At 48.3% G+C, this 115,343-nt stretch carries 122 protein-coding genes and 1 pseudogene (1 of these 123 running past the window's edge); 115 read left to right on the top strand and 8 right to left on the bottom strand.

From position 1 onward, the window contains the following. Nucleotides 1–303 precede the first annotated feature (303 nt). From mraY to DHBDCA_RS07135, 10 genes are all read left to right on the top strand, one after another. Nucleotides 304–1,311 (top strand): phospho-N-acetylmuramoyl-pentapeptide-transferase, encoded by a 1,008-nt coding sequence (gene mraY, locus DHBDCA_RS07180; RefSeq protein ID WP_015043544.1) that lies wholly within the window; start codon nt 304–306, stop codon nt 1,309–1,311. A gap of 18 nt (nt 1,312–1,329) precedes the next feature. After that, the gene (murD, locus tag DHBDCA_RS07175; RefSeq protein WP_015043543.1) at nt 1,330–2,697 is read left to right on the top strand and encodes a UDP-N-acetylmuramoyl-L-alanine--D-glutamate ligase; all 1,368 of its coding nucleotides are present in this window, start codon (nt 1,330–1,332) and stop codon (nt 2,695–2,697) included. A gap of 22 nt (nt 2,698–2,719) precedes the next feature. After that, nucleotides 2,720–3,832: a putative lipid II flippase FtsW gene (gene ftsW, locus DHBDCA_RS07170; RefSeq protein ID WP_034378390.1), complete on the top strand. Its 1,113-nt coding sequence runs from the start codon at nt 2,720–2,722 to the stop codon at nt 3,830–3,832. Then, nucleotides 3,833–4,942 carry an undecaprenyldiphospho-muramoylpentapeptide beta-N-acetylglucosaminyltransferase gene (murG, locus tag DHBDCA_RS07165; RefSeq protein ID WP_015043541.1) on the top strand — a complete coding sequence of 370 codons (1,110 nt, stop codon included), beginning with the start codon at nt 3,833–3,835 and terminating at the stop codon, nt 4,940–4,942. It abuts the gene before it with no gap. Between the two features lie 65 nt (nt 4,943–5,007). Then, a complete protein-coding gene (gene murB / locus DHBDCA_RS07160) occupies nt 5,008–5,883 on the top strand; it encodes a UDP-N-acetylmuramate dehydrogenase (protein ID WP_015043540.1) in 876 nt (291 codons plus the stop codon). Nucleotides 5,884–5,904: 21 nt separating this feature from the next. Beyond that, on the top strand, nt 5,905–7,167 hold the full coding sequence (gene murA / locus DHBDCA_RS07155; protein ID WP_015043539.1) for a UDP-N-acetylglucosamine 1-carboxyvinyltransferase: 1,263 nt from the start codon (nt 5,905–5,907) through the stop codon (nt 7,165–7,167). Between the two features lie 61 nt (nt 7,168–7,228). Beyond that, complete coding sequence (locus DHBDCA_RS07150; protein WP_015043538.1) at nt 7,229–7,954, top strand: cell division protein FtsQ/DivIB; 726 nt, start codon at nt 7,229–7,231, stop codon at nt 7,952–7,954. Nucleotides 7,955–7,967: 13 nt separating this feature from the next. Then, a complete protein-coding gene (locus DHBDCA_RS07145; RefSeq protein ID WP_015043537.1) occupies nt 7,968–8,312 on the top strand; it encodes a small basic family protein in 345 nt (114 codons plus the stop codon). A 152-nt stretch (nt 8,313–8,464) separates the two neighbouring features. Next, nucleotides 8,465–9,529: a cell division protein FtsZ gene (ftsZ, locus tag DHBDCA_RS07140; RefSeq protein WP_015045315.1), complete on the top strand. Its 1,065-nt coding sequence runs from the start codon at nt 8,465–8,467 to the stop codon at nt 9,527–9,529. Between the two features lie 333 nt (nt 9,530–9,862). Further along, on the top strand, nt 9,863–10,729 hold the full coding sequence (locus DHBDCA_RS07135; protein ID WP_015043535.1) for a DUF3102 domain-containing protein: 867 nt from the start codon (nt 9,863–9,865) through the stop codon (nt 10,727–10,729). A 323-nt stretch (nt 10,730–11,052) separates the two neighbouring features. Here DHBDCA_RS07135 and DHBDCA_RS07130 read toward each other — a convergent pair whose 3' ends face one another. After that, on the bottom strand, nt 11,053–11,667 hold the full coding sequence (locus DHBDCA_RS07130; protein WP_015043534.1) for a TetR/AcrR family transcriptional regulator: 615 nt from the start codon (nt 11,665–11,667) through the stop codon (nt 11,053–11,055). A 197-nt stretch (nt 11,668–11,864) separates the two neighbouring features. Here DHBDCA_RS07130 and DHBDCA_RS07125 point away from each other — a divergent pair, with 197 nt between their 5' ends. From DHBDCA_RS07125 to DHBDCA_RS07015, 23 genes are all read left to right on the top strand, one after another. Continuing rightward, complete coding sequence (locus tag DHBDCA_RS07125; RefSeq protein WP_021315256.1) at nt 11,865–13,139, top strand: YhgE/Pip domain-containing protein; 1,275 nt, start codon at nt 11,865–11,867, stop codon at nt 13,137–13,139. Between the two features lie 261 nt (nt 13,140–13,400). Continuing rightward, nucleotides 13,401–13,853 carry a peptidoglycan-binding domain-containing protein gene (locus DHBDCA_RS07120; RefSeq protein WP_242824994.1) on the top strand — a complete coding sequence of 151 codons (453 nt, stop codon included), beginning with the start codon at nt 13,401–13,403 and terminating at the stop codon, nt 13,851–13,853. Between the two features lie 318 nt (nt 13,854–14,171). Further along, complete coding sequence (locus DHBDCA_RS07115; protein WP_015043530.1) at nt 14,172–15,065, top strand: sigma-E processing peptidase SpoIIGA; 894 nt, start codon at nt 14,172–14,174, stop codon at nt 15,063–15,065. 32 nt (nt 15,066–15,097) lie between these two features. Next, nucleotides 15,098–15,802, top strand: a complete 705-nt coding sequence (sigE, locus tag DHBDCA_RS07110; protein WP_242825012.1) for an RNA polymerase sporulation sigma factor SigE — start codon at nt 15,098–15,100, stop codon at nt 15,800–15,802. Between the two features lie 80 nt (nt 15,803–15,882). Then, on the top strand, nt 15,883–16,656 hold the full coding sequence (gene sigG, locus DHBDCA_RS07105; protein ID WP_015043528.1) for an RNA polymerase sporulation sigma factor SigG: 774 nt from the start codon (nt 15,883–15,885) through the stop codon (nt 16,654–16,656). A gap of 69 nt (nt 16,657–16,725) precedes the next feature. After that, complete coding sequence (locus DHBDCA_RS07100; protein WP_015043527.1) at nt 16,726–16,980, top strand: YlmC/YmxH family sporulation protein; 255 nt, start codon at nt 16,726–16,728, stop codon at nt 16,978–16,980. Between the two features lie 87 nt (nt 16,981–17,067). Beyond that, a complete protein-coding gene (gene pgeF / locus DHBDCA_RS07095) occupies nt 17,068–17,868 on the top strand; it encodes a peptidoglycan editing factor PgeF (protein ID WP_015043526.1) in 801 nt (266 codons plus the stop codon). Between the two features lie 18 nt (nt 17,869–17,886). Next, the gene (locus tag DHBDCA_RS07090; RefSeq protein ID WP_242824993.1) at nt 17,887–18,864 is read left to right on the top strand and encodes an HlyD family efflux transporter periplasmic adaptor subunit; all 978 of its coding nucleotides are present in this window, start codon (nt 17,887–17,889) and stop codon (nt 18,862–18,864) included. A 109-nt stretch (nt 18,865–18,973) separates the two neighbouring features. Beyond that, entirely contained in the window at nt 18,974–19,663 is a 690-nt protein-coding gene (locus DHBDCA_RS07085; protein ID WP_015043524.1) for a YggS family pyridoxal phosphate-dependent enzyme, read from the top strand. A 48-nt stretch (nt 19,664–19,711) separates the two neighbouring features. Next, nucleotides 19,712–20,239 carry a cell division protein SepF gene (locus DHBDCA_RS07080; protein ID WP_015043523.1) on the top strand — a complete coding sequence of 176 codons (528 nt, stop codon included), beginning with the start codon at nt 19,712–19,714 and terminating at the stop codon, nt 20,237–20,239. After that, a complete protein-coding gene (locus DHBDCA_RS15945) occupies nt 20,190–20,579 on the top strand; it encodes a YggT family protein (protein ID WP_343205475.1) in 390 nt (129 codons plus the stop codon). Before DHBDCA_RS07080 ends, DHBDCA_RS15945 begins: the two co-directional genes overlap by 50 nt. 413 nt (nt 20,580–20,992) lie before the next feature. Then, on the top strand, nt 20,993–21,574 hold the full coding sequence (locus tag DHBDCA_RS07075) for a phosphate propanoyltransferase (protein ID WP_015043521.1): 582 nt from the start codon (nt 20,993–20,995) through the stop codon (nt 21,572–21,574). A gap of 26 nt (nt 21,575–21,600) precedes the next feature. Further along, complete coding sequence (lspA, locus tag DHBDCA_RS07070; RefSeq protein WP_015043520.1) at nt 21,601–22,071, top strand: signal peptidase II; 471 nt, start codon at nt 21,601–21,603, stop codon at nt 22,069–22,071. Then, entirely contained in the window at nt 22,052–23,017 is a 966-nt protein-coding gene (locus tag DHBDCA_RS07065; RefSeq protein ID WP_015043519.1) for an RluA family pseudouridine synthase, read from the top strand. The genes lspA and DHBDCA_RS07065 overlap by 20 nt, the downstream gene beginning before the upstream one ends. A 160-nt stretch (nt 23,018–23,177) precedes the next feature. Beyond that, nucleotides 23,178–23,723, top strand: coding sequence for a bifunctional pyr operon transcriptional regulator/uracil phosphoribosyltransferase PyrR (pyrR, locus tag DHBDCA_RS07060; RefSeq protein ID WP_015043518.1), 546 nt, complete (start codon nt 23,178–23,180; stop codon nt 23,721–23,723). A gap of 395 nt (nt 23,724–24,118) precedes the next feature. After that, the gene (locus tag DHBDCA_RS07050) at nt 24,119–25,054 is read left to right on the top strand and encodes an aspartate carbamoyltransferase catalytic subunit (RefSeq protein ID WP_015043516.1); all 936 of its coding nucleotides are present in this window, start codon (nt 24,119–24,121) and stop codon (nt 25,052–25,054) included. Continuing rightward, nucleotides 25,041–26,378: a dihydroorotase gene (locus DHBDCA_RS07045; protein ID WP_015043515.1), complete on the top strand. Its 1,338-nt coding sequence runs from the start codon at nt 25,041–25,043 to the stop codon at nt 26,376–26,378. The genes DHBDCA_RS07050 and DHBDCA_RS07045 overlap by 14 nt, the downstream gene beginning before the upstream one ends. Then, nucleotides 26,378–27,472 (top strand): carbamoyl phosphate synthase small subunit, encoded by a 1,095-nt coding sequence (locus DHBDCA_RS07040; protein WP_015043514.1) that lies wholly within the window; start codon nt 26,378–26,380, stop codon nt 27,470–27,472. The genes DHBDCA_RS07045 and DHBDCA_RS07040 overlap by 1 nt, the downstream gene beginning before the upstream one ends. Then, nucleotides 27,473–30,649 (top strand): carbamoyl-phosphate synthase large subunit, encoded by a 3,177-nt coding sequence (gene carB, locus DHBDCA_RS07035; RefSeq protein ID WP_015043513.1) that lies wholly within the window; start codon nt 27,473–27,475, stop codon nt 30,647–30,649. Between the two features lie 196 nt (nt 30,650–30,845). Next, a complete protein-coding gene (locus DHBDCA_RS07030; protein WP_015043512.1) occupies nt 30,846–31,673 on the top strand; it encodes a dihydroorotate dehydrogenase electron transfer subunit in 828 nt (275 codons plus the stop codon). Then, nucleotides 31,660–32,586 (top strand): dihydroorotate dehydrogenase, encoded by a 927-nt coding sequence (locus DHBDCA_RS07025; RefSeq protein WP_015043511.1) that lies wholly within the window; start codon nt 31,660–31,662, stop codon nt 32,584–32,586. The genes DHBDCA_RS07030 and DHBDCA_RS07025 overlap by 14 nt, the downstream gene beginning before the upstream one ends. A gap of 4 nt (nt 32,587–32,590) precedes the next feature. Next, nucleotides 32,591–33,283, top strand: coding sequence for an orotidine-5'-phosphate decarboxylase (gene pyrF / locus DHBDCA_RS07020; protein WP_015043510.1), 693 nt, complete (start codon nt 32,591–32,593; stop codon nt 33,281–33,283). Between the two features lie 161 nt (nt 33,284–33,444). Further along, the gene (locus DHBDCA_RS07015; RefSeq protein ID WP_015043509.1) at nt 33,445–34,599 is read left to right on the top strand and encodes a GGDEF domain-containing protein; all 1,155 of its coding nucleotides are present in this window, start codon (nt 33,445–33,447) and stop codon (nt 34,597–34,599) included. Here DHBDCA_RS07015 and DHBDCA_RS07010 read toward each other — a convergent pair. Next, the gene (locus DHBDCA_RS07010) at nt 34,589–36,082 is read right to left on the bottom strand and encodes a sensor domain-containing diguanylate cyclase (RefSeq protein ID WP_015043508.1); all 1,494 of its coding nucleotides are present in this window, start codon (nt 36,080–36,082) and stop codon (nt 34,589–34,591) included. The genes DHBDCA_RS07015 and DHBDCA_RS07010 overlap by 11 nt on opposite strands. A gap of 428 nt (nt 36,083–36,510) precedes the next feature. Here DHBDCA_RS07010 and pyrE point away from each other — a divergent pair, with 428 nt between their 5' ends. Beyond that, nucleotides 36,511–37,158: an orotate phosphoribosyltransferase gene (gene pyrE, locus DHBDCA_RS07005; RefSeq protein ID WP_015043507.1), complete on the top strand. Its 648-nt coding sequence runs from the start codon at nt 36,511–36,513 to the stop codon at nt 37,156–37,158. Nucleotides 37,159–37,466: 308 nt separating this feature from the next. Here pyrE and DHBDCA_RS07000 read toward each other — a convergent pair whose 3' ends face one another. Further along, on the bottom strand, nt 37,467–39,284 hold the full coding sequence (locus DHBDCA_RS07000; protein WP_015043506.1) for an Rqc2 family fibronectin-binding protein: 1,818 nt from the start codon (nt 39,282–39,284) through the stop codon (nt 37,467–37,469). Nucleotides 39,285–39,489: 205 nt separating this feature from the next. Here DHBDCA_RS07000 and DHBDCA_RS06995 point away from each other — a divergent pair, with 205 nt between their 5' ends. The 15 genes from DHBDCA_RS06995 to DHBDCA_RS06925 all read left to right on the top strand — a co-directional run bounded on the left by DHBDCA_RS06995 (nt 39,490) and on the right by DHBDCA_RS06925 (nt 55,049). Further along, a complete protein-coding gene (locus DHBDCA_RS06995) occupies nt 39,490–42,246 on the top strand; it encodes a calcium-transporting P-type ATPase, PMR1-type (protein ID WP_015043505.1) in 2,757 nt (918 codons plus the stop codon). A gap of 336 nt (nt 42,247–42,582) precedes the next feature. After that, a complete protein-coding gene (dapF, locus tag DHBDCA_RS06990) occupies nt 42,583–43,419 on the top strand; it encodes a diaminopimelate epimerase (protein WP_015043504.1) in 837 nt (278 codons plus the stop codon). A gap of 82 nt (nt 43,420–43,501) precedes the next feature. Further along, entirely contained in the window at nt 43,502–44,743 is a 1,242-nt protein-coding gene (locus DHBDCA_RS06985) for an LL-diaminopimelate aminotransferase (protein ID WP_015043503.1), read from the top strand. 580 nt (nt 44,744–45,323) lie between these two features. Next, nucleotides 45,324–46,202, top strand: coding sequence for a YicC/YloC family endoribonuclease (locus tag DHBDCA_RS06980; protein WP_015043502.1), 879 nt, complete (start codon nt 45,324–45,326; stop codon nt 46,200–46,202). Between the two features lie 60 nt (nt 46,203–46,262). Next, nucleotides 46,263–46,532, top strand: a complete 270-nt coding sequence (locus DHBDCA_RS06975; RefSeq protein ID WP_015043501.1) for an extracellular matrix/biofilm regulator RemA — start codon at nt 46,263–46,265, stop codon at nt 46,530–46,532. Nucleotide 46,533: 1 nt separating this feature from the next. Beyond that, on the top strand, nt 46,534–47,115 hold the full coding sequence (gene gmk, locus DHBDCA_RS06970) for a guanylate kinase (RefSeq protein ID WP_015045313.1): 582 nt from the start codon (nt 46,534–46,536) through the stop codon (nt 47,113–47,115). Between the two features lie 38 nt (nt 47,116–47,153). After that, the gene (rpoZ, locus tag DHBDCA_RS06965; protein ID WP_015043499.1) at nt 47,154–47,369 is read left to right on the top strand and encodes a DNA-directed RNA polymerase subunit omega; all 216 of its coding nucleotides are present in this window, start codon (nt 47,154–47,156) and stop codon (nt 47,367–47,369) included. Continuing rightward, nucleotides 47,356–48,564: a bifunctional phosphopantothenoylcysteine decarboxylase/phosphopantothenate--cysteine ligase CoaBC gene (gene coaBC, locus DHBDCA_RS06960; RefSeq protein WP_015043498.1), complete on the top strand. Its 1,209-nt coding sequence runs from the start codon at nt 47,356–47,358 to the stop codon at nt 48,562–48,564. The genes rpoZ and coaBC overlap by 14 nt, the downstream gene beginning before the upstream one ends. Before the next feature lie 6 nt (nt 48,565–48,570). Further along, the gene (gene metK, locus DHBDCA_RS06955; RefSeq protein WP_015043497.1) at nt 48,571–49,752 is read left to right on the top strand and encodes a methionine adenosyltransferase; all 1,182 of its coding nucleotides are present in this window, start codon (nt 48,571–48,573) and stop codon (nt 49,750–49,752) included. Between the two features lie 241 nt (nt 49,753–49,993). After that, entirely contained in the window at nt 49,994–51,259 is a 1,266-nt protein-coding gene (locus DHBDCA_RS06950; protein WP_015043496.1) for a phenylacetate--CoA ligase family protein, read from the top strand. A 37-nt stretch (nt 51,260–51,296) separates the two neighbouring features. Next, nucleotides 51,297–51,692 (top strand): ACT domain-containing protein, encoded by a 396-nt coding sequence (locus DHBDCA_RS06945; protein WP_015043495.1) that lies wholly within the window; start codon nt 51,297–51,299, stop codon nt 51,690–51,692. A gap of 170 nt (nt 51,693–51,862) precedes the next feature. Then, entirely contained in the window at nt 51,863–52,498 is a 636-nt protein-coding gene (locus tag DHBDCA_RS06940) for a DUF3793 family protein (RefSeq protein WP_015043494.1), read from the top strand. A gap of 43 nt (nt 52,499–52,541) precedes the next feature. Further along, nucleotides 52,542–53,096 (top strand): manganese catalase family protein, encoded by a 555-nt coding sequence (locus tag DHBDCA_RS06935; protein WP_015043493.1) that lies wholly within the window; start codon nt 52,542–52,544, stop codon nt 53,094–53,096. A gap of 59 nt (nt 53,097–53,155) precedes the next feature. Next, nucleotides 53,156–54,490: an aminotransferase class V-fold PLP-dependent enzyme gene (locus DHBDCA_RS06930; RefSeq protein WP_015043492.1), complete on the top strand. Its 1,335-nt coding sequence runs from the start codon at nt 53,156–53,158 to the stop codon at nt 54,488–54,490. Between the two features lie 76 nt (nt 54,491–54,566). Continuing rightward, on the top strand, nt 54,567–55,049 hold the full coding sequence (locus DHBDCA_RS06925) for a DsrE/DsrF/DrsH-like family protein (RefSeq protein ID WP_015043491.1): 483 nt from the start codon (nt 54,567–54,569) through the stop codon (nt 55,047–55,049). A 43-nt stretch (nt 55,050–55,092) separates the two neighbouring features. On the opposite strand, the gene DHBDCA_RS06920 is transcribed toward DHBDCA_RS06925, so the two are convergent. Next, nucleotides 55,093–55,374 carry a hypothetical protein gene (locus DHBDCA_RS06920; RefSeq protein ID WP_015043490.1) on the bottom strand — a complete coding sequence of 94 codons (282 nt, stop codon included), beginning with the start codon at nt 55,372–55,374 and terminating at the stop codon, nt 55,093–55,095. Between the two features lie 263 nt (nt 55,375–55,637). Here DHBDCA_RS06920 and DHBDCA_RS06915 point away from each other — a divergent pair, with 263 nt between their 5' ends. The 5 genes from DHBDCA_RS06915 to DHBDCA_RS06900 all read left to right on the top strand — a co-directional run bounded on the left by DHBDCA_RS06915 (nt 55,638) and on the right by DHBDCA_RS06900 (nt 58,831). Beyond that, on the top strand, nt 55,638–56,132 hold the full coding sequence (locus tag DHBDCA_RS06915) for an NfeD family protein (RefSeq protein ID WP_015043489.1): 495 nt from the start codon (nt 55,638–55,640) through the stop codon (nt 56,130–56,132). A 14-nt stretch (nt 56,133–56,146) separates the two neighbouring features. After that, a complete protein-coding gene (gene floA / locus DHBDCA_RS06910; RefSeq protein WP_015043488.1) occupies nt 56,147–57,148 on the top strand; it encodes a flotillin-like protein FloA in 1,002 nt (333 codons plus the stop codon). A 10-nt stretch (nt 57,149–57,158) separates the two neighbouring features. Beyond that, complete coding sequence (locus tag DHBDCA_RS06905; RefSeq protein ID WP_015043487.1) at nt 57,159–57,788, top strand: hypothetical protein; 630 nt, start codon at nt 57,159–57,161, stop codon at nt 57,786–57,788. Between the two features lie 382 nt (nt 57,789–58,170). Beyond that, nucleotides 58,171–58,296: a hypothetical protein gene (locus tag DHBDCA_RS15885; protein WP_256364957.1), complete on the top strand. Its 126-nt coding sequence runs from the start codon at nt 58,171–58,173 to the stop codon at nt 58,294–58,296. A 196-nt stretch (nt 58,297–58,492) separates the two neighbouring features. After that, on the top strand, nt 58,493–58,831 hold the full coding sequence (locus DHBDCA_RS06900) for an arsenate reductase family protein (protein WP_015043485.1): 339 nt from the start codon (nt 58,493–58,495) through the stop codon (nt 58,829–58,831). A 210-nt stretch (nt 58,832–59,041) separates the two neighbouring features. Here the strand turns inward: DHBDCA_RS06900 and hisC are convergent, their stop codons facing one another. Then, on the bottom strand, nt 59,042–60,118 hold the full coding sequence (gene hisC, locus DHBDCA_RS06895) for a histidinol-phosphate transaminase (protein WP_034378077.1): 1,077 nt from the start codon (nt 60,116–60,118) through the stop codon (nt 59,042–59,044). A gap of 231 nt (nt 60,119–60,349) precedes the next feature. Here hisC and DHBDCA_RS06890 point away from each other — a divergent pair, with 231 nt between their 5' ends. From DHBDCA_RS06890 to ligA, 13 genes are all read left to right on the top strand, one after another. Beyond that, on the top strand, nt 60,350–60,655 hold the full coding sequence (locus tag DHBDCA_RS06890) for a YerC/YecD family TrpR-related protein (protein WP_015043483.1): 306 nt from the start codon (nt 60,350–60,352) through the stop codon (nt 60,653–60,655). 30 nt (nt 60,656–60,685) lie between these two features. Then, nucleotides 60,686–61,846, top strand: coding sequence for an ATP phosphoribosyltransferase regulatory subunit (gene hisZ / locus DHBDCA_RS06885; RefSeq protein ID WP_015043482.1), 1,161 nt, complete (start codon nt 60,686–60,688; stop codon nt 61,844–61,846). Between the two features lie 135 nt (nt 61,847–61,981). Next, a complete protein-coding gene (gene hisG / locus DHBDCA_RS06880) occupies nt 61,982–62,653 on the top strand; it encodes an ATP phosphoribosyltransferase (RefSeq protein WP_015043481.1) in 672 nt (223 codons plus the stop codon). A 23-nt stretch (nt 62,654–62,676) separates the two neighbouring features. Beyond that, nucleotides 62,677–63,963, top strand: a complete 1,287-nt coding sequence (gene hisD, locus DHBDCA_RS06875) for a histidinol dehydrogenase (RefSeq protein WP_015043480.1) — start codon at nt 62,677–62,679, stop codon at nt 63,961–63,963. Nucleotides 63,964–64,033: 70 nt separating this feature from the next. After that, on the top strand, nt 64,034–64,618 hold the full coding sequence (gene hisB, locus DHBDCA_RS06870; protein WP_015043479.1) for an imidazoleglycerol-phosphate dehydratase HisB: 585 nt from the start codon (nt 64,034–64,036) through the stop codon (nt 64,616–64,618). A 71-nt stretch (nt 64,619–64,689) separates the two neighbouring features. Beyond that, nucleotides 64,690–65,301, top strand: coding sequence for an imidazole glycerol phosphate synthase subunit HisH (gene hisH / locus DHBDCA_RS06865; protein ID WP_015043478.1), 612 nt, complete (start codon nt 64,690–64,692; stop codon nt 65,299–65,301). Continuing rightward, entirely contained in the window at nt 65,298–66,026 is a 729-nt protein-coding gene (hisA, locus tag DHBDCA_RS06860) for a 1-(5-phosphoribosyl)-5-[(5-phosphoribosylamino)methylideneamino]imidazole-4-carboxamide isomerase (protein WP_015043477.1), read from the top strand. The genes hisH and hisA overlap by 4 nt, the downstream gene beginning before the upstream one ends. A gap of 95 nt (nt 66,027–66,121) precedes the next feature. Further along, nucleotides 66,122–66,880, top strand: coding sequence for an imidazole glycerol phosphate synthase subunit HisF (gene hisF, locus DHBDCA_RS06855; RefSeq protein WP_015043476.1), 759 nt, complete (start codon nt 66,122–66,124; stop codon nt 66,878–66,880). Nucleotides 66,881–66,994: 114 nt separating this feature from the next. Next, complete coding sequence (gene hisIE / locus DHBDCA_RS06850) at nt 66,995–67,675, top strand: bifunctional phosphoribosyl-AMP cyclohydrolase/phosphoribosyl-ATP diphosphatase HisIE (protein ID WP_015043475.1); 681 nt, start codon at nt 66,995–66,997, stop codon at nt 67,673–67,675. 63 nt (nt 67,676–67,738) lie between these two features. After that, a complete protein-coding gene (locus DHBDCA_RS06845; RefSeq protein WP_015043474.1) occupies nt 67,739–67,924 on the top strand; it encodes a hypothetical protein in 186 nt (61 codons plus the stop codon). Beyond that, a complete protein-coding gene (locus DHBDCA_RS06840; protein ID WP_015043473.1) occupies nt 67,921–68,238 on the top strand; it encodes a MazG-like family protein in 318 nt (105 codons plus the stop codon). The genes DHBDCA_RS06845 and DHBDCA_RS06840 overlap by 4 nt, the downstream gene beginning before the upstream one ends. A 151-nt stretch (nt 68,239–68,389) precedes the next feature. Beyond that, on the top strand, nt 68,390–70,663 hold the full coding sequence (gene pcrA, locus DHBDCA_RS06835; protein WP_015043472.1) for a DNA helicase PcrA: 2,274 nt from the start codon (nt 68,390–68,392) through the stop codon (nt 70,661–70,663). A 113-nt stretch (nt 70,664–70,776) separates the two neighbouring features. Beyond that, a complete protein-coding gene (gene ligA / locus DHBDCA_RS06830) occupies nt 70,777–72,777 on the top strand; it encodes an NAD-dependent DNA ligase LigA (protein WP_015043471.1) in 2,001 nt (666 codons plus the stop codon). 101 nt (nt 72,778–72,878) lie between these two features. Here ligA and DHBDCA_RS06825 read toward each other — a convergent pair whose 3' ends face one another. Continuing rightward, nucleotides 72,879–73,604, bottom strand: coding sequence for a hypothetical protein (locus DHBDCA_RS06825; RefSeq protein WP_015043470.1), 726 nt, complete (start codon nt 73,602–73,604; stop codon nt 72,879–72,881). 430 nt (nt 73,605–74,034) lie between these two features. Here DHBDCA_RS06825 and gatC point away from each other — a divergent pair, with 430 nt between their 5' ends. The 36 genes and pseudogenes from gatC to DHBDCA_RS06645 all read left to right on the top strand — a co-directional run bounded on the left by gatC (nt 74,035) and on the right by DHBDCA_RS06645 (nt 105,602). After that, on the top strand, nt 74,035–74,319 hold the full coding sequence (gatC, locus tag DHBDCA_RS06820) for an Asp-tRNA(Asn)/Glu-tRNA(Gln) amidotransferase subunit GatC (protein ID WP_015043469.1): 285 nt from the start codon (nt 74,035–74,037) through the stop codon (nt 74,317–74,319). 148 nt (nt 74,320–74,467) lie between these two features. Beyond that, nucleotides 74,468–75,931 carry an Asp-tRNA(Asn)/Glu-tRNA(Gln) amidotransferase subunit GatA gene (gene gatA, locus DHBDCA_RS06815; protein ID WP_015043468.1) on the top strand — a complete coding sequence of 488 codons (1,464 nt, stop codon included), beginning with the start codon at nt 74,468–74,470 and terminating at the stop codon, nt 75,929–75,931. Then, nucleotides 75,932–77,383 carry an Asp-tRNA(Asn)/Glu-tRNA(Gln) amidotransferase subunit GatB gene (gatB, locus tag DHBDCA_RS06810; protein WP_015043467.1) on the top strand — a complete coding sequence of 484 codons (1,452 nt, stop codon included), beginning with the start codon at nt 75,932–75,934 and terminating at the stop codon, nt 77,381–77,383. Nucleotides 77,384–77,525: 142 nt separating this feature from the next. Then, nucleotides 77,526–78,719, top strand: a complete 1,194-nt coding sequence (gene nifV, locus DHBDCA_RS06805; protein WP_015043466.1) for a homocitrate synthase — start codon at nt 77,526–77,528, stop codon at nt 78,717–78,719. A gap of 27 nt (nt 78,720–78,746) precedes the next feature. After that, a complete protein-coding gene (locus tag DHBDCA_RS06800; RefSeq protein WP_015043465.1) occupies nt 78,747–79,433 on the top strand; it encodes a CPBP family intramembrane glutamic endopeptidase in 687 nt (228 codons plus the stop codon). A 102-nt stretch (nt 79,434–79,535) separates the two neighbouring features. Continuing rightward, nucleotides 79,536–80,894 (top strand): 23S rRNA (uracil(1939)-C(5))-methyltransferase RlmD, encoded by a 1,359-nt coding sequence (gene rlmD, locus DHBDCA_RS06795; RefSeq protein ID WP_015043464.1) that lies wholly within the window; start codon nt 79,536–79,538, stop codon nt 80,892–80,894. A gap of 221 nt (nt 80,895–81,115) precedes the next feature. Further along, nucleotides 81,116–81,694 (top strand): RNA polymerase sigma factor, encoded by a 579-nt coding sequence (locus tag DHBDCA_RS06790; RefSeq protein WP_015043463.1) that lies wholly within the window; start codon nt 81,116–81,118, stop codon nt 81,692–81,694. After that, nucleotides 81,657–82,652 carry a hypothetical protein gene (locus DHBDCA_RS06785; protein ID WP_015043462.1) on the top strand — a complete coding sequence of 332 codons (996 nt, stop codon included), beginning with the start codon at nt 81,657–81,659 and terminating at the stop codon, nt 82,650–82,652. The genes DHBDCA_RS06790 and DHBDCA_RS06785 overlap by 38 nt, the downstream gene beginning before the upstream one ends. A 189-nt stretch (nt 82,653–82,841) precedes the next feature. Continuing rightward, nucleotides 82,842–83,345 carry a hypothetical protein gene (locus tag DHBDCA_RS06780; protein ID WP_015043461.1) on the top strand — a complete coding sequence of 168 codons (504 nt, stop codon included), beginning with the start codon at nt 82,842–82,844 and terminating at the stop codon, nt 83,343–83,345. A 169-nt stretch (nt 83,346–83,514) separates the two neighbouring features. After that, nucleotides 83,515–83,721 carry a hypothetical protein gene (locus tag DHBDCA_RS06775; protein ID WP_015043459.1) on the top strand — a complete coding sequence of 69 codons (207 nt, stop codon included), beginning with the start codon at nt 83,515–83,517 and terminating at the stop codon, nt 83,719–83,721. Nucleotide 83,722: 1 nt separating this feature from the next. Then, nucleotides 83,723–84,658, top strand: coding sequence for a DNA adenine methylase (locus DHBDCA_RS06770; RefSeq protein WP_015043458.1), 936 nt, complete (start codon nt 83,723–83,725; stop codon nt 84,656–84,658). A 38-nt stretch (nt 84,659–84,696) separates the two neighbouring features. Continuing rightward, the gene (locus DHBDCA_RS06765; RefSeq protein WP_015043457.1) at nt 84,697–85,155 is read left to right on the top strand and encodes an AbrB/MazE/SpoVT family DNA-binding domain-containing protein; all 459 of its coding nucleotides are present in this window, start codon (nt 84,697–84,699) and stop codon (nt 85,153–85,155) included. Next, nucleotides 85,152–85,448 (top strand): hypothetical protein, encoded by a 297-nt coding sequence (locus DHBDCA_RS06760; RefSeq protein ID WP_015043456.1) that lies wholly within the window; start codon nt 85,152–85,154, stop codon nt 85,446–85,448. The genes DHBDCA_RS06765 and DHBDCA_RS06760 overlap by 4 nt, the downstream gene beginning before the upstream one ends. Continuing rightward, nucleotides 85,441–86,028 carry a hypothetical protein gene (locus DHBDCA_RS06755; RefSeq protein WP_015043455.1) on the top strand — a complete coding sequence of 196 codons (588 nt, stop codon included), beginning with the start codon at nt 85,441–85,443 and terminating at the stop codon, nt 86,026–86,028. Before DHBDCA_RS06760 ends, DHBDCA_RS06755 begins: the two co-directional genes overlap by 8 nt. 79 nt (nt 86,029–86,107) lie before the next feature. Then, the gene (locus DHBDCA_RS06750) at nt 86,108–90,157 is read left to right on the top strand and encodes an S-layer homology domain-containing protein (protein ID WP_015043454.1); all 4,050 of its coding nucleotides are present in this window, start codon (nt 86,108–86,110) and stop codon (nt 90,155–90,157) included. Nucleotides 90,158–90,190: 33 nt separating this feature from the next. Continuing rightward, on the top strand, nt 90,191–90,748 hold the full coding sequence (locus DHBDCA_RS06745; protein WP_015043453.1) for a YodL domain-containing protein: 558 nt from the start codon (nt 90,191–90,193) through the stop codon (nt 90,746–90,748). Between the two features lie 121 nt (nt 90,749–90,869). Further along, a complete protein-coding gene (locus DHBDCA_RS06740) occupies nt 90,870–91,253 on the top strand; it encodes a hypothetical protein (protein WP_041226378.1) in 384 nt (127 codons plus the stop codon). A 46-nt stretch (nt 91,254–91,299) separates the two neighbouring features. Next, on the top strand, nt 91,300–91,530 hold the full coding sequence (locus DHBDCA_RS06735; protein ID WP_015043451.1) for a DUF6133 family protein: 231 nt from the start codon (nt 91,300–91,302) through the stop codon (nt 91,528–91,530). Beyond that, nucleotides 91,520–91,963, top strand: coding sequence for a prepilin peptidase (locus tag DHBDCA_RS06730; protein ID WP_015043450.1), 444 nt, complete (start codon nt 91,520–91,522; stop codon nt 91,961–91,963). The genes DHBDCA_RS06735 and DHBDCA_RS06730 overlap by 11 nt, the downstream gene beginning before the upstream one ends. Before the next feature lie 13 nt (nt 91,964–91,976). Next, nucleotides 91,977–92,801 (top strand): Flp pilus assembly protein CpaB, encoded by an 825-nt coding sequence (gene cpaB, locus DHBDCA_RS06725; protein ID WP_015043449.1) that lies wholly within the window; start codon nt 91,977–91,979, stop codon nt 92,799–92,801. Then, nucleotides 92,802–93,614 carry an AAA family ATPase gene (locus DHBDCA_RS06720; protein ID WP_015043448.1) on the top strand — a complete coding sequence of 271 codons (813 nt, stop codon included), beginning with the start codon at nt 92,802–92,804 and terminating at the stop codon, nt 93,612–93,614. It begins immediately after the preceding gene. Continuing rightward, nucleotides 93,611–95,038 (top strand): type II/IV secretion system ATPase subunit, encoded by a 1,428-nt coding sequence (locus DHBDCA_RS06715; protein ID WP_015043447.1) that lies wholly within the window; start codon nt 93,611–93,613, stop codon nt 95,036–95,038. The genes DHBDCA_RS06720 and DHBDCA_RS06715 overlap by 4 nt, the downstream gene beginning before the upstream one ends. After that, nucleotides 95,038–95,967 (top strand): type II secretion system F family protein, encoded by a 930-nt coding sequence (locus tag DHBDCA_RS06710; protein WP_015043446.1) that lies wholly within the window; start codon nt 95,038–95,040, stop codon nt 95,965–95,967. Before DHBDCA_RS06715 ends, DHBDCA_RS06710 begins: the two co-directional genes overlap by 1 nt. A gap of 8 nt (nt 95,968–95,975) precedes the next feature. Then, complete coding sequence (locus DHBDCA_RS06705) at nt 95,976–96,845, top strand: hypothetical protein (RefSeq protein ID WP_015043445.1); 870 nt, start codon at nt 95,976–95,978, stop codon at nt 96,843–96,845. Between the two features lie 19 nt (nt 96,846–96,864). Beyond that, the gene (locus DHBDCA_RS06700) at nt 96,865–97,230 is read left to right on the top strand and encodes a hypothetical protein (RefSeq protein WP_015043444.1); all 366 of its coding nucleotides are present in this window, start codon (nt 96,865–96,867) and stop codon (nt 97,228–97,230) included. Continuing rightward, nucleotides 97,224–97,619: a DUF4320 family protein gene (locus DHBDCA_RS06695; RefSeq protein WP_015043443.1), complete on the top strand. Its 396-nt coding sequence runs from the start codon at nt 97,224–97,226 to the stop codon at nt 97,617–97,619. Before DHBDCA_RS06700 ends, DHBDCA_RS06695 begins: the two co-directional genes overlap by 7 nt. After that, complete coding sequence (locus tag DHBDCA_RS06690) at nt 97,616–98,167, top strand: hypothetical protein (protein ID WP_041226375.1); 552 nt, start codon at nt 97,616–97,618, stop codon at nt 98,165–98,167. The genes DHBDCA_RS06695 and DHBDCA_RS06690 overlap by 4 nt, the downstream gene beginning before the upstream one ends. A 94-nt stretch (nt 98,168–98,261) precedes the next feature. Next, nucleotides 98,262–98,843 (top strand): DUF6550 family protein, encoded by a 582-nt coding sequence (locus DHBDCA_RS06685; protein ID WP_015043441.1) that lies wholly within the window; start codon nt 98,262–98,264, stop codon nt 98,841–98,843. Nucleotides 98,844–98,915: 72 nt separating this feature from the next. Then, nucleotides 98,916–100,610 (top strand): hypothetical protein, encoded by a 1,695-nt coding sequence (locus DHBDCA_RS06680; RefSeq protein ID WP_015043440.1) that lies wholly within the window; start codon nt 98,916–98,918, stop codon nt 100,608–100,610. An 87-nt stretch (nt 100,611–100,697) separates the two neighbouring features. Next, nucleotides 100,698–101,039 (top strand): DUF3852 domain-containing protein, encoded by a 342-nt coding sequence (locus DHBDCA_RS06675; protein ID WP_015043439.1) that lies wholly within the window; start codon nt 100,698–100,700, stop codon nt 101,037–101,039. Nucleotides 101,040–101,050: 11 nt separating this feature from the next. Beyond that, on the top strand, nt 101,051–101,503 hold the full coding sequence (locus tag DHBDCA_RS06670; RefSeq protein WP_015043438.1) for a hypothetical protein: 453 nt from the start codon (nt 101,051–101,053) through the stop codon (nt 101,501–101,503). A 71-nt stretch (nt 101,504–101,574) separates the two neighbouring features. Continuing rightward, entirely contained in the window at nt 101,575–102,477 is a 903-nt protein-coding gene (locus DHBDCA_RS06665) for a conjugal transfer protein TrbL family protein (protein ID WP_015043437.1), read from the top strand. Continuing rightward, a complete protein-coding gene (locus DHBDCA_RS06660) occupies nt 102,474–102,884 on the top strand; it encodes a DUF7768 domain-containing protein (RefSeq protein ID WP_015043436.1) in 411 nt (136 codons plus the stop codon). The genes DHBDCA_RS06665 and DHBDCA_RS06660 overlap by 4 nt, the downstream gene beginning before the upstream one ends. Further along, nucleotides 102,881–104,774 (top strand): annotated as a pseudogene (locus DHBDCA_RS06655) (DNA cytosine methyltransferase). The gene DHBDCA_RS06660 and the pseudogene DHBDCA_RS06655 overlap by 4 nt, the downstream one beginning before the upstream one ends. Further along, nucleotides 104,750–105,016 carry a hypothetical protein gene (locus DHBDCA_RS06650; RefSeq protein WP_015043434.1) on the top strand — a complete coding sequence of 89 codons (267 nt, stop codon included), beginning with the start codon at nt 104,750–104,752 and terminating at the stop codon, nt 105,014–105,016. Before DHBDCA_RS06655 ends, DHBDCA_RS06650 begins: the two are co-directional and overlap by 25 nt. After that, the gene (locus DHBDCA_RS06645; protein WP_015043433.1) at nt 104,991–105,602 is read left to right on the top strand and encodes a hypothetical protein; all 612 of its coding nucleotides are present in this window, start codon (nt 104,991–104,993) and stop codon (nt 105,600–105,602) included. The genes DHBDCA_RS06650 and DHBDCA_RS06645 overlap by 26 nt, the downstream gene beginning before the upstream one ends. A gap of 101 nt (nt 105,603–105,703) precedes the next feature. On the opposite strand, the gene DHBDCA_RS06640 is transcribed toward DHBDCA_RS06645, so the two are convergent. After that, nucleotides 105,704–106,159, bottom strand: coding sequence for a hypothetical protein (locus tag DHBDCA_RS06640; protein WP_041226372.1), 456 nt, complete (start codon nt 106,157–106,159; stop codon nt 105,704–105,706). Further along, nucleotides 106,156–106,362 carry a helix-turn-helix transcriptional regulator gene (locus DHBDCA_RS06635; RefSeq protein WP_015043432.1) on the bottom strand — a complete coding sequence of 69 codons (207 nt, stop codon included), beginning with the start codon at nt 106,360–106,362 and terminating at the stop codon, nt 106,156–106,158. The genes DHBDCA_RS06640 and DHBDCA_RS06635 overlap by 4 nt, the downstream gene beginning before the upstream one ends. A gap of 161 nt (nt 106,363–106,523) precedes the next feature. Here DHBDCA_RS06635 and DHBDCA_RS06630 point away from each other — a divergent pair, with 161 nt between their 5' ends. The 12 genes from DHBDCA_RS06630 to DHBDCA_RS06575 form a co-directional block, all read left to right on the top strand. After that, nucleotides 106,524–108,353, top strand: a complete 1,830-nt coding sequence (locus DHBDCA_RS06630) for a VirB4 family type IV secretion system protein (protein WP_015043431.1) — start codon at nt 106,524–106,526, stop codon at nt 108,351–108,353. Continuing rightward, entirely contained in the window at nt 108,353–108,850 is a 498-nt protein-coding gene (locus DHBDCA_RS06625) for a hypothetical protein (RefSeq protein ID WP_015043430.1), read from the top strand. The genes DHBDCA_RS06630 and DHBDCA_RS06625 overlap by 1 nt, the downstream gene beginning before the upstream one ends. A gap of 18 nt (nt 108,851–108,868) precedes the next feature. Beyond that, the gene (locus tag DHBDCA_RS06620; RefSeq protein WP_015043429.1) at nt 108,869–109,921 is read left to right on the top strand and encodes an amidoligase family protein; all 1,053 of its coding nucleotides are present in this window, start codon (nt 108,869–108,871) and stop codon (nt 109,919–109,921) included. Between the two features lie 19 nt (nt 109,922–109,940). Next, a complete protein-coding gene (locus DHBDCA_RS06615) occupies nt 109,941–110,444 on the top strand; it encodes a gamma-glutamylcyclotransferase family protein (protein WP_015043428.1) in 504 nt (167 codons plus the stop codon). A gap of 6 nt (nt 110,445–110,450) precedes the next feature. Then, nucleotides 110,451–111,596, top strand: coding sequence for a hypothetical protein (locus DHBDCA_RS06610; protein ID WP_015043427.1), 1,146 nt, complete (start codon nt 110,451–110,453; stop codon nt 111,594–111,596). A gap of 5 nt (nt 111,597–111,601) precedes the next feature. After that, nucleotides 111,602–112,195, top strand: a complete 594-nt coding sequence (locus DHBDCA_RS06605; RefSeq protein ID WP_015043426.1) for a DUF6329 domain-containing protein — start codon at nt 111,602–111,604, stop codon at nt 112,193–112,195. A gap of 16 nt (nt 112,196–112,211) precedes the next feature. Further along, nucleotides 112,212–112,571, top strand: a complete 360-nt coding sequence (locus tag DHBDCA_RS06600) for a DUF6103 family protein (RefSeq protein ID WP_015043425.1) — start codon at nt 112,212–112,214, stop codon at nt 112,569–112,571. 27 nt (nt 112,572–112,598) lie between these two features. Then, nucleotides 112,599–113,480 carry a ParM/StbA family protein gene (locus tag DHBDCA_RS06595; protein WP_015043424.1) on the top strand — a complete coding sequence of 294 codons (882 nt, stop codon included), beginning with the start codon at nt 112,599–112,601 and terminating at the stop codon, nt 113,478–113,480. A 5-nt stretch (nt 113,481–113,485) separates the two neighbouring features. Further along, nucleotides 113,486–113,779, top strand: coding sequence for a hypothetical protein (locus tag DHBDCA_RS06590; protein ID WP_041226370.1), 294 nt, complete (start codon nt 113,486–113,488; stop codon nt 113,777–113,779). 155 nt (nt 113,780–113,934) lie between these two features. Then, complete coding sequence (locus DHBDCA_RS06585) at nt 113,935–114,306, top strand: DUF3846 domain-containing protein (RefSeq protein WP_015043422.1); 372 nt, start codon at nt 113,935–113,937, stop codon at nt 114,304–114,306. A gap of 15 nt (nt 114,307–114,321) precedes the next feature. Next, nucleotides 114,322–114,576, top strand: a complete 255-nt coding sequence (locus DHBDCA_RS06580) for a DUF6103 family protein (protein WP_015043421.1) — start codon at nt 114,322–114,324, stop codon at nt 114,574–114,576. 704 nt (nt 114,577–115,280) lie between these two features. Next, nucleotides 115,281–115,343, top strand: partial view of a DEAD/DEAH box helicase gene (locus DHBDCA_RS06575; protein WP_015043420.1) — the start only. 3,147 nt of this gene lie beyond the right edge of the window; 63 of the gene's 3,210 nt are visible here — the first part of the coding sequence; its start codon is at nt 115,281–115,283; the stop codon falls past the right edge of the window.

Below are 115,343 nucleotides of genomic sequence, written 5' to 3'. Positions count from 1 at the left end.
TTACAAGATATGAAAGCATTTCTTTCAGGTGTTTCATACCACCGCTTACACGCTGAGGCAAATAGGTATCAAGCATAGCACTTCTTTGAAGCAAAGAACTACAAAGCATCTTGAACTGGTCCCAAATACGTCTATTATCTCCGGTGATCAGTCAGCGAGCCACAGTTCCGCGTCAAGCGGAGCATGGATGCGGAGCGCGGACGTTTGTGCCACGGAGGGCACAACGGCCGAAAAGCGGTATTGTGGCTCGCTGACCTGCCCCAATAATTCAATTATCAAGGCTAAGAAAGGAACATTCGGGAAGTGACGGAAAAAATCTATTTGGCGGCAGGAATTGCCCTGCTGGTAAGTCTTCTGGCGGGACCTTTTTTGATTCCGGTTCTGCGTACGTTAAAATTTGGTCAAAGTATCAGGGTAGATGGCCCCAAACGGCATCTTGCCAAGGCCGGGACACCGACGATTGGCGGACTTATATTTCTAATTGGAATTACAGCCGGGGTGCTGATTATTGCGGAAAAACCTTATTCACCCGGAATAATAACCATGCTCCTTGTGACCTTGGGCTTTGGCTTGCTTGGTTTTCTAGATGATTTTTTAAAAGTAATTAGGAAGCAGAACCTTGGCTTACGAGCATGGCAGAAACTGACCGGGCAAATCCTGCTTGCGGTGATATTAGTCGGAGTTTCCACCCTGTACCTTGGTAGGGGTACAGCGGTAGATATTCCGTTCACTGCTTTGGAAATAGATTTAGGGATTTTCTATTATCCGCTGGTCATACTTATTGTGGTGTATATGTCCAATGCGGTTAACCTGACAGACGGACTGGACGGACTGGCCGCAGGCTGTACAGTTATTTCAGCTGTCGGCTATGTCGGCATTGCTTATCTGGCTGCGCGGACAGGATTTATTGACGGCATCGATGTTTCTTCCAGCGACCTCGCGGTTTTTGCCGCGGCCATTGCGGGAGGCTGTCTGGGATTCTTAAGGTTTAACATCCACCCGGCCAGGATCTTTATGGGCGACTGTGGATCACTTGCTCTGGGCGGAGCGTTGGCTGCGGTCTCGGTCCTCAGCAAGAGTGAATTTGTTTTGCTAATTCTCGGCGGGGTCTTTGTCCTGGAAGGTCTGTCCGTTGTTCTTCAAGTTGTTTCTTTTCAGACCAGGGGGAAGAGGATATTTCGGATGAGTCCGGTGCACCATCACTTTGAATTGGGCGGCTGGAGCGAAAAAAAGGTTGTACGCGTTTTTTGGCTGGCTGCAGCCATCTTCACGTTGATTGGAGTTAGCGCCTTTTGGTTGATGATCAATTAAGGTTGGAGGGATCGTATTGTGGAATTAGCCGAAAAAAGAGTGCTGGTCGTAGGCGGTGGCAGAAGCGGCCTGGCTGCGGCTCATAAGCTTCAGAGCAAAGCAGCTGAGGTCTTTCTCACCGATATGCAGCCTTTGGCCAAGCTTACAGGTATAGATGAATTGAAACTGGACGCTGCTCATCTTATTTTGGAAAGGGAACCGGATATAAAGGAGATCAGGCCTGATTTACTGGTTTTATCGCCGGGTGTCTCCCCATTCCTGCCGTTTATCCGGCAGGCCTCAGCGACGGGTATTCCACTCTGGAGCGAGGTAGAGCTTGCTTTGAGGGATTCAAGGGCAGTGATTGCCGGCATAACCGGAAGCAACGGCAAAACGACGACCACAACGCTTGTCGGAGAGCTGGCTAAGGAAACCGGACGTGAGATGGTCGTCGCCGGGAATATTGGGCTTGCTTTATGCGGCCAGGTTGAACATCTTGATCAGAATGGGATTATCGTTGCAGAGCTTTCGAGCTTTCAGCTGGAACTGATTAATAGGACCAGGGTGAACATTGCGATCTTTTTGAACCTGACACCGGACCATCTGGACCGGCACGGTTCACTGGAGAAATATGCTGCAGCCAAAGCCAGGATCCTTGAAAACCAGACGGAACAGGATTTGGCCATCCTAAACTGGGATGATCCGATTGTTAAAGAATTAGCCGCTAAAGCCAAGGCTCGGGTGGTATTCTTCAGCTTGAAGGAAAATTTGCCAGACGGAATCTGCTTAAACGGAGAGGATATTGTCCTAAAAAAAGATCATAGCGTTGCCGCGACGATCATCGGACGCAGGGAACTGCTGCTGAGGGGTGGCCATAATCTTGAGAACGTGATGGCTGCAGTGGCAGCTGCGCTTGAGTTCGGACTCGATATCTCCAAAATTGCTGACGTACTGCGTCATTTCCAGCCGGTGAAACACCGCCAGGAAATCGTCGGCAGATTTGATAATGTTCTGTATATTAATGACTCCAAGGGAACCAATCCTGACTCATCGATCAAAGCCCTTCAGTCCTATGAGGAACCGATCGTGCTGATTGCCGGAGGTAAGAACAAAGGCCTTGATATGACGGAATTCTTGCAGGAAGCACGCATAAGGGTAAAAAGTCTGATTTTAGTGGGGATGGCGGCTCCGGAGCTCGAGGAGATTGCTGTCCGCTTAGGGTTCCCGAACATTATCCGGACGCTTGATTTTAAGGATGCTGTCAATATTGCTATTACCGAGGCAGTGCCGGGTGACGTCGTCTTACTGTCGCCAGCCTGTACAAGTTGGGATATGTTTAAAAGTTATGAAGAAAGAGGGGAATTGTTTAAGGATTTGGTGCGTAAGCATTATAGCGAACCCGAATGATTTTGGAGGGGGGAGCTATGTGATCCGAAAATTCCTAAAGGTCGACCCGGTTCTGCTAGGCGTGATTCTTATCCTGCTGCTGATCGGGATCATCATGACCTATAGTTCCAGTGCTGTGAAAGGCTACCTGTACTATGAGGATCCTTATCATTATTTCAAAGCGGATCTGCTGTGGGTGGCTCTGGGGCTTGCAGCCATGGGTGTCGCCGTCATGATCGATATCGCGTTTCTGCATAAGTGGGCGAAACCTATTTTATACGCAGCTTTGGTTCTGCTGATCCTGGTTAAGATCCCGGGAATCGGCAGGACAGTGAATGGTGCAACCCGTTGGATTGGACTTGGTCCGATGTCCATCCAGCCTTCCGAAGTGGCGAAACTGGCCATGGTGCTGACCATGGCGAGGTTCCTTACCGTGAATCCTTATCAGATCAAGTCATTCCGTAAGGGCATCATCCCTTCCCTGGCTTTGCTGGGTGTGGTCTGTGCCCTGATTATGCTGCAGCCTGATCTCGGCACAACGCTGGTAATTGCCGCTACTGTTTTCTTTATGCTTCTGGCCGCAGGGGCCAGAATGTGGCACATGGCAGGCCTTGGTCTGGCCGGGCTGGCGATGGTGGTTGCCGCGATTGCAGCTGCTCCGTACAGAATGCGCAGGATCTTTGCTTTCCTTGATCCGTGGGCTGATCCTTCAGGCAAGGGCTATCAGACGATCCAGTCGCTCCTGGCTCTCGGGCCTGGCGGATTATTCGGACTGGGACTCGGTCAAAGCAGACAAAAATTTCTTTATCTGCCTGAGAACCATACAGACTTTATTTTTGCCATGGTTGGAGAAGAGCTTGGTTTTGTCGGTGCCTCACTCGTTGTTCTGCTCTTTTTCCTTTTCATCTGGCGCGGTTTCCGGACAGCCATGCTGGCGCCGGAACCATTTCTTGGTTTGATGGCTGTGGGTCTGACATCCCTGATCGGGATTCAGGCAATGATCAATATGGGTGTGGTATCGGGCGTTTTGCCGGTAACGGGAATCACCCTGCCATTCCTAAGCTATGGGGGTACATCACTTTTATTTACAATGATCGGAGCCGGGCTGCTCTTGAATATTTCTGCGGCTGCGGGCAGATCTGAGGAGGTCTTTTAATTGCGGGTTATTGTAACCGGAGGCGGTACAGGCGGGCATATCTATCCTGCAATGGCAATCGCCAAAGCGCTGCAGGAGCAGCTGAATGATATTCGCGTCCTATACGTTGGAACAAGAAGCGGCATGGAAGCGAAGCTGATTCCGGAAAACGGTCTCGAATTCCGCGGGATATCCGGTCAAGGGATGCCGCGGCAGTTAAGCGCCGAAATACTGAAAGCAGCCGGCACGAACGTTCGGGCCTTATGGGAAACGAAAAGGATCTTGAAGGAGTTTGATCCTGATCTGGTTGTAGGGACCGGTGGCTATGTATCCGGTCCGGTCGTCCTGACAGCAGCCTTTTTTGGTATCCCGACCGTTTTACACGAACAGAACGCTTTTCCGGGCAAGACCAATAAAATATTGGCCAGAATGGTTAAACGTATTTTACTGACTTTTCCGGAAAGTGAAAAATATTTTGGGGTTAAAGACAAGCTTCAGGTTGTCGGCCTGCCGGTTAGGGAAAAAATTGGCAAGATTGACCGCAAAGTCGGAGCTAAGGCCTTTGGTCTTGATCCCGGCAAGAGAACAATTTTGGTCACCGGTGGCAGCAGAGGTGCACTGAGCATCAACCAGGCGCTGACCGGACTCCTGCCAAAGCTGGCCGAATACCCGGATGTCCAGCTGATCTGGGCAACCGGGACAGCGACGCATGATACGATTTTACATGAGCTTGAAACGCATAACATTAACTGGCAAAGAGAACAATGGAGAATCTTAGCCTACGTTGAGCATATGCCTGAAGCTCTGGCCTGCTCCGATTTGTGCATCTGCCGGGCTGGGGCATCCACGCTGGCAGAAATCTCGGCTGCAGGGAAGGCCGGTATCCTGATCCCGTACCCGTATGCGGCTGAAAATCACCAGGAATATAACGCCAGGGTTTTTGAAAATAAGGGAGCAGCCTGTGTTATTTTAGATAAGGAACTGAATGCGGAGATTTTGTGGGACAATATTCAAAAAGTACTGTTGAATTCATTTAAACTGGAAGAAATGGCCGCGCGGGCCAGGGAGGTATTTGCGCCTGGAGCTTTGAACCGCATTATCAATCTCTGCCTGCAGACTGCCTGGAGATAAACTTCTTTAACACTGCAAGCCGGATCAGCATAAGATATGCTGTAAGGAAGAGGGAAAGGAATATCATGTACTTACCGAACATAAAGGGTAGGATTGAAAAAGATTATCCTTTAAAAAAGCTGAATACCTGGAGAATCGGCGGTATGACCGAACTTGCTGTCTGGCCCCGGGACACTGAGGAACTGGTCTCCGTGATTGATGGGTGCAGGAAGAATAACATACCGTTTCTGCTTCTGGGCCGGGGTTCAAATGTATTGCTGCCGGATCACGGATTCAAGGGTGTGGTGATTGTTGTTACAGCCATGGACAGCATTCGCTGGCATGGTGAAGAAGTCACGGCCGAAGCAGGTTATTCTCTGATGCGTCTGGCCCGGGAGGCAGGAGAGAGCGGCCTTAGCGGGCTCGAGTTTGCCTGCGGGATACCAGGGACACTCGGCGCAGCAGCAGCCATTAATGCAGGTGCTTATGGCGGAAAAATTGGTGATTTGGTTAAGAAAGTTAGTGTATTGACGGCCGAGGGAAAAATTGAAATTATACCGAAGGACCAGATTGCTTTTGGGTATCGCAGCAGTTCCCTTTTAGAAAAGGAATGCATTGTCCTGGAATGTACGCTGTCCCTCCATCCAGGGGATCAGGCCGTGATCCAGGCTCAGATGCAGGGTCTTATGACCAAAAGGAAAGAACATCAGCCGCTGGAGTATCCCAATGCAGGAAGTGTATTCCGCAATCCTGCCGGAGACTCCGCGGGAAGGCTGATCGAGCAGGCAGGGTGGAAAGGACGCCGCCTTGGGGATGCTCAGGTATCTGAGAAACATACCAATTTCATTGTGAACAGAGGGAACGCCTCATCCACTGACATTTTAACGCTTATTCAGGTAATTCAAACAGATGTGTCCGAAAAATTTGATATTCAGCTCGAAACAGAAATACGCGTCATTTAATTGGCTAAAGGGGGAGGAGACATGACGATGGATCGTTATGTCATTACGGGAAAACAAAGACTTGAGGGAAGTATTCGGACCAGCGGAGCAAAAAACGCATCACTGCCGCTCATGGCAGCCGCCATTCTGGCCGATGGAAAAACAGGACTGCAGGGAATTCCTCATCTCACAGATATCCTTTGTATGGGCGAAGTTCTGAAAAGCCTTGGCTGTAAAACACAATTCAGCTCAAATGAACTGACCATTGATTCCTCTTCACTGAATGACTGCATTGTCGATGAAGCGTTAATGCGAAAAATGCGGGCATCCAACTTGATTTTAGGCCCGATGCTCGCACGAAACGGAAGGGTAAAAATATCCAGACCGGGCGGCTGTGCGATTGGGACACGTCCGATGGATCAACATATTAAAGGACTGCAGGAGCTCGGCGTACGTGTTGAAGAGAGACATGGATACATAGAGGCCACAGCGGGGAAACTCAGAGGCGGAGATGTCTATCTGGATATCCCGAGTGTCGGGGCTACGGAAAATATCATGATGGCTGCGGTTCTGACCGAAGGCACAACCATCATCCGCAATGCGGCCAGAGAACCGGAAATTGTTGACCTGCAGAATCTACTGAATAAAATGGGAGCCAGGATCAGAGGGGCCGGGACTCACGTCCTGCGCATCGACGGCGTCGCGAAACTTAAGAGTACGGAACATACCGTTATCCCTGATAGGATAGAAGCCGGCACGCATATGGTCGCTGCTGTCATGACAGGCGGGGATATCCTGGTGGAAAACGTGATTCCCGAACATATCAGCCCCATTATTGCCAAACTGCGCCAGGGGGGGGCTGAAGTAACCCCTTATGGAGACAGCGTCAGGGTACGCCAAAAAGGACAGTTTAAAGCGCTCGAAATTAAAACGCTGGTCTATCCAGGATTCCCGACCGATATGCAGCCGCAGTTCCTGGCACTGTTAACGATTGCTGACGGAACGAGTATTGTTTCCGAGACGATTTTCGAAAACCGCTTCCAGCATGTCGCTGAGTTGAGACGGATGGGTGCCAGGATCACCGTTGAGGGAAGAACCTCAATTATTAACGGCCGGCCCAACCTCGAAGGTGCGTTTGTGGAAGCAACTGATTTGCGCGCTGGAGCAGCTCTCTTTTTGGCAGCTTTGGCTGCTGAAGAGGGTACGGTTCTGGAGAAAATCGATCATATTGACCGGGGTTATGAAGATCTTGAGGAAAAATACAGGGCTTTGGGAGCAAAAATACAGCGGGTTGTCAAACAATAGTGTTGCACCTTGCCAGCCGGATAATGTAAAATAGATAAAACGAGAGCAGGAGAGGAAGATTTTGGTTCAAACCAGATCAAATACATTTTGGATCTACGCAGCGGCTTTGATCTGTCTCATTGCTGTAGGATTTTATATGTTTTCCAAATCGGATTTTTTTAACGTGAAGGAAGTCAGGACAGAAGGATTAAGCAATGTCACCGCGAATGAAGTATTACAGCTTTTGGGAACAGTAAAGGGTGAGAATATTTTTTTGACCGATACCGAAGCCCTGGCGATGAAGGTCAAGCTGCACCCTCTGATTGATCAGGTGCAGGTAAAAAAAGAACTGCCGGCAACGCTGGTGGTCAAAGTACAGGAACGTGTTCCGGTCGCAATGATATTAACTGGTGACGGGGTTGTCGTCGTGGATCTGCACGGCGTCATTCTGAAGTTTTATGATTCCTGGCCCGCGGAAGACAACCCAGTGCTGACCGGAATCGAAGTCCCTGGAACAATCGGGCCTGGGCAAAAGATTGACAATGTGAATCTGAACAAAGCCCTTCTTTTGCTGGGACAAGCCCCTGCGGAACTTCTGCCGCTGATTGGAGAGGTTCACAGTACAACGGACGGGCAAATAAGCCTTTATATGACCTCCGGCATTGAAGTGAAAATAGGATTTGATGCCGAGTTTACAGAAAAGCTGACGCTGCTTCAGGAATTGTTAAACAGTGAAGAATACAAAACAGTTGAAAAAGCAATTAAATATATCGATTTAACTGCAGGGAAACCTGTTTTAGGAAGATAGCGAGGGATAGATCATGTGGCTGCTGCCGGTTTTCGGATTAATTATTGGACTGTTCATTGGGTTTGTAAGTCCGTTTAGTATTCCGGTTGATTATACCAAATACTTTTCAGTGGCGATTTTAGGCGCACTGGACTCAGTCATGGGCGGTATAAGGTCCTATCAGGAAGATCATTTTGACAGTACAATCTTTCTCAGCGGTTTTATTGTCAATATCATTATGGCCAGCCTGCTGGCATTTATCGGGGACAGAATAGGCGTCGACCTGTATCTTGCTGCCGTGGTGGCCTTTGGCACCAGATTATTCCAAAACATCAGTATTATTCGCCGGCATATCATTAATAAATATCATAAAACTTGATTGGAACCAAAAAAATTTAAATATTATGACGGAAAAAGAGGAGTAATAGTTTCTCATCTCGAACTCATATAGTTGGGTTGACTATTAACCGTTTGCATCGGAAAAACATAACCAATAGATGAGGACTAGAATAAGGAGAGGCAGGGGAAAAGATGCTCGAATTCATTAGTGATGAGATGCAGTTTGCACGGATCAAGGTAATAGGAGTGGGCGGCGGCGGAAACAATGCCGTAAACAGAATGATTTCCGTTGGTCTTAAAGGAGTAGAGTTCATCGGGCTGAATACAGATGCTCAGGCGCTTCAAATGTCCAGGGCAGCTGAAAAAATACAAATCGGCATTAAACTCACCAAAGGACTCGGTGCAGGAGCTAATCCGGAAATCGGTCACAGTGCGGCTGAAGAGAGCCGTGACGAGATTGCCAAAGCGCTGCTCGGTGCCGATATGGTTTTTGTTGCCGCCGGTATGGGAGGGGGAACAGGAACGGGAGCCGCTCCCGTTGTTGCCGAGATCGCCAGGGAAATTGGAGCCCTGACTGTCGGCGTTGTTACAAGGCCTTTCTCGTTCGAGGGACGCAAAAGAGCCATGCAGGCTGAAAGAGGAATCCTTGAACTGAAGGAAAAGGTTGATACGCTGATTACCATTCCAAATGACAGACTCTTGCAGGTTGTCGATAAACATACGACGGTCCAGGAAGCCTTCAGCATTGCGGATGACGTACTGCTGCAAGGCGTACAGGGGATTTCCAACCTGATCACTATTCCGGGACTTATCAACCTTGACTTTGCCGATGTCAAGACCATCATGTCCGATACCGGTTCGGCACTGATGGGTATTGGACAGGCTTCCGGAGAAAACAGAGCGGTCGACGCCGCCCGTAAGGCAATTTCGAGTCCGCTGCTTGAAACCTCGATTGAAGGTGCGAAGGGTGTTCTGCTGAATATCACCGGCGGTCCAAGCCTGACCCTGCTTGAAGTCAACGAAGCTTCCGAGATTGTCGGTGAAGCAGCCGATCAGGAGGCCAACATTATCTTCGGTGCAGTCATTGATGAAAACCTAAAAGATGATGTCCGGGTAACGGTCATCGCCACAGGCTTTGACCAGCGGTCCAGCTTTGTCAAAAAAGTAAAGAACCCGCAGGAGATAACCAAGATGGAAGACTATAATCCATTCAAGGATCACGTGGATATCCCGAATTTCCTGAAATATAAAAGATAACATCAACTTTTAAGCATAAAAGTTGGTTCTATTCAATGCTGAAGGCGTCTTATTTGGGCGTCTTTAGCTTTGTCTTTAACTTTTTCATGGGCTGTCGCAGCCTCGCTAACATTTTGAAACCTCTGGGCTTATTCCAAGTCTGCAATATTTGAAGGAATCAGCATAAAGATCATATGAGGGGACGCATCGAAACTAAAGTTTTCGTTACATTCCCTTTCTCATGAACAGTGCTGGTAAGGCCATACACCTATCTTTTAATAAAAGCCAAGCCCTCACCATCCGAAGCCCATCTGCATATGCTGTAGTTGGACTCATAATGAAAGGGTGGGCGGGATGGATAACTCGACCGGCGAACGCACGCCGCTTGTCATAGCGGCTGAAATAAATATGATAACCTGCCAAACCAAAAAAATAGTACTTGCCAGCGCTATTGAAATCGGCCGTCGTTTGCTGGAAGCCAAGGATCTGGTCAAACACGGGGAATGGGGTAAGTGGCTGGCAGAGTCTGTAAGTTATTCCCAGAAAACTGCCGAAAGACTGATCAAGCTCTATGAGGAATACGGGCCTAAATTTTCTGACGGATCCGACAGGTCAAAATCGACACCAGTGTCGATTTTGACCTACACCCAGGCCCTCCTCCTGCTAGGTTTACCAGAAGAGGAGCGGGAGGAATTTATCGCGCACAATAACGTCGGCAGTATGACGAAACAGGAGCTGCAGCAGGCGCTTAGGGACAGAGATCAGGCTAATCAGGCGAAGGAACAGGCGCTTCAGGAAAAGGACCAGGCTCTTCAGGTGAATCAAGTACTCAAAAAAGGGCTGGAGACGATCGACAGCACCATCTCCGAATTAAAAAAGGAGCAGGCTAAGGCTGCGTCAGTGCCAACGAATCCTGAGAAAGCAGAAGCCCCTTCTTTCGGTATGGCCCCTTCTGCCGGTCAACCCGCCCTGCCGACCCACAACCTTAAAACCGAATATGACCCCGACGCTCATATCAAGTATGTAGAAAAGTGCGACACTTGCTGCAAAACAATTGCCGATACCTTCTTCGATCTGACGACAGCGCTCACCAATCTGGCGCATATCGATCCGAACCTGAAAGAAGAAAAAAGAAAAGAGGCCAACCGGCTGATTGAATACATGGCAGAGACGATTAAAGAGTGGCCGCCCCCCAAGAAACCGCTTAGAGTTCATTCCTGATTCTTTTAGAACCTTTGAACAAGCTAAGTATAGTATGTATGAGCGAATTAACAAAGGATATAAAGGTCATCGAAACAATGGACAATGACCTTCATGATCCTCCACAAGCGTAAACGGGCAGTACCGGCATAAAAGATTAAGAGAGGGGGCAGGCTGACGGCAATCAGGATTTGCCGGTGGCCTCGCCCCCTCTCATCTTTGCCTGATCACTGTTCATATTATTATATGAACCTTAGCTAAGTTTGAACTATAAAAAATTCAAAAAAATAGTACATGTCATTGATTACCATGTGCTTCATAACCTATTATATTTCCTTCAGAATTCAGGAGGGAATATTGGGGGTTAAAATACCTTGAGCCAAGCCATTAAACATTAGTTCGTTATATAAGGTAACCAGTTCATCTATGGGTATTTTCATACCGTTTTTTATCCAATATATAATAATACCGACATTTGCCGATAGACCATATTCTAAAATTAATCTGTAATGGTCTTTATTTATGTTTTTTTCCTTATCGCGTAATAATAAATTATCAAGGAGCACAAGCTTTACATAATCTTTGATTTTATTAATAAACGAAATGTCACCGGTTGGGCCGAGAAGGGCTTCAAAATACAAGTGATGCTTTTGGATATAGGCAAGTATACTGCTGAAGGCATTTCTTGCTATATGAGGGTCTCTTATTATAATGATATCTTTGCTAAACTCAAGAAAAATTTCTTTCATACCATTCAGCAACTCGTTTTCAATTTGCTCACGTAAATCATAAATATCCTGGAAATGAAGATAGAATGTTCCCCTATTTAACCCGACTCGATTGCAAAGCTCCTTAATACTCATTTTATCGATCATTTTATCATGATTTAACGCAATGAAAGCATCCATGAAAATGCGTTTTGTCTGAATGGACTTTTTTGGACCAGCGATTCTCGTCATAAAAATCACTCCTATGTAACAATTAGGGAGATACGTGGAAATATAAACATTTCCAAATGATCTGTTGATTGATCACGGTAACCTTCTATGATATTTTTATAATAAATCAACACTGTGTTGATTTCAATAGCGGTGTGGGTGAATTACATAGCCCAAGATTACAGCCTAAAAAAGAAAATAGGGAAAGGGTTGAGATAATGGAGATTATTGTTGGTATTTTAAAACAAAAAATATTGTGGATTGGATTAGCAGTGGTGATTCTATTTGCATCGGTGCTGACAATTGCACTTTTAGGATCAACGATTAATGCTGAATTGAAAGGTGCGCCTATGGCTTTAGTTTTGCAGGATGAGGGAGTAGCCTTGCAGTCCGGAGTAGAATTGAATTTTGGGCAAAAAATAGTAGACTCGGTAATGACATCAATCGGCGGCCAGGACAACTCAGCCTTTAAGTGGACGATTCTCACTGACAAAAATGAGGCGATGGATGCAATGAATGATCAGAAATATTATGGTGCTCTGATTATTCCAAAGGACTTTAGTAAAAAGGTGATGTCTGTCACAAGTGCAAACCAGACGCCTGGTGAAGTTGAGGTATATATCAATAACGGAATGAGTCAAACCGTAGCCAATGTTTTGACGCAGGTTATGGAAAAAATGGAGACGGGTATCAATGACAAATTAAGAACACAGCTAGCAGCTCAGCTAGCCAGCGCGACTAAACAAACTCCGGAGATCGGCCAAAGCCCGTCAAAGCAAACCAGTCAAACGGCTTCCGCCCAAGCCGCAGCAATGCAAGCGCAGAGGCAAATGATGCAAAGTCTGCAGCAGAATACGCTCGTAAGTTTTACAATTGACAAAGTTAACGTTATTCCCGATCACAGTGCCAATGGCAATGCACCTGTTTCTGTCACAATGTTGGCTTGGATGACCGGCTTAACATCATCCATACTCCTCTTTTTTGTAATAAAGAAAGTTGAGCCAACTAAAAAAACGGAAAAGGCGCTTACGATTGGAATACAGATCGTTTGTGCCATTGCGTTTTGCTTCATTGCTTCGTTGGTTATCTTGATTGTTGGAAACGGCTTATTGAAAATGACGATTCCGAACAGTTTTGAGTTCTGTTTATATTTTACACTGATAAGCTTCAGTTTTTTCCTAATGCAGTCAATGCTGGTAAACGGATTAGGTGCTCAGGGAATTGTACTTGTCATGCTGATATTCTTTTTTGGGCTGCCAATGATTTCTCTGCCTTATGAAATGCTTTCCTCTGCGTCAAAGTTTTGGTTATATTCCTGGATGCCTTTACGCTTTGGCGTAGAGGTGATGCGGGATTTCTTCTATTTTGCCGGCAGCAATATGATTAAACCAATGACATCGTTATTGTCGGCTGGAGCTATATGCTTGGCTCTATCCTTCCTCTCCGTGTTTATGCCTGTTAAAAAAAGCAAAACTTCAAATCTGGGATTTTAAACAGAGGTCCTAAAATTTTACTGGCTTTTCATTCACGATAAAAGAAGGCGGTGTTGCATAACTACTTTTTTGTAGCTTTGCGGCACCGCCATGTATTTTTTTTGATAACCGAAGAGCTTCCAAGCGCTTGGGAATTTTGGGGCAGGTCTTTTTCACATAGTCGCCCTAAGAAAACATAAGATGGTGGTAAGCTTATAAAAAAATAATGCCCAGAACTTACTAGAAAATATAAGGATAATTAACATCGAGGGGGTAGCTTCAATGAGCCTTCGGCTAACTAGAACTCTCAAGCTGGGGATGCGTGGTAATGATGTCAGACAGCTGCAAATTGCGCTGATTGAACTGGGCTATGACCCTGGAACTCCAGATGGTATTTTTGGTCCCCGTACCCAATCAACAGTAATGGCCTTTCAGCAAAATAACGGGCTGGTACGGGACGGAATTGTAGGTCCGGTAACGACAGCTGCTTTGAACAGAACCCTTACTGAACCTGCTTTTCTCAAAGTCGGTTCCCGAGGTCCGGAAGTTGCTACACTGCAGTCAATCCTTAAAGAACTCGGTTATGACCCAGGAATGGCTGATGGAGTATTCGGGTCTAAGACCAGGGAAGCTGTGATTGCTTTCCAAAGAGATAATGGACTTATCCCAGATGGTGTTGCAGGACCGCAGACCTTTACAGCTTTAAATCAGGTAATCCGCCGCAGGACAATGTAGTTTCTACAAACGTTAATATTTAACGAACTACCACCAATATGCTGGCGGTTAATTTAGCGACCACATACATTGAATTCCTGAGGTTTTGGCACGTCAGCGAGGATTAGATTAGAGCGAGCAGCTGCGAGAACGTGCAAGCGGGGTGCTCTGGGCAAGGCTGATACCCCGGAAAAGAAAAAATAACCAAATATCCCCCATAATCTGTATTCCCTTAGCCAAAAAAATCGCATCCCAAGCCCACGTAAAGCGACAGGATTTCTCTCTGTGCAGAGGTATAATTTGTTAATGAAATGACTTCGCGCAGAAAGGATTTCGGGTATGGTCTACCTGGATATTATTCTGTTCATCAATGGGGCTATGGATGCTTTTTTGTTGGTTTTTACGGCCCATCTGCTTCGAAAAAAGATTCAGGTTCGAAATCTACTGGGAGCAGTTCTTCTTGGCGAGCTGCCAATTGTATTCATCATCTTTGGTCCCTCGTTGGTCATTGCTGTTTCCAGAATCCTGATTCCTGTCGGCATGGTCGCAGTGGCTTTAAAGACCAAAACAATCCCTGATCTGGCTAAAGGACTCCTGTATTTCAGCCTTCTGGCATCCTTAAGCGCCGGAATCTATTATGCGCTGGCGGGTTGGCTTGGGTTGAAAGGCACAGGGCTGGCTTTAAAGGATTTATGGGTCCTGCCTGTGATTGCCCTGATTCTGACCGCAGGATGCCGGGTCTGGGAGAAAATCCAAAAAACGACGTTATTTCTCGACAATGTGTGCTACGAGGTTGAGCTGTCTTTTGAGAATGGCCGGCAGGCACAGATTAAGGCACTGCTGGATACCGGAAACGAACTGCGGGACCCGCTGACCGGGACACCTGTGATGGTCGTGGAAGAAAAAGCTGTGGCCCAGGCCCTACCGGAAGAAATTCAAAGGTTTCTGCTTATGCCCTGGAGGGAGAGTGCCAACCCCTGGACTTATATCTGGAACAGTGAAGACCCCTGTATACAAAAAATGGTGTTCATCTCCGCCAGGGGAATCAATGGCCAAACCTGGCTGCCGGGAATCCGGCTCGGATCTGTTAAGATCCGTCAGGGGGAAAAAGTATGGGAACATGCCGTTACCGCCGCCTTGGTCCCGCATGGTCTGAATTCGGAAGGTAAATTTGTGGCCCTGCTGCATCCGGAACATATTCAAATGCCAGTTGGCAAGGAGGAGATCGCCTGATGAACCGCATCAAACAGTACTATAGGGCAGTAATGTTGGCATTTAAGAAAAAATTAATTTTTTTGTCCCTGAAACTGCATCGGGTAAGGGAGGTCTTTTATGTCGGCAGCAGCGAAGCCCTGCCACCCCCGCTGCGCCTGGAAGAAGAGGAGTATCTGATCACGAGACTCGAGCATGGGGACCTTTCGGTGAAAGATATGCTGATCGAGCGCAACCTAAGACTGGTTGTTTATATCTCCCGCAAATTTGAGAACACTGGAATCGGTATCGAGGATTTGGTTTCGATTGGGACGATCGGTTTGATTAAAGCGGTCAATACCTTTGATCCCGCCAAGAAAATCAAGCTGGCCACTTACGCTTCCCGTTGTATTGAAAATGAAATTCTGATGTATCTGCGCAGAAATAATAAAATAAGGACAGAGGTTTCTTTCGATGAACCTCTGAATATCGACTGGGACGGCAATGAGCTGCTTCTGTCCGATGTACTGGGAACCGAGAACGATATCATCTCGCGCCCGATCGAAGAGGAGGTCGACAGGCAGCTGCTGGACCTCGCAATGGGCAGTCTGAGTGAGCGGGAAAAGCTGATTATGGAGCTCAGATTTGGCATGGGCGGATGCGAAGAAAAGACGCAAAAGGAGGTGGCTGACCGCCTCGGAATCTCGCAATCATACATATCTAGACTCGAAAAGCGCATCATACGCAGACTGCGGAAAGAATTTGTCCGGCTGGAATAACGATTTGGAATAACTTGTCTGCGGTTAGGGCATACTCTCCAGAGAATAACCATGAAAAACCACATCTGGAGGGTATTTTAATGGTCTTAAACAAGGTTGAGATCTGCGGGGTGAATACGTCCAAACTGCCCGTCTTAAGTGGTGCCAAGATGAAAGAACTGTTTTTGAAATTTCAGGCTGGGGACAAGTCGGCCCGCGAACAGCTAGTCCGGGGAAATCTTCGGCTGGTGCTCAGCGTGATTCAGCGGTTCAGCAATAGAGGGGAGCATGTGGACGACCTTTTTCAGGTAGGCTGTATTGGCCTGATGAAGGCGATCGACAATTTTGATCTTGGTCAGAACGTCAAGTTTTCTACCTACGCTGTCCCAATGATTATTGGGGAGATACGGCGCTATTTAAGGGATAACAATCCGATCAGAGTCAGCAGATCTTTACGGGATATCGCTTATAAAGCCCTACAGGTTCGGGACAAGCTGGCGTCCGAGTGCTCGCGGGAGCCGACAATCAATGAGATTGCCGAGAAACTGGAAATCTCCCATGAAGATGTTATTTTTGCGCTCGATGCGATCCAGGAACCTGTGTCGCTTTTTGAACCGATCTATCATGATGGTGGCGATCCAATTTTTGTCATGGATCAGATCGGTGATGACAAACAGTCGGACAAACTTTGGCTGGAATCGATTTCGATCAAGGAAGGTATGGGCAAACTCGGAGAAAGGGAAAAGAAGATTATCTCGCTGCGCTTCTTCCAGGGCAAAACCCAGATGGAAGTGGCCGACGAAATTGGGATCTCCCAAGCCCAGGTTTCCCGTCTGGAAAAGGCAGCTCTTAAGTATATGCGCAAGCATGTCTGAATTCAATTCAAATATGTCATGATTGCACCCCCTCCTCATATGATAGTAAGTGAGAGGAGGGGCTTTGCCATGAGAGTCTCTGAATTGAGGGTACTCGATATTATCAACATAGAGGACGGGCGGCGCTTAGGGCCGGTCATCGACCTTGATCTGGATTTGGAAAAAGGGATTGTGAAAGGCATCATTATCATGGCCTCCTCCCGGGGGAAAGGCTTTTTTGGCAGTGGGAGGACGGGCGACGTATTTGTTCCTTGGGAAAAAGTGATCAAGATCGGTATTGATGTAATCCTGGTCGACGGCAGGGATTTAATCAATATCAACTAAAGATTGTAAGAGAGCTGTATTCAAAGGTTTTTTTCGATATAATAGATAGAAATGATTTAAGGTTTGACTGCAATGAGGTATAATCATATGGCATGGGAAAGACAAACGGTCGGCGGACTGGCTTACCTGACAATTCCTAAATGGTCCCTTCACGGAGTAACCGCCGTGTTCTCGACCAGGGACGGGGGCGTCGGCAGCCCGCCTTATTCCTCTTTGAATCTGGCTTTGCATGTCGGTGATACGATTGATGATGTTTTACATAACAGACGGATATTTCTGGCCGGAATAGGGCGTTCACCAGAAGACTGTGTTGCCGCTGAACAGGTTCACGGTACCGCTGTTCGATTTGTAGCAGAAACAGACCGGGGCAGGGGTATGCAGGACTTGGTATCGGCGCTGCCGTCCTGCGACGGAATGATTACGGCGCAGGACGTAGGACTGCTTAGTTTTTATGCGGATTGTGTGCCTGTCTTCTTTTTCCATCCGCACAGCAGAATCATCGGGCTTGCGCATGCCGGCTGGAGAGGAACGACGGCCAATATCGTCCAAGAAATGGTGAACAAGATGATTCAAGTCGGAGCTGATGCGGAAGAATGTTTGGCCGCCATCGGCCCCTGCATCGGACCCTGCTGTTATGTCGTTGGAGATTCCGTCGCTTCAATATTTCGAGAAAAATGGAACGAACCTTCCGTGCTTTCGGAAACGGCACAGGGTGAGTACAGTCTGGATTTACAGGAAGCAAACCGTCAGTTGTTGGTCTCCGCCGGAATTCGCGCAGAGAATATATTGACCGCTCAAATGTGCACATCCTGTCATCCCGGAGAATTCTTTTCTTATAGGAGAGAAGGGATAACCGGCAGGATGGCCGCTTATATTGGATTCTCATAAGTACTGTTTGTAAGAGGAATGATGATGGCTAAAAAAACCAGAAAAAGATTTAATGTATTTTTTATTATATTGGTTTTGTCTATAATCGGCCTATTCCTTTGGGATTACCGGTCATCGTGGATTGCTGGCTCACTTTCATTTGAGACTGTTCATCAGGGCCTTGTAGAACACGAAAAAACAGTGAAGGCCGTATTTGCCAATACGGAAACCGTACTGACGGCGCCGGCTGAAGGAACCGTTGTACTGGTTGGCGAGGAAGGAAGAAGATTTAAAAAGGGTGAATCAGTAGCCCGGGTGATCCCTGCCGGAGTAGGACATGAGCAATCTGACTCAGGAATATGGATAAGCGCACCGGTTTCGGGCCTGTTTTATTCGCAGCGGGACGGGCTGGAACAGATCATGACACCGGAAAATCTGATGAATATGGATCTGGACAGATTATTGGCCCAGACGCAAAATGATCGGACAGAAACAGAGCAGACAGAGACTGCCCAGGGGAACGGTCAGTCTGCGGATAACAGTCAGAATACCACGGTCAGTCTGCATTCCCCGATCGGCAAAATGGTGAACAACCTCTATCCGAGCTGGGTGTTTGTGTATCTGGGGATCCAGGATTCCCTGGCTATTGGAGATGTTGTTGAGTTTGTGATTGATGACGAAGAATGCTATGGTACGGTCATGAAACTTTCGGCGCAGCCCGGAGGAGCAGTGATCCGTTTTAGTCAATATGTGCAAGGGACCACGGAGAACAGGATACGCGAAATTGTCTGGAGATTTCGGTCCCCGACCAAGGGTTTGGTCGTTCCTGCCAGTGCCTTGTGCACCTCCGGTGAGGAAAAAGGAGTCTATGTCCTGGAGGATGGCGTGATCCGCTACCAGAGTGTCATTGTCAAGGACAGCAACGAGAATTTAGTCTGTGTCGAAGGCCTTCCAGAGGGCGTTCAGGTTGTCGTTAGCCCGAGAGAGGGCATTGAAGGCATGTATGTAAAGTCATGATTTTAAAAAAATCAATAAATTAAGCCATTTCTTGCATAAGAAGCAGGGAAATCAAGGAAAATGTAGAACATATAAATGATCATACGCCAACAAAGGCGGCAGGAGTCCAATGAGTATAATCAATAACATTTCGGAAGTACAGCAAAAAATTGCGGCAGCTGCTGCGAGAGCAGGCCGCAGCCCGAAAGATATCGCACTTCTGGCCGTATCCAAGACAGTACCTGAAGACAGGATCATGGAGGCATACAGGGCAGGCTTAAGGGCTTTCGGGGAAAATAAAGTACAGGAGTGGCAGACCAAGCATCTCTTGCTGCCGCAGGATTGCCAGTGGCATATCATTGGCCGTCTGCAGACGAATAAGGTAAAATACCTAGACGACAGCATCGCGCTAATTCATTCGCTGGATCGCTTTGCTCTGCTGGAGAAGCTGAATCTGGAAGGGGAAAAACGCCAGATCAGATGGAAGACGCTTGTCCAGGTCAATGTTGCGAGGGATGAGGCCAAAGCCGGTCTCGAGATCGAAGAACTTCAGGACTTTATGGATAGCGTGCACGACTTCCCCTATGTGACTGTTCACGGACTAATGACGATTGGGGCCCTTAATGCCGGACCCGAAGAAACAAGAGGGTATTTCCGGAAACTCAGGGAGATCAGAGATGATTTACTGACGAAAGGTGCCGGAGGGCCTAATGGGCTTCCCCACTTGTCGATGGGGATGAGCCAGGATTATGAAACTGCGGTCGAAGAGGGCACTACGATTGTCCGGGTCGGAAGCACGATTTTTGGACACAGGAATTAATTATTTTAAATAAAACTTATTGAAAAATTAAAATCATGGAGGATGAAAATGGCAAAGATACTTGACAAATTTATAGGTATTATGGGTTTTGGGGACGATGAGGACGATTTCGAACCTGAAGAATTAGAAGAAGAGTATTCCGGAAGAGCAGAAAAGTCCAGAAACAGCAGTTTCAGAGATAATGCGCTCAGAGAACCTGCTCCAAGCGAATCCTTCAGCAGGGAAACATACAAAGACAATGCCCTGAAAAGAAAACAGGCTTCTGTGGTCAGCATTCACACCCAAAAGCAGGTAAGGGTCATCGTCGTAGAGCCGGTCTCTTTCGAGGAAGCCCAGGGAATCGCCGAACACCTTAAAGCCCGCAAATCAGTTATTCTGAACCTGGAACGGACCGACGGTCATTTGTCCCAGCGGATCGTTGATTTTATCAGCGGTACGACCTATGCTTTAGGTGGGAATATGCAGAAGGTTGGCAATGGTATTTTTCTGTTTGTCCCAAATAATGTGGATATTAGCGGCGAGCTGAATTACAAAACGACCGAGCGGGATATCCTCTGGCCTAAAATCAACAATTAACCGAAGGCATTCATCCACAGGCATTAATCTTGGGGGGGTAATCAGAATTACGATTCTTTATTGGAGTTACGCAATTATCGACAAGGTCCTTCTGATCCTGGAATGGCTTGTAATCATACGCTGTATTTTATCCTGGATACCTCATTCGCCAAGCAACAGATTTATTCGGATCATTTACGATATCACTGAACCACTTTTGAGGCCTTTTCGAAAAATACGGCTTGGTAACCAGGCAATGATGGTGGATTTTGCCCCGTTTTTTGCTGTCCTGGCCATCGTGCTGATCAAAAGTGTGATTCTTGCGCCACTTTATGCGCTTATTGCCAGGCTCATTATTTAGAACGGAAGAAGCGTCCAGCAAATGCAGTGAGATATTGAATATCGCAAATAGAAAACTCGTCCTGAGACGAGTTTTCCGTATTCTCAACCGAATGCCATGTCATCCATGACGTATTCGACACCGTGAAGGCAATTTAAACGCCTTTACACTTCCTGTACCGTCGCGGGGTTTGACTTCATATGGTAAAATAATTCTAGTTCCCAATGCCAGGTCTGCCGGTATCGGAGTCTTTGAAGACAAAAAAGTCTTTTTTGAATCTTGAACGTACTGTGCGGGATATCTGCAGCTATCTGGTTTATAATAGAAACATTAAAGTATTGCGGTCATTTATGTCGGAAAGCTTCTTGACAAGCAATTGTTGCGATCATGGACCATGGAGCAATCATTCAAACAAACATTGAGGAGTGAACATCATGCGTACATTTTCTGTTCCGGTTGGAATATCCAATCGTCATCTTCATCTTTCGGAGGAACATATCAACCAGCTTTTTGGTGAAAACAGTACACTTACTAAAAAGAAAGACTTGAGTCAGCCCGGACAGTTTGCGGCTGAAGAGACCGTAACACTGATCGGTCCCAAAGGGAAACTTGAGGGAGTCCGTGTCCTGGGGCCTGCCCGTGATGAAACCCAGATTGAACTTGCTGTGACAGATGCGATTAAAATGGGATTAAACATTTCGGCAAGAGATTCCGGCAATACCGAAGGGACACCCGGTATTGATATTTCAGCCGGAGATAAAAAAGTAAGTCTGGAACGCGGAGTCATTGCTGCGATGCGTCATATCCATGCCAGTGAAGACGATGCGCTGCAGTATGGTATCAAGGATAAGGATATGGTAAAAGTGCTTTTTGAAGGACCTCGTGGCGGCATTCTTCATAACGTTCTGGTCAGAGTAAAATCAACTTATGCACTTGATCTGCACATCGATACCGATGAAGCGAATGCGCTGGGGCTTAAAAACGGAGATACCGGAACGGTGATCATTGAGGATTAATGATTCATTAGATGGAGGGTAACCTTTTGCCATTCTTATATACCTGGGTAACACTGATCGTTGTCTTAGTCTTAGACCGTCTCAGTAAATGGGTCGTTCAAAGCAATATGACGCTGGGAGAAAGCCGGGTCGTTATCCCGGGCTTTTTCCATCTGACATATATATTGAATCCCGGTGCGGCCTTTGGCATGCTGCAGGGCCAAAAGTGGGTGCTGGTCACTGTTTCTGTAATTGTTCTTGCCGCCCTGTTCTATTTTCAAAGAAAAGTGCCGCAGGGACAAAGGCTTATGCGGGTAAGCATGGGTCTGATCGGGGGCGGAGCGCTCGGTAATCTCTGGGACCGATTGCTTACCGGAAAAGTGATTGATTTTCTTGATTTCAAGGTCTGGTCCTATATTTTTAATATCGCCGACAGCATGATTGTCATCGGCGGTATCTTGTTGATTATTCTTTTGATGCGAATGAAAGAGGATACAAATGACGAATCATTATTTTGAAGAAGAAACGCAGGATCATTTTATTGAGGAGCCGGACAGCGAGGAATGGCAGTTTGTTCAGGCAGCTCCCGGCCAGCGGCTGGATACGGCGCTGGCGGAATGCACCTCACTGAGCAGAAGCTATATACAAAACCTTATCCAGCAGGAACGCGTGCTGGTCAATAGCCAGCCTAAGAAGGCCAATTACCGGGTTCAGGAAGAAGACCGTATTGAGATCAGTATTCCTCCTGCGCAGAAGCTGGATGTTCTGCCTGAAGAATTACCGCTGGAAATTGTGTATGAAGACGATGATCTTCTCGTCGTCAATAAACCCCAGGGCATGGTGGTGCATCCTGCTCCTGGTGCGTGGAGCGGAACGCTGGTCAACGCACTGCTGTATCACTGCCAAAACCTCTCCGGGATTAATGGTGTCATCCGCCCGGGAATTATTCACCGAATCGACAAAGATACTTCCGGGCTGTTGGTTGTTGCCAAAACGGATAACGCGCATCATCATCTTGCCCATCAGATTAAAGAGCACAGTGTCGGACGAAGCTACAGGGCTGTCATTCACGGATTAATGTCGGAACCGTCGGGAACTGTGGATGCACCCATTGGCAGAGATCCAAAGGATCGTAAGAAAATGGCGGTTGTTTTTAAGAATTCCCGCAATGCGGTGACGCACTATTATGTTCTGGAACGATTTATGCATTTTACCGAGATCAAGGCGGTGTTGGATACAGGAAGGACCCACCAGATCAGAGTGCATATGGCATATTTGAAACACCCTGTGCTGGGAGACCCGCTTTACGGGCCAAAGAAAAATCCTTTTGGCTTGACCGGGCAGGTTCTTCATGCCGAGACACTGAGTTTCATTCATCCGCGGACCGGAGAAAAGATGACATTTACGGCAGATCCACCCGAATCATTTCGGGACGTTCTGGAAAAGCTAAAGAATAGCGATTGACATTTGATGCATAGTACACTAAACTAATTATGATAAAATTGAATCAGTTGCCTTTAAAATTGTCCCGTGAGGCAGGTAAGGCAGATAAAATGTTGTACGTGAAGTATAGCTGTCTGCTCCTGCAGGCAGCTTTATTATTTTTGAAAGAAGGCGAACTCAAATGGAAGGTACGCCAAAAAACAGGATCATGGATGCGGACGGGATCCGCAGAGCGATTAGCAGGATATCCCATGAAATCCTGGAGAAGAATCAAGGAACGAAAGATCTTGTCCTGATCGGGATAAGGACGAGGGGAGTGCCTTTGGCGGAACGCATTAAGGAAAGGATTGCAGAATTTGAGGGTGTATCGGTTCCTCTCGGGCTGCTTGATATCACACTTTATAGAGACGACCTGAGTATGATCGATATTCAACCTGTGTTGCACGAGACCAAAGTGCCGTTCAGCTTAGATGGGAAAATCGTCATTTTGGTCGATGACGTTTTGTTTACCGGCCGTACAGTCAGAGCAGCGCTCGATGCACTGCTCGATCTCGGAAGACCATCGAAAATCCAACTGGCCGTTTTGGTAGACCGGGGGCACCGGGAACTGCCGATCAGGGCCGATTATGTCGGCAAAAATGTTCCGACTTCCAGCAGGGAAATTGTTTCTGTGTGCCTGGAAGAAACGGATGGAAGTGAAGAAGTATTCCTACAGGAAAAAACGTAACGAACATTTTGAGTCCAACCCTTTAAATGTTATCCTGAGAGATAGCCAAGGGAAAGCGAGAAAGTTGATTATTCAATTCCTCCTGCCTTCCTTTTGGTGGGAGGTTTTTCTTTTTTGGGGATTACGATGATCGGGTAAATCTACGTAATGGATAGCCGCTTTCGGAAGATTGCGCCCTCCGTGGCGCAAACATCCGCGCTCCGCATCGTGCTTCACTTGACGCTGGCTATCCATTACGTAGATAAATCTCGGGTCAAAGATTCCGAATATATTTTATACAATCAAACCAAATTCTCTGATAAAACGAACTTAAAAAGCATGGAAAGAAATTTGGGGTTGGAATGGATTGAGAAGTAAATTCAGGCATGAAGAAATGATTGATGGGAGGCGTACGCATGAACTGGAAGCACAAGGACCTGCTTGATCTGGACAAACTGACAGCGGAAGAAATTAAACATATTTTGAAGACCGCGGCTCCGATGAAAGAGATTCTGGCAAGACCCAATAAGAAATTACCGACACTGAGAGGGAAATCTGTGGTCATGCTTTTTTATGAAAACAGCACCCGGACCAGGACTTCCTTCGAGACTGCGGCCAAAATCCTTGGAGCAGATACGTCAAATATTGCAGTTGCCCAAAGCAGTGTAAGTAAGGGAGAAACCCTTCTGGATACAGCGAAGACGCTTCAGGCCATGAAAGTTGATTTGGTAGTCATCAGGCATGGCAGCTCAGGGGCGGCAGAGTTCCTCGCCGATGAGCTTTCAGCCGGCGTGATCAATGGTGGTGATGGCCAGCATGCCCATCCGACTCAGGCCTTACTGGACTTTTTTACGATGCAGGAAAGACTGGGCGAACTTCAAGGCAAGAAAATTGTGATTGTCGGCGATGCGCTGCACTCTAGAGTTGTGCGGAGCAATGTCCTCGGACTGAAAAAACTTGGTGCCGAAGTCGTTTTGGTTGGCCCGCCGACACTGCTGCCATCGGAAATGAATTACCTTGGTGTGAAAACCTCTTACGATTTGGATAAAGAACTGCCCGGGGCCGATGCGGTGATGGCTCTCCGTCTTCAGTTGGAAAGGCAGCAAAGCGGCCTCTTTCCGTCAATCCGGGAATACAGCAGGTTATATGGTCTTAGCCAGGAAAAGTTAAAACAAACCGGCAAAGATACCATTATCATGCACCCCGGTCCGATGAACAGAGGCGTCGAGATTACGAGTGATTTGGCTGACAGTGTGCAGTCTGTGATTGAAGAGCAGGTCACCAACGGCGTTGCCGTTCGGATGGCTTTGATTTACTTGCTGATAGGAGGGACAGGCAGTGTTGTGGATTAAGAATGCGTATGTGGTTGACCCGGCCCAAGGATTGTCCGGGATCAATGATGTCTTGGTTAAAGATGGCGTTATCGTGAAATCAGCCGGGAACCTGCAGCCTGCAGACGTTCTGGAAGCGCTGGAAGCCCAGCGGCTTGACGATGTGCTGCAGGTTGAGGGGGAAGGAAAATATTTGTTCCCCGGTCTAATTGATGTGCACGTGCATCTCCGCGAACCCGGTCAAGAGGAGAAGGAAGATATCCGCAGCGGTTCCAGAGCTGCGATAAAAGGAGGATTTACCTCGATACTCGCCATGGCCAATACAACGCCGATTGTTGACAACCGTGCGCTAACGGAATTTGTGCGGCTGCAGGGAGAACGCGCCGCTATGGCCAGAGTCTATCCGATCGCGGCGGTAACGAAAGGTTTTCTTGGCAAAGAGCTGGTCGAGATGATGGATATCCTCGACGGCGGAGCAGTTGCGTTTTCCGATGACGGTAAAGGAATCCAGAATGCTGAGATGATGCGTCTGGCACTGGAATACGCCAAGCTAACCGGCTGCCCGATCATCAGCCATTGTGAAGATGACAGCCTGGCCGGACACGGTGTGATGCGCAAAGGTGAAATGAGTGCGAGACTCGGCTTAAGAGGAATTCCGGCCAGCGCCGAGAGCGTAATGGTGGCCAGGGATGTGCTGCTGGCGGCTGAAACAGGAGGGAAACTCCATATTGCGCATGTATCGACCAAAGAAAGTGTGCAGATTATCAGAGAAGCAAAAAAAATGGGTGTGGATGTAACGGCCGAAGTGAATCCGCACCATCTGATCTTTATGGATCAGGATGTTAGCCTGACCAATGCCTCTTATAAAGTCAATCCACCGCTTCCTTCTGCAGAAGACCAGATTGCGCTGTTGGAAGGCTTGCTGGACGGGACGATCGATATGCTGGCGACAGACCATGCCCCGCATACCTGGGAAGAAAAGACTCGGCCTTTTGCCGAAGCACCGTTTGGGATCAACGCGCTGGAAACAGTCCTAGCCGCAGTCTGGCAGAACCTCGTGTTAAAAGGAAAAATAACCCCGGATCAGGTCATCGCTTTATGGTCGGCGAACCCGGCTCGCCGTTTCGGCCTGCCGAGTGGAACACTTCAACCCGGGAGCCAGGCCGACTTGGTCCTGTTTGACCCGGAATACCGGGAAATGATTTCTGCGGAGACAATGGAGACAAAGTCGCAGAATACCCCTTTCCTGGGACAGGAGATGCAGGGATTCCCAGTAATGACCATTGTCGGCGGAAAAATACGAATGGCCGGAAGAAAGCTTTTAGATAATAAGGAGGAAGCATAATGGCTTGGCTGGTTTTAAGTGACGGAAAAGCTTTTGAAGGAGAAAAATTTGGTTCCTGGATTGGCCGAGACCACGTGATCAAAGGGGAAGTCGTATTCAATACTTCGATGTGCGGATATCAGGAGATGATCACCGATTTGTCCTATGCCGGACAAATCCTGACATTTACGCACCCGCAGATCGGGAACTACGGCTGGCATAATGAAGAGAGCGAAGCTGACAAGGTACTGCTTAAGGGTATCATCGTGCGGGAGCTCTCGGCTGGCGAAGGCAGCCTGCATGCCGATGGAAGCCTGGAAGATTTCTGTATGAAACAGAATATCCCTGGCTTAAAAGGCGTCGATACCCGGGCGTTGACCCGCTATATCCGGAACAATGGGACGATGTCCGGCATAATGGTCGAGAAACTGGAACAGGCCGCAGCGTTCTGGCAGAAAAGCACGCCGCAGGATTTTGACCCTGAAAAACATTGGGTGTACCAGGCGACATCTGACGAAGAATATGTCATTCCCGGTAACGGTCCGGAGTTGGCCGTACTTGATCTTGGCGCCAAAAAGAATATTTTGCGCTGCCTGCAAAAAAGAGGTTACCGGCTGCATGTTTTCCCTGCAGGGACTCCCTCTCAGAAAATAATGGAGTTGAGGCCACAGGGACTTGTGCTGAGCAATGGACCTGGAGATCCATCCCGTCTGCCGGAGATCGCCGAGAATATGGGGAAACTGATTGCAGAATTACCGATTATGGGAATTTGTATGGGTCATCAGATTATGGCAATAGCCGCGGGCGCTTCAACCTACAAGCTACCGTTTGGGCATCGCGGAGGGAACCATCCTGTTCAGAACAAAGAAACGGGCAAAGTAACCATGACTTCTCAGAACCATGGTTATGCTGTCAGTGAAGAATCGCTTCGAGGAACTGGGTTTAACATCATGTATGCGAATTTGAATGATGGCACGGTTGAAGGCCTGAAGCACGAAAAATATCCGGTTTTAACTGTGCAATATCATCCTGAAGCTGCACCGGGCCCTGAGGAAAATGATGAAATATTTGACCGCTTTGCAGAGATGCTGAACGCTAATTGGGGGGAAATGTAAATGCCGAAACAAAATTGGCGGAAGGTCATGGTGATTGGTTCAGGACCCATCGTGATCGGACAGGCGGCTGAATTTGACTATGCTGGAACGCAGGCCTGTCGGGCTTTAAGGGAAGAAGGCGTGGAAATTGTTCTGGTCAATTCCAATCCGGCTACGATTATGACGGATAAGGAAATTGCCGATAAAGTATATATCGAGCCTCTGACACTGGAGTTTTTGGAGAGAATTATTGAGAAGGAAAGACCCGACGGACTCATTCCGACTATGGGCGGCCAAACTGGACTGAACCTGGCTTTCCAGCTAGCCAAAGCCGGTATTCTGGACCGCTGTGGTGTTACGCTTTTGGGAACGCCGCTGGAGAGCATCAGCAAGGCGGAGGACAGGGAGCTTTTCCGGAATTTGATGAACGAAATCGGGGAACCGATCCCGGCAAGTTCGATTGTTTCTGATGTGCAGGAGGCCCTGGAATTTGCTGAAGAAATCGGCTATCCGGTGATTGTTCGACCGGCATTCACGCTGGGCGGTACCGGCGGCGGAATCGCCAAAGATGCGGATGCCCTGGCAACGATTGCCGCCAGCGGAATCAAAGCCAGTATGATTGGGCAGATTCTAATCGAAAAAAGTGTAGCCGGCTGGAAAGAAATTGAGTATGAGGTGCTGCGGGACAGCTGCGGCAATAGTATCACGGTTTGCCATATGGAAAATATAGATCCTGTCGGCGTCCATACCGGTGACAGCATCGTCGTGGCGCCCTGTCAGACGCTTACGGATAAGGAAGTTCAGACACTTCGGACTTCGGCCCTGAAAATCGTGGCGGCCCTCGGTATTGAGGGAGGCTGCAATGTTCAATATGCGCTGCATCCGGAAAGACTTGAATACTGTGTCATTGAGGTCAATCCGCGTTTGAGCCGTTCGAGCGCGCTGGCTTCCAAAGCGACCGGTTATCCGATTGCGAAGGTAGCTGCCAAAATAGCGATTGGCTATACGCTGGCTGAACTGCCGAATGCAGTAACCGGGAAGACTTCGGCCTGCTTTGAACCTGCGATCGACTATGTGGTCGTGAAAATCCCGCGCTGGCCTTTCGATAAATTTTCCGATGCCGACCGCAGGATTGGTACGCAAATGAAGGCGACCGGAGAGGTTATGGGTTTGGGCCGTAATTTGGAGACGGCCCTCTTAAAGGCAGTACGCTCCCTAGAAACTAAAGCCTACGGCATCCTGCTTGAAGAGATGGAGTATATCGACGATGAACTTCTTCGGAAAAGATGTAGCCTGCCGGAGGATAATCTGCTCTTCGTGATCGCGGAAGCTTTCCGGAGGGGATGGACTGTAGACGAAATTAATCGGTTAAATGAGTGGAATCCTTACTTTTTGAAGAAAATAGAAGGGATTGTCAGGACATCCGCAGAAATAAAGCAACAGATCTGGGATTTGACAGTTCTGGCGAAAGCAAAACGGCTTGGTTATTCCGACCGTCAGATTGCCAGACTTTGGAATACGACAGAGCAGCAGGTCTATGATTTCAGGATCCAAAACAACCTGAAGCCTGTCTTTAAAATGGTCGATACCTGCGCCGGGGAGTTTGAGGCGACGACCCCGTACTTTTACTCGAGCTATGATGTCGAGGATGAGGTCCAGCCGACAGATCGACGGAAAGTTGTCGTCCTGGGATCGGGGCCGATCAGGATCGGTCAGGGCATCGAGTTTGATTATTGCTCGGTTCATGCTGTGAAGGCGCTGCGCAAGGCAGGTATTGAGAGTATCATTATCAACAATAATCCGGAAACAGTGTCTACTGACTTTGATACGGCCGATAGGCTTTACTTTGAACCGCTCACAATTGAGGATGTCACGGCAGTCCTCGAGAAAGAAAAACCTGAGGGTATCGTCGTCCAATTTGGCGGACAGACTGCGATCGGGTTATGCAAAGGACTGGCGGAACGCGGTTACCGGGTTCTTGGCACGACGGTTGAAGACACGGACAGAGCGGAAGAGAGAGGAATCTTTGATGAAGTTCTGCAGCAGCTGGGTGCTCGCCGGCCCCGCGGCGGATGTGTTTCCAGCATGGAAGAAGCTGAAAAGCTTGCAGAGGATATCGGTTATCCGCTGATTGTACGTCCTTCCTATGTGCTTGGAGGAAGAGCTATGCAAATTGTTTATGAGCCTCAGGAACTCCAGGGCGTATTTGCAAGGGCTTTGGCGGATTTTCCGGGACAAAGCATCTGGATCGACCAGTATCTTCTCGGCAAAGAGGTCGAAGTCGATGCGATTTCCGACGGGGAAACCGTCTGCATTCCCGGAATCATGGAACATCTGGAACGGGCCGGTATTCATTCCGGCGATTCGATTGCGGTCTATCCGCCGCAAACGGTTGCAGACCACGTCAAGGAAATCATCGAGGACTTAACCGTTTCGCTGGCCCGGAGCCTGCGGATAAAAGGCTTGTTGAATATCCAGTATGTCATCTATAAAGATCAGGTCTATGTTTTGGAAGTCAATCCCCGCTCCAGCCGTACGGTTCCTTTCTTAAGCAAGATTACCGGCGTGCCGATTGTGGAATTGGCCACCCGGGTTATTCTTGGAGAGAAGCTGGGAAGCATGGGTATTAAATCCGGTTTGTGGCCGGTTGGAGAGAAGGTTGCGGTAAAAGCGCCGGTATTCTCTTTCTCCAAGCTGCTGCTCGTTGAACCTTCTCTGGGTCCCGAAATGAAATCAACCGGAGAAGTCATGGGGATTGATTATGATTATGAAAAAGCGCTCCAGAAAGCATTGATGGCCGCCGGCATGCAGATATCGGTTTACGGCACGCTGCTTGCCACCCTGGCTGACCGTGATAAAGAAGACGGGATACGGCTGGTTAAACGTTTTGCCAAACTTGGCTTTAGAATCATTGCCACGGAAGGGACGGCCAAGGCGATTCGCCAGTCCGGTATTGAAGTTGACACGGTTGGTAAACTTCATTCCGGATCGGACGATATCACTGAGAAAATCCGCAAGGGTCGTGTCCAGTGTGTCTTAAATACAACCACACATGGCAGAATCATTGCCAGCGACGGTTTTGCGATCCGTAGAAGTGCCGTCGAACATGGCGTACCGTGCTTTACCAGTATGGATACGGCTGAAGCCTGGCTGCATGTTCTGGAGGCCAATACGCCGAGCATCATACCGCTCGGCTAATCTAAGTAGCTATACCTTTCACTGGCTGCAGACTAGTCTCCGTAATGGATGGCCAGCGCCAAGCGGAGCACGGATGCGAAGCGCGGGATTTTGTGTCAGGGATGACACAACGACCGAAAGCGGTGATCCGTTACGGAGACTAACCGAGCATTGTTGTAATGTAATATACGAATCGATCTACAGGGAGTTGAGCATCATGAACCTCAAGGAAAAAGTCGTGATTAATGAAGGGATCGGACACCCCGCTCAAGGCTTGTACAAACTTGTTTTGAGCGGAGAAGCTGCAAAAACAGCTCGACCAGGCCAGTTCCTGCATATCCAGGTCACGGACACGAGTGACCCGCTTCTGCGCAGACCACTTAGCATTGCCGGGATCGACCCTGAACGTGGAGAAGTGACCATCTACTACAGAATCAAAGGGAAAGGAACTGAACTACTCTCGAGGATACCGGCGGGTCAAGTGCTTAGTGTGCTGGGACCGCTGGGGACGGGCTTTTCAATCCCGGAGAAAGGGGAACTTCTGCTGATTGCAGGCGGAATAGGGATGTTTCCGCTGTTCTCTGTAATCCAGTCCGCGGAGAAATATCCAGTAAAGATAAAAGTCCTCTGGGGAGGAGAAAACAAAGATTTTCTGGACAGTGCAGATTTGAATCTACTGCTGCAAAAAGGTTTGGATGTTGAACTTTCAACGCTGGACGGAAGTTTTGGAGAGAAAGGTCTGGTCACCACACTGCTGGAAAAGCATCTGGCTGTCGGAAGCACGCATGAATTGCTGCGCGAGGGGCTTCTGCAGGCTGCAGCCTGTGGTCCGAACGGTATGCTGAAGGCTGTCGCAGGAATTTGCCTAAACAGCGATGTTCCGCTGGAGGTTTCTTTGGAAGAGCGGATGGCCTGCGGGGTAGGCGCATGTTTGGGCTGTGTCTGTACTGTCAGAGCCGAAAACGGCGGACTGAAACGAAAACGCGTCTGCAAAGAGGGACCAGTAATGAATGGGCAGGAGGTGGTCTGGGATGCAGACATTTAATCTTGAGACTGATCTGGCAGGATTAAAGCTTAAAAATCCTGTCATCACTGCCTCCGGCACGTATGGCTTCGGTGAAACCTATGCTCCGTTTTATGAACCCTCTGTTCTCGGTGGGATCACAGTCAAAGGGATTACACCGCTTCCGCGTCTTGGGAATCCTGTACCGAGGCTCGCGGAGACTCCATCAGGCCTACTGAATTCTGTAGGCTTGGAAAACCCCGGACTGGAGGCTTTCTTAAAAAACTATCTACCGGAGTTAGCCTTGCTGGACACAGCAGTGATTGTCAATATCTCGGGCTTCTCACTGGAAGATTATGCTCTGATGGCATCATCCTTCCAACGCGGCTGCGGGATTGCAGCCCTGGAAGTTAACATCTCTTGTCCGAACATCAAACACGGCGGGATGGCTTTCGGAACTGATCCCAAGAGTGCGGAAGAAGTCATCGCTGCCGTCAGAAAGGAAACGGATCTGCCGTTGATTGCGAAGCTGTCTCCGAATGTGACCGATATTACAGCGATGGCTAAAGCTGTGGAAAGTGGCGGGGCGGATATCATTTCTTTGATTAATACGCTTCTGGGCATGCAGATTGATCTCAATGCCCAGAAACCGGTGTTGGCCAACACGATGGGGGGGTTATCCGGTCCCGCAGTCCGGCCGGTAGCCGTCAGAATGGTCTATCAGGTCTATCAGACTGTAAAGCTGCCGGTCATCGGCATGGGAGGAATTTTGACCTGGCAGGATGCTATCGAGTTCATGCTGGCAGGTGCTTCGGCAGTGAGCATCGGAACAGCTAATTTTGGCAATCCGCTTGCGCCTGTTGAGATTTTGGAAGGAATTAAGGCCTATTGCAATCAGAGAGGTTATCAGTCGGTCGGGGAAACCGTTGGACTTGCCCATGCGCAGAAAGGATGAAAAAATGGAAACTTTGCAAAGTTTAAATGAAAAAGTTATCGTTGCCCTGGATGTCAATACGAAAGAAAAAGCCCTGGACATTGCCCGGGTGCTTGCCGGCAGCGGGTGCTGGCTGAAGGTCGGCCTCGAGCTTTATGCGCTTTCAGGTTTAAGCCTGATTCAACAGTTCAAGGAGCTCGGATTTAAAATATTTCTCGATCTCAAGCTGCATGATATTCCTACCACCGTCGAAAAAACCCTAAGGGTGCTGACCGCCTCCGGCGTGGATATGATCAATGTCCACTGCAGCGGCGGATATGAAATGATGGCCAGAGCGGCCGAGGTCGGCCAAAAGGCCGGCAAAACCATCATCGGCGTAACCGTCCTTACAAGTATGGGACAGGAAGACCTGACATCGATCGGGGTGCAGGGCAGTACGCAGGAGCAGGTACTGAAACTGGCAATGCTCGCTAGGAAAGCAAATTTGAACGGGGTCGTTTCTTCCGCGCAGGAAGCAAAAATTCTCCGGGAGGAATGCGGAGAAGATTTTCTTCTCGTAACACCGGGGATCCGGCCGGCCTGGAGCGAAAAAAATGACCAAGTACGGGTTCTTACCCCGCGCATGGCCCTGGAAGCCGGAAGCTCTTATCTGGTAGTCGGCAGACCGATTACCTTGAATGAGAATCCCAGGGAAGCCATAGAGCACCTATGGGATTAAAATAGGAACAGTATTTGTATTGACAGGATTTGGCTATCGTTATATAGTTGTGACGTTATAAGTTGACATGATATTGTTATATTGTTTGAAGCTATATTTTACAGCATAAAAATGACAGCATAACTTGACAGCATGAAAAAATTCATGAGGTTAGGCAATTCATGAGGTTTGAACGTTTACGTAAATACTTTATGGTTCTTCCAAAAGAAAACAAGGATGAATTTTCGCGGCAGCTTTGGAAAGATAATTTTTTAAAGCTAATTGTTGTCGCGGGATTTTTTAGCATTTGTGAGAGTTTGCTTCTGATTTTTTTCCCGCGTGCGGTCGTAGACGTTGAAATCAGCATATTGATTTTTGTTCCGATCAGTTTGCTGATGCTTCCGCTTCTTATTCAAGTATACCGGAAATGCAACGTTTACAGAAAGGAAATCATCTATTGTACAGAAGTTGGATATTTAATCATTTTACTGGTTTTTGGCTGCGCGCTTAGTGTTCTGCCGCAAAATGAACTTGTTTCTATTAATCCCTATATTATTGCGGTATTCGGCATAGCAGCTTTTATCTATTTAACTCCTTTGACAAGTTTTATTTTGTATTTTACCATTTACCTTTTCTTTTTCGGGGTTATTCCATACTATCAACCCGATCCATATACGGTGGAGATTCTGCGTATCAATGCCTTTATAATGAACCTGTGCGCCTGGATTTTTTGCAGGATGGTGTTCAGAATCAGATTATTGTCCTTGATTTATAAGAAAGAAATTGAAACCAAGAATACAATATTGGCCGACCTATCCGTCCGCGATTCGATGACATCCCTATATAACCATGAAAATCTCTTTCTGAAACTCAAGGAAGAGATTGAACGTGCCAAACGGATTGATTATCCACTGTCTATCATTATGATGGATATCGATGATTTTAAAGACATCAACGACCGGTTCGGTCATCAATGCGGAGACGATGTCATCATCCGTGTTGCCGGAATATTGAGCCAGGCATGCCGGAGTACCGATATTATCGGCAGATATGGCGGGGACGAATTCGTCATTATCCTGCCTGATACTGCCTCGGATGAGGTTTTATTCCTGGCGGAACGGCTGAGATATAAGATAGCACTAACTGATTTTCGGGAAGGCATACATATAACAGTAAGCGGAGGAATCAGCGAGCTTAAAGAAGAATCGGCCGAGGAACTGATCAAAAAAGCTGACCTCCAGCTGTATAAAGCGAAAGCCAACGGTAGGAACCGGTTTGAGGCAGGATCTCTGGTAGACGATGTCCAGGGAAGCTTGTGGGCTAATTTCAGAGGATGACAACGCCATTGAACTCAACCCTGTTGCGTCCTTGTTCCTTGGCTCGGTAGAGAGCGTTATCCACCTTCTTGATCCAGGAATCTATGTTATCGGTATTGGCTAGTTCGGTGACCCCGATGCTTGCCGTGATTTCTCCGACTTCCTGGAACAGGTGTTCCGCAATCAACTCCCTGAGCCTGTCGGCGTACTGCACGGCGTTTCCGGCCCGAAGGTGAGGCGCCAGGATCAGGAATTCTTCCCCTCCCCAACGTGCTAAAGAGTCAAAGCTTCGGATATTATCCCGCAGAAGGTTCGCAAACTCAATCAAGGCCTGATCCCCAGCCTGATGTCCATAGTTGTCATTGATCAATTTGAAGTGGTCAATATCCAGAAGCAGCAGGGAAAGCGGATACTTGTTACGTCTGGAACGTTCAATTTCAATTGCCGAATTCTTCAGAAAGCATCTTCGGTTCCAAATATTTGTGAGCTGGTCGGTGAATGCTGATTTTTCCAATTCAGCATTCACTTTTTTTAAAGCTTCAGCTGTGCGTTTGTGCTCTTTCAGTTCTTTGCTCAGAGAGTGGATCAGCTTGAGATTTTGGATAACCGTGCTGAGCTGCCCGCAAACAGCCTGCAGCAATTCCTTATCTTTGGCTTTGAAAGGCTTATTATGCTTATTAATCAGTCCAATGCCGCCGATCGTTTTTTGTTCAAACATGATCGGAAAAGCCATTTCATCAGTAAAGCCATAATCAAGAAATAACTGTTTGATGCTTTCATCAATTTTAGTTTTTTCCGTATACTTGGAGTATGCCATAAAGCCTGATGTAAGACTTTGACCGATAAAACCGACATACTGCGGCAGAATTTCTATTTTGCGGATGATTTCTTTGGGCAGTCCAAGCGTATAATATAACGCCGGTCCTTGCAGGTAGTCATCATAAATGTAAAAAACAAAAGCATCAAATTCAAACGTGCTTTTCATGATATCGGCAGCTTGTCGGATGAGTCTGTTAATGTTCTTTTCACTTGTCGTCGCCTGATAAATATTATATAAGACCTCAAGACGGTTGTACGTCTCTTTTAATTCTTCCTCTACCTGGACCCGGTCCGTGATGTCGCGGACAATGGATGTAGCGAGATATTTATTGCCGACCAATTGTCTGACGGTGCTTAATACTTCGACCGGGATTAGATGACCGTCCTTATGTTTGTGAAATGTCCGGAAAAGAGAAAGTCCTCCGTAATCAACATATTCAATAATGTTTTGGTTAATTCCGCCCGCAACAATAGGGTCAAAGTCCCTAATATTGAAGGTGAGCAGCTCTTCTCTGGTGTAGCCCAATGTCCGGCAGGCGGCTTCATTGACGAAAGAGAGGTTTCCTTCGTCATCGACCCAGAACACGCTATCGGGTATTTTTTCAAGGCTCATGAAGGCATATAGAAGTTTTTCTTCTTTATCCTGCTCACTTTTGAAATAGACATCAAAATCCTGAAATAGCATTTAAACCACCTTGGTAAATGATCTATTATTTTCTAATCATAAATAATAGATTATTTTAGTTTTTAGATATTATCAAATAGTGATTACTAGTAAATAAAAGAAATGTAAAATAAAGTAAGAAATATTTCTGTAATCTATTATATAACAAAAAATAATAAATATAATAACTATTTTTGTAAATAATGCGGCAAACGTTTTAAGTATGAAAACATTGTTTGTAGCCATCGAAGATATCCTATTCTTCAAGAGCAGCTCGGCAGTGCGGAAATGCTGAATGCGTGCTCATATTCACGGGAATGCTCCTTTCTCAAATGAACAGAACAAAATTTGAGATAGATCACACCAAAATAGTTCCTTTTTTCTGAATCAATGTGGTAGAATATTTTAAGTGCCATAATACATGTAAAATGTCATCGTACTGGTATTTTATGGATAAATTCAGAAATCATATTTTGGAAGGTGGAATAAACGTGTCTGATCATTCAACGACTGAAAGATTAAATGAAAATGACATTCTCGATATTTTCAAGGAGACCGGAGCGCTGCTTCAAGGCCATTTTCTTCTTACTTCAGGGAAACACAGCGCGCGTTACATGCAGTGCGCCCAGGTACTTCAGTATCCGAGGAAAGCTGCAGTACTCGGAAAGGACCTGGCCGGAAAGTTTGAAGGAATGGAGATCGAAACTGTTATTGGTCCTGCGATGGGCGGGATTGTCGTCGCCCATGAGGTTGGCCGGAACTTAGGGGTAAAAGCGATCTTTACCGAAAGGCAGAATGGGGAAATGGCGCTCAGGAGAGGATTCAAGCTTGAACCTGGCGAAAAAGTCCTCGTGGTCGAAGATGTTATTACGACCGGCGGATCGGTTAAAGAAGTCATCAATATCGTCAAGGAAGCCGGTGCAGTTCCGGTCGGTGTAGGTGTGCTTGTGGACCGTAGTGGTGGCAAAGCTGATTTTGACGGACTTTTGCTGCACAGCTTGATCCAGATGAATATTGAAGCTTATGAGCCGGATGATTGCCCGCTTTGCAAGCAGGGTATCCCGTGGGAGAAACCTGGGAGCCGGGGAATAAAATAGACCTAGACAAGTAAAGAATTTGTTATTTAGGTAGGACTCCGTAATACATAGTCGCTTTCGGCTTTGTGCCATTCATGGCACAAAAAGCCGCGCTCCGCATCGTGCTTCGCTGACGCTGACTACGTATTACGGAGTCTATTTTATGGTATTTGCGAAGTTTTCTCTAGCTATTTAGGGGTCTATGACTTAGTCTATTACCGAAAAATTTCATATTCCTGCTGATCACTTCAAATATTATAAACATGTCAACGGTTCATTTGCTGAAAGCCCAGAGGTTTTGACATGTTAGCTCCTCTATTGAATGCTGATTATAGAGTTATCGGTTGTTCGGTAGCTAGGAGCCGCTCGATAGCATCCTGCTCCGGTGTCAGTAGAAGAGACCAGTTTTGCTCATAAACAACCATCCCGGGTTTGGCCCCCCGGGGTTTTTTGATTTGCCGGACGTGAGTATAGTCGACAGGGACATGGGAAGACCCCCTGGCCTGGCTGAAATAAATGGCCAGTGCCGCGGCATCGAGCAAGGTATTATCGTCCGGGAACTCCTCCTCTTCAGACAGAGGAACAATGACATGGGAACCAGGAATATTCTTGACGTGAAGCCATAGATCACCCGGCTTCGCTTCCCTCCAGGTCATCCGGTCATTCTGCTTATTGTTGCGTCCGACCAAAATCGTTTTGCCATTTTTAGACAAATAAACATGTGGCTGAGAAATAGAATTCTGTTCTCTTCCGGCAGCTTGTTTCTTTTTCATCTGGTGCCTGTCCTGTTTTTTGATATATCCCTGATCGATCAGTTCCTGATAGATCTCATTAAGTTCGATATCGTCTTCAGCCTGGTCAATGCTTAGAGCTAGTGTCTGGAGATAATTCATTTCTTCTTGGGCAGTTTCCTGCAGAGGTGTGGTTTTTTTGATCGTTGATTTGGCCTTATTGTAGATTTTGTAGTAGCGCTGAGCATTGTTAATGCCGGTCAGGTTTGGATCAAGCGCAATCGTAACAGATTTGTAATCGGGATCGGTGTAGTCTTCTACGGTAACTTCTTTCATGCCCGATGCAAGCGTATAGAGATTGGCCGTCAAAAGTTCTCCGAGTTTTTGATATTCCAGCCCTTTTTGAGCCTTGGCGATTGTATCACAATAGATAACGTCTTTCTTGCTGATGTGGACAAAATGATCCTGGACAACCTTGCGGAGCGAGCCTTTTTTGGCCTCATTCTTCTGACTGGTCATTCTTTGGGTGTAATACAAATCTACCGCGTCATTTAGATACGATGTTTTCTGAAGTTTGAGACCTTCGTACTGCACATACGGAATAAAGGTAAAAGCAGCCGGCATGTTCTTGTCCCGTCCGGACTGATAATATACGCACGGATCAGCGGCTGTATCCTGTTTGGCCAGCAGGAAAAAGGAATAAGCCTGGAAAAGACGGCTCAGGTCAATTTGTCCGCAGTTGTCAAGAAGCACATCTAGCTCAAGACAAGCCCTCAGAACAAGCTCTTTGGCCAGTTCAGGACTGATACCGTCAAACAGATTCACCAGGACATCACAGACTTTTCGATCAAGCGGATACCCGAGGATGACTGACATCCATTTTTGTTCATCGCTGACAGCTTCGGCTTTATGCTGGGAAGGCGGTGAGATATACAATCTTCCGGGAAGCACTTCCCGGTGTCTGCTCAGGAGATGGGAATACCGTCTGATTCCGTCCAGAATAATGTTGGTCTGAGGATCAACTAAAATCAAATTGCTGTGCTTGCCCATGACTTCCAGGATAAGCTGATAATCTTGAAGATCGCCTCTTTCATTGTAATTCTGTACGGTCAGGGTAATGATGCGTTCCAGTCCGAACTGACTGATCCCGATAATCTTGCCGCCTTCGAGATGTTTGCGTAGAATCATGCAGAACATCGGAGGTGAGACAGGATTTTTTTTATTTTGCTCAGTCAGATGCAGTCTGGCGGAAGTGCTGCCGGCATTTAACAGCAGACGCAAATTTTTTCCGGGACTCCGCAGTAGAAGATGGACCTCCTCTTTTTCAGGCTGCTGAATTTTATCAATACGCGTTCCAACCAGAACCGGCGTAAGCTCTTTCAATAGATGATAGAGTGTAATACTGTCAAGGGCCATATCGTTAACTCCTTCAAACTTAAATGTTTTCTCGGCAGGGCAGTCAACCCATAGACGTCGAAAGCGGCTATATATTACGGATCCTTACCCTAGAATGAACAATGAAGGGCAGAAAAATTCAATATCAGTATAACACAAATCCGGGAATTTTTTCTGGACAGGCCGAATAGCATGTACTAATGGAAATGAAAAGGAGGAGCAGGAAATGCAGCGGCAAGTATGGCACATATTAACCGGCGGAGAAATATGCAAAGGATTTAAAGTAGATCCTGAAAAGGGTCTTAGTGATAGGGAAGTCAGCCGGCGGCTGGCGGAATTTGGTCCGAATTCTCTGGTTGTAAAAAAAGGGGTTAACCCGGTTTTCTTATTTTTGGGTCAGTTTAAGGATTTCATGGTTCTGGTGCTGATGGTTGCTACGCTTATTTCAGGTCTGCTGGGGGAAATTGCGGACGCAGTAACCATTCTGGCTATTGTTTTTCTGAATGCAGTGCTCGGCTTTATTCAGGAATACAAGGCTGAAAGGTCCATGGAATCGCTGCGTTCCCTGACGGCACCGGAGGCGATGGTTCTGCGTAATAGTAGGACGGAAAAGGTACCTGCATCCGGCTTGGCTCCGGGGGACATTCTCATGCTGGAAGCAGGTGACCGGATACCTGCCGATATCCGATGGCTGAACACCTCAAACATTCGTGTGGAAGAATCAGCGCTAACCGGAGAATCCCAACCGGTCGCTAAAATGAACCAGCCTTTGAATGACGAATACAGTTCGGTTGCCGACCGGAAAAACATGGGCTATATGGGAACCGTGGTTGTGAACGGGAGGGGACTTGGGATCGTTATAGCCACAGGCATGAATACCGAGATGGGTATGATTGCCGGAATGATTCAGGAGGTGAAGGAGGAAGAGACGCCTCTGCAAAAAAGGCTGGCTCAGCTTGGGAAATGGCTGGTCACGATCAGTCTTGCCGTCTGTGTTGTTGTCGTGGTGACAGGAGTTTTACAAGGAGAAAGCTTCGAAAAGATGTTTTTTGCCGGAGTATCTCTGGCAGTCGCTGCGATCCCTGAAGGTCTTCCGGCAATTGTTACGGTTGCGCTGGCAATCGGTGTGCAGCGGATGGTCAAACGCAACGCAGTGATCCGAAAGCTTCCGGCTGTGGAAACCCTGGGCTGCGCGACTGTAATCTGCTCAGATAAGACCGGAACGCTGACCCAAAATGAAATGACGGTTCGGCGGATTTTTTGTGATAACCAAGTCATTACGCTGACGGGTCAGGGCTATGACCCCAAAGGCGATTATCATGGCGCTGACCCGTATAAGGATAAAGGCCCTCTGAAAGAACTGCTAAGGTGTGCAGCCCTGTGCAATAATGCTGTATTAACCAAGAAAGGAATTCAGGTGGCAGGACTTTTCAGAGGCAAAGGTCAGGACAGCATCTGGGGAATCGAAGGTGATCCGACGGAAGGCGCCCTTCTGGTTGCGGCCGCCAAAGCGGGAGTCTGGCGGGAGGCTTTGGAACGGAAGGAACAAAGGGTTGCGGAAATCCCTTTTGAATCGGAACGGAAAAGGATGACGGTTATTTATAAGAATAAGGAGGAATATAAAGCCTACGTCAAAGGAGCGCCGGATGTTGTTCTGGGACTATGCTCGCGGGAGATGACGAAGGATGGCGTGGTGGAACTGACCTCCGAAAGAAGAAAGCAAATTCTGTTTTACAATGATGAGATGGCATCGCATGCACTCAGGGTTCTGGCGCTTGGGTTGAAAGATGTTCGGCGCGGCGAACCAAACGGTGATGTGGAAAATGATCTAATATTCCTGGGTTTGACAGGGATGATTGATCCGCCACGTACGAGTGCGGTGAAAGCGATAAAAGTATGCCAGGCTGCCGGGATAAAGCCAGTCATGATTACCGGGGACCATAAGCTGACGGCGCAGGCTGTCGCGAAAGAACTCGGGATCATTCGCGGATTTAATGAACGGGTCGTTACCGGAATAGAACTTGATCAAATGACAGATGAAGATCTAAGCCACATAGTCATGAATATTTCGGTGTTTGCCCGGGTCGCACCAAGGGATAAACTTAGAATCGTCAGGGCTTTAAAAAAGAACGGCCAAATTGTGGCGATGACCGGAGACGGCGTCAATGATGCCCCCGCTGTGAAAGAAGCGGATATTGGAGTCGCCATGGGGCAGACCGGAACCGATGTCACCAAAGAGGCGTCGGCCATGGTAATCTCTGATGACAATTTTGCGGCGATCGTCGCAGCGGTCGAAGAAGGAAGAGGAATTTATGACAATATCCGAAAGTTTATCCGGTATCTTCTTTCCTGCAATCTCGGAGAAGTGCTGACCATGTTTCTGGGAACGCTTACAGGGCTACCGCTGCCTTTGCTGCCGATACAGATTCTCTGGGTCAATCTGGTTACGGACGGTTTGCCGGCGATGGCTTTGGGGGTGGACGGAACAGAACCGGATATCATGAAGAGGGTTCCGCGTCAGCCGGAGGAAAGTGTATTTGCGCGGGGATTAGGGCAAAAGATTCTAATCAGGGGAACGATTATTGGTTTAGCGACACTCTTTGTATTTGTCATCGGTTTATGGTACGGCGTCGGTCTTTTAGCGGCACGGACCATGGCGTTTACCACGCTTGTTTTTTCTCAGCTTTTTCATGTCTTTGATTGCAAGTCGGAACGCCGCGGAATCTTTGAGGTTGGTATATTTTCCAATCCATTGCTGGTCGTGGCAGTAGCAATCTCTGTTACCATGCAGCTATCGGTAATCTATCTTCCGGCTTTGCAGGCAATTTTCAAGACTACAGCGCTGGTCGGCTGGCAATGGCTTGTCATTCTGGTGGCTGCCGGTGGACCCAGCCTGCTGATCGGCTTGACAAGACTGCTCCGGAACAGATATCAGCCAACTAAATCCAGCCCAAATTTTAGCTTTAAGAAAAGCGTTCACTAACTCTAAAATATGTCTCCGTAATGGATAGCCAGCGCTAAGCGGAGCATGGATTGCGCAGCGCGGGATTTTGTGTCAGGGATGACACAATGACCGAAAGTGGCCATCCATTATGGAGACTGACCCAAACATAGCTACGTATTATTGCAGCTTACGGGACCTACGAATTAATCTACCATAATGAAAACATACATTATGTATACTTCAGACAAAAATATTGACCCTTTGCTGTTCTCATAGTATTCTTAAAGAAACTTAGCTGGTGTAGGCCCATGGGCCTTGGCCGATAAGGTCATTTTTGAACAGACTCTGTAAAAGGCAGCGAGAGGAGAACCCTTTATGGATTTTGTGAAAATGCATGGTCTGGGAAACGATTTTATCTGCCTGGATCATTTTCTTTTTCCGACGGGTATGGATTATGCTGAAACCGCTGTCCAGCTTTGCCACAGACAGTTTGGCGTTGGCGGTGACGGTCTTATTGTGATTCTGCCTTCCGATGTAGCCGATGCAAGGATGAGGATATTTAATCCGGACGGTTCTGAACCGGAGATGTGCGGCAATGGCATACGCTGTTTTGCCAAATATGTTTATGAAGCCGGTTACGTTCAGAGAGATTCACTTAAGATAGAAACGTTGGCTGGAGTTCTGGATGTCAAACTGGAGATCTGCCGGGGAGCTGTACACCATGTTACGGTTAACATGGGCGAGCCGTGTCTTGATCCCATTAAGATACCTGTTTTGGCCGGAACAGATACTGCACTCAGCCAAAAACTTGAGGTTGCCGGGCAAGAATATATTTTTTCGGCGGTATCGATGGGAAATCCGCATTGTATTATTTTTACCGAGGATTTGGAATTGCTTCCATTTGAAACGCTGGGTCCTGCGATCGAGAAACACCCGCTGTTTCCGAGAAAAACAAATGTGGAGTTTGTCAAGGTAGACAATTCAGGTGAAATAACCGTTAAGGTGTGGGAACGTGGAGTTGGCCCAACGCTGGCCTGCGGAACGGGAGCCTGCGCATCTGTGGTTGCAGCAGTACTGGCTGGTAGAACCGATAGAACTGTGATTGTTCATTTGCCCGGGGGGGATCTGAAGATTGAATGGCAGGAAGGTCAGCAAGTCCATATGACGGGTCCAGCAGTCTGTGTTTTTCGCGGAAGTACGCTTGAATCATAAGACATCATCATACTTGAATGACTACTATAGTAAAGACTACATCAGGGAATTATAACTACATATTTACAGGAGAGTGAATAGAATGGCTTTTGTCAATGAAAATTATCTTAAACTGCCTGGAAGCTATCTCTTTTCGGAAATAGCCCGCCGGGAAAAGCAATTCAGACAGGAAAACCCGGACTGTGACTTAATAAAAATGGGTATTGGTGATGTGACCCGCCCGCTTCCGCCAGCCGTCATCGAAGCAATGCATCAGGCTGTCGAGGAAATGGGCCAACAGAAAACCTTTAGAGGATATGGCCCAGAACAGGGATATGAGTTCCTGATTGAAAAAATCATTGAGCACGATTTCAAGCCCCGCGGTGTCGACCTGGCAGTTAACGAAGTGTTTATCAGTGACGGGGCCAAGACGGACACCGCCAATTTTCAGGAGATATTTGGAACTGGCAATATCCTGGCTGTTACAGACCCGGTTTATCCGGTTTATGTGGACAGCAATGTCATGGCTGGACGTACCGGTATTTATAACAACGACAAAGGGCAGTTTGAAGGAATCGTTTATCTTCCCTGTAATCAGGAAAATGGACTGAAACCGGCGCTTCCCGGCACGAAAGCAGATATGATCTACCTGTGCTATCCGAATAATCCGACCGGAACGACACTTTCGGCTGAAGAACTGAAGAAATGGGTCGATTATGCACGCGATCATAAGGCCATCATCTTATTTGATGCTGCGTACGAAGCTTTCATACGGGAAGACGGTGTTCCCCATAGTATTTTTGAAATCGAAGGTGCGCGCGAAGTGGCCGTGGAATTCAGGAGTTTTTCCAAGACGGCTGGTTTTACCGGGACTCGCTGCGCATATACCATCGTTCCAAAGGAAGTCATGGTCTATGATTCCAAAGGAGAAGCGCACAGTCTGAATAAATTATGGCTTAGAAGGCAGACCACAAAATTCAATGGAGTATCTTATCCGATCCAGGCTGCCACTGCTGCCATATTTTCTGAGGCAGGGAAACAACAGGTCAAAGAAACCATTGATTATTATATGGATAATGCCGCAATTATCCGGGCTGGTCTAGAAAAAGCGGGATATACCGTCTTTGGCGGTGTGAATGCACCGTATATCTGGCTAAAAACACCGGGACAGATGGGGTCCTGGGAATTCTTTGACAAGCTGATGAAAGAGGCAAATGTTATCGGAACACCCGGAGCCGGCTTCGGTGCGAGTGGGGAAGGATTCTTCCGGCTGACGGCTTTCAATACCAAAGAGAATACTGAAAGGGCGATTGAAAGGATAAGAACCAAAATCGCGTTAAGCTGACAGGCCTGAGCGTTTTTAACGCTGAACACAGAACAAAAAACAGAGAGCAAAACGATCAACAACCATCGAATAATATTAAGTCTGATTATGGGGACGTATCACAACTTAGCCCCAAGCGAAGACGTCAATTTTAAAAACTGGCGTCTTTTCTTTATGGGTAGTGCAGTCTTGCACAGATCCACCGCTCCCCTGTTCTCGCGACTAAAGCCAGAAACCCTCGCTAACATGCCAAAACCCTGCTGCTTACTGCATGTTGTCGCTCCTTGCTATCCATGGCACCGCGACAGTTGTCCGTCCATGGACAGAAAACAGTAAAGATAATGACTGTAATAGGAGAAGCTGAATTTTTAAGCTATATATGACTTAATATAATTGGCTGGCAATTGTGCAAAACCTCCTATCAACAGTTTGTCCAAGAATCCGCACCGGTGCGGATTCTTGGACAAACTGTCTAAAGCTCTCAACCGCAATCTCTTAGCTATGATAAATGAAAAGACTTCAAGCACTAAAGCATGCAGACGGTATTCTTGCCCTTCGGAGCAAAGAAATGGTATGATTGTCCGTAAGGAGTTGAGGGAAATTGGCAAACAGTATGACTGGTTTTGGCAGAGGGGAAGCTCAGGGACTTGGAGTTCAGATTTCAGTAGAAATGAAGTCAGTGAACAATCGCTTCCTGGAAGTCCTGGTGAAACTACCAAGGAACCTGAATATCATTGAGGAACGTTTTCGTAAAGCCGTGCAGGAAAAAGTCCAGCGAGGCCGCATTGATATTTACGTAAATATCAAGGAAACGGAAGAAAAAAAGAGATTAGTTAAGGTTGACAAAGATTTAGTGCTGTCGTATGATAATTCTCTGAAGGAATTGGCAAATTTGCTCAATACCACGTATAAGAGCGATCTTTTTAGTCTGGTTTCGCTCCCTGAAGTACTCAGTGTTGAAAACGAAGAGACGGATGCCGAAGCCTTGTGGCCATATCTCAATATGGCTTTACAGGAGGCGCTGAACCAGTTAATTCAAATGCGTAGGACTGAAGGGGAGAGACTGGCCAAGGATTTGCTGAAAAAATTAGATGACCTTTCCGGAATGGTTGATCAAGTAACTGTAAGAGCGCCGCAGGTTGTCGCGGAATATCAGGAAAAATTAAGGGAAAGGCTTGCGGCGCTTCTGGCGGACACTTCACTGGATGAAGCTAGACTGATTACCGAAATTGCCATTTTTGCCGACAGGTCTTCTATTGAGGAAGAGCTGGTCAGGCTCGGGAGCCATTTTGAACAATTTACCAAAGCCTTTTCAACCAATGAGCCGATTGGACGGAAACTGGATTTTCTGATTCAGGAAATGAACAGAGAGATCAATACCATTGGGTCTAAGGCAAATGATCTGGAGATTTCACATATTGTTGTCCAAGGAAAAAGTGAATTGGAGAAAATCCGGGAACAGGTTCAGAATATCGAGTAACACGATGAAAAAGAGCAATAACGCCGGTATGCAGCGTATTGAATATGGGAGGTATAGGAATTGGATATCAAATTGATTAATATAGGATTTGGCAATATTGTATCGGCCAACAGAATTATCTCGATTGTAAGTCCGGAATCAGCACCCATTAAGCGAATTATTCAGGAAGCGCGCGATACAGGAATGCTCATCGACGCCACCTATGGGCGAAGAACGCGTGCCGTCATTATGTGTGACAGCCACCACGTGATTTTGTCGGCTGTTCAGCCTGAAACGGTTGCCCATCGTCTGACCGCCAAAGAATCCAGTAATGAAGATCCGGCTGATTAAAATGGAAGACAAAGGACTGCTGATTGTGGTTTCAGGTCCTGCAGGAGTTGGAAAAGGAACACTGTGTAAGCGGCTTTTTGCCGAGTGCGGCGATCTGGAATATTCTGTTTCTGTAACGACTAGGGCACCAAGACCGGGAGAAACAGAGGGAAAAGAATACTATTTTCGTTCCAGGGATCAATTTCTTAAAATGGTTGAGAATAATGAGTTTCTGGAATGGGCAGAGTTTTGCGGAAACCTGTATGGAACCCCAAGATTTCATGTGGAAAGTGTCCTGAAGAGAAACAAGACCATCTTACTGGAAATCGATATGCAGGGAGCAAAAATTGTCAAAAAGGCTTTTCCGGATGGTGTGTTTATTTTCATTGTTCCGCCTTCCCTGGAAGAGCTCGCTGAAAGGCTTTATGGAAGAGGAACGGAAACACCTGAGGTCGTGCAGCGCAGACTGGCACAAGCCGTTCAGGAAATGAAAAATATGAAGGATTATGATTATGCTGTTGAGAACGACGAAATTGGCACTGCAGTAGAAAAGCTTAAGAGTATTATGATTGCAGAAAAATGCCGGGTGAGTTCAAAGCCATAATAATTTTAAAGTCGTTCTAATTTGAAGGAGGAATAACGATGAAGCAGCCTTCTTTGGATGTTCTGATGTCCCAGGCAGACAGTAAATATACCCTAGTGGTGGCAGCTGCCAAAAGGGCCAGGGTACTCATGAACAATTTGGATGCAAGTGAATTTAAAGATACAAAACCTGTTAGCAGGGCTTTGCTTGAGATTGCAGACGGAAAAGTCTATCCTGACTTTTTTGATAAGGTAACGTCAGATGCTTTGCGGTAAACGTGTGCTTCTGGGCGTAACAGGCAGTATTGCTGCCTACAAAGCGGTCGACATCGCCAGCAGACTGGTGAAAAGCGGTGCAGAGGTCTCTGTCGTGATGACAAAATCAGCGACAGAGCTCGTTGCGCCTTTGACATTTAGAAGCATATCAGGACAGCCGGTTTATACGGAAATGTTCACGGAACCTAAAATGTGGAACATTGAACATATTTCTCTGGCCCAGAAGGCAGACATCACCTTAATCGCTCCGGCGACAGCCAATATCATTGCGAAGATGGCTGTCGGTCTTGCTGATGATTTTCTTTCTACCGTCTTACTGGCTGTCAATAATCCAATTTTTGTAGCTCCGGCGATGAATCATGCCATGTATCATCACCCTGCAACGCAGCAGAATCTGGGGATTCTTCAGCAGCGGGGTATTCATATGATCGGGCCAGCCAAAGGATACCAAGCCTGCGGAGCAGAGGGTGACGGCAGGATGAGTGAGCCTGCGGAGATCATTGATTTCCTTCAGAATTTTATGTTAAACCGGGGAATCATGAAAGGCCGGAAAGTGCTAGTTACGGCCGGCGGCACCCGCGAGGAACTTGATCCGGTCAGATATCTTGGAAATTACAGCTCAGGCCGCATGGGCTATGCAATTGCTGAGGCGTTTGCTGAGGCAGGCGCACAGGTGACCCTGGTCAGCGGACCCTCGGATATCCTGCCCCCGTTCGGCGTGGAAACGGTCCGGATTATTTCAGCGGAAGAGATGTATCTGGAAGTTATGACACGATATGCGGAACAGGATATCGTCGTCAAAGCAGCTGCTGTTGCTGATTTTCGACCTGCAGTCCGCAATGAGCAAAAGATCAAAAAAGACGGAGAGTCTGTTATCCTAGAATTAGTTCCGAATCCAGATATTCTGTCAGCTTTGGGGGCTCGGAAGAAACACCAGTACTTGGTTGGCTTTGCTGCCGAGACCCAAAATGTGATTGAAAACGGTCTGGAAAAGTTAAAACGCAAAAAGGCCGATATGCTTGTAGTCAATGATGTCACAGCACCTGGTGCAGGTTTTGGCACAGATACCAATATTGTTAGTTTTCTTTATCCCGATGGCAGAAAGATAGATCTGCCCAAAATGAGCAAGCTGGATGTCGCCAGAAGGTTGGTGCAAGAGATTGCCTTGAACAAAGGTATTGGATCAAAGGAGTGATTTTGGATGGGTTACAAATTATTTACCTCAGAATCTGTTACCGAAGGACATCCCGACAAAATATGCGATCAAATTTCGGATGCAATTCTTGATGCCGTCCTGTGTCAGGACAGAGAAGCAAGAGTTGCCTGTGAAACATCTGTGACAACCGGGCTGGTTCTGGTAAGCGGCGAGATTACCACCCATTGTTATGTGGATATTCCAAGAGTCGTAAGGGAAACCATCAGACAGATTGGATATACGAGAGCCAAATATGGCTTTGACGCAGATACATGTGCGGTGCTGACCTCGATTGGAGAGCAGTCCAGTGATATTGCCTTAGGCGTTAACAAAGCACTGGAGGCAAAAATATCCGAAGAAGATATCAGTGAGATCGGTGCAGGAGACCAGGGGATGATGTTTGGCTATGCGACAAACGAAACCGAAACATTCATGCCGGTGCCGATTGATCTTGCGCATAAGCTGGCCCGCAGGCTAGCTGAAATCCGTAAGGCGGAAGTGCTGAACTATTTAAGACCTGACGGTAAAACGCAGGTTACCGTTGAATACGAGGACGGAAAACCCAAAAGAATCGATACGATTGTAATTTCGACCCAGCATCATCCTGAGGTTTCCCAGGAGCAGATCAAAAACGACCTTCTGGAGCATGTCGTAAGACCAGTGGTTCCATCTGAAATGCTGGATGAGAATACCCGTTATTATATCAACCCGACGGGCAGATTTGTGATTGGCGGGCCTCAGGGTGATGCAGGACTTACCGGCAGAAAAATTATCGTTGACACCTATGGCGGTATGGCTAGACATGGTGGCGGGGCGTTTTCCGGAAAAGATCCTACGAAGGTTGACCGGTCCGGGGCTTATGCCGCGCGCTATGTGGCCAAAAATGTTGTCGGAGCGGGCCTAGCTGACCGCTGTGAGATTCAGATCGCCTATGCGATTGGGGTTGCACGTCCTGTCTCCATTTCAGTTGAAACATTTGGGACGGGCAAGGTCAGTGATGATAAAATCATCACGCTGATTAATGAAACGTTTGATCTTCGCCCGGCTGCAATCATCAACACTCTGGATCTCCGCAGACCAATCTATAGACAGACCGCGGCCTACGGGCATTTTGGTCGCAATGACCTTGACCTCCCGTGGGAGAAGCTTGATAAAGTCGAACAATTAAGGAAACTGGCCGGACGCTGAAACGTTGTTAAGCTTCCAATAGAAATAGCTATAGCAGAGAAAAATCATCGGTGTCAGTAGAAGAATAACAGACTGCAGAGGGTGTCGTGGGAATCCAGGGCATCCTTTTTATGTTGATAACAGGAAAACTTACAAGCGCTATTTCAAAATACAGATTCAAATATGGATTATCTTGATATATAATATACCTATTGTTAACAGTTAGCGTGTCAAAATAAGTTTGAGGCAGGAGGATGGTAGGATGACTCAGGATGAGTTGTTACTTCATTTAAGAAAGACCATTGAACAGGTCTTAAAAGCTCCCTACTACAAGAAAAAACTAGCTGAGGTGGGTATCTATTATCCCGGTGATGTCAAATCCCTGGAGGATTTTCGGAAGATACCATTGACGGATAAAGAAGCGTTACGCCAGAATTATCCTTTTGGATTATTTGCCGAGCCATTGGAAAAGATGGTCAGAATCCATGCTTCCTCAGGGACAACGGGAAAACCGACCGTTGTAGGGTATACCCGTGAAGATATTCAGTTATGGGCCAAAATTGTGGCCAACGGTCTCAGAAGGGCCGGCATTACGTCCAACGACGTTGTACAGGTCGCTTACGGCTATGGCTTGTTTACCGGCGGTATGGGACTGCATTACGGATGTGAAGAACTTGGGGCTTTAGTCATTCCGATCTCCGGCGGCAACACCCAGCGTCAGCTGATGCTGATGCGTGACTTTGGAAGTACGGTTCTTTGCTGTACTCCGTCGTACGCACTTTATCTGGCAGACAGTCTGGGGGAAGAGGGTATGACCAAAGAAGACCTGAAGCTGAGGGTCGGGATATTTGGCGCTGAGCCCTGGACAGAACAGATGAGAGCTGAGATTGAAACCAGACTTGGTATTCGGGCGCTCGATATCTATGGATTGAGTGAAACGATGGGACCCGGCGTTTCTTTGGAGTGCCTGAAAGGCGAAGGGCTGCATATCGATGAGAACTTCTACCCTGAAATTCTCGACAAAGACGGAAATGTTCTGCCGGAAGGAGAAACAGGAGAGCTCGTTCTTACCAGCTTTAACAAAATGGGTTTCCCCGGACTTCGCTATAGAACGAAAGATATTACCAGCATCACCTATGGAAGCTGTACGTGCGGCCACACCGGCTGGACGATGAAGAGAGTGTCGGCCAGAGTCGATGATATGCTGATTATTCGCGGTGTCAACGTCTTCCCAAGCCAGATTGAAGAAGCGATCCTGTCGGTAGGCGGAATCGAACCGCATTATCTGATTGTTGTGGACCGTGAGGGTAATCTTGATACCCTCGAAGTGCAGATTGAGGTGAATGCGGCAAGCTTCAACGATGAGATCCGGGAACTCGAGGAGCTCCAGCAAAGGCTTCAAACTAAAATACATGAGATCCTTAATATTGCAGCCAGGGTGCGTCTTGTCGAGCCGAAGAGTATCCCGCGCAGCGAAGGAAAAGCGAAGCGTGTAATTGATAAACGCAAGGAAAAACAATTAAGCTAAATTCTCCTAAATGAAAAAAATAAAGGGGGAAAAACATATGTTACAACTGTCAATTTTTCTGGAAAATGCCCAGGGCCGTCTGGCAGACGCACTGAATACTTTAGCTGACCTTCAAGTCAATATCCGCGCGCTGTCCCTTGCTGACACCAAAGATTACGGTGTACTCAGAATTATCGTGGAGAATCCGGAAGAAGTTGCGGAGAAACTCCGGGAGCGCAATTGTGTCGTCAAGATCACCCAGGTTTGGGTGCTAAAAGTTCCCGATAGTCCGGGAGGTCTGGCTGGACAACTGAACAAGCTTGTTGCCGAGGGCGTGAACGTCGAATATATGTATGGTTTTGTGGAAAAGGAAAACGAGCAAGCCCAGGTCGTTCTAAGAGTCAGGGATGCTGAAATCATGCAGGCTGCGATGGACAAACTCGCGCTCAAATGAAGAAGAAAGTAAGCGATCAAACACAGCATTAAAATAGCATTAAAATATAATAATAAGATGAAAAACCTGTTTCCTTACAAAAAATAAGGAAACAGGTTTTTTGTATAATCCGTTCTGGCATTTAGGAAAATAAATCTAGTACCATTGAAGATTTGTTTTTGGAGGATGATATGCAGGACTTCATCGCGACTTACACCAGCCAAAGAAAAAAACAGGGGACCAGGCAATATCTGCTCGATAATATCACCTATCATCTCGCACCGCTGCTTATAGCATCCAAGCCGGCTGAACTGCTTACATTTACCACTGCCATCAAAAAAGATATGCTGGAGACCTGGGATCAAATCAAAGATAGGCTTTACCCCTATGTGACGGTTCAGGAAATTGTCAGGAACAAAGCTTCTGTCAGCGTATTATTTTATGCTGCAGACAGATTATCCTCAATACTGCAAATCCCTGAAAATCAGCATTTCTTAAGAGCGCTTGGTTATTGCGGGGAGACGGATCAGGATACGGCAATACGGACTTTAAAACAAAAATGGATCGTCGGGCCTTTCCCTCACGAAATTGGACTATTTCTGGGCTTCCCACTGGACGATGTGGCAGATTTTATCTATTTCCCCGATAAAAAACCTCTGCTGACCGGTTATTGGAAGGTCTACCATGATCCCGAGAAAGCCAGGAGAATATTTCAGGAATACAACAAGGCCAGATATGCATACATCCGATACATGCTCGACGGGAACAAAAGCGAGGGCTTTTTAAAATGCATGGGCCGGAACCGGTTGAAAGGATCGTCAATATAATAAGCTAAAGAATGATTTGCCATGGCCGTCAGGAGGAATTGGGATGTTTAGTTACCAGAAACGTTTACTATATCCGGTTTATGTTGAGAAGAAAAATGAGAAGCTGGCCCGGAGCTTATTGGAACATATCGGCGGGAAAGACGGGGAATTTACTGCTTTTACACGTCATATGTATCAATGCCTGCATGTGACCAATCCATATATTCGTGATCTTTTGGGTATGATGGCCTCGGAAGAGCTTGCGCATATGGAGATCATTGCAGCTGCAGTCAGAAAGCTTGGCCTTGCTGATTTGCCGCTTGCCAATTCCGGGCAGGAGTCCTGGAATATGGAATATGTTGAGAAAAGTACGGATATTAATGAGATGCTCAAGATCAATGAAGAAGCGGAGATCAGGGCCAAGAGACTGTACCTGCGGCATCTCACGCTGACTGAGGACACTTCACTAAGGAAGATGCTCCAGTTCTTAGTCAACCGGGAAGAAGTTCATCAAAGATTACTAAAAAAAAGCGGTGTCTTAGTGGCTCAGAAAGCCAATAATGAGCAGTTTTCAACGCTAATTCATGAATATAAAATGAGTTTGCGCGTAATGAAGTAACAAATTCTCGCTTGGTCAATAAACTATGAGGGGATCATTATGTTATAGGGGAGAGGAAAATGAGTATTGCTATTACCAAAATGAATTACGCTAAACTTGTTGTCGGAATTGATGCGGAGGTTGAGCTCAAAAACGGTAAAAACAGCAGGGGAATCAATTTTGACAACGCAGCAACGACGCCGCCTTTTGTTTCAGTGCTCCAGGAAATCAGCAGCTTTGCACCGTATTATTCGTCAATTCACAGGGGGGCCGGCTACAAGTCCAAATTGTCTTCGGAAAAATATGAAAATGCCAGGAAAACAGTGATGGATTTTGTGGGTGCAGACCACAAAAGGGATGTGGTGATCTTTGTTAAGAATGCCACAGAAGCTATCAATAAAGTGGCCTTCAGGCTGTCACAGGACATGGACCCATACATAAAAAGTGTTATCCTTTCCACTTCCATGGAGCATCATTCCAATGACCTTCCCTGGCGGGAAAAGTATGAGGTCGACTATATTGAGGTGGATGAATGCGGCAGGCTAATTTTTAACGATTTTATTGAAAAGCTGGAGAAATATAAAGGCCGGGTCAAGCTGGTAACTGTAGCCGGAGCTTCAAATGTAACAGGTTATGTCAATCCCGTACATCGAATTGCTGAATGGGCCCATAAATATGGCGCCAAGGTCATGGTTGACGGATCGCAGCTGCTTCCTCATCAGCCGTTTGATACGAAGCCTTCCGCTTCCAGCAAGCATATTGATTTTCTTGTGTTCTCCGCACATAAGATGTATGCGCCTTTTGGGACTGGCGTTCTGATTGGTCCCAAAGACTTTTTTCTGAAGGGAAGCCCTGATTATCAGGGCGGAGGAACAGTCAAAGCTGTAACTCGCGATTTCGTAATCTGGAATGATCCTCCTTCCAAAGATGAGGCTGGAACGCCCAACTTAATGGGTGTGCTGGCCTTGGCCGCAAGTATAAAAACCTTAAGTGCAGTCGGGATGCGAAATGTGTACAAGCATGAAAAAAACCTGACAGCACAACTGATTCAGGGACTAAAAAAAATAGACTGTATCGATATCTATTGTGCAGAAGATCAAAGTCAGGAGCGCGTCGGGATTGTTCCCTTTAATATGAAGGGCGTTTATCATGAGAAACTGGCGGATATATTAGCCGGAGAAGCCGGCATTTCTGTCAGGAGCGGGTGTTTTTGCGCGCATCCTTACGTCCAAAAGCTCATGAAAGTCGAACCAGCCATCTTAAGCGCAGCTGCGGATCATCTTCCGGAAAACAGACCCGGGATGGTAAGAGTCAGTTTTGGTTTATACAATGAACCTCACGAAGTTGGCAGGCTGCTGGAAGTATTGCAGGAAATTGCCAAAGACAGAAGACGATATTTGAAAATGTACAGCTAAGGCAGTCAAGCCTGTATAAAGATGAGGACCATTACCGAAAATAAAAACATACATCTAAGAAATGGTGGTGCTTATCATGGAAAAAGAGAAGAAACTCAGCCTGATTTTGTTCAGCGGGGATTATGACAAGGCGATGGCGGCCTTGATCCTGGCTAATTCGGCCCGCGAGCTCAACATGAAAGTCAGTATCTTTTTCGCTTTTTGGGGTCTGTGTCTGATACGCGATCCGGAGAAGATGTCTTTAGAAGACAAAACGGTTTATGAGAAAATGTTAGGAATGACGGCACCGAAAGGTCCGGAAGACTTGCCGCTTTCCCGGATGAATATGGCTGGTATCGGAAAGGCCATGCTGAAACAGATGATGGAGGAGCAGGATGCCCCTGATCTTTCCGCTTTTCTGAAAGGAGCGCAAAAAAAGGGAGTAAGCTTTTACATATGCAAGCTTTCCCTTGAGATCATGGGTTTTACACTTGAAGAAATGATTCCGGATGTCAAAATCATGACAGCAAAAGATTATCTGCAGGATGCCCTGGAAGCTGACATAGAGCTTTTCATCTGAACTGCTTATCGGCTTCTTCCTTTACACTGTTTTCTTAAAGTTGTTATATCTTCGGTATCCGGTATTCGTTCTCTGTATTATCCGCATCAATCACAGTCATATATTCCCGCTGACTGCCATTGGCGGTTTTATTCCATGTTCCTTGGCGAAAGGCATTCGCCCCGAGTGTGGTCTTTTTCTTCTTGCTGAAAAATTTCTGATAGATGACATGGGTGGAAATCCCGATGCCTAGGAGAAGCAAAAAGACCCAAGAAGCTATTACTGCCAGGAAAATCATTCCAAGAGCAAAAATAGAATATAGAAAGAATTTTAATAACTCAGGCATTTATATCACCTCTGACTATTATTATAAGCAGTAAGCTTAAGATATGATTAATGCAGACAAATGATTAATGCAGATCATTTGTCTGCAGAATGAATCATACATTATCGAATAAGCTCTAAGGTGAATTTAATCATTGCCGGATATTGTAAGGTTTAGGAAACGGCTGTCTTTAAGAATGAATTCATGAATCTGGCGTGACAGCAGAAAGAATAGCCGAAAAAGTAAAATTATGCTAAAATAAGCGAAGAAAGGGGGGTGTGAATTTGGATGTTTTTGTCGGTATTTCTCTTTCCTTGATTATTGTAGGAATCATTCTGGTTATTCTGGAGATATTCATTATTCCAGGCTTTGGCGTCTCTGGAATCATCGGGCTTTTGATGATGATTGGCGGAGTATTTTTAGTGGCCGATTCGTTTGCCGAGGGTGTCTTGTATCTTCTGATCATACTTATTGTGGCAGGGCTGCTGATCTATATTGGGTATAAAACAGGTCGGCTGAAAAAACTCTGGCGCAAGGTAGCTTTGGGGGAAAAGCAGAGAACCGAAGAAGGCTTCGTAGCACCCAAAACAGATTATATACACTATCTCGGGAAAACCGGAAAAGCCCTGACCCTGCTCCGTCCGGCAGGTACAGCGCAGATTGAAGGGGAACGGGTCGATGTCGTCACAGATGGAAGCTTCATTCCGAAAGATTCTGCGATAAAGGTCATCGCGGTCGAGGGTACAAGAATCATTGTGAGCAGGGAAGAAAATGAATAGGAGGTCATAAACATATGACAACGGCACTTGTTACAACGGTGATACTGATTATGCTGGTTCTGATTATCCTAATGGTTCTGTTTACGTTTATTCCGGTCGGTCTCTGGATTTCGGCTTTGGCAGCTGGTGTTAATATCGGCATATTCACGCTGATCGGGATGAGACTTAGGCGAGTTGCACCGATCAGGATTGTGAACCCATTGATTAAAGCACATAAAGCTGGTCTGGGGCTTACCCCGGCGCAGCTTGAGGCCCATTACCTTGCCGGAGGAAATGTCGACAAAGTCGTTAACGCATTGATTGCTGCGGAAAGAGCAGCCATACCGCTTAAATTTGAAAGAGCCGCAGCCATTGATTTGGCAGGACGTGATATTATGCAAGCGGTGCAAATGTCCGTTAATCCGAAAGTTATCCAAACACCCACCGTCTCTGCTGTTGCACAAAATGGGATTGAATTAAGAGTTATAGCAAGGGTTACCGTAAGAGCCAATATTGACCGTCTGGTCGGCGGCGCAGGCGAAGAAACGATCATCGCACGTGTCGGTGAAGGGATTGTCACAAGTATTGGTAGTTCCTCTTCCCATGCCAATGTCCTCGAAAATCCGGACATGATATCCCAGGCCGTTTTGAATAAAGGGTTGGATTCCGGAACAGCTTTTGAAATCCTCTCAATTGATATTGCCGATGTCGATGTCGGCAAAAACATTGGAGCGCAGCTGCAAACAGATCAGGCCGAAGCGGACAAGAGGATTGCCCAGGCCAAAGCGGAGGAACGCAGAGCGATGGCGGTAGCCAGGGAACAGGAAATGAAAGCGTCTGTTCAGGAAATGAGAGCAAAAGTCGTGGATGCGGAAGCCGAGGTGCCGCTGGCACTGGCGTCAGCTTTAAAAGAAGGGCGCCTTGGCGTTATGGATTATTACAATCTGCAGAACGTAATTGCAGATACCCGCATGCGGGATAATATCGCTGTCACAGCCAAAGGAGATGAACCGGAAACGACGATACCCAAGAAGTAGGTGATGTTCAGTGGATATCATAACATTTATCATTATTGCGGTTGTAATTTACAGCTTCTTTGCCAATAAAGACAAGCCTCCGCAACGCAGGCCTGTAAGGCCGGAGGACAACAAGCCGTTGTTCGAACCTCTGACAGCCGAGATGGACAGGGACATTTCCCGGATGGAAAGAAAGAAAAAAGGAAATTTCTTCGAAGATCTGGAAAGACAGCTTAGGGAATCTGTGGAAAAGGCTGAGAGAGAGCTGCAGGCTGGACCGTACGGATCAACCGTCAAGAAAAAGGCTGCTGCCCCTCCAACTTCTGCTTCTTCAGTTCCGCGGAAAGCTGAAACCGTCCAAAGAACAGAAAACAAATGGAGAGAAGAAGGACGATCGGACTATGATCGGTATATTTCGAACGAGGGCACCCAGGGCATTGAAGGCCTCGGCGGCGATGAAGGAACCGCAGACCAGGAAGGAACCTGGGGAGCCGAAGGCAGTGATTATGCCAACAGGCAGATCACACAGGGAACAGATCAAATTCCGCAAAAAAAACCGGCCTTGGCTTTCGTTCTGTCATCTTCGGAAGTAATGCGCGGCGTGATCTGGGCTGAGGTTCTAAAGGAGCCAAGGGCCAGAAGACCATTTCCGCGAAGATAAAATTCACATGCGGTGTAGCGAACCTATTTTCAAGCTTTAGGCGCAAATTTTGGCTGGATAATTGTAGGTTGGGATTGTACCGCCTAAGTCCTATAAATTACTCTTCCTTGACAGTGAACTGTTGGGGGAGGGTATATTTTTGCACTTTGCTAAAATGAAGTACCATATTATGGAAATGCGAATAGAATAAAGCGAATACAAAATAACAGGAGGTGCAAAAAAATGGCTGTTGATGGTGTAGGCGCTTATGGCGGCGGCATGGGCAGCGGATGTCTTTGCGGGATCGCAATTGTCGTTGTCATCATTTTATTGTTGATTGCAATGGGAATCGTATTCTAGGATAACAAAATAAGATAAATGTCCCGGAGAGGAGGAGCAAAGAATGAATAGAGGTGGCTGTTGCTGCAGCATGCCGGTTGCCAGACCAGTGTATGCGCCCCCTAATTATGGGGTAGCTATTATTGCGATTGCAATTTTGATTTTAATTGCTCTTGGCGTAATATTCTAAGTCTTACGACTGAATCGCTGGATAATAAAATAATGTAAGTTGCTTGCTTGATCGAAGATGTCTAAAATATTTGGACATCTTCGTTTTTACATGTTATTCTTTACTCTTAATACAGAAGATGGACAACAAGCTTTATTCAATCCCAAAGAACGAAAGAAACCCCGTCAAAACCTGAGCGGGAGGTTAAGGAGAGTTTATGAACATACAGATATTTGGGATTAAAAAATGTTTTGATACAAAAAAGGCGGAACGCTGGTTTAAAGAGCGCCGCATTCAATATCAGTTCATTGATCTGGACCAAAAGGGATTAAGCAAAGGGGAATTGCAGAACGTCAAAGCAGCCCTTGGCCTGAACAATCTGTTTAATACCGGAAGCAAGGACTATTCGCGCTTAAATCTAAACAAAATCAGCAGTTCAATTGTCAGAGAAGAACTGCTGCTGAATAATCCCAAGCTTTACCGGACTCCGATTGTCCGTAACGGTAAACAGGCGACAGTAGGGTATGTCCCTGAAGTTTGGGAATTATGGGAGTAGTGTCATTCTTGGCACAAAAGGCAATTTAAATAATTCATACAAGCTTGATTACCCAAAATTGGGTCTGGGGGTCACAGTTCCAGCGTTAAGCGGAGCGTGGAGGCGGAGCGCGGCTGTTTGTGCCACGGATGGCGCAACAGCCGAAAGCGGAATTGTGACACACAGGCCAACCCAGGAGTCTAACGCACTCATATATCTGGGTAATTTATTTCAAGAACGTTTTATTGTACATGGTACTAGTTTACTGAACGCGGTAAGCAGGCTGTCCATCTCCTCGTCACTGCCGATACTGACACGCAGGTAATTGTCAATCTTTGGCTGGCGGAAGTACCTGACCAGAATGCCTTGTTGTCGGAGTGCGGTGAAGACCTCTTCAGCCTTGAGCACGGGGTGGGATATGAAAATGAAATTTGCCAGTGAAGGAATCACTTGCCAGCCCATTTGCCTGAGTATCGGAACAATTCTTTCCCTGGTTTGCATCACTTTCTGCCTTGTGGCTTGAAAGTAAGTTTCATCCTTCATGGCTGCGATTGCTCCGGCCATAGACAGGCGGTCCAACGTATAGGAATTAAAGGAGTCTTTGATCCGGTTCAAGCCTTCCATCAGCTCATTCTGACCTAAAGCAAAGCCTACCCTTAAGCCTGCCAGAGACCGGGACTTGGACAGAGTCTGGATCACCAGCAGATTCGGATACTTCGCAATAAGCGGAATGGCAGTTTCACCGCCAAAATCGATATAAGCTTCATCAACGATGATCACCTTATCCGGATTACGGATAAGGATTTTTTCTATCATTTCCATCGTTACATAGTTGCCGGTAGGGGCATTGGGGTTTGGAAAAATGACGCCGCCTTCGGAATCGTAGAAATCAGGCGGGTATAAAGAAAATTCTTCCCGCAGCGGAACCAGACGGTAGTCCAGCTGAAACAGATTGGTATAGACCGGGTAGAAACTATAGGTAACATCCGGGAAAAGGATCGTGCTGCCCGGGTCAAAAAAAGCCATAAACGCAAAAGCCAGGATTTCATCGGAGCCGTTTCCAACGAATACCCACTCCTTCTTCAGGCCGTAATATTCGGCTACGGTCTGGCGCAAGTCCTCTCCGTTCGGATCGGGGTATAACTTCAGTTTTTCATTCGCAGCTTCTTTGATCGCTTTGAGGACTAAGGGCGAAGGCGGATAGGGACATTCGTTCGTATTCAGCTTGATATATTTTTTGTCTTTCGGCTGTTCTCCCGGTACGTACGGTCTCTGACCAGCCGCAATTTTGCTCCAGTATTTGCTCATTTGTTCACTCACTCTTTTCAGTAAAATAAACCACCGGTTTTCTTCATTTCTGGGTAAAAAATAAGACGTTGAGTAGATTATATCCTGAGTATATCGGGCCTGCAAGCCAATTCTGATTAATCTTTTTAAACGGGATCACGATTATGATTTTTATTCATATTGTACTTGACACCGGACGAATACTTTAATAAACTAAAGTGTAAAAGAGATAACCCCGGGAGGTAAGTAATCATGTTGAGTGACGAAAGGATCAGGGACACCCTGACCGATTCTCTTTTTGAAGCAATCCTTCTGCTCAAGACGAAAGAGGAATGTTACAGCTTCTTTGAGGATCTGGCTACGGTAGCGGAGATCAAGGCCCTCGCGCAGCGGCTGGAAGTCGCCCGTATGCTGGAGGAAGATGTCACTTATTCCAGGATTGCCGAAATGACCGGAGCGAGCTCTGCCACCATCAGCAGGGTCAAACGCTGTTTAAACTATGGCGCTGACGGTTACAAGATGGTTCTCGAGCGGATGGAGAAAAACCACAAAGAATAAGAACTTTCAGAAAAATGAGGTGCAGTAATTATGGAACGTTCATCATTGGGGCTTAAAATTCCGGAGGGAATGCTTGATCTTCTGCCAGCTGAATTAGCACAGTTGGAGGAACTGGAAGGAAGAGCAATCCGTGTGTGCAAACATTGGTCCTATCAGAAAGTTGCGACTCCCGGGCTTGAATACCGGGCCTGTGTGGAGCCGGACGCAGATAAGGATGACCATTTATATAAGTTCTTTGACAAGAACGGTCATATTCTCGCGTTAAGACCGGAATTCACGACCCCGATTGCCAGGATGGTTGCTACAAGACAGAAAGGCGGACAATTTCCTCTGCGGTTCTGTTACAGTGGCGATGTTTACAGGAATGATTCCGCCCGTTACCGGGAGTTCAGGCAGGTGGGTGTTGAGCTGATCGGTTCGGACAATGACATTGCAGACGCTGAAGTTGTTGCATTGGCCATAGAAATGATGAAGACGCTCGAAATCAAGAATTTCCAGCTGAACCTTGGGCATAACGGGATTTTCTCGGGGCTTGCCGAAGAAATGAAGTTTGCAACCAAAGTGAGGGAGGAGCTGGAAGACGGTATAGCGCGTAAGGATATGGTGAAGCTTGAGCAAATCGTTTCTTCCAACGATTTGCCTGAATCGGCGAAAGAACTTCTTCTTTCCTTGCCGCATCTGACCGGCAAAGAAGAAGTCCTGGATAAACTTCAAAACTGGACGCACATTAAGCCGATCAGAAAAGCTGTAGAATCTTTACGGACCATTTATTTGTATTTAAAGGAATTCGGAGTCCAGGACTACGTATCCCTGGACCTTGGGATATTAAGAGGATTCTCGTATTACACCGGCGCAATCTTTGAAGGTTATCTTCCGGGGGTCGGTGTTCCGCTGATTGAAGGAGGACGATACGACGGCCTCTACGCAGATTTTGGAATGGACCACGGCGCGACAGGTTTTGCGGTTAATCTTGGGCTTATGCTTGAGAAGGCTGTAGATTATGAGTTGGATAAGGCCGATGTTCTGGTTTACGGGCAATCTCCGGGAGCTGTGATCAAGCGCTGCCGGGAACTCAGAAAGAGCGGCAAAAAAGTGGAGATGGCCCTTGGGTTCCTGGCGGAAACCGATGCCAGGAACCTGGCTTCCAGCCGAGGGATTGCACTGCTGGAGAAGATTGAAAGCAATAAATAAATGTCCTGCCTAATGGGCAGGCTGAATAGTTTCTAACTTATACACGATTTTCACTTAATGATTTTCATTTAACATTGTTAGCAATTAATTAAGACCATTGGTCTAATCATGAATTTTTGGAAGGGGCTTTGCATTGTGCCGAAAAATTATTTAACCATAGCGCTGCCAAAAGGAAAATTACTGACAGATTCAGTGGCGCTTCTGACTGAAGCGGGGCTGGACTGCAGATCGGTAGAAAACGATTCCCGTAAACTGTTGTTTGATCTTCCCGGATCAGAGGCGAGGATCATCATTTGCCGCCCGACGGATATCCCGACCTATGTGGAACAGGGAGCTGCGGATATCGGTTTTGTCGGCAAGGATACTGTAATCGAACAAAACAAAGATGTCGCCGAGCTGGTCGACTTAAAATTCGGGTACTGCCGCTTTGTCGTGGCGATGCCGGAGGAGAGCCTGCCGCAGAAGCTGCCGGATGGGCTGTATGACCTGAGCGTGCTGAATCATAAGAGAGCGGCAACCAAGTTTCCGAGAGTCGCCCAGCTGTTTTTCAATGAGCATGGTATGCAGGTCACACCGATCAAGCTGCATGGCAATATTGAACTTGCTCCCCGGGTAGGTCTGGCTGAAATGATTGTGGATATTGTCTCAACCGGTAAGACCTTAAAGGAGAATAATCTGGCCGAGGTCGCCCAGATCCTTGAAGCTACAAGCAGAATGATTGCCAACCGTGTTTCCTATCGGGTAAAATACGAACGCATCCAGGGACTTGCAGAGAAAATGAGAGTCCTTGTCCAGCAGTACGACTGACATTGCCAAAGGAGGTTAAAACGATGAAGACTGTGCAAAAAATTCAGGATATTGACCTGAAGAAGCTTATTAATAAATCCTACGGCGATGACCGTGACCTGGAAGAAAAAGTGGCAGGAATCCTGCAAAAGGTGCGTGAACAGGGCGATGAAGCCATTTATGAACTGACTGCCGCGTTTGATGGGGTTGATCTGAAGGCCTCGGGACTGCGGGTCACCGACCAGGAGATCTGGGAAGCTTACCGAAAAGTAGATGATGAGTACTTGGAAGCAATCAGCCAGGCGATCAATAACGTCAAGACCTACCACGAAAAGCAAAAAAGGGTTTCCTGGTTTGATACTGCTGAAGACGGCAGTATCCTCGGTCAGATCATTCGTCCTCTGCAGCGGGTTGGGATCTATGTTCCGGGAGGAACAGCGGCTTATCCATCTTCTGTTCTGATGAATGCGCTTCCGGCAGCTGTAGCCGGAGTCGAGGAGATCGTCATGGTTTCTCCGCCCCTGAAAGATGGAAGCCTTTTGCCGGAGGTGCTGGTCGCTGCCGCAGAGTGTGGTGTCAAAGAGATCTATAAGGTTGGAGGCGCCCAGGCGGTCGCCGCCCTTGCTTTTGGCACAGCGACGATTGCACAGGTGGATAAGATTACAGGGCCGGGCAATATCTTTGTGACCCTTGCTAAGAAAATGGTCTATGGAACCGTGGACATTGATATGCTGGCCGGACCAAGTGAGATCTTGATACTTGCGGATGAAAATGCTGTCCCGGAGGAGCTGGCGGCAGACCTGCTTTCGCAGGCCGAGCATGACAGGCTTGCTTCAGCAATTCTCATTTCATCATGTTCCGATTTGCTGGAAAAGACTGTGATTGAGGTGGAGCGCCAGCTTGAAGCGTTACCGCGAGCTGGAATTGCCAGGGCTTCCTGGGATACTTACGGGGCTGCAATCCTGGTTGAAAATCTTGAAGAAGGGATCAACCTTGTGAACCGCATTGCCCCTGAACACTTTGAGCTTGTTGTGCAGGATCCGTTTGCCTGGCTGGGCAAAGTAAAAAATGCCGGAGCGGTATTTCTGGGAAGATATACGCCGGAACCGGTTGGCGACTATTTTGCGGGACCGAATCATGTCCTGCCGACCGGAGGGACCGCCCGTTTTTACTCTGTCCTAGGCGTCGACACCTTTGTCAAAAGAATGAGTGTAATCAATTATTCTGAAAAAGCCTTGCAAAGAGATGCCGCTCAGATTGCATACCTGGCCCGCAAAGAGGGGCTGGAGGCGCATGCTAGGGCGATAGAGGCCAGACAGAAGCCGCTTTGAAATCGTGATGGCGGAAGAATAGTATCTTCATGTATAATATAAAGACAAGGTTAATAAGGGGGCCTATAGAATGAGGAGTGCGAATCTGAAAAGAACAACCCTGGAGACGGAAATTACTCTGGCGCTGGCGCTTGACGGCAGCGGTAGAGTAAGCGTAGATACAGGAATCGGTTTCTTTGATCACATGCTTGATGCTTTCTGCCGGTTCGCCCATTTTGATCTGGAGATCGAAGCCGGAGGGGACTTGAAAGTTGACCAGCACCACTTGGTGGAAGATTGCGGGATTGTCCTTGGACAGGCGTTGAAAGAAGCGCTTGGAGACAAGTCTGGAATTGAGAGGGTCGGGGACTGCCTGTTTCCGATGGATGAAGCCCTGGTTCAGGTTGCCGCGGATATCTCCAATCGCGGATTCCTGGTCTGGAAAGTGGATTGCCCGGAAGGGATGGTTGGTGATTTCCCCGTAGAAATGGCGGAAGAATTTTTCCGGGCCTTGGCGACGAATGCCGGCATTACGCTGCATATATGCCTGCTGGACGGAAAAAACAGGCACCACATTCTCGAGGCTGTATTCAAGGCCGTGGGCAGGACCCTCGGACTTGCTGTGAGAAAAAACAGCCGTGTTGACGGCGTGCCCTCCACCAAGGGAAGCTTATAGAATAGAGCTTTTAAGGTTGACAAGGTACTAGCTGGCAAAACAGCATGTAATTACTGGAGGACATCATTAGAATGATAGGCATAGTAGACTATGGACGCGGAAATCTGCGCAGTGTAGAAAAGGCGTTTGAAAAACTTGGGTTTTCAGCGGAGATCATGGAGTCTCCGGAGAGGCTGACCGGTATGGACGGAGTTATTCTGCCCGGCGTCGGCGCTTTTGCTGACGCTATGGATGCGCTGGCCAAAGGCGGTTGGCTTGACCCTTTAAAACAGTATGTACAAAGCGGCAAACCTTTTCTGGGCATCTGCCTCGGTATGCAGCTGCTTTTTGAGATTGGCGAGGAACATGGAGAACATGCCGGTCTTGGTTTTCTGAAAGGCCGGGTGGTCAAATTTCCGCCGGGTCTAAAGATTCCGCATATGGGCTGGAATACGCTGAATGTTGTCAGACCGAACAGGCTCTGTGAGGATATTCCGAACCATTCTTATTTTTATTTTGTCCACTCTTATTTCGCTCAGCCAGCCGATCGGGACTGTATTGCCGGAACCAGCGAGTATGGACTGGAGTTCCCTGCGCTGGTCGGCAAAGACAATGTCTGGGGTGCGCAGTTCCACCCAGAGAAGTCCAGCCCCTGGGGTCTGATCATGCTCGATAATTTTGGGAAATGGGTGAAAAATCAATGATCATCTATCCGGCAATTGATTTAAAAGATGGCAAAGTTGTCCGTCTCCTGCAGGGCAGAATGGAGGATGCAACCGTATACTCCGACAATCCTGCCGGGGTGGCGGCTGATTTTATGGCTAAGGGATCAAAGGTTCTGCATATCGTCGACCTGAACGGGGCTTTCTCCGGAAAACCCGTGAACGATGAAGCCATTCGGGATATTGTCAAGAATGTTTCATTAAAAATTCAGGTGGGCGGCGGTATCCGGACACTGGACAGAATCGAAGAACTGCTGGAATTAGGCGTAGCCCGGATCATACTCGGGACGGCCGCGGTAAGGCACCCGGAGCTTGTGATGGAGGCTGTCCGTAGGTATGGCGATCAGGTTATTGTCGGCATCGATGCCAAAGACGGTATGGTGGCGGTTCAGGGATGGGCGGAAAGCACCGATCTCAAAGCGGAGGATCTCGGCAAAGCGATGAAGCAAGTCGGCGTGTCCCGGATCGTCTTCACCGACATCTCCCGGGACGGGATGCTTGGCGGCCCGAATATTGCCAGCACCGTCAGTATGGCTGAGACAACCGGCCTGCAAGTGATTGCTTCCGGTGGCATTTCCGCACTGGATGACCTGAAGAAACTGAAAGCGGAGGCTGACCGTGGAATAACGATTGAAGGCGCGATCGTCGGCAAAGCGATCTATTCCGACGCTTTCACCCTGGAAGAGGCCCTGCAGGTTATCTGCTAGAATATAATTTCTAATTTACAATACTTATACACCTGCTGATTACGTCACCAGGCTATCCATTACGGTAACTAACCCAAGCAAAAGGAGCAAATTGAATGCTTGCCAAACGAATCATACCCTGCCTCGATGTTCATGACGGCCGGGTAGTTAAAGGGACTAATTTTATTCATCTGCGGGATGCGGGAGACCCTGTGGAACTTGCCTCGCTGTATGACTGCGAAGGTGCCGATGAGCTTGTCTTCCTGGATATTTCGGCTTCTGCCGAAGGACGGGAAACGATGGTCGATGTCGTCCGAAGAACTGCTGAGAAAGTGTTTATTCCGTTTACCATTGGCGGGGGCTTAAGAACCATTGAGGATATCCGAAGAATGCTGCGGGCTGGAGCAGATAAAATCTCCTTAAATACGGCTGCAGTTCAAAATCCGGAGTTAATCGAACAAGGGGCTCTCGCCTTCGGCAGCCAGTGCATTGTTGTCGCAATCGATGCCCGCAAAGTCGGAGAGGGCCGTTGGGAAGTATACACGCACGGAGGCCGCAAACCGACCGGGATCGATGTTCTGGAATGGGCCAGGAAAGTTGAAGAACTTGGGGCGGGTGAAATCCTGCTGACTTCGATGGACCGTGACGGAACCAAAGAGGGCTATGACAACGAACTGAACCGGACCGTTGGTAGAGCGGTATCTATTCCGTTAATTGCGAGCGGCGGGGTCGGAACACTCGAACATATGGCTGAAGGTCTGACAGAGGGAGAAGCAGACGCTGTACTTGCTGCGTCCATTTTCCATTACAGGGAATACAGCATTAAAGAGACGAAAGATTATCTGGCAGGAAAAGGCATACCCGTTCGAAGATAATCTTAAAGAAATTGATAATCACAGAAAAGATAAGCAAATTTGGATATTGAAAAAATATCTTAGTAATTAGATCCCCGGAAAATAATGATTAAGAAAAGTTAGGAGTCAACCGAGATGAACAGTAGATTTGAGTCAGGGAGCATCGATATTTCCAAAGCCGTACAGGCTGTGAAGTGGGATGAAAAAGGTCTTGTTCCGGCCATTGCCCAGGATGCTGAAAGCGGTGAAGTACTGATGCTCGCCTACATGAATCAGGAAGCGCTGAAAAAAACCCTGACTGAAGGCAAAGCGTGTTATTTCAGCCGCAGCAGAAATCAGCTCTGGGTCAAGGGGGAGACATCAGGTCATTACCAGGAAGTGATTGATATCCGGTTTGACTGTGACCGGGATACGATTCTTCTGAAGGTGAAACAAAGTGGAATGGCCTGTCATGAAAACTATTACTCCTGTTTTCACTATCTGCCAGGCTCTGAAACGTGCTGCGGCGAACCGGGTACCAAACCTCCTGTCTCTTTGGGCAGGACTTTGGAAATGCTCGCCGAAGTTATCAAGCAGAGAAATATCGAGAGGCCGGAAGGTGCCTATACAACCTATCTCTTTACCAAAGGGATCGACAAGATCCTAAAAAAAGTCGGGGAGGAGTGCGCGGAAGTTATCATTGCCGCCAAAAACGATTCGTTGAGTGAGATCCGTTATGAAGCTTCCGATCTGTTGTACCACCTGCTTGTCATGCTGGAAGACAGAAACGTACCTCTATCTGAGATTGCCGAAGAGCTCAATTCAAGAAGAAAATAAATTTATATTTCACAAGGATGCTTAGAATACTGGGTATTATCCTGTTGATGGGGGATGAGTTAAATGGATCATCAATATTGTCCGAGATGTCAATTCTTGCAGCCAATGGCATTGACTGAAACAGTGAGAGAAGAAAAGAACGGGGACCGTACAGTGAAAATCAAAACCATCAGCTATTCTTGCACAGCCTGCAATACATTTGTTCAAAGTGAAGATGTCGTAATGCCTGTTAAGGGAGAAAAAGCATGAACGAAAAAGTAATGAAGACCATCACATTGCCGCGTTTGAACAGGCTGAACCCTTCCCTCGAAAGTACTGCGTTAAAGATCATGGAAGAATCTGGAGAACTTGCTCAGGCGATCGGCAAGTTCCGTGGCTTAAACGGAGAGGCGCTGCGGGTAGAAGAGGCAGAAGCGATGCAGATGGTCGCCAAGGAGCTGATGGATGTTGCTCAGACTGCGGTCACCATGATGTTCGTTCTGGAAGAGCATTACGGGATTGATCTCAATGAGGTTCTGACATCGCATCTCAGCAAACTGAAAAATAAAGGATATTGCGATTAATCTCTTATAATTAATCTAATTATTTTTTCTCGAACACCTGTTCCCTTTTTGCTTCTTATGTGGTAAAATAAGGATAATATTTTTGTGTTGGCCATAAACGTTTATATTTTGAAGATTTTAATTTGGAAATGACAGAAAGGTGATCTTATCAATGTATTATCTTAAGGACCTGAACCCTGTCCAACGGGAAGCAGTTGAAAGTGGAGACGGTCCTCTTCTTATTTTAGCCGGGGCCGGTTCAGGCAAGACAAGAGTATTAACTTACAGGATCGCGCATCTGGTGGCCAAAGGCGTTAATCCCTGGAACATCCTGGCGATTACGTTTACCAATAAGGCTGCCAAGGAGATGAGAGACCGCGTTCTTGCGCTGGTAGGCAGTGAGGGTGAGGGGCTCTGGGTAGCGACCTTTCATTCTACCTGCGTGCGGATCTTAAGGCGGGAAATCAATGCCCTGCCGGGATATTCCCGGAGCTTTGTGATCTACGATGCCGGGGACCAGCTGACGGTGCTTAAAGAGTGTCTGAAGGAACTGAATCTTGATGATAAAAAATTTGCGCCGCGGGCTGTTTTAGCGACGATCAGCGATGCCAAGAATAAGCTTTTAGGGCCGGATGCTTTTGCTGCGGAGGCCAGAGATTTCTTTACCGAAAAAGCGGCCGCGGCCTACCGTCTGTACCAGAGAAAGCTCTATAGCAATAATGCCTTAGATTTCGATGATATCATCATGCTGACAGTGAGAATATTCAGGGAGGACCCGGATGTCTTAAGCTACTATCAGGAAAAATTCCGTTACATCCTCGTCGATGAGTATCAGGATACCAATCATGCTCAGTATATTCTGATCAAGCAGCTTGCTGCACGCTATCGCAACCTTTGCGTCGTCGGGGACGACGACCAGTCCGTTTACGGCTGGAGAGGTGCAGATATCCAGAATATCCTGGATTTTGAAAGAGACTACCCGGAAGCCAAAGTGTTGAAGCTGGAACAGAATTACCGTTCGACGCAGAAGATTCTGCGGGCGGCCAACGAAGTCGTCAGCAATAATTATAATCGCAAAGGGAAATCTCTCTGGACAGAAAATACGGAAGGAGAGGAAATTGTTCTCTTTAAAGCGACAGATGAGCATGACGAAGCCCGCTTTGTGACTGGGAAAATCCGTGATCTGGCTGATACAGAAGGCAGACGGTATAACGATTTTGCGATCCTGTACCGCACGAATGCCCAGTCCCGGGTGCTGGAAGAACACTTCATGAAGGAAAGCATACCCTACAAAATATATTCCGGGGTTAAGTTCTATGAACGCCTCGAAATCAAGGATATCCTGGCCTATTTGCGGCTGCTGAACAATCCTGCCGACCGTGTCAGCTTCGCCAGGGTCATTAATGTGCCCAAAAGAGGTATTGGAAAAGTCAGCCTGGATAAAATATTGGAGTACGCTGAGGAACAGGGCATGCCGGTTCTGGATGCGCTGGCTGAAGTGGCATATATTCCCGGTCTCCAGACCAAAGGCGTTGGCACACTAACGAATTTCCATGAACTGATGCTTGGATTCCGTCAAGAAGCTCAAAAGGGTGTGCCGCTGACCGAGTTGACGGAGAAGATCATAAGGGATACAGGATACATGGCCTCTCTCCGAGCGGAAAATACGGTGGAGGCTGAATCCCGGATAGAAAACCTTAATGAATTCCTTTCCGTAACAGCCGAGTACGACAACAACCTTCAGGACTACCTTGAGGATCCTGATCTGGAGACTGACCAGAATATGCTTATTCTGGGAGGATTCCTCGAACAGGTTTCTCTGGTCGCTGAAATTGACAGTTTTGATGAAGCGGAAGACGCCGTAAAGTTGATGACCATGCACAGCGCCAAAGGATTGGAATTCCCAGTTGTATTTGCAGTCGGAATGGAAGATGGGATCTTCCCGAGCAGCAGAAGCCTTTTGGAACAGGTTCTGCTCGAGGAAGAACGACGGCTGTGCTATGTTACGATCACCCGGGCTAGAGAAAAGCTTTTCCTGAGCACGACGGAACAAAGGATGGTCTATGGGCATATTCAGAGCAGTGTGCCTTCGCGATTCCTAAAAGAAATACCCGAGGAGCTTCTGACAGAGGAGGCTTCCCGTCGTGAAATTCTTGGCAGGGGATTCGGTCTTTCTTCCCAAACCAGGAAATATGCCGGTGGTGATGCTGCTTCCACTGCAAGCAATTCCTTTGCCGGACGTAAAAGCTGGAAGGACAGTGGAGCGTCCGTTGTCAGCTCCGATCCCGGGAGCTTTCTGGTCGGTGACAAAGTCGGGCACCCCAAATTCGGCCACGGCATTGTAATGTCCGTAAAAGGTGAAGGGAACAGTGCCGAGATCACGGTTGTTTTCAGCGGTGAAGTTAAGAAACTGATTGCTGAGTATGCCCGATTGTCAAAGATCTAACGGGTTATTCTAACGCTAAATTCGATAATTTGGTAAGCTTCTGGTTGACATTTTGGCGAAACAGCAAACAAGCCTTCCCAGGAAAAATATAAGATAAGGTAAGGGGTTCCGGTATGGATCAAAATAAACGTTTGGTCGAACTCAAGAATATGATCGAAAAGGCCAATTATCATTATTACGGCTTGGATGACCCCATTCTTACGGATGCCGAATATGACCTTTACTTAAGGGAACTCATCGAGATCGAACATCAACACCCGGACTGGGTTACGCTTGATTCTCCTTCCCAGCGGGTCGGGGGTTTTGTCGCATCCCAGTTTCCAAAGGTCCGGCATCCGGAACCGATGCTGAGTCTTGATAACGCTTTCAATGCTGAGGAATTGATGGACTTTGACCGTCGGGTGCGCAGTGTAGCACCCGATGCGGAATATGTTGTAGAATTGAAGATTGACGGGTTGACGGTAGCTTTAACTTACCAGGAAGGTATTTTGCGGCGGGGGGCAACCCGCGGGGACGGGGAAGTGGGGGAAGAGATCACAGCCAATGTCCGGACCATCAGAGCCGTGCCGCTTCGGCTGTATAACGCAGATAACGGGGAGTTCAAAGGTTCTGTGGATGTCCGTGGTGAAGGATATATGCCGAAGGAGTCCTTCCTCCAGCTGAATACAGAACGGGAAGAAGAGGGACTTTCCCTGTTCGCAAACCCGAGAAATGCGGCAGCCGGTTCTCTGCGTCAGCAGGATTCCAGGATCACGGCGCAGCGAAAACTGGGATATTTTGCGTATCAGCTGATTCAGGCCGAACAGATGGGGATCAGTACCCAGACCGGAGTGCTGGAAGCTTTGAACAGGTCTGGATTTAATGTCAATCCGAACTATCAGCTGTTTTCAACCATGGAGCAAGTGATTGCGTACTGCAGCCGGATGACGGACGAACGGCACGGTTTCCCTTATGAGATCGATGGCCTGGTCATTAAGGTGAATAGCTTTTCTCAGCAGCGCGAGCTCGGCTATACGGCCAAAAGCCCGCGCTGGGCGACTGCTTATAAATTCCCGGCCGAACAGGTCGAGACCCAGGTGAAGGATATTGAGATCAATGTGGGCCGGACAGGAGTGCTCACCCCGACTGCGGTTCTTAAGGACGTATTTGTAGCCGGTTCTACTGTAGGGAGGGCCACGCTGCATAATCTGGACAATATCCGGGACAAGGACATCCGGATCGGCGATTACGTATTAATTCATAAGGCCGGAGATGTGATCCCTGAAATCATCAAATCGCTGCCAGGGAAACGCACCGGCCAGGAAATGGTGTTTGCAATGCCTGCCAACTGCCCGTCCTGCGGCAGCCCAGTTTACCGACTGGAAGGAGAGGCCGCCCACCGCTGCCAGAATATCTCCTGCCCGTCGCGCCAGAGAGAAGCCCTGATCCATTTTGTGTCCAGGGACGCGATGAATATTGAAGGTCTCGGGCCCGCTGTGGTCAGCCAGCTGCTGGATGCCGGGCTTGTCAAAGACGCCTCCGATTTATATTATCTTCAGTACGAAGACCTTGTTCGATTAGAGCGGATGGCCGATAAATCAGCCAGCAACCTGCTTGCTTCGATCAAAAAAAGCACAGAGCGCGGCCTGGCTTCATTGATTTTTGCGATGGGTATCCGGCATGTCGGGGTCAAAGTCGGCAAGATCCTGGCCGCAAGGTACCGAAGCATGGAAGCTCTGGAAAATGCGACCGAGGAAGAACTCCGGGAAATCGGCGATATCGGTGGCATCATGGCCAAAAGTATTGTGAGTTTCTTCAGCGACCCTGCAAACCGCGAATTTCTGAATCGGCTGAAGGCGGCCAGGGTCACGATGATCGCTGCGAATACGTCTGTTTCCCAGATCCTTGCCGGGAAGAGTATTGTGGTGACTGGGACGCTTCAATCGTGGGAACGACGCGAGATCGAAGACCTGATTGAACATCTCGGCGGTAAGACTTCGTCAAGTGTAAGCAAAAAAACATCCCTGGTTCTCGTCGGTGAGAACCCCGGTTCAAAGTATAATAAAGCCAGGGAACTCGGAATCCCCGTTTATACCGAAGGTGAATTCAAGGCGTTGATTAATGCCGAAGCATAAGTCCGAAGAACGGTTTGCTTACGTTCCGTAAACATGCAAATATAAACATAGAAAACAAAATAGCTGCTAACACAAGTCAGCAGCTGTCAAGCTGGAAATTATTACGGCTTTACAATTGGTTTAGGATCTAAAGCGAGGTACTCTTCCGTAATTGGGATGTAGTAAAAGCCATCTTTGATGTCACTATTGATTCCGGCTACAATCTCCGGCAGATTATCGCACTTGATATCCAGAAGGTTCAGGAGCTTATTGGACCAGCCGTTGGGCAGGGGATTAAGCATAATCAGATTTACGTGCTGGAACAGGGATTTGATTTCCGAGGATATTTTGTTCAGAGATCCGATGGCAGCCCATATTTCGATGAGTGAGCCGTCTTCTTCCTTGCGGTTGGCTGTAATATAATCGAGCCGGCCGAGCTGCTCTGCAAACTCAGGAATATTCCAGTACTTGGACGGAAGATCGATGAAAATACGGACTCGGTTTATGATGTTTTTTTCGTGGATTGACCAGGTAGCAAGGCATTCCAAAAAAGTGATGATTCGGGGTGCGTAGTCGCAGGCACAGTAGTATATACCTGGTTTCGTAGGCTCGGTGACCCAGGAAATATCGGTTTCATAAGGATTGATCGTATGGACAGGATTATTGGGAGGATTGTACCAAATACGTTTTTCTGAATCTGTCAGGACAATGTTGATAGAATGATCCTCAACAAAGTCTTTTCCTTGGAGTATGGACCAAATGAGACGGGTCTTTCCGGAACCCGCTTCTCCGAGAATAAGGTGGCTTCCCGGAAGAAATTTTTCAAAGGGTCTGACATTCTGCTCCATTGGCATTACTTCCTTTCTGATTCAGTTGTCTATTTAAAAATAGTAAATTGTCTTCTCCTTAAGTAATATTATCGATACTTTTTCTTAAAGAAAAATGAGAGTATTTCGGTATTTTGCCAATGTATTGAATTACATAGTTCTACGTCAAGTGTCTGATCACCTTTTAATTTTTTCAGGCGGCCAAAACTTTTTCTTTTGTCTTTTTTCTTATCATCTTATTTTATCTACTCACTATCTTCTTGTTATCAATTTGTTATTTTGTTATTTTTTTATCATTTCTAACTCATCACTCATCGTAGTTATACCGATTAGTCAGAAATTCTTATATATAACTTGGATCTGCTTGCTTTTTGCCTTTTCCTTGCCCCTCAGGTTCATTTTTGTTATATTTATTTATATGTCCATTTGAGAAAGGCGGCGTTATTGCGTTATGAAACTATCTAGAGAAGAAGTGGAACACGTTGCTCTTCTGGCCAGGCTGCAGCTTTCAGAAGAGGAAGTGGAATTATATACGGAGCAGCTGAATTCGATCCTCGGGTATGCCGAAATGCTCCAAAAGCTCAACACGGATCAGGTCTCTCCGACCGCGCATGCTGTGCAGCTTGTTAATATCTTGCGGGAAGATGAAGTAAGACCTTCAATGAGCCGGGATAAAATCTTAATGAATGCACCTGACGAAGAGGACGGGTTCTTCCGGGTTCCCAAAATCGTCTAGTATAAAACAGAGACTGATCAATTATAAGCTTTATTGATAACGGAATTTACAAACGCGATCAGTAACTGATCAACAAGCAGGTTGTTTACTAACAAATGATAATTGAATGTCTCTTTATGTCTTAGATTCGGAAAGGAGTACCAGGTTCATGACAATGTTTAAGTCACTTGAAGAACTACATAACAGGCTCGTAAAGAAAGAGATCAGCTGCGTGGAATTGACCAGATCTTTCATTGATCATATTGATAGTGTGGATTCCCAGGTTAAAGCGTTTCTGACGGTTACCGCAGATTCGGCGCTGATAAAGGCAGCAGAAGTCGATAAGAAGATTGCCGGCGGGGAAAGCCTTGGACCGCTCGAAGGGCTGCCAATGGCCATGAAAGATAATATGTGTACAGAAGGAATCCCGACGACCTGCGGTTCCCGGATTCTAGAGAATTTCAATCCGCCTTATGACGCCGCGGTGACCGAACGGCTGAAAGCGGCTGGAGCCGTGCTGCTCGGCAAACTGAATATGGATGAATTTGCGATGGGATCGTCTACCGAAAATTCCGGTTACCATCCGACGGCGAACCCGTGGGATCTGGAAAGCGTTCCGGGTGGTTCTTCCGGGGGGTCGGCGGCCTGCGTCGCGGCAAGAGAAGTACCGTTTGCGCTCGGTTCGGATACTGGCGGTTCCATTCGCCAGCCTGCAGCCTTCTGCGGAGTCGTTGGCCTGAAGCCTACCTACGGCGCTGTGTCACGCTACGGCCTTGTGGCCTTTGCTTCTTCGCTCGACCAGATCGGACCGCTAACGACGAACGTCAGGGATAATGCCCTGGTCCTGAATGCGATTGCCGGCCATGATCCGAAAGATTCGACTTCAGTACCGTTCGTTAAGCCAGATTATACCCAGTTTTTAGAAAATAATGTAAAAGGCCTCAAAATTGGGATTCCCGATGAATATTTCGCTTCCGGTCTGAACTCGGATGTTGCTGAAGTTATACAAAAGGCGATCCGGACTTTTGAAAGCCTGGGGGCGGAGATCGAGCGCTGTTCACTACCGCATACGGAATTTGCAATGCCGGCTTACTATATTATTGCTCCGGCTGAATGCAGCTCTAACCTGGCCCGCTACGACGGAGTGCGCTATGGTTACCGTGCGGAAGCTGACGATATGATTGAGATGTTTAAAAAGACCAGGGAAAAAGGCTTTGGTCAGGAAGTCAAGCGCCGGATCATGCTCGGGACCTATGCCCTGAGCTCGGGTTATTACGACGCCTATTACCTGAAAGCCCAGAAAGTGCGGACGCTGATCAAACAGGACTTCGACCGCGCTTTTGAAAAATATGATGTGCTATTGTCTCCGACGGCACCTACTACTGCGTATAAGATCGGCGAAAAATCAGATCCATTGGCGATGTATATGGGAGATGTCTATACGATCCCGGTTAATCTGGCCGGTTTGCCGGCCATCTCAGTGCCGGCGGGATTTGTTGATGGCATGCCGGTCGGGATGCAGCTTATCAGCAAGCACTTTGAAGAAGGTACGCTGTACAAAGCCGCTTATGCGTTTGAACAAAATACCGCGTATCATCATCAGGCGCCTGCACTGCTCAAGGAGGTGCGCTAGATGTCTTTTATTGATAAATATGAAATGGTTTGCGGCGTGGAAACCCACGTTGAGATGGCTACGAAAACCAAGATCTTCTGCGGCTGTTCGACAGAGTTCGGAGGAGAACAGAATACACACGTTTGTCCTGTGTGTCTAGGGCTGCCGGGCGTCCTGCCGGTATTGAATAAAGAAGTCGTCAATCTCGCGATCAAGGCGGGTCTTGCTTTGAACTGCGAGATCGCCGAATTCTCCAAATTTGACCGTAAGAACTATTTCTACCCGGACCTAACGAAGAATTACCAGACATCTCAGTATGACCTGCCGATCTGCAAAAACGGCTGGCTCGATGTCATGGTGAATGAGACAAATAAACGTATCGGCATCACGAGAGCCCATATGGAAGAGGATGCCGGGAAACTGGTGCACAACGGGGAGACTATTATGACGTCCAGCAGCTCCGGGGTTGATTATAACCGGACGGGGGTACCGCTTCTGGAAATTGTCTCGGAACCGGATATGCGCTCGATAGATGAAGTTCTGGCTTACCTGGAACAGCTGGTCCAGATCATGGATTATGCCGGAATTTCCGACTGCAAACTCGAACAGGGTTCCGTCCGTTTTGATATCAATGTCTCACTTCGCCTCAAAGGAACCGAACCATTCGGCACGCGGACCGAAACCAAGAATCTGAACTCTTTCAGCTCAGTCCGCCGCTGTCTAGAATACGAAACCGACCGTCAGGCCGAAGCCCTTGACGACGGCGAAAAAATTATCCAGGAAACGAGAACCTGGGACGAAGGCAGAGGGATGACGTTGTCTCTCCGATCCAAGGAAGAGGCCCACGACTACCGCTATTTTCCGGAGCCGGATCTGATGCCGCTCGTGATCGACCGGGACTGGGTCGAGGGAATCAGAGCTTCCTTGCCGGAGCTGCCTGCCGCTAAAAAAGCAAGACTGCAGTCCCGTGGCCTATCGGAATACGACGCAGGGGTCATTACCGCATCTAAAGCAATGGCCGTATTCTTTGATCAGGCACTCGCCAAGATCGATGACGCAAAACTCCTTGCCAACTGGGTCATGGGAGATTTAAGCGGCCTGCTGAAAACTAACGGACGCTCTTTTGAAGATTCGCCCGTTTCTCCAGAACAGCTGGCAGGGATGCTGACGCTGATCAAGAAAGGCGATATCAGCGGCAAGATCGGCAAAAATGTGCTCGAAGAAATTTATAACACCGGTAAAGATCCGGAGACGATCATAAAAGAGAAAGGACTTGTTCAGATCAGCGATGAAGGTGAACTTGAAATAATTGTGGGCGGCATTCTTGCTGCCAATGAAAAGTCCGTCGCTGATTACCAAGCCGGCAAAGAGAGCGCACTTGGATTTTTAGTCGGTCAAGTCATGAAAGCAACCAAAGGGCAGGCTAATCCAGGTTTGGTCAATAAACTGCTGAAAGAAAAACTGGTGCAGTAAAACGCAATATAAAGCTCATAAATCAAGCATACTAAAAATGCAATAAAAAGAACAAAAAAGCATAATAGAGCAAGATATTGTGCCAGAATGATAAGACATACTTAATAAATACAAGAAATGAACGCGTTTAGAGGTGGATAAAATGGGAAAAGTACCGGATACCGGGTTGGTGATTGTGGATACAACCCTGCGTGACGGGGAACAGACTGCCGGGGTTGTCTTTTCCAATCAAGAGAAATTAAGGATCGCCCGGATGCTTGACGAGATCGGGGTTAACCAGATTGAAGCGGGAATACCGATTATGGGCGGTAAAGAACTTGAGGCCATCAAAGGTATCTGCGGCCTCGGACTGAAAGCCAGCATCATGGGCTGGAACCGCGCCGTGATCAAGGACATTGAAGCATCGCTGTCCTGCGGCTGTGATGCCGTGGCCATTTCCGTATCGACCTCGGACATTCACATCAAACATAAATTAAAAACCACGCCCGGGGCAGTTCTTGATATGATGATCAAAGCAACGGAGTTTGCGAAAAAGCATGTCGATTATATCTCGGTCAATGCCGAGGACGCTTCGAGATCAGATATGAACTATCTCGTGGAATTTGCGACAGAGGCCAAAAAGGCCGGTGCAAACCGTCTCCGCTACTGTGATACGATTGGCATCCTCGATCCTTTTCTGACCTTTGATAGAATCAAAACCTTAAGAGAACGCGCCGATATTGATGTGGAAATGCATACGCATAATGATTTCGGGATGGCGACGGCCAACGCTTTAGCCGGAGTGAAGGCTGGAGCCAGATTTATCGGTGTGACGGTGAACGGCCTTGGAGAAAGAGCCGGCAATGCAGCGCTGGAAGAAGTCATCATGGCTCTGAAATACCTGGAAGAAACGGACCTTGGCTTTGTTACGGAGCGGTTTGTGGAATTATCCGAATATGTTTCCAGGGCTTCAGGGCGTATTCTTCCGCCCTGGAAAGCCATTGTAGGCAGCAATATGTTTGCGCATGAATCCGGTATTCATGCCGACGGCGCATTGAAAAATCCGAAAACTTATGAAGTATTTCGTCCTGAAGAGGTCGGGCTGGAAAGGCAGATTGTGATCGGCAAGCATTCGGGGACAGCCTCGATTAAAGCGAAATTCAGGGAATATGGCAGAGAGCTTACATCTGAGCAAGCCGATAAGATTCTAAAGCATGTAAGATCCCTTGCAGTCGATATGAAACGCTCACTTTTTGATAAGGAACTGATTTATATTTACAAAGACCTTTATGGAACTGAAAAAGAGGTAGAATTACTTTCAGATGGAAATATGCCGAGACTGAATATCCATGATTAAAAATAACATAACTGGAGATAGGTATAAATGAACGCTTTGGAAAACCCCAGATGGAACTTCTGGCAGGCTCTTTACCTGATTCTTATTGTCTATGTTCTGGAATTTGTTTTAGGCTGGCTAAAGCCGCTAGAGAACCTTGGATATCTGAAGGGGTATATCAGCTATCTTGTCATCGGTTTTGGCGAGGCTCTACTCTTTTTTGTTGCACTGTTTTTATTCTTCAAGATCCTGCGCGGATCGTTCGCTGATTTGGGGCTGGCCAATTTTAATTGGAAATGTCTTCTGGCCGGACTGGGCGGCGGCATAGTGTTATTTTTTGTAGTCGGTCTTTTGGGAAATGTCCTCGTGGAATATTTCGGGAAGCCCGAACCCCAGAGCTTTGCACTGGCCGTTGAGGGCGTTGATTCTATCTGGCAGCTGATGCCGCTGGTTCTGCTAGGCGGCTTTATCGTACCGCTTAAAGAGGAAATGATTTTCAGGGGGCTGATCTATCCGCCGCTGCGTCAGGGGTATGGCAAAGCGAAGGGCATTCTTTCTGCAGGACTGTTTTTTGGTCTGATGCATTTTGATCTGATACGGTTTGTACCGCTGGTGATCGGGGGTCTGGTTCTGACTTTTCTGTACGAAAGAAGCAAGAGCCTCTGGACTTCAGTCGTGGCGCACGGGGTCTGGAATATTTTGATGGTCATCTTGATGTGGTGGCAGCGGGGATAATGACAAGATAGCGGTAAGACAATCTGAATGAGGCTAAGATCAGTCAGAGTTTGAAATAAGAGCAGGTTCGGACGAGACTGCGAACAGAGGGAAGAAGGATCCATGGTTAATAAAAATGATCGACATGAGGGTACTTATGATCATACCATCGCCAGAGAAGAGCGCATCGGCGCGAAAAACCTGGATATAGAAATCGTCCGTTTGGCTTCCGATGGATCCGGTGTCGGCTATACCGACGGAATCACCACCTTCGTCCCGAGGATGCTTCCGGGAGAAAAAGGCAAAATACAGCTGACGGAACAAAAGAAATCTTACCGGAGAGCACAGATTATTGAAATTGAACAAATGTCTGAAGAAAGAGTATCGCCGCCCTGTACAGTTTATCCGGTCTGCGGCGGCTGCAATCTTCAGCATGTTAAGTACCAGACCACACTCACATGGAAACAAAGGTGGGTGGAAGATGCCCTGCGGAGAATCGGCGGATTCACCGATATTCAGGTTGAACCGGTTCTGGGCATGGACGATCCCTGGCGCTACCGTAACAAAGCAGTTTTGCACCGTGACCTAAAAGGCCGGTTTGGCTATTATCGTGAAAAGTCTAAAGATGTAACAGTTTTTGACGATTGTCTGCTGCTGAGTCAGGAGACCAACAATAGAATAAAAAGAATGCAGCAGGTGATCGGAGAATGCTGCGAGGGAATCAAGACGGCCACGTTCCGGGAAAGCAACCGAGGCAAGGGACTGCTGGTCTTTGACGGCAATATGGAGAACACGAAAGAACTGGATCGATTGATCAGTAAACTGAAAGAACAAGCTGGATTTTCTCCTCAAAGCTGTTCGATTACGATTCCCCGGAGGAATAACGTGTTTGAGGGGAGCGGGGCCCAGTATCTGAATGAACATTTAAACGATCTGCGCTTCAAAGTCTCCCCACGTTCTTTCCTTCAGGTTAATCCGGCGCAAACGGCGGTGCTGTATGGACTGGTACTGGATTGGGCCGGACTCACGGGAGAAGATGAGGTTTGGGACCTCTACTGTGGTATCGGTACGATGACCTTAATGCTGGCCCAGAGAGCCAAAAGGGTTTTGGGCATCGAGGAAAACCCGTATGCGATCGCCGACGCGCAAGAAAATGCTGAGGACAATAACATTATCAATGTCCGTTTTGTGGAAGGAAAAGTCGAGGAGAAACTGGCCGTACTTTCCGGAACCCCGGACCTCATAGTATGCGACCCGCCCCGGGCCGGAATGGAGCCGGAAGTTCTTGAAGGCCTGCTTGATATCGGGCCGGAAAGAATCATCTATGTGTCCTGCAATCCTGCCACCCTAGCCAGGGATTTAAAGGTGCTTTGCCGGAATACTTATCGAATCGAGCGCGTACAACCGGTGGATATGTTCCCGTGGACGCAGCACGTTGAGAGTATAGTTCTGATGACAAATAGTGGTTTGAAGGGCAAATAAGGCAGGTCAACCACTATATGTAGTGGTTTTGGAGCAAAAAATAGGCAAAAAACGGGGTCAAAAAGTGCATTTTTTGGCCCGTTTTTTTTGGGGTTTTTATAGATGACATTTGTTATTTGGGAGTCTTTATGTGACTTTTTGGGAATTTCATGCAACCAAATTATATTTTTCGGTGTTATTATATATGACGGTCGTCAAAAGTAAACGAGGGAAGTGATACATTGAATGACGCAACTGCACTACTCGGAGTTCAGCGCGGAAATGGAGCCGCGCTTGACGCTATAATCAAAAAATACACGCCGTATGTCGGTGCGATTGCTCAGGGCATTATCGGCACATCGATGAGCGAAGCGGATATTGAAGAAGTTTGCGCCGATGTATTCATCACGTTATGGAAGAACGCCGATAAGCCAAGTGCGGACAAACTGAAATCGTGGCTCGGTAGCGTCGCACGGAATCGCGCGAAGAATAAGCTCCGTGAAATCGGTGCGTCGCTATCGCTCGATGATGACGAAATAGTGGTCGTCGCTGACGCAGACGTGGAGGGCGGCGTTATCACGAACGAACTCGCCGCAACCGTTCGCAATGCGGTGAACGCTCTTGGCAATCCCGACTGTGAGATTTTTTTGCGGCACTATTATTACTATCAGACCGTATCGACGATTGCAGACGAAATGCACTTGTCACAATCCGCTGTAAAAAGCAGACTCGCACGGGGGCGCGAAAAACTCAAAATTCATCTCGCCGAAAGGGGTGTTGAAAATGAATATAAAAATTTCGGACTTAATGAATTGTATTGACGATGACGAAGTATATCTCAACGTACAAAGCTCCGTCAACTCAAAACGTGTTAGGAAACTCGTGCAGCAAGGCATTTCGGGTGAAATGTATATGCGTCGTGTTCACAGAAGGTCGATGCGTAGGTTCGGACTCGCTGCCGCATCTGTCGTTATCGTGCTCGCACTAAGTACCACCGCCCTTGCGATGGCCGGGGTACTTGACTTCGGTGCGTTCTATGATTCTTTTTTCAAAAATCCTGAAGTGACGGGAGCCATAACGCCCGATGTCTCGGATAAAAGCGTTGGTATCGGAATCACGCTGACGAACGCTTATACGGACGGGTTAACGACACACCTTACCCTTCAGCTGACTGGTCTTGCGGATACGAAGTTTGACAGTATCCAGTTCCGAACGGACCCGATGACGGGCTATACGATATTTAACCGGGACGGTTTTACCTTTACGGACGGCATCCTCACCGTGCCAGCGTCAATCTTCCTGTCGGGGACGGAAGCGGAAAAGACGGGCCACGTGGCACTCGTCATAACAGGTATCGCCCTCTACTCAAATGCGGAGAACGACTCATATACGGTAAACGATATCTCCGGAAATTGGGACCTATCGTTTGACATCAAGCTCCCAGATGCGGATAAAACGCATATGACCTTTAAGGCCAGGGCAGAGAATTCGGACTATATCGACGAAATCACCTTCGATATTCGTCCGGCAACGGTCGAAATCATTTTTACCTCGAAAGGCGGCAATCAGGATCTGGACGCGTTTACAAAGTATTTTCGTTCCTACCCCGAGCCGGTCCTGACGCTTGATGACGGTTCAGTTGTTAAGTTTAAGGACAGCGGCAGCTCCATGATAGATTCCACGATGGGCTCATGGTCTGTCAATACAGAGTACTTCGATATAAGTAAGCTCAAATCGATTACTTTCTGTGGACAGACGTATGACGTGGAGTTACGCTGAATCACGGTCTCGGTAATCTTATCTCTTATCTCAAAAAATTGAAGAAGCAAAAACAAAGACACAAGTTTATGATTCATTACGGGCTATAACTAAATACAAAAATCAGCGGGTGTATTTTCATAACGAAGATACCCCGCTTTTTTTATGCCCTTTTTTAGGGATCATATTAAAAAAATGGAGGAAATCAAAATGGCAAACGAAACAATGCGTATCTTCTTCCCTCTGAAAATCGTCAGTTATCCTCAGTATGACTGCATGGAGGATGAGAGGGAGGATATCTCACCAAGGGAGGCTGTGGCGTATGAGGATCAAATCCTCGCTGCCATCGCCAAGGAGAATCGGCACTTCGAAAATGACCGTGGTCTTTCCGAGTACATTCATGACGAAGCTCTAAATAAAAAGGTTTATAGCCTTTACCCCTCGGTGGAAATCGTCGACGGAGAGCTGTGGGGAGTCATGACCGCCGGGCTAAAGGAGTCTCTTTCCGGTGAAGAAGTTGCCGCGCTTTTAGATTATGTGTGCGGTCAGAACTCTGACGGTTATGGCGAAGGGTTCGAGCAACGTCCTATCAAAACTCCTGACGGAGAGATTTACGTCAGCTTTTGGAATCATGAAAATTACTCCCTTAAGCTTGAACAGGAGATGAAAAACAGCTCACCTGATCTCGGATACGGAGGTCAGGTGATGGGATAAGGAATAAGTGAACGGGCAAATAGCACTCTTTGGTTTCTCATGAAGCTGAAGGACGCTTTTTTGTTACAGCAGATTGCTGTGATCAATACAACTAAAAAAAGAACGAGAAGGCGTTGTCTTACAAAAAAGGCAGCGCCTTTTTTGTTTTTCTAAAGAAAGGAGCTGAACCATGAAGCATGATGTAACACCAGAAGAAAAAACAGGAGCCGAAGAAAACGCTCCACCTGCAAAGCATTCCCTGCCTCTGCCTGAAGATACCGACCGCTGTGTCGGCTGCCCTTATCCCGGCGTCGGCTTTATCTGCTGGAGTCCTGACGGCTCCTGTATGAGAACAGACGTTGAGAAAATAAGCCGCCGGAGCAAAGGGAGGTTATAGATTGAACAGCATCATCAGTTGGGTGGGCGGCAAAAAGGCTCTGCGGGATATGATCTATCAGCGTATGCCGAAGGAATTCGGAAGGTACATTGAGGTCTTCGGCGGTGGAGGCTGGGTGCTGTTCGGACGGCCTCCGGACGCCGCTATGGAGGTCTACAACGATTTCAATTCAGACCTGGCAAATCTGTTCCGCTGTGTCCGCGACCGTCCCTTTGCTCTTCTCAAAGAGCTGAATTTCTTTCCGTTAAACGGACGCGACGAATTTAATGTCCTTAAAAAATATCTGGAGAAGGAGGAATTCACAAATGAGTACCTGTGGGAAGAGCTTGAGATTGCTCAGAGATTTCTCAATGAACCTCAGTTTGAGGAAATAAAGCAGATCCTTCTGGAAAATGCACAGATGAATGACGTAAAACGCGCTGCCGCCTTTTACAGACTTATCCGCCTAAGCTATGGAAGCGGCTGCACCAGTTACGGATGTCAGCCCTTCGATATCCGGAAAACCTTTCATCTTCTCTGGCAGGGCAGCCGGAGGCTTAAGGATACTGTCATTGAGAATAAAGACTTTGAAGCTTTGATTAAGCAGTACGACCGTGAAAATGCCTTCATCTATTGCGACCCGCCATATTATCAGACGGAAGGACACTACGCCGTGGAATTTAAAAAAGACGATCACTATCGTTTGCGGGACACTCTTGCATCCTGCCAGGGGAAATGGCTCGTCAGCTATAACGACTGTGAATTCATTCGCGAGCTGTACAAGGACTTTAATATTGAAGCGGTCAGCCGCATCAACAACCTTGCCCAGCGCTATGACAATGGATGCGAATACGCTGAAGTCCTGATCTCTAACTACGACACTGCCGAAAGGCTGAGTGATATGCCGTCCCAGATGAATCTTTTCGACTCCGAACTGTTATTTGACCCACAACTATAACCCCATCACGGGGGTTAATTAAAAGGGGGAACACCTTAATGAAAATTATTAAAATGAAGTCTGAGGTAGACAAAAATGGCCAGATTGTTATTCCTGCAGAAGCCGTAGGCAATGCCGGGCTGAATCCCGGGGATGAGATCTGCCTCACCATGATGGTGCAGGAGGAAGTAAATCACCACTGCCCTCTGGTTCTTATCACATCTGAGGGAGTGGAGATTGCCGTCCCTCTCTTTGAATTGCAGAAGGATGACGAGAAATTTTCTCCGGAATATGAACTCCCGGAGGACGAACTGCATATACCCCACGAACTGCTGGAGTCTGCGGACATCCCATTAGACAGCGACTTGGATGTCATTTGTGCCGAGGGTGCCATTGTCATCGCTGCGTCGGATATCCTTGATCGCCTGCCGGACGAGCTGCGTGGGCTCTTCGAGGATCTTGGCATAGACCCCGGCACCGTTCGTGACGTTATGAGAAAGGAGGGATACTTCGTATGAAAGCAAAGCCCATTTATAAAATCGTAGATGACAAAGGGCGTGTATTGATTCCGAAGGCACTTCGTACTGCCGCCGAAATGGAGCATGGAGATATCGTGCGCCTCGGAATCCAGAAGGGTGTCATCACGGCAAAAAAGGTTGATCTTATTGAGATTGGCGACCAATCGCCGGAGGCAGTGGAAGCATTTGTGCGTGCCGCCATCCGTGATATGCCGGAGGAAACATTGATCTCCATCGCCGCAAAGCTGCTGGACATAATCGAAAAAAGAAAGGAGCCGATTCGCCTTGACTGAGAAAGAGTTATTTACACAAGAGGACTGTCTGCAAACCGGATATGACATGCCCATCAGCGGCAGGGTTATTTTACTACGGGCTTCCTCATTGCCTGCAGAACACCGGAACGCAAAGCATCAGCTGTGCTACTGCACCGGAGGAAACGGCAGCAATCCCAATCCCATCGGACGGTCCGTATTCACAGTTTCACTTGCGGACGGAGAAAAAGTCCGCTGGAACAGGAGCGACGTGCTTGGCATTGCAAAGCCGGAGATTCTGTCTGACCATACCCGGCTCCAGCTCTCACAGATCCGGCCCGCTGATGCGTTGGATCTGAAAGGCCATGAGCCTCAGTACAGCGGCTATTGCTTTCTGCCGGACGGACGATATACCTCCGGCGTGTGGCTCTGCAGCACCAAAGAGGTGCAGGACTACATCGAAATGCAGAAGGACTACCAGCACCGGGTGATGATCTGCGACCGGGATGACTTCTGCGTATTTGAAATGATTGACGGAAAGCTTATTTATCCGTCGCCGGAGGTCTTGCAAGCCTTCTTCAAGGAGCAGCAGGAGCCGGGCGGTATGGAGCTGAAGCTATGAAAACAATAAGGACTTGAGGCCGGAGTCAGATTGATGATTCCGGTTTTTTATCAAAATTTAAAGAAAGGACTGAGAAACAATGAAACAGAATGGAAAACTCATCGGCATACTTGCCATCGTTCTCCTTCTCCTGGTATGCGGCGGGATCTATACAGCGTACCGCTTGCACCCGGAAAACTTCATCGGCCAAGGCGAAATCATCACACGCGGAGAATTTACCGCCATCCTGGTGAGGGATATTCCGCTAGATAGCTCAAACACGGAAAAAGACCCGCCCAGCTTTTCTGACATCGACGGCCACTGGTCGGAGAAAAACATCGAGGCACTGATCGACGCAGGAATCATCGACCCTGCTGATTATCCCGACGGCTTTCATCCCGACGATCCCATCACCCGCGCAGAAATCATCAAGATGCTCGTGAGAGCGGAGGGCAAGGATGAGGAAGCGGTAAACACTCAGGGGCACAGCGGTTATGATGATCAGGCGGACATAGAGGATGAGGACAAGGGCTTTGTCATCATCGGCCGCGAGGACGGAATTATCGGGAATACGGATGATAACAAAATCCGTCCCAACGATCCGGTTACCAAGGGCGACGCAGAGGATATGATCGACAAGGTCACTCCGAAGCCGACTGAGCCTACGCCGTCCGCTCCAGCGCAGACTCCGGATGCAGCGAAGCCGGGTCCGACTCCCGGAACCCCGGAGCAGCCGACGCCAACCCCGACGAATCCGGATGAGAGCAAGCCTTCTCCTACGCCAACGCCGGGCAATCCGGGCGGTGGTTCGGGAGGGGGCTCATATTATCCGCCTGCACAGGTGCGGTTTGAGCTTCCTGAAACTGCTCATACCGACAGCGAAGTTCAGGTGATGCCCATCTGGAAGTACATGAAAAGCTACACCTGGACGCTGACTAAAACCGCAGTTGATAGATCAGAGCAGCCCGTGGAGCTGGCGGACGCAGTCAACGGCAGTCTCGGTCTGGAGGGAGGTACCGTTCAATTCAAGGAAGAAGGACAGTACACACTGACTGCGACAGCGAAAAACACCAGAGGGAAAGAAACCGTGCTGTCCAAGCAGATCACGGTATATCCGGTTATTGATCTGAGCTTTGACCTGCCGGAAACCACCCATACGGACAAATCCATCACGCTTACATTCCCGTTGGAAAAGCTCTACGGGCATGATATCGTGTGGACTGCAGCAAAGGATGGTGAAACCGTCCAGCCTGCCGACATTCTGGATGGAACGCTCGGGAACGAAGGCGGCACCTTCGTGTTCAGGAACAAGGGCGAATATACACTGACAGCATCCATAACCGACGATACCGGACGTGTTTTCACCCATAGTGAAAGCACCAGGGTCTATCCTGTGGCCGGAATTTCCATTGACCTACCGGAAGCTTCTCATACGGATAAAACTCTTGACGTCAAAACTGTGCTGACAGAATCTGATGGACTAAGCGTGACTTGGAACCTTGCTAAGAACGGTGAAGCGGCAGTGCTCGCTGATGAAGCAGAAGGCAGCCTCACAGATGAAGGCGGTACCATCCGCTTCAAGGACAAGGGCGTATATATGCTCACCGGAACGCTCACCGATGAAACCGGCAGAGCCTTTGAAGCCTCCAAGACAATTACGATTTATCCTGTAGGTTCCATCGGCTTCTATGTACCGGAAATCACCCATACCGATAAAACTGTCCGTGTGGAAACCCGCTTTGAAAACCTTGGCAACGCCGCAATTAAGTGGTCGCTGATGAAGGACGGCAAGGACGTTGCCCTTACCGATGCGGTTCAGGGTGAGCTGACCAACGAAGGCGGCTACATTTGCTTCATTAATAAAGGAGAGTATGTTCTTAAAGCAGCCTTCACCGATCCCGCAGGAAGAACCTACAGCTACACCGCACCGGTCAAGGTCTATCCGGTTCCGAGCATCTCGTATACGCTGCCTGATACCGCACACACCGATACTGCTGTCAAGGTGCTTACGGAAACCTCGGAGCTTAATGGGCTAAATGTCGAGTGGCTGCTGGAGAACGGCTTCGGCTTCCAGGATTGGGCCACATATGTCGACGGCTCACTGGATAACAGCGGCGGCACCATACGCTTCAAGCATGCTGGAACCTACGAGCTGATCGCAAGAATCACCGACGAAACAGGGCGGGTATTCCTGTTCGAGAACGGCGGAAGGATCGAAGTCCTGCCGGTACTGAGCATTTCCTTTGAGCTTCCGGAAGCTACGCATACCGACCGCATCATTGATTTAAGGACTCGCGGCAACAACAACGTGCTGCCGGTGGTATGGATGCTCACCAAAGACGGCAAGCCCGTTGAGCTTTCCTCCGTCATAGAGGGAAGCCTCAATGCCTACGGCGGGAAAATTCGCTTCACGCAAACCGGAGATTACACCCTTACAGCCTCCATGACGGACGCGCTGGGCAGGGAGTTCTCCTACAGTGCTTCCACTACGGTCTGCCCGATCCCGTCAATTTTACTCGACATACCGCAAGTTTGGTATGCGGGTGAAGCCGGAACAGTCAGCGTCAGCGGAACGGATCTGGAAAACCTCACCGCAAGCTGGACTGTTATCAAGGATGGCGGCGGTGCTGAACCTTACTCCGCATATGCAACAGGTACTTTGACTAAAGCTGGAGGCATCCTTGCCTTCCCTGCAAAGGGACAGTACGAGCTGACACTGACCATGACGGACCCCACCGGCCGAACCTTTGTCCGGAGCAGAAGCTTCACTGTTTATCCCATTCCGCAGATGTCCATTGGACTCCCGTTACTCAGCTACAGCGGAGATTCCATTGCTGTGACTGCATCCGGCGCTGAGCTTGATGGAACTGAAATAGCTTGGTTTCTTTCTGTGGATGGCGGTCAGGCAAAACCCTATGCACAATATGCGACAGGCTCGGTCGGAGCAGATGGCGGTAACCTTACCATCAGCACGAATAAAACCATCGCTGTGAAGCTGATCGCCGAGGCGACGGACGTGAATGGCAGGAAATTCACCTTTGCTTCCAACACAGCAACAGTCAAGCCGATTGCCAGCTTCCCGTTCACCGTCCCGTCCTCTGTTCACATCGGCGGCAATATTAATGTTTCCCTGCCCGCCGTATTCGGACTGGAGGGCAGAAGTCTTGTCTGGTTGCTGACCAAAGACGGAACTCCGGCTTCCTATGGCGGTATCCTGTCAAACAGCGGCGGCAGCATATCCATAAACGTACCCGGCAGCTATGTCCTGACCGCAAGCACGACAGACAGTGAAGGCAGAACCTTTACCTATTCGCAGAGCATCACCATCACCAACACCGCGCCGAACAAACCCACCGGAAGCGCAACGGTTACAAGGACAGCACAAAACGGCAGGCTGCTGGTTAACCTCTCGGCCTCTGCCAGCGATTCGGACGGAGATACCGTTACTTTGGAATATTCCGGCAAAACAGCAGACAGCTATTATCCCGTGGGTACCCATACCGTAAAGGTCAGGGCAAAGGACGCATGGGGGATGTATTCCGACTGGACGGACATCACCTTCACGGTGGCGAACTCCGCTCCTACAACTCCGGTGATTACCCGTACCCCTGACGGCAACAGCATCGCTCCCGGCGTAGCAGTCACCATCACAGCATCCAGTTCCGATCCTGATGGCGATGCAATCACTTATGTTTGGGAAGGCCGTCCGGCGCAGACCAGCACTTCCTATCCGTTGGGTAAAAATGTTGTCCGCGTGAAAGCTGTTGACTCCACCGGAGCCGAATCGCCCTGGACAGCTATTGTATTCTTTGTGGCCGATCCGAATAGAGGCGGCGGCATGACGCTGACTGGCCCTGAATCGGTGATTCTTGAACAAGGAATTGCAGGGGCGACTATTACCAGCTATACCTTTACGGTGCCGCCCGTTTCCGGACATTCCGGCAACGATTATGGCAGAGTGCGCGGCTATAACAAGCTGACAGGACAGTGGGACCAGCTGGACTACGGCACAACCACCAACGGCATCACTTTCAGCCGCAGTCTGTCGCCAGGCATTTACAGCCAGCTGGAGTTCTACTATTACACCAACCACGACTGTATGTACAACAAGTCGAACATCACTTATTCCGTCAACTTCTATTTTGAATAACACGGCAAGCCAAATGCCGGGAAAGGAGGTTCTATGAACACTGTTCAGATCAGAGGCAAGCTCATCCAATACTACGGTAACAAGGCAGGTTATATCGAAAAGGGTAAGGCTATAGTCGATCCGCTGTTTAAAACCGAGCAGCTCCAATCGTATCTTGCAAAGCAGGGATTGGAGGCGGAGTGGAGAGATGGTGTCCATGAAGGACTGGCAAAAGGTAATATTGACCCGGAAAGCGGCGGTCGGCTCCTCAAAAGCTGCCGCATCTGGCAGCTCAAGCCGGAAGCAGACGTTATGATGAAATTCATCGGGTATGACGAGCTTCTTGAGCGTTTCGGAGAGCTTGAGCCGAATAACTACCAGGCGGTCTATGACGGCGAGGTGGAAACCAATAATCTGGATGAAATCTTCGCCAAATTCAACCTCAGCCACCCGCCCGGCTATAAGGGGCATAGCCTCTCCATGTCGGATGTCGTGGAGCTGTATGACAGTTCGGGCAGCACTTTTCACTATGTGGACCGCTTCGGCTTTAAGGAAATTTCCTTCCAGCCTCCGGAGCAGGAGCTATACCAAGGCCCGACAATGAGTCTGTAAGATCCACCATCTGCAGCCGGAAGGCTGTTTTTTAATTCCAGGGCTTTCTTCATGCGGATGAAGCGCAGGAATACGAAACGGATAAATTTCACGGGGAGCTTAACACCGGCATAAACCACCGGTGTTTTTTGCTACCCATACGGAGGTGATAAACACGAAAGAAGTCGAGCTGAAATTGGATCTGATCAGAGTAGAGTGCGATCCCAATGCTCTTTTTAAGTATCAGCTTATTTACAGGGATGGAATGGCCACAGGTATGGCAGGAGTATACAGCTTCGATGAGGATTGGTATTACCTCTACAAAGAGGACAATGAAAGATACAAGGTCAAGCGGTGTAAAGACCTGGAAGGCATTCCACCCGTCTTTACCTATAAGCAGCAGAGAAGAAGGCGGGAAGATAAACCAGACAAACAAAAATCCCTTGAGCAAAGCGCGGTAGCCGACAAACCCGCTTTGGAAGGAGCGCAGGAGCAAAGCGGCTCCTTGCGCATGGGCGGTATGTAAATTTTTTTTATCAAAATGAAAATATGAAGTTTGGAGGTAAATCACAATGAGAAAGTTCGTAAACAAGGTAAACGCTAAGATCACGGAAAAAGTCATCATGGCTCAGACTCTGCTCCGCTCCCAGCGCGGGGAAGGCTTCGTGGATACCGCAATCAAAATTCTGATATCAGTAGTCATCGGTGCCCTCGTACTCGGCGGACTCTACGCCCTGTTCGGCGAAACAGTTCTCCCCACGCTTAAGCAGCGCATCCAGGATATGTTCAACTATGGGGGCTAAGCTGGACTCTTTGACTCAGCTGATGCCGCTTATACAGGGCGGCTTTTTTGCTGTTCTGCTGTTAGCGGCCTCTGTCTTCGATATCCGAAAGCAGATCATCCCCGACAGCATCTGCCTGGGAATTGCCATGACCGGACTGCTTGCCTTTGAACCGGTGAAGCTGGCTGGGCTTTTCGCCTCCGTACTATTTCTGCTTGCCGCCCTTGCTCTGGGAGGCATGGGTGGTGGGGATATCAAGCTCATGGCGGCTGCCGGATTGGTGCTTGGCTTCAGTAAAAGCATAGCGGCTGCCGTCATTGGCTTAACCGCTCTTTTGGTTTTCCATGCAGGCAATATCATAATCCAAAAGCTGTGCGGGAGGGATACTCCAAAGTCATATCCTCTCGCCCCCTTTCTTTCCCTCGGCTGCCTTGCAGCCTACTTTTTATTATAAGGAGGAACATTTCATGAGCTTTCTAAAAAATCGCACGGTGCTGGGAATAATCTGCATCGTGCTTTCTTTAGTCATCTGCTTTGCGCTCACTCCGCTGTTTAATCAGAGCGTTTCACAGAAAGCAAGCGTTGTCCGGGTAGTCAAGGACATTAAAGCAGGAGATGCGATTACCAAGGATATGATCCAGACCGTGGAGGTAGGTGGATACAACCTGCCGGAGGATGTGATAAAGCAGCAGGACAGCGTCCTCGGCAAATATGCTGCGGCGGATCTGGTGCCCGGTGACTATATCCTCTCCGCAAAGCTGTCGGATACACCGGCATCGGAGAACGCCTACCTGTATAACTTAAGCGGCGACAAGCAGGCTATCTCCGTCAGCATTAAAAACTTTGCCGGAGGTCTCTCCGGTAAGCTGATCTCCGGTGACATTGTATCAGTAATCGCACCCGACTATAAAAAGCAGGGCTCCACCGTGATCCCTCCTGAGCTGACCTATGTGGAGGTCATCGGTGTGACCGCCAGCACGGGCTACGATACTGACACCGGTGAGCAGACCAAGGATGAGGACGAAAAACAGCTTCCGGCCACCGTCACCTTGCTGGTATCACCGGAGCAGGCAAAAATCCTCGCAGAACTGGAGGCGGACGGCAAGCTCCATCTGTCCCTTGTGTACAGGGGTTCTAAGGAAAATGCCGCTAAATTCACCGAGATTCAGGACAAGGTAATTGAAGCCCTGTATCCGAAGCCTGCGGAGCAAAAGGCGCAAGCTATGCAGCCGATACCGCAGGGAACTGTCTCTGAGCCTGTAAACACCGCACCGGAAAGCGAGGGAGAATAAATGCTTAACTTTATAAAAGGGAGCATCTTCTCCCGTAAGCATCAGGAGCCTGTGCAAGAAGAACCGGAACAGAATGTGCAGGTGCTGGCGGTTTGGGGCAGCCCCGGCAGCGGAAAGACCACTGTGAGTGTCCGCCTTGCAAAGTATATGGCGGATCAGAAAAAGAACGTGGCCTTGCTGCTGTGCGACATGACCGCGCCTATGCTGCCCTGCATCTGTCCGCCCGGCGACTTGGAGTGTGAGCGCTCTCTCGGCAGCATCCTTGCCGCCACCCATGTGACGGACCTGCTTATCAAGCAGAACTGTGTCACTCACAAGAAGCTGGATTACCTGACCATCATCGGCATGCTTAAGGGTGAGAATGTGTTTACCTACCCGCCATACTCTCAGGAGCTGGCGTCCGAGCTGATTGACCATCTGCGGGACATTGCCCCGTACATCATTATCGACTGCGGAAGCGCCATCGCTCACGATATACTGTCAGCAGTATCGCTGCTGGAGGCTGATTCGGTACTCCGACTGGTGAACTGCGATTTAAAGTCTGTCAGCTACCTTTCCAGTCAGCTCCCGCTCCTGAAGGATCAGAAATGGGACGCTGACAAGCAGTACAAGGTTGCTTCCAATATCAAATCCAATCAGGCCGGAGAGCATATCGAGCAGGTGCTGGGCAGCGTTGCCTTCAGGCTTCCCCATTCAGACGAGCTGGAGAATCTGGTTCTTTCGGGGAACCTGCTGGGGGAATTAGCTCTCAAGGACAGCCGCAGCTTTCGCAAGGAAATTGCCAGGCTCGCAAAGGAGGTGTTCGGAGTATGAGCAGGAAGAACCAAGGGTGTGATGCAGTCAATATCATACCGCAGATAAGTGATCAATCAAATACAGTCAGCATGACAGGTAATCAAAGCCTGTTTTTTTCATCCGATGGGGCTTCTAGGGAGTTCGGCCCTGTGCTTCATGAGGTGCAGGAATACATCTCAAGCAAATATGCCGCGCTGATTACTGATGGCGGCACGGAGGAAGTCAAAGCGCAGATCAAACGGTATATCACCAAGTATGTTCAGGATTACCGAATTGCAGTTAGCGGCATGTCACAAGAGCAGCTGGTTGACGCCCTGTACACCGAGATGGCGGAGTTTTCGTTCCTGACAAAATACATCTTCGGAACCGGAATTGAGGAAATTGACGTCAACGCCTGGAACGACATTGAGGTGCAGTACAGCAGCGGAATCACCAAAAAGCTGGACGAACACTTTGACAGCCCTGAACATGCCATAAACGTGGTGCGCCGTATGCTCCATGTGTCCGGCATGGTGCTGGACAATGCCAGCCCCGCCATCCTTGGGCATCTCTCAAAAAATATCCGTATCGCTGTGCTGAAAACCCCGCTGGTGGATGAGGATGTAGGGGTATCCGCTTCAATCCGTATCGTTAACCCCCAATCCATGAAAAAAGAGGACTTCATACGAGGCGGTAACGCTACCGGACCGATGCTGGACTTTCTGGCGGAGTGCCTCAGATACGGCATCTCCGTGTGTGTGGCAGGCGCCACCAGCTCCGGCAAGACTACACTGGCGGGATGGCTTTTGACAACCATACCGGACAATAAAAGAATATTTACAATTGAAAATGGCTCCCGTGAGCTGGCATTGGTGCGCCAGAAGGACGGACGGGTATGGAACAGTGTTATCCATACCCTGACCCGTATGAGCGAAAACGAGAAGCAGAACATCGATCAGGATATCCTGCTGGATATGGCCCTGCGTTTCAATCCTGAGATTATCTGTGTAGGAGAGATGCGCGGTCCGGAGGCTTATGCCGCCCAGGAATCTGCCAGAACCGGTCACACGGTGCTGACCACCATCCACTCCAACAGCTGTGAGGCTACATGGCGGCGTATGGTCACCCTGTGCAAAAGAAAATATGACATGGCGGACAACACCCTCATGGATCTGGTGACAGAGGCATTCCCTATCGTGGTGTTCTCCAAGCAGCTCGAGAACAAGCAGCGCAGGCTGATGGAGATCATGGAATGTGAGATCCTGCCAGACGGCTCCCGAAACTTCCGCAGCCTGTTCCAGTTCCAGATCACCGAAAACCGCATAGAGGACGGAAAATTCATCATCAACGGCTGCCACAGTGCTGTACAGGGAATTTCCCCAAGCCTTCAGAAACGTTTTCTGGAAAACGGGATGCCCCAGGATACCTTAAAGCAAATCCTTGCGGCGGGAGGTGCAAGCTAATGATGACAATCCTTTTAATTGCTTGTGCCGGTTTTATCACCGGAGCTTTCCTTTTGCTGGGGCTTTCTCCGCTGGAATTTACCGACGGGCTGTTCGGCTTTCTGACCCGTAAAAACAAAAGCATCAAGGCGGAGATCAACGAAGCTGCCCGGCGAAAAAAGCCATCCTTCCTTCGCCGAGAAATAACCGAGGTGCAGGAGATCCTCGCCATCACCGGACGAGGCTCCCGCTTCTCCATGATCTGCGCGGCTTCGCTGGCATTCCTTTCAGCGGGCGCCAGCCTTGCTAGCCTGATAGGCAACGTGTTCCTTGTGCCGGTACTGGCAGTAGGCATGATGTTTATTCCTTTCTGGTACATCAGGCTGACAGCGACACATTACAAAAAGAATATCGCCGCAGAGCTGGAGACGGCTCTGTCTATCATCACCACGGCATATCTGAGAAGCGAGGATATCCTGACGGCGGTGGAGGAAAGCATTCAGTACCTCAATCCTCCCGTGCGGAGTGTATTCGCCGGATTTCTGACGCAGGTGAAGCTTATTAATCCCGATCTGGACAAAGCGCTCCACGCCATGAAGCCCAAAATAGACAATGAGGTATTCCATGAGTGGTGCGACGCCATTGCCGCCTGCCAGCATGACCGCAGCTTGAAAACAACGCTGACTCCGATTGTCAGCAAGCTCTCAGATATGCGCATTGTGAACGCCGAACTGGAATACCTGGTGTTTGAGCCACGCAAGGAATTCATCATCATGGCTCTGCTGGTGGCTGGCAATGTGCCGATCATGTATTTTCTCAACAAGGACTGGTACCATACCCTGATGCATACGGCAGTCGGGCAGATTATCCTGGCAGTATGTGCTGCGGCGATATTTGTCTCGGCAGCCTTTGTCATCCGGCTGACCAAGCCCATCGAGTACAGGAGGTGACGTAGAGGATGACACAACTAATTTTTACCGGAATCCTCCTTGCCGCAGGGCTGTATTTCATTCTGGCAGGCATCCTGAAGCTGCCTACAATGAATACCGCCAAGGCCATGCTGAATGCGGGAAGGATGAACAAAAAAGCCGTCAAAAGCATGGAAGCCTGGCTCATGGCAGGAGCAGTCAAGCTCTCAAAGCATATCCGGATGGATGAGTACAAGCACAGCCGGATGGCAAACATCCTGAAGGCGGCTGGCATCAATATGACGCCGGAGGTTTATTCTGCCTATGCCATTACAAAAGCCGGAGCCATTATGTTGGGCGTGCTTCCCTGCTTGTTTCTCCTTCCTCTGCTCTCACCGGTCTTAATTATTCTTGCTGTCCTGATGTACTTCAAGGAAATCCGAAAGGCCGACGAGCAGCTCAAGGAAAAGCGGGAGCAGATCGAAGGCGAGTTGCCGAGGTTTGTTTCCACTATTGAGCAGACACTGAAGGCCAGCCGTGACGTGCTGGCGATGATGGAAAGCTACAAGAAGAACGCCGGTCCCGCCTTTGCCCATGAGCTGGATGTGCTGACTGCAGATATGCGTTCCTCCAGCTATGAAGCGGCGCTCACCCGGTTTGAGGCAAGGCTCAATTCACCCATGCTCTCAGACGTGGTCAGAGGACTCATCGGCGTTCTAAGGGGCGACGACAGTGCTGTGTATTTTCAGATGCTTGCCCATGACTTTAAGGCACTGGAGCTTCAAAGGCTCAAGGGCCAGGCACAGAAGATCCCGCCGAAAATCAGGATATTCTCGTTTATCATGCTGATGTGCTTTCTCTTGACCTATCTTGCCATCATCGCCATGGAGATTTTAAATTCACTCGGCAGTATGTTTTAGGAGAGGGGGGAGTTGAAAAATGGAAGATTTAAATGCAAAGCTTCAAGAAAAAGTTAAGGATGATTATATGACTTACATTGCTGAACTGATGACCAAAGGCAAAGAAGAATTAATTAGGCTATGTGAGGAAATCAGTGCAGTACGCAAGATTTATAAAGCTTTAAAGTATGATGTCCTCATGGAAAATCACCAATTAGAGTACCTGCTGAGGTTTAAGCACCCGTTAATGGTTCTCAAAGATCAGTGTTTGATTACGGAGAATGACCTGTCTTATGCATTAGAGACTCTGATTAGTGACATCTGTGATAAGAAGGATATCGAGCAAGACTACCCGATGGAGGATGATCTAACGGAGCCCAAACAGGAGGGGGTGCGGATGTGCTGAAGCTGTTAAAAAGCGGGAGCGGTGAGGGATATATCGATGTAGCGGTACTGGTGCTGTGCGTGATGCTGGTCATCGCCCTGGCAGTGAGCGTACTTCCGGTGTTCGTTACAAAAAACAAGCTGGACGCCTATGCTTCGGAGCTTTGCCGGGAGGCAGAGATTGCCGGGCGTGTCGGCAGCGAAACCACCCTGAGGGCACAGGTCCTCACCGAAAAAACCGGGCTAACGCCAAACATCTCATGGTCGAAAAACGGAAGGCTCCAGCTCAACGAGGAATTCACCGTGACCGTCACCTTACAGACCGACATCGGCATATTCGGCGGCTTCGGAAGCTTTCCTGTCACCTTGAAGGCGCAGGCTACCGGCAAGAGTGAGGTGTATTGGAAATGAAATTTGGCAGAATTTGTGATATACTTAGAAGCAAAAGGGGCTCGTCCTTTCCCCTCATCGTAGCCGTTACTCTCGCAATCTTGATTGTTTTCTGCGGTATAGCTGAAACCATACGGCTGATGATTGTATCCCAGGGTGTTCGGGACGCTGTGCAGTCTGCGGTTATCTCGACAATTAACGACAATTACGATAACGTATTTCATGGGGTGCGGGAAGGCTACAGCGGAGCTTATCAGCCTTCTGCAGACGATTTCGAGGAAAGCCTGGACTACGGAGATATATATGGCAGGCTGGATCAGCTTCTGGGACTGCGACAGGAAAACGGTTATCATGTGAAATATGCCGGAGACGGCATGGAATTCAGACTGTCCGGTCTTTCCGTCGACCTTGAGAATATGCCCTTGGCTCCAGCGAGTCCCGACAATTCCAGAGGCCTGCTGGCCGATGCGCTCATAAGGCTGGAGGTTCCGGTATCCTTTGGAGGGAAAAGCCTGTCGCCCATGGTGATCAATCTCAGGGTAAAGGCAAAATATATGCCGATATTTTAACGTTTTCGGATTGACAATAGACTTCCGAAAGCTTTTGTAGTATGGTGTGTCATTGAAAGGACACATCGATCTTTCACACAAGGAGGTATCTATTATGAAACTGACAGACAAAGCAAAAAAGCGTTTTACCATCGCCGGACTAGGCGTGGTGTGCGTAGTTCTTGTCATAGCAATAGCAATGCAGTTTAAGACGGAGAAACCCAAAGAAGCGTTGTTTCAGCCTTCCTCCACGGTATCGAATGCAGCCAGCCCCAGCGAAGTAATTCCGGAACCATCTGCAGATCCGATCAAGACACAGGGGGTAACCGTCCCGCCCATCAATCCAGCTGAGGCTTCTTCCAAGCCTGCAGACACCGGAGATTCCACCGGTACCGAGCAGAGCATACAGGCGGAGGTAACTAAGCCTACCCAGCCCCCGCAGGAGGTAAAGACCGACCCGTCCAAAACACCGGACGGTGAGAAAGTGGATGCAGTAAAGCCAGTGGAGCATGACAAGGTGTCAAAGCCAGCGAGCAGTACATCACCTTCGGAGCCGAAATCTGGAGATAAGAAGGATGGAAAAATCTATGTCCCTGGTTTTGGCTGGATTGAGGATAACGGTGGAGGCGGATCGGGTACGACGGTCGGAAACCCAGGTGATGAACTGACTGGAAATAAGGTTGGTTCCATGGACTAAAAGTTAGCAAAAGAATAAATACAGTAAAAGCACCGGGCATTCGGTGCTTTTTGCTGTTCTTGGAGGTATTAAATGAAGCGAAAACTCAGCATTTTTCTTGTGCTTCTTCTGATGCTTTCTCTGATTTTGCCTATTACAGTCTACGCCGAGGGCGAAGGTAACATAGATAACGGCGGAGGTGGAATGGGTAGCGGAAGCAACGAAAACTATTGGAATGGCGGTGATGAGGGAGTCAGGATAACGGTAGTTCGAGCAAATGACCGAGCAGCGGTTACCAGCCCTGTAGACTTTACAAACAGGAATCCGAACAATATACAAATTCATTTCGGGAAAACCAGTAAGCTTGGTTATTCAAGTGGCCGTTCATTAACGCCCAACACAAACGTGTACTCCTACATCAACCCATCTAAGACCATGCCTAAGATTATAAGTACCAGTAGTGGACAGGCCAGTATTGAACAAATTAAAAGCTATTTCACTGACGAGCTTGTAATTCGGTATATAGCTAATGTAACAGGCATGAATTATGATGTGCTCATCAACGGGGAATATAAGCTCCTGCTGGAACCCATCGCCTATTTGACCTTTGGGGGAATTAAGTACGCTATGACCGCTACGGAGGCTGCGGTTTTTGACCAACATCTGAATGGCGGACTTCGGAGCAAGATGGTGTCCCTCAGTCACAAGAACCTGCCGTTGGCGATGTTCCTTGAAACATCGGATCTCGGCTACCCGGCTTGGGATGGCTCTACGACTAAAGCTGCATCAAATGCGGATATTATCTCATCACTTGGCATTGGCATTGTACGCTTCAATGAAGCGGAGCCGGAGCCTCCGGAGGTTACGTCAGCCGATTATGAGTACAGGGTTAATACCGAAGTTATCACATCGGTGACTGTTCGGGGCGGACAGGCAGATCCGGATCATCCAGTTACGGTGATATTCACAATCGGCGGTCAAACCTACACTGTAAGCAACGTGTATTATCCGGAGGGCGACAGTCAGCTGGTGTGGGTTCGCTGGAGGACTCCGAAAACTCCGCAGACCATGACAATTCATGTGATGGTGTCGGGCGGAGGCTCGGCAAGCCAAAGTACTATTACAGCAAGGATTGTGGATCTCTCCGGAAACGATCCTCCAAATCCAGTGGCTGATGACCGGAACGATGCCTATTCTGCAGCCGCTGTGCCTAACAAAGCTCAGAAAGTCTCGGTTTCCTGGGGAGTATGGCGTCCGTGGTGGCGTGCCTATTGGGTATGGCACGGAACGGATGAGGATGGTTATTGGTGCGACCATGGATGGTGGGAGTTCGACTGGCTTTCATATTTCGCCAGCCTTTCAGCATCCATGAGTGCGGTTCCGGACGCAAAAGCACCAACTGCATACGGCAAGAACATGAAAAGCGGGTACGGAATCAATCAGACCGTCACCGCAAATGTCAGTACCAATCAATCCTCGGCGGTAACCGACGCACAGACAGCCGTGACATATTTCCCTGAATTCCGGTATGAAACATATTGGCGGCATCTGGACAGAACGAGAGGTGGATACAGCTCTTTATTTGAGTTTAAGTCCAATAAATACTCGACATATAAGCGCCGGACGCATTTCACACCTATCTGGTTTCCTGACGGAAGCTACACGCCGTATACTTGGCTCATCGACTGCTGGACTCCGGCCGGTATGCTTTCCATTAATCTCACCGACTCGGTGACCATCCGGGGCAGCCTTTGGGATGACTGGCACATCGCGCCTGTAAAGCCTTAACAACAGAAAAAGAAATAGGACCGCAGGGCAAATAAAGCTTTGCGGTTTTTTGTCATGCAAAAATAAAACAGAAAGGTGGTTATCCTCATGAAACTCAAAAGAATCCTACCTGTTTTCCTCGTAGTGCTGCTGCTGGGCTGCGTGCTTTGCACGACTGCTTATGCCGCACCGCCTACAGGCGACGTGGCAGGAGCAATTGAAAGCACCTGGAACGACGCCTCTAGTCAAATCAAGACTGTGGTTAACAAGGTGGTCTTTCCCGCAATTGACCTGATTCTTGCTGTGTTTTTCTTCGCGAAATTGGGTACAGCATACTTTGATTACCGCAAGCATGGGCAGTTTGAGTGGGCAGCGCCTGCAATCCTTTTCGCATGCCTGGTGTTCACCCTGACCGCGCCGTTATATATCTGGCAAATACTTGGAATGTAGGAGGTAAGACAATGAATTACTTTGAACAGGAGCTGCGCAGGCTGTTTGGAAATGACGCGAATATCACTGATAAAAAGTTTGTTGGAAGGGCTTTCTTCGGCAAGCTTACCGACAACCTTCGCGTAAGAGTTGAATTCGTCACGCTGGGTACAGCAGATCATTACGAGGCAATCAAAGCAACTATTATCAACCGCAACGATGGTCCGGTGGACGCGCTCGCACTGCGATTGTCCGACCTGGTCGGAAAGAAAATGGTCAGCAACCCAAACTTCAAGGATGGCATCGCCCCGTATATATGGAAGTACGGGGACAAAATCGAGTGGTATGTCTACAAGCCGACAAAAGAGGACTACGATCAAATCTCCGGGGCTCTTAACGATTACTTTAACGTATTTCGGGAACCTACGCAGGAAATGGAACAGTCCGGTCAGAACGAAAGCGGTCTGACAATTCAATGTATGTAAACAACACAGTTTTCGGGAGCTTGTGAAATGACAGGCTCCTTATTTTTTTATCCGAAAGGAGGTGACCGCCCATGTTTATATGGGATTTCGTCGCCGAAACCGTACTGGGGCAGATTGTTGACTGGTTCTACGGTCAGGTTATCGGCTTCCTCGGCAACTTCTTTGCCGAAATGGGCAATATGGGCGCCGACCTGTTCGAGATGAGCTGGGTGCAGTCCATCATCCTGTTTTTTGTTTATCTGGCTTGGGCGCTTTACGTCACAGGGCTGGTTGTCTCGGCCTTTGAATGCGGCATTGAGTGCCAGTCCGGCCGGGGCAGCATCAAGGATGCGGCCATGAACACCATCAAGGGCTTTATGGCTGTCAGCCTGTTCTCAGTCGTGCCGGTGGAGTTATATAAATTATCCATCTCCTTGCAGAGCAGCTTGACCGCTGGTATCACCGGCTTTGACACCGATATCGGTACAGTTGCGTCCAGCATCATCACCGAGCTTAGTGCGGCCGGCAGTCTAGAAAACGCAGGCAGCACGAATGTTTTCGGCTTCGGAGCCATCACCAGTCCGATTATGATTCTCTTTGTCCTTCTCCTCATGGGATATGCGGTAATTAAGGTGTTTTTCGCCAACCTGAAAAGAGGCGGCATCCTGCTCATCCAGATTGCCGTAGGTTCACTGTACATGTTTTCTGTTCCCCGCGGCTATCTTGACGGTTTTGTCAGCTGGTGCAAGCAGATTGTCGGCCTGTGTCTGACAGCTTTCCTGCAGTCCACCATCCTCATCGCAGGACTCATGGTAGTTAAGGAGCATGCCCTGCTGGGGCTTGGACTTATGCTGTCGGCCGGAGAAATTCCCCGCATCGCAGGAGCCTTTGGATTGGACACCAGCACCAAGACCAACCTCATGAGCGCAGCCTATACCGCCCAGACAGCCGTAAACATGACAAGAACCGTGGTAAAGGCGGTGGCTGCGAAATGAAGCTGGTTTATATATGTTCCCCTTTTGCGGGGGACATAGAAAGCAATATCCGGTTTGCCAGAGCCGCCTGCCTCTATGCTGCTAATCAGGGCTGTGCACCAGTTGCCGTTCACCTGTTATACCCGCAAATTCTAGATGATAATGTACCCGCCCAGAGAGAAATTGGCATCCAGATGGGGCTGCGGGTACTGGCCTCCTGCGATGAGCTATGGATCTGCGGTTCGCGTATCAGCCACGGCATGAGCTGTGAAATCACTGAGGCAGAACGGATTGGCATCCCTGTCAGAAGCCTGTCGGCAGAACAGATACAAGGAGGATGTCACATGAAGCAATTGCCCTACGATGCTATAGAAATAAAAATCAAGCCGGAGGAAACGCCTTCCCCCGACTTGAAGCTGCAGCTGTGACCATACCGTTGATCCTCGGAAGCCTGTTTGATGGGATCGGCGGATTCCCGCTGGCAGGCGTCCGGCAGGGCTTCACCCCTGCATGGGCCAGCGAAATCGAGCCTTTTCCAATTGAGGTTACGAGAATACGGTTTCCGGAAATGCTCCATGTTGGTGACATTACAAAGCTGAAAGGCGCTGAACTTACCCCCGTGGATGCGGTCTGCGGGGGTTCTCCATGTCAGGATTTATCGGTTGCGGGAAAACGCGCCGGGCTTCAGGGCGAGCGATCCGGCCTGTTTATGGAGCAGATCCGTGTCATAAAGGAGTTGAGAGAGCATGATGCAAGAGCCAAACGAACAGATGACCCTGTTCGACTTAGACCCAGATATATGGTCTGGGAGAACGTACCCGGAGCTTTCTCCTCGGCAGACGGAGAGGACTTCCGTGCGGTGCTTGAGGAAACCTGCAGAATTGCTGACGGTACCGTATCTGTACCTCGACCTCCGGGAGGGGTATGGAAGCTTGCTGGGGCCATATTGGGAGATCAATTCTCACTTGCTTGGAGGGTATACGACGCTCAATACTGGTCCGTCCCACAAAGGCGCAAAAGAATCTACCTTGTCGCAGATTTTGGAGGACACACCGCACCCCAAATATTATTTAAGCAAGACAGCCTGTTTGGGGATTCTGCGTCGGGCGAAGAAGCGCGGCAAGGAGATGCCTCTTGTTCTGAAGCAGGCGCTGGAGATCCAGGCAGGAGTCCAGTCTGTATAGAAGCGGACAGCGGTTCCATTGCCTTTGCCTGCAACCAGCGGGATGAGGTGCGGGATTTGCACGATGTGTCCGGAGCTATTCAAGCCCAGCCGGGCATGAAGCATCAGACCTTTATAGCTGCTGCCTTCTCGGCCGGTCAGGGTGAGAGGGCCGGAGGAACAGGCTGTCAGGAGGAATGCGCTCCAACCCTGAAGGCATCGGAAAGCAGCTCCAACATGGTGCCGTCAGTCCTGTGCCTTAATGATCAGGGCGGAAGCATAATGAATGTAAGTCACAATATCACCGGTACTCTTCGCGCTCAAATGGACGGTCACCCTCCGCTCGTGCTGGGAAGCCAGCAAGGCGGCGCGGAGATTTGCATAAACCTGTGTCCGACCATTACATCGGCGGCAGGTACCAGCGGAAACAATCAGCCGGTTTTGTTTGAAAATCACGGTATCGACTCCAGATATACCGGTCCCCATGAGGTGGCGCCGACCATGTCCGCCAGGTATGGAACAGGCGGAAACAACGTGCCGCTCATTTCACAGATGAATGTTATTTCCGAGGATGAATGTGGAGAATCACCACAACCTGAAACCTATTGCATCGCCGGAAACATTATAGACCGGCAGGACCACAATGGCGGCAACGGCATGGGATTTCAGCCGGATATCAGCTACACCTTGAACACGGCAGACCGCCACTGCGTATTCTCACAGCAGCGGAGCGACGAATATGTTCGCAACGATGTGGTCAGTACCCAGAGCGCAAGACAATACAAGGACTCAACGGACCTTGTTTGTGAACTGGACATCGCAGGCTTGGACTGCCGAAACGGTACGGAAAACGGAGATCTGAGCGGAACGCTCCAGTCCAAGACGGACGGAGGATATTCCTTGAACAATGTGCATCCGGTCCGCATCGGCAAGCTCATTCGGCGCTTGACCCCTCTAGAGTGTGAAAGGCTTCAAGGCTTTCCCGACTATTGGACGGACATCCCCGGAGCCTCAGACAGCTCAAGATATAAAGCTCTCGGCAACAGCGTAGCGATCCCCTGTGTGGAGCATGTGCTCCGAGGGATCGCTATATTTTTTGCGAAAATTTCATGAAGAACAGGAGGAATGCGAATGTACATCTACCCCGACAACCTGAAATCCAAGGCGGTATTGTGGCTGTGGCAGCTCAGGGATATCGGCGTCATCGGCGTCGGTCTTTTGCTTTCTGTGTTTGCGCTGGCGCAGCTGAAGCTCCTGCCGCCCATTGTCATCACAGCTCTATATGCCTTCCTTACCATCCGGTTTGACGATACCAGCATTCTTGATTTTATCAAATACGCCTGCGCCTTCTTCGTTACAAAGCAGCAGACTTATGAATGGGGGTACGGAAAGCAATGAACAGAAAAGAAAAAAGACAGCCAGGCAAAAGCAATATACCCGCCAGCTAATCAATACAAAAGGAATAACAGAATACAGTCTCCTGACCTACAGGGGCGACGAGCTGGTGTATTTCATCATCAAGCCCACCAATATCTCCGTCCTGTCTGAGGATAGCGTGTCGGCGCGAATTTATGCATTGATGACCGTCCTTAAAGGAATGGCGGAGCTGGAATTTCTGTGCTTGAACAGCCGTGAAAACTTCGAGGATAACAAGCAGTTCCTTAAAAAGCGTATGGAGCAGGAAAGCAATCCTGCCGTCCGCAGGCTTCTGGAGCATGACTTAAGCCACCTTGACCGGATACAGGTACAGATGGCAACGGCTAGAGAATTCCTCGTGGTTATCCGGCTAAGGGGCGAAAAGGAAGCTGAGGTGCGCCCCTATCTGAGCCGTATTGAAAAGACCTTACGGGAGCAGGGCTTCTCTGCCAAGAGGGCCGAGCGCGAGGACATAAAGAGCATGCTGGCGATCTATTTTGAGCAGAACGTTACCACCGAAAGGTTTGAGGACTTCGACGGAGAGCGTTGGATTATTTTGAACGAATGAAAGGTATTGCTTTGATGTACTGAATATAGCTACGGGAGCTAGTATAATGTAAAAGGAGCAGCAAATTTATTTGAAATCGCTGCTCCCTTTAATATATTCCTCTATTTTAAAAACTTAATAAGAAATATAGTATCAGTAATAAGAAAACCTAACCATTGCAAGCTCAGTAAAAAGAACAGAGATTCTATTGCATAGTTTCTATCGCTTAAAATCAGAAGCAGAATTAGTGGAAGCATAAACACTGTGAGTATACCTATAATTCCAAAACAACGAAAAAGAATATTTGTCTGGTATTCATCGTATTTTTCTCTTTTGGCGATTGCTAACAATACAATAATTGAAGCCATTAAAAGTATTAAGTATCCAATGTATTTCATGTTACCAGCTTGAATAAAAGTTGACCAGCTGTTCCAAAAGGCTGACTGCAATGTTTTAGAATGAGATAGCAATCTTGTAAATTCAATATGTTCAGCAGTAATAATGAAAATTGATGCATACCCTATCGAAAGCAGAGTTACAAAAATAGCATTTACCAAAGGAAATCTCATGATCTTCATTTTCTTTCACTCTCCTTAAAATTAAATACTTCTTCAATTGACATGTTAAAGAAAACTGCGATGTCATATGCTAACCAGAGCGATGGATCATATTTTTCAGTTTCAATTGCATTTATAGCCTGTCTTGACACACTTACTTTTTCACCTAATTGCTTTTGAGTTAATCCGAAAAGTTCGCGCAATTCCTTAACTCGGTTTTTCAATAGACATCCCCTCCTTTTTGTGTAAGGTTGGCTTTACACAAAATAATTGTAGCATTTATCTCATGGTGGTGTCAAGTTAACCTTACATGATTACTTATCCGTCACAATTGTGGCGGCTTTTTTTGTCCAAATCAATACCAAAAAAGAAAGGAATAAAACATATGTCAGGTAGAACAAGGCCTCAAGCAACTCAACAGGAAGAAGTCAGCATTCAGGAATTCCTCGACATGATTGCACCCAGCATTATCAAATTCAACACCGACCACTTCATCTGCGGCAATACCTACCGCTCCGTATGGGCTCTGCGCGAGTACCCAACCGCCACTGATGAACAGGCAATCCTGCGGCATCTCGGGGAGAAGGACGGAGTGACCCTGCACATCTATACCCGGCATGTAAGTCCTGTTGAGGAACGAAAAATCATCTCAAACGCCGCCAACAAGAACCGGATGCAAAGAAGCAGCACCCAGGACCTGCAGCAGACGGTTACGGCGGAAAGCAATCTGCAGGACGTAGCGGCCATCATAACTCAGATGCATCGGAGCAAGGAGCCTCTGCTTCATGCCGCTGTTTATATTGAATTGTCCGCACATGATCCCGACCAACTCAAGCTCTTGCAGACTGAGGTGCTGACCGAGCTGGTGCGAAGCAAGCTCAACGTGGACAGATTACTGCTCCGCCAGCAACAGGGATTTCTGTCGGTCATACCCTCCGGCTGGAATGTGTTCGATGATCAGTTTGAACGGGTACTGCCTGCAAGCTCAGTTGCCAATCTCTATCCCTTCAACTACAGCGGCAAAACAGATCCAAACGGCTTCTATCTTGGCAGGGATAAATTCGGAAGCAATATCCTCGTGGATTTCAACCGGAGAGCGGACGATAAGACCAACGCCAACATCCTCATTCTCGGTAACTCCGGCCAGGGAAAGAGCTATCTGTTAAAGCTCATTCTCTGCAATCTCAGGGAATCAGGCATGAAAATCATTTGCCTTGACCCTGAAATGGAATTCGAGGATCTCACTAACAACCTCGGCGGCTGCTTCATCGACCTGATGACCGGCGAGTACATCATCAATGTTCTGGAACCAAAGACCTGGGATGAAGCTGGTGATCCGAAGGATACCGAAGCGCCCCAGGCATTCCAGCAGACCAGCAAGCTCAGTCAGCATATCAGCTTTCTCAAGGACTTTTTCCGAGTGTACAAGGATTTTGATGACCGCCAGATTGACACTATCGAGATCATGCTGAGCAAGCTCTATGATAAATGGAGCATCACCGATCACAGCAACTTTGACCGGTTAAAGCCTGATGATTATCCTATTCTGTCCGATCTATATGAGCTGGTCGAGTCGGAATACAAGGAATTCGACGAGAGAAAACGCCAGCTCTATACTGCGGATACGCTGCGGGAAATCTGCCTCGGACTCCATTCCCTGTGTAAGGGCGCGGAGTCCAAATTCTTTAACGGGCACACCAATATAATAAGCAGTGAGTTTGTGACCTTCGGTGTCAAGGGACTTCTGCAGGCCAGTAAAAACCTGAGAAACGCCCTGCTGTTCAACGTGCTGTCTTACATGAGCAACGAGCTTCTCACCGCAGGCAGTACCGCCGCCAGCATCGATGAATTTTATCTGTTCCTTTCTAACCTGACGGCCGTGGAGTATGTCAGGAACTTCATGAAGCGAGTCAGGAAGAAGGACAGCGCTGTAATCCTCTCATCACAGAATCTGGAGGACTTCAATATCGATGGCATCCGTGAGTATACCAAGCCTCTGTTTTCTATACCGGCCCACGCTTTTCTGTTCAACGCAGGCAATATCGATAAGCGGTTCTATATGGATACCCTCCAGCTGGAGGAATCGGAGTACAACCTGATCCGCTATCCCCAGCGTGGCGTTTGTCTGTATAAATGCGGAAATGAACGATACAATCTCATGGTTCAGGCTCCGGAGCATAAGGCAAGGCTCTTCGGAAAGGCAGGCGGAAGGTAATGAGCAGACTGGAAGAATTCAAGGAAAGCAAGCAATACATCCTCGAGGACACCCTCGGCAGCATTACCCCCGCCAACAGCCGTGAAGCAGACATTTACAGCTTCATGCGTTCCTATCTGGATGATGAGCTGGGCGGCGAGGATAAGGCAGAGCTGCTGGAAGAACTGGCAAAGTGCATTACCGGAAAACCATATGACCGTCCTAAAGGCCGAGAACAATTTTATTCACAAAAGGAGGTTGACGAGCTGGCCGCCATCATGGATAGCTTCATTGACGGTCTGCTGGATGGATGTGCGGAGGGTCATCTGCCTCAGGCCAATGCACTGAGAGAAAAGGCATGGTCGGAAATCACTGCCTTGGATGAAAAAACAGGCGGTCATCTTATGGATTCCTGGCGGCGGGATGAAATCCATCGCTGGATGGAGGACGCCTGCGATGCCTTCATCCATGAAGCAATAGAAATAAAAAACAGTATGGGCGGGATGCAGATGCTCTGAGCAAAGGGGTGATAAAAGATGGACATGAAGGAGCAGCGCTTCGGCATTGAGATTGAAATGACGGGCCTGTCCCGTCAGCGTGCCGCACAGGTGCTGTCGGAGTATTTCGGACGGCCTGCCAATTTTGACGGCGGATATTACGGAGAATATTCCGTGCTGGACAGTCAGAGCCGCCGTTGGAAGGTCATGAGTGACGGCAGCATAAAAACAGAAAAGAAAGAAGGACGTCAGATTGTATCGGCAGATAACACCTACAGCGTGGAGCTGGTCAGTCCTATCTGCCGCTATGAGGACATCGAAACCATACAGGAGATTGTTCGCAAGCTTCGACAGGCAGGAATGATTGCAAATAAGTCCTGCGGTATCCACATCCACCTGGACGCCTCTCCCCACAACGCCAACACCCTGCGAAACATCACCAACATTATGGCTTCCAAGGAGGATCTGATCTACAAGGCCATGCAGGTGGAGGTGGCAAGGGAACGGCAGTATTGCAAGAAGGTGGAGCAGAGCTTTCTGGATGAAATCAACCGTAAAAAGCCGAAAACCCTGAACGAGGTCAGTCGTATCTGGTACAACGGCGGCGACGGTCACCGCGAGCATTACCACAACAGCCGGTACCACTGCCTGAACCTGCACAGTGTGTTCCAGAAGGGTACTATCGAGTTCCGGCTGTTCAATTCCACCACTCATGCAGGCAAGATCAAGGCATACATCCAGCTCTGCCTTGCCATCTCCGCGCAGGCTCTCAACCAGCGGTGCGCCAGCCGCCAGAAAACCCGAAGCACCAACGAGAAATATACCTTCAGGACCTGGCTCCTTCGGCTGGGGCTTATCGGTGACGAATTCAAAACCGCCCGGCTTCATCTGCTGGAGCATCTGGACGGCTGTATCGCCTGGAAGGACCCTGCACAGGCCCTCCAGCAAAAGGAACGGTTAAGGCAGAAAAAAGAAAAGGAGCTGGCTGAGGCGGCACAAGAAAGGGCGTTACCGCAGGAGCAGACAACTGAAAACGAACAGGAACAGGCCGGGGTTATGTATGAAAGCCCCGGCCTTTCCATGTCAATGTAGCAAGGAGGAATGAAGAAAAATGAAATCCGAAACCCTTTACATCGCCTACGGCAGCAACCTCAATCTGCCGCAGATGGCATTCCGCTGCCCGACTGCCAAGGTAGTCGGTGTCAGCAAGATCAAGGATTACGAGCTGCTGTTCCGGGGCGGACGGAAAAGCTCGGTCGCAACTGTGGAGCCGCTCAAGGGCTCAAGCGTTCCTGTTCTTCTGTGGAAGCTGAAGGAACGTGACCTGCAGTCGCTCGACCGCTATGAGGGATTTCCGTCTTTCTACCGCAAGGAGATTCTTGAAGTGGAACTGAGAGGCAAGACCGTTCCAGCCATGGTCTACATCATGAATGACGGACATCCCTTTGGCTCGCCCTCAGATTATTACCTAAACACCATACTGGAGGGCTACCAATCGGCAGGCTTTGACACCGAATTTTTGGAGCAGGCCGTGGAGAAATCCATCCGTCTGGCGAGAGAGCAGCAGGAACGGGAACCGGATCAGGGCACGCTGTTCGACCTGAAATGGTGGTGATGCTCCATGGCAGCTCCCGCAGCAATTACTCTTGCGGTCAAGGCCGCCGTTGCTCTCGCCACTGACAAACGGACGTGGAAAGCGGTAGGCGTGGTCATCGCCTCCATCCTGACGCCAATCATCCTGATTATAATAATGATCTCCAGCATCCTCTCGGCAGGCTCTGACCACAACAAAGCCGCCATAGATCTGTCCTTCAACGGCGGCAGAATCCCTGCTGCCATGCCCGCCGAATATGCGTCGCACATCAGCAATATGAGCGAATGCTTTGCTGTTCTGGATGAAGCAATATCCGAGGCTGAAGCCCAGATGGAAGGCGGCGCCTTGGACAATGTCCGTATCAAGTCTATTTTTTATTCTCTGTATTTCGGCGCTGAGAATCTGACACTGTCCGGGGCTGAGGCCAGCAACTTTGTAGATTGCTTTGTGGCCTATGAGGACGACACTGCTGTGCCGGTTGGCCTGAACGCCGCATATGAAAAGCTGTCCCTGTCAGGTGAAACGGTTAACAGTGAGGTCAAAACCAACGCTCAGAAAATCTATGAGAGGATGGCGTTCGGCGGCGCGGGTTCGTTCACCGGAGAGATTGAACGCGGCGGTACAGGAAGTGCCGTTCTGGATGTCTCTTCGTTCACAGTTCCGGCGACGAAGAACAACCTGGATCTGGTCGCCTATGCCGAGCAAGCCTTTGACTCTGGATGGGGCTATGTATGGGGTACATACGGCGACGTTCTCACAGAAACTCTGTTCAGCTCCAAGCTGGAGCAGTACCCTGACGGCGTTGGTATTTACGAGAGCTTCATCCGCAGCAACTGGCTCGGAGGCAGGACGACGGACTGTGTTGGCCTGATAAAAGGCTACGGCTGGCTTGATCCAAACACCATGGAAATTGAGTACGGGACCAACGGCATGCCGGATATCAGTGCGGACAGCATGTATAAGAATGCTGCGGTTTCTGGCTCCATTGATACCATGCCTGACATCCCAGGTCTTGCTGTTTGGAAGTCCGGACATATCGGAATCTATATCGGAAACGGCAAGGTCATTGAAGCCATGGGTACAAAATATGGCGTCGTCAAGACAAATCTCGCCGACCGTTCGTGGTCAGCGTGGCTTGAAATTCCCTACATCAACTACAGCATAGGAGAGTGAAAATCATGTTTAATCTGCAGGCAATCTTTGCAAGGAAGGCTGACGATTATCCCGTATGGGACTGTGTAATCGAAAAAATCGTCGAGCTTCCGGAAGCTGAATACAAGTATTTCAAATCCGCTCCCCTCCGGGACATGCCCTTTATTGCCGAGAATACCGATCTCATGCACCGGGACGAAAACGGAGTGTTCCATTGCCTGCTGGTGCTGGGCGAAGGAACCTCTGACGGCATCCTGATTGAATCGGAGGGATACAATTACGCCCGGTACTCCAGCTTCATGCCGGGAGCGCGTGAATTTGTAACCGCACGCTTGAACCAGCTGGCCGACCAAATCACCCGTGAGAGTACACAAAATACCTCCAATGGAACATGGGCGGTTTACTTTGACGAGATACAGGAGCGGTATCATGTTCCCGTTTCACCTCATAATGGAGTTGGCCCCATGCTTCAAAAAATCCTTGAAGCAAGGCCGGAGCTGGCGGAGCTTGAGCCGATGGAGGACGGCTTCGACATGGTTTTCTATCTGGATTATTGCCCGAATCTGGACAAAAACGAGATACCCGAACTCGAGCCGCCTGCAATGCAGATGAATTTATAAAGGAGGAAATCACACTATGAGTACAACCGAATTAAAGATCCCCTTCCCTTCGGAGAGGCTGGACGCCCTCCGTTTTTTCATGGAGAAAAAGGATCAGACCGTAGAGCAGGAGCTGAGGGATTACCTCAACAAGACCTATGAGCGTCTGGTTCCTGCCAATGTCCGCGAGTATGTGGAAAGCCGTTTGGAGCCGGAAACAACTCAGGAACAGACAGCGGAAAACCAGTCGGCTCCTGCTCCGAGAGAGCGCCAGCCTCGTACCTCCCGCCGACAGCGGGAACAGGCTGCAGCTGAAGCACCTCCCTCTCTGGAAGCTCAGTCAGAAGCTGAAACCCCTGCCGAGGAAGAATCGCAGGGTATGACCATGAGCATGTAAACCGCAGAAAAGAAGGAGGTGCTGATTATGATAAAGCTTGGTGTGGACAATGGAAACTACAACACCAAATCCTCGGAGGGGATGCTATATGCCTCCGGGTATGCCGCAAGTGACAAAGAATTCATTGTGCCGGAGATGCAGCTCTTTTTCGAGGGCAGGTATTATGCCGTCGGTGAGCGTCGTCTGCGTTTTCAGCAGGACAAAACCAAGGAGCCTGATACATTTATATTGACGCTTCCGGCAATTGCGGATGCCATGAAAAAAGCAGGAACAACTAATGCTGAAATCGCCCTTGGCGTAGGGCTGCCCATCGATAGCTACGGCACACAGAAGGAAGCCTTCAGGCGATATTTTCTGCGTGACAACATATCATTCCGGTTCGATGGGACATTCTACCGCTGCCGAATTGCGGAATGCAAGGTGTTCGCACAAGGCCATGCGGCGCTGTGCAGGTACTATCCGCAGCTTAAGGATTACCGAAGCATCACGCTGGTGGACATCGGCGGTTATACGGTGGATATTCTTGCACTTCATGATTTCCGGCTTGACAGATCAAGCTGTGCAAGTCTCCGCATGGGTACCATCGCCCTGTACAGCCGGATTCAAGATACGCTCCAGCGAAGTGACATCCTTTTGTCGGATGGACTCATCACGGATGCTATACGCGGCGAGATCGAGCATACCGAAAGCAAGTTAATTGTGGCTGTTGTAGAGCAGGCTGTGACCGCTTACTGTAAGGAGTTGTTCAATGCACTCCGTGAGCGAGGTCTGGATCTGCGGCTGCCCACAGTGTTTGCAGGCGGGGGTGCTGAGCTGCTGGAACCCATGCTTCACGGGAGCGGCCTCAACACAGTGGCGGTGCTGAACCGGTTCGCCAATGCGGACGGCTACAAGCTCCTGATGGGGTGAGCCCTATGTCCGAGCGAAAACGATATTACCTCTCTTTTGATATGGATAACCCAAGGCATCGGGAGGCTGAAGTGCTGTTTGCACGCCAGGCCAGCAGACAGCGCACCGAGTATGTGGTGAACAGCATCCTGACAGCAAATCAGTCGGAAATTCTGGAACAGATTGTACGGCAAGCAGTCAGGAATGAGCTGCAAAATCTCAGGTTGCCTCCACAAAACACGCAGCTGGAGGAAACGGATATGGATGTTCAGTTGTCCGATCTACCCGGCAGTCTGATCCATGCACTGGAGGAATTGTAACCATGTTGGCTCACTTTCCTGCCGTCCTTATACCGGATGGTTGAAAAGTACACCAACATGGCTCACTTTTTCATAAACAATAGTCTGTGCATCAGGAGCAGTTAGAAGAATCCGAGGAAACCCGGAGCATGACAATGAGTATTTAGGAGGCGAACATGGAGAAAAAGATAAAAGTGTTAATGGTGGAACCGATGAAGGAACCCTATCCTGCTGAAGTTGAAAACACCTTGGAAGGGTTGCAGAAGGCGATTGGAGGATATATTGAAACGGTATATCTGGAGGATTATGTTGTTCTGGTTTGCAATGAAGAGGGAAAGCTGATCGGGCTTCCCGGCAACCGTTCTCTTGGAAACGACATCATCGCCGGTACATTTTTTGTGGCTGGCAGCAATGATGATGGGGATTTTGTGTCGCTGACTGAGGATAAAATCCGGCAGTACAGTGATCGATTTCAAAAGACGGAAACCTTTACCCAGGAACAGGTGGAGGATGCTTCCGTTATATTTTCATTAGATTTTAGCAAATGAAGGGAGTAAAGCTGCATGAAAAAAACTACTGTACAAATCACCTTTGAAGCTGAAAAGCTTCGTGCCATACACCAGTACATGGAGGACGAAACAGAACTGCAGGCTGAACTGGATACATTGCTGCAAACACTGTATGAGAAGCACGTTCCCGCTCCTGTCCGGGAGTACATCGAAAGCCGGGATACCAGCGTGATGGACTCCCCTAAACGCAGCACCCGCCCGGCAACTCCTGGAGGACAAAGCAGTCCAGCTTTGGACAGCGAGGAATAACAACCTGCAAACGGGATGTTACCGCCTGTGTGCCCCTGTGTCGCGTTTTAACGGCAGGGGTGGCACCGTAACACCTGTGTACAGGATAACGCCCTTTATTGAGGCTTTGTGACGGAGCTTGAGGGGGACGAAAACCATCCTCCGGCAGAGCCTCATATAAGCCGATTTGAGGGGTGAACCATGGGGTCGAAAACCATGCAGGTTAAAGAGGGGTGGTCGCAGGCGACCTCCCCTCGAATCACATCAGCCCGCAATGCGGGCTGAAGAACGCTTCACGCCGGGGTCGGAAGTTAAGATCCGGTTACCTTAAAGGTAGTCGAAAAAGGCTAAAAGTTGCAAAAAATAGACACTTTTTAGGTGGTCAGTGCTGACACAATGGGATTTGTCTGGGAGTTAAAGATGAAGATTTTAAACATGCTGTTGCCATTTAAAGGTAATTATTGATGCGTGTCGAATAATTAAAGTAATACTCAAAATTATGTTTGTAACTATGATTAATACAGCAAAAATTACATATGCATTGTGTCTATAATGGGAACCTTTTAAGTATTTGGGATGCTATTGGTTATAGCAATAATGGGAAGATCATTTTTAACATGTAAGAGTAATTGCGAGGCAAACATTTAATAGCATAGCAATCCCATTATGTGGTAATAAACTATCGAAATATAACGTTTCGAAATGGCAATAAAGGAGGGTAATATATGTCTAGTTCAGCAGAAAATAGAGTACCTTCACTTTATGCGAATGCGTTTATAGTCGATGGT

This window comes from Dehalobacter sp. DCA (assembly GCF_000305775.1).
Classification (GTDB): domain Bacteria; phylum Bacillota; class Desulfitobacteriia; order Desulfitobacteriales; family Syntrophobotulaceae; genus Dehalobacter; species Dehalobacter alkaniphilus.
Note: the sequence above shows the minus strand (reverse complement) of the source record. Positions and strands in the feature narration are given on the sequence as shown.

Coding starts and splice junctions, on each gene's coding strand:
- murB (WP_015043540.1), top strand. CDS start 5,008: ATGTACTTACCGAACATAAAGGGTAGGATTGAAAAAGATTATCCTTTA.
- murA (WP_015043539.1), top strand. CDS start 5,905: ATGACGATGGATCGTTATGTCATTACGGGAAAACAAAGACTTGAGGGA.
- DHBDCA_RS07145 (WP_015043537.1), top strand. CDS start 7,968: ATGTGGCTGCTGCCGGTTTTCGGATTAATTATTGGACTGTTCATTGGG.
- ftsZ (WP_015045315.1), top strand. CDS start 8,465: ATGCTCGAATTCATTAGTGATGAGATGCAGTTTGCACGGATCAAGGTA.
- DHBDCA_RS07135 (WP_015043535.1), top strand. CDS start 9,863: ATGGATAACTCGACCGGCGAACGCACGCCGCTTGTCATAGCGGCTGAA.
- DHBDCA_RS07130 (WP_015043534.1), bottom strand. CDS start 11,667: ATGACGAGAATCGCTGGTCCAAAAAAGTCCATTCAGACAAAACGCATT.
- DHBDCA_RS07125 (WP_021315256.1), top strand. CDS start 11,865: ATGGAGATTATTGTTGGTATTTTAAAACAAAAAATATTGTGGATTGGA.
- DHBDCA_RS07120 (WP_242824994.1), top strand. CDS start 13,401: ATGAGCCTTCGGCTAACTAGAACTCTCAAGCTGGGGATGCGTGGTAAT.
- DHBDCA_RS07115 (WP_015043530.1), top strand. CDS start 14,172: ATGGTCTACCTGGATATTATTCTGTTCATCAATGGGGCTATGGATGCT.
- sigE (WP_242825012.1), top strand. CDS start 15,098: ATGTTGGCATTTAAGAAAAAATTAATTTTTTTGTCCCTGAAACTGCAT.
- sigG (WP_015043528.1), top strand. CDS start 15,883: ATGGTCTTAAACAAGGTTGAGATCTGCGGGGTGAATACGTCCAAACTG.
- DHBDCA_RS07100 (WP_015043527.1), top strand. CDS start 16,726: ATGAGAGTCTCTGAATTGAGGGTACTCGATATTATCAACATAGAGGAC.
- pgeF (WP_015043526.1), top strand. CDS start 17,068: ATGGCATGGGAAAGACAAACGGTCGGCGGACTGGCTTACCTGACAATT.
- DHBDCA_RS07090 (WP_242824993.1), top strand. CDS start 17,887: ATGATGATGGCTAAAAAAACCAGAAAAAGATTTAATGTATTTTTTATT.
- DHBDCA_RS07085 (WP_015043524.1), top strand. CDS start 18,974: ATGAGTATAATCAATAACATTTCGGAAGTACAGCAAAAAATTGCGGCA.
- DHBDCA_RS07080 (WP_015043523.1), top strand. CDS start 19,712: ATGGCAAAGATACTTGACAAATTTATAGGTATTATGGGTTTTGGGGAC.
- DHBDCA_RS07075 (WP_015043521.1), top strand. CDS start 20,993: ATGCGTACATTTTCTGTTCCGGTTGGAATATCCAATCGTCATCTTCAT.
- DHBDCA_RS07065 (WP_015043519.1), top strand. CDS start 22,052: ATGACGAATCATTATTTTGAAGAAGAAACGCAGGATCATTTTATTGAG.
- pyrR (WP_015043518.1), top strand. CDS start 23,178: ATGGAAGGTACGCCAAAAAACAGGATCATGGATGCGGACGGGATCCGC.
- DHBDCA_RS07050 (WP_015043516.1), top strand. CDS start 24,119: ATGAACTGGAAGCACAAGGACCTGCTTGATCTGGACAAACTGACAGCG.
- DHBDCA_RS07040 (WP_015043514.1), top strand. CDS start 26,378: ATGGCTTGGCTGGTTTTAAGTGACGGAAAAGCTTTTGAAGGAGAAAAA.
- carB (WP_015043513.1), top strand. CDS start 27,473: ATGCCGAAACAAAATTGGCGGAAGGTCATGGTGATTGGTTCAGGACCC.
- DHBDCA_RS07030 (WP_015043512.1), top strand. CDS start 30,846: ATGAACCTCAAGGAAAAAGTCGTGATTAATGAAGGGATCGGACACCCC.
- DHBDCA_RS07025 (WP_015043511.1), top strand. CDS start 31,660: ATGCAGACATTTAATCTTGAGACTGATCTGGCAGGATTAAAGCTTAAA.
- pyrF (WP_015043510.1), top strand. CDS start 32,591: ATGGAAACTTTGCAAAGTTTAAATGAAAAAGTTATCGTTGCCCTGGAT.
- DHBDCA_RS07015 (WP_015043509.1), top strand. CDS start 33,445: ATGAGGTTTGAACGTTTACGTAAATACTTTATGGTTCTTCCAAAAGAA.
- DHBDCA_RS07010 (WP_015043508.1), bottom strand. CDS start 36,082: ATGCTATTTCAGGATTTTGATGTCTATTTCAAAAGTGAGCAGGATAAA.
- pyrE (WP_015043507.1), top strand. CDS start 36,511: ATGGATAAATTCAGAAATCATATTTTGGAAGGTGGAATAAACGTGTCT.
- DHBDCA_RS07000 (WP_015043506.1), bottom strand. CDS start 39,284: ATGGCCCTTGACAGTATTACACTCTATCATCTATTGAAAGAGCTTACG.
- DHBDCA_RS06995 (WP_015043505.1), top strand. CDS start 39,490: ATGCAGCGGCAAGTATGGCACATATTAACCGGCGGAGAAATATGCAAA.
- dapF (WP_015043504.1), top strand. CDS start 42,583: ATGGATTTTGTGAAAATGCATGGTCTGGGAAACGATTTTATCTGCCTG.
- DHBDCA_RS06985 (WP_015043503.1), top strand. CDS start 43,502: ATGGCTTTTGTCAATGAAAATTATCTTAAACTGCCTGGAAGCTATCTC.
- gmk (WP_015045313.1), top strand. CDS start 46,534: ATGGAAGACAAAGGACTGCTGATTGTGGTTTCAGGTCCTGCAGGAGTT.
- rpoZ (WP_015043499.1), top strand. CDS start 47,154: ATGAAGCAGCCTTCTTTGGATGTTCTGATGTCCCAGGCAGACAGTAAA.
- coaBC (WP_015043498.1), top strand. CDS start 47,356: ATGCTTTGCGGTAAACGTGTGCTTCTGGGCGTAACAGGCAGTATTGCT.
- metK (WP_015043497.1), top strand. CDS start 48,571: ATGGGTTACAAATTATTTACCTCAGAATCTGTTACCGAAGGACATCCC.
- DHBDCA_RS06950 (WP_015043496.1), top strand. CDS start 49,994: ATGACTCAGGATGAGTTGTTACTTCATTTAAGAAAGACCATTGAACAG.
- DHBDCA_RS06945 (WP_015043495.1), top strand. CDS start 51,297: ATGTTACAACTGTCAATTTTTCTGGAAAATGCCCAGGGCCGTCTGGCA.
- DHBDCA_RS06940 (WP_015043494.1), top strand. CDS start 51,863: ATGCAGGACTTCATCGCGACTTACACCAGCCAAAGAAAAAAACAGGGG.
- DHBDCA_RS06935 (WP_015043493.1), top strand. CDS start 52,542: ATGTTTAGTTACCAGAAACGTTTACTATATCCGGTTTATGTTGAGAAG.
- DHBDCA_RS06930 (WP_015043492.1), top strand. CDS start 53,156: ATGAGTATTGCTATTACCAAAATGAATTACGCTAAACTTGTTGTCGGA.
- DHBDCA_RS06925 (WP_015043491.1), top strand. CDS start 54,567: ATGGAAAAAGAGAAGAAACTCAGCCTGATTTTGTTCAGCGGGGATTAT.
- DHBDCA_RS06920 (WP_015043490.1), bottom strand. CDS start 55,374: ATGCCTGAGTTATTAAAATTCTTTCTATATTCTATTTTTGCTCTTGGA.
- floA (WP_015043488.1), top strand. CDS start 56,147: ATGACAACGGCACTTGTTACAACGGTGATACTGATTATGCTGGTTCTG.
- DHBDCA_RS15885 (WP_256364957.1), top strand. CDS start 58,171: ATGAATAGAGGTGGCTGTTGCTGCAGCATGCCGGTTGCCAGACCAGTG.
- DHBDCA_RS06900 (WP_015043485.1), top strand. CDS start 58,493: ATGAACATACAGATATTTGGGATTAAAAAATGTTTTGATACAAAAAAG.
- hisC (WP_034378077.1), bottom strand. CDS start 60,118: ATGAGCAAATACTGGAGCAAAATTGCGGCTGGTCAGAGACCGTACGTA.
- DHBDCA_RS06890 (WP_015043483.1), top strand. CDS start 60,350: ATGTTGAGTGACGAAAGGATCAGGGACACCCTGACCGATTCTCTTTTT.
- hisZ (WP_015043482.1), top strand. CDS start 60,686: ATGGAACGTTCATCATTGGGGCTTAAAATTCCGGAGGGAATGCTTGAT.
- hisD (WP_015043480.1), top strand. CDS start 62,677: ATGAAGACTGTGCAAAAAATTCAGGATATTGACCTGAAGAAGCTTATT.
- hisB (WP_015043479.1), top strand. CDS start 64,034: ATGAGGAGTGCGAATCTGAAAAGAACAACCCTGGAGACGGAAATTACT.
- hisH (WP_015043478.1), top strand. CDS start 64,690: ATGATAGGCATAGTAGACTATGGACGCGGAAATCTGCGCAGTGTAGAA.
- hisA (WP_015043477.1), top strand. CDS start 65,298: ATGATCATCTATCCGGCAATTGATTTAAAAGATGGCAAAGTTGTCCGT.
- hisF (WP_015043476.1), top strand. CDS start 66,122: ATGCTTGCCAAACGAATCATACCCTGCCTCGATGTTCATGACGGCCGG.
- hisIE (WP_015043475.1), top strand. CDS start 66,995: ATGAACAGTAGATTTGAGTCAGGGAGCATCGATATTTCCAAAGCCGTA.
- DHBDCA_RS06845 (WP_015043474.1), top strand. CDS start 67,739: ATGGATCATCAATATTGTCCGAGATGTCAATTCTTGCAGCCAATGGCA.
- DHBDCA_RS06840 (WP_015043473.1), top strand. CDS start 67,921: ATGAACGAAAAAGTAATGAAGACCATCACATTGCCGCGTTTGAACAGG.
- pcrA (WP_015043472.1), top strand. CDS start 68,390: ATGTATTATCTTAAGGACCTGAACCCTGTCCAACGGGAAGCAGTTGAA.
- ligA (WP_015043471.1), top strand. CDS start 70,777: ATGGATCAAAATAAACGTTTGGTCGAACTCAAGAATATGATCGAAAAG.
- DHBDCA_RS06825 (WP_015043470.1), bottom strand. CDS start 73,604: ATGGAGCAGAATGTCAGACCCTTTGAAAAATTTCTTCCGGGAAGCCAC.
- gatC (WP_015043469.1), top strand. CDS start 74,035: ATGAAACTATCTAGAGAAGAAGTGGAACACGTTGCTCTTCTGGCCAGG.
- gatA (WP_015043468.1), top strand. CDS start 74,468: ATGACAATGTTTAAGTCACTTGAAGAACTACATAACAGGCTCGTAAAG.
- gatB (WP_015043467.1), top strand. CDS start 75,932: ATGTCTTTTATTGATAAATATGAAATGGTTTGCGGCGTGGAAACCCAC.
- nifV (WP_015043466.1), top strand. CDS start 77,526: ATGGGAAAAGTACCGGATACCGGGTTGGTGATTGTGGATACAACCCTG.
- DHBDCA_RS06800 (WP_015043465.1), top strand. CDS start 78,747: ATGAACGCTTTGGAAAACCCCAGATGGAACTTCTGGCAGGCTCTTTAC.
- rlmD (WP_015043464.1), top strand. CDS start 79,536: ATGGTTAATAAAAATGATCGACATGAGGGTACTTATGATCATACCATC.
- DHBDCA_RS06785 (WP_015043462.1), top strand. CDS start 81,657: ATGAATATAAAAATTTCGGACTTAATGAATTGTATTGACGATGACGAA.
- DHBDCA_RS06780 (WP_015043461.1), top strand. CDS start 82,842: ATGGCAAACGAAACAATGCGTATCTTCTTCCCTCTGAAAATCGTCAGT.
- DHBDCA_RS06775 (WP_015043459.1), top strand. CDS start 83,515: ATGAAGCATGATGTAACACCAGAAGAAAAAACAGGAGCCGAAGAAAAC.
- DHBDCA_RS06765 (WP_015043457.1), top strand. CDS start 84,697: ATGAAAATTATTAAAATGAAGTCTGAGGTAGACAAAAATGGCCAGATT.
- DHBDCA_RS06760 (WP_015043456.1), top strand. CDS start 85,152: ATGAAAGCAAAGCCCATTTATAAAATCGTAGATGACAAAGGGCGTGTA.
- DHBDCA_RS06750 (WP_015043454.1), top strand. CDS start 86,108: ATGAAACAGAATGGAAAACTCATCGGCATACTTGCCATCGTTCTCCTT.
- DHBDCA_RS06745 (WP_015043453.1), top strand. CDS start 90,191: ATGAACACTGTTCAGATCAGAGGCAAGCTCATCCAATACTACGGTAAC.
- DHBDCA_RS06735 (WP_015043451.1), top strand. CDS start 91,300: ATGAGAAAGTTCGTAAACAAGGTAAACGCTAAGATCACGGAAAAAGTC.
- DHBDCA_RS06730 (WP_015043450.1), top strand. CDS start 91,520: ATGGGGGCTAAGCTGGACTCTTTGACTCAGCTGATGCCGCTTATACAG.
- cpaB (WP_015043449.1), top strand. CDS start 91,977: ATGAGCTTTCTAAAAAATCGCACGGTGCTGGGAATAATCTGCATCGTG.
- DHBDCA_RS06720 (WP_015043448.1), top strand. CDS start 92,802: ATGCTTAACTTTATAAAAGGGAGCATCTTCTCCCGTAAGCATCAGGAG.
- DHBDCA_RS06715 (WP_015043447.1), top strand. CDS start 93,611: ATGAGCAGGAAGAACCAAGGGTGTGATGCAGTCAATATCATACCGCAG.
- DHBDCA_RS06710 (WP_015043446.1), top strand. CDS start 95,038: ATGATGACAATCCTTTTAATTGCTTGTGCCGGTTTTATCACCGGAGCT.
- DHBDCA_RS06705 (WP_015043445.1), top strand. CDS start 95,976: ATGACACAACTAATTTTTACCGGAATCCTCCTTGCCGCAGGGCTGTAT.
- DHBDCA_RS06700 (WP_015043444.1), top strand. CDS start 96,865: ATGGAAGATTTAAATGCAAAGCTTCAAGAAAAAGTTAAGGATGATTAT.
- DHBDCA_RS06690 (WP_041226375.1), top strand. CDS start 97,616: ATGAAATTTGGCAGAATTTGTGATATACTTAGAAGCAAAAGGGGCTCG.
- DHBDCA_RS06685 (WP_015043441.1), top strand. CDS start 98,262: ATGAAACTGACAGACAAAGCAAAAAAGCGTTTTACCATCGCCGGACTA.
- DHBDCA_RS06680 (WP_015043440.1), top strand. CDS start 98,916: ATGAAGCGAAAACTCAGCATTTTTCTTGTGCTTCTTCTGATGCTTTCT.
- DHBDCA_RS06675 (WP_015043439.1), top strand. CDS start 100,698: ATGAAACTCAAAAGAATCCTACCTGTTTTCCTCGTAGTGCTGCTGCTG.
- DHBDCA_RS06670 (WP_015043438.1), top strand. CDS start 101,051: ATGAATTACTTTGAACAGGAGCTGCGCAGGCTGTTTGGAAATGACGCG.
- DHBDCA_RS06665 (WP_015043437.1), top strand. CDS start 101,575: ATGTTTATATGGGATTTCGTCGCCGAAACCGTACTGGGGCAGATTGTT.
- DHBDCA_RS06660 (WP_015043436.1), top strand. CDS start 102,474: ATGAAGCTGGTTTATATATGTTCCCCTTTTGCGGGGGACATAGAAAGC.
- DHBDCA_RS06650 (WP_015043434.1), top strand. CDS start 104,750: ATGTACATCTACCCCGACAACCTGAAATCCAAGGCGGTATTGTGGCTG.
- DHBDCA_RS06645 (WP_015043433.1), top strand. CDS start 104,991: ATGAATGGGGGTACGGAAAGCAATGAACAGAAAAGAAAAAAGACAGCC.
- DHBDCA_RS06640 (WP_041226372.1), bottom strand. CDS start 106,159: ATGAAGATCATGAGATTTCCTTTGGTAAATGCTATTTTTGTAACTCTG.
- DHBDCA_RS06630 (WP_015043431.1), top strand. CDS start 106,524: ATGTCAGGTAGAACAAGGCCTCAAGCAACTCAACAGGAAGAAGTCAGC.
- DHBDCA_RS06625 (WP_015043430.1), top strand. CDS start 108,353: ATGAGCAGACTGGAAGAATTCAAGGAAAGCAAGCAATACATCCTCGAG.
- DHBDCA_RS06620 (WP_015043429.1), top strand. CDS start 108,869: ATGGACATGAAGGAGCAGCGCTTCGGCATTGAGATTGAAATGACGGGC.
- DHBDCA_RS06615 (WP_015043428.1), top strand. CDS start 109,941: ATGAAATCCGAAACCCTTTACATCGCCTACGGCAGCAACCTCAATCTG.
- DHBDCA_RS06610 (WP_015043427.1), top strand. CDS start 110,451: ATGGCAGCTCCCGCAGCAATTACTCTTGCGGTCAAGGCCGCCGTTGCT.
- DHBDCA_RS06605 (WP_015043426.1), top strand. CDS start 111,602: ATGTTTAATCTGCAGGCAATCTTTGCAAGGAAGGCTGACGATTATCCC.
- DHBDCA_RS06600 (WP_015043425.1), top strand. CDS start 112,212: ATGAGTACAACCGAATTAAAGATCCCCTTCCCTTCGGAGAGGCTGGAC.
- DHBDCA_RS06595 (WP_015043424.1), top strand. CDS start 112,599: ATGATAAAGCTTGGTGTGGACAATGGAAACTACAACACCAAATCCTCG.
- DHBDCA_RS06590 (WP_041226370.1), top strand. CDS start 113,486: ATGTCCGAGCGAAAACGATATTACCTCTCTTTTGATATGGATAACCCA.
- DHBDCA_RS06585 (WP_015043422.1), top strand. CDS start 113,935: ATGGAGAAAAAGATAAAAGTGTTAATGGTGGAACCGATGAAGGAACCC.
- DHBDCA_RS06580 (WP_015043421.1), top strand. CDS start 114,322: ATGAAAAAAACTACTGTACAAATCACCTTTGAAGCTGAAAAGCTTCGT.